At 53.1% G+C, this 81003-nt stretch carries 67 protein-coding genes, 1 tRNA gene, 1 pseudogene and 2 riboswitches; of the genes and pseudogenes, 25 read left to right on the top strand and 44 right to left on the bottom strand.

Annotation, left to right across the window (positions count from 1 at the left end; translation table 11 throughout):
- Positions 1 to 484: 484 nt before the first annotated feature.
- From A3842_RS13670 to A3842_RS13640, 7 genes are all read right to left on the bottom strand, one after another.
- Entirely contained in the window at positions 485 to 907 is a 423-nt protein-coding gene (locus A3842_RS13670) for an ASCH domain-containing protein (RefSeq protein ID WP_074101782.1), read from the bottom strand.
- A 184-nt stretch (positions 908 to 1091) separates the two neighbouring features.
- The gene (locus tag A3842_RS13665) at positions 1092 to 1370 is read right to left on the bottom strand and encodes a hypothetical protein (RefSeq protein WP_143186276.1); all 279 of its coding nucleotides are present in this window, start codon (positions 1368 to 1370) and stop codon (positions 1092 to 1094) included.
- Positions 1371 to 1413: 43 nt separating this feature from the next.
- Positions 1414 to 2484 (bottom strand): hypothetical protein, encoded by a 1071-nt coding sequence (locus tag A3842_RS13660; protein WP_074101780.1) that lies wholly within the window; start codon positions 2482 to 2484, stop codon positions 1414 to 1416.
- A gap of 150 nt (positions 2485 to 2634) precedes the next feature.
- Entirely contained in the window at positions 2635 to 2835 is a 201-nt protein-coding gene (locus tag A3842_RS31520; protein ID WP_083609583.1) for an antitoxin YezG family protein, read from the bottom strand.
- A gap of 184 nt (positions 2836 to 3019) precedes the next feature.
- Positions 3020 to 3091, bottom strand: a tRNA-Thr gene (locus tag A3842_RS13650).
- A gap of 131 nt (positions 3092 to 3222) precedes the next feature.
- Positions 3223 to 3999 (bottom strand): sugar phosphate isomerase/epimerase family protein, encoded by a 777-nt coding sequence (locus A3842_RS13645; protein WP_074101779.1) that lies wholly within the window; start codon positions 3997 to 3999, stop codon positions 3223 to 3225.
- 37 nt (positions 4000 to 4036) lie between these two features.
- On the bottom strand, positions 4037 to 4345 hold the full coding sequence (locus A3842_RS13640; RefSeq protein ID WP_074086723.1) for an MTH1187 family thiamine-binding protein: 309 nt from the start codon (positions 4343 to 4345) through the stop codon (positions 4037 to 4039).
- 306 nt (positions 4346 to 4651) lie between these two features.
- Positions 4652 to 4883: riboswitch (cobalamin riboswitch) on the top strand.
- 310 nt (positions 4884 to 5193) lie between these two features.
- Between A3842_RS13640 and A3842_RS13630 the strand changes: the two genes are divergently transcribed.
- From A3842_RS13630 to A3842_RS13615, 4 genes are all read left to right on the top strand, one after another.
- Complete coding sequence (locus tag A3842_RS13630; RefSeq protein WP_074101778.1) at positions 5194 to 7179, top strand: anaerobic ribonucleoside triphosphate reductase; 1986 nt, start codon at positions 5194 to 5196, stop codon at positions 7177 to 7179.
- On the top strand, positions 7176 to 7691 hold the full coding sequence (gene nrdG, locus A3842_RS13625) for an anaerobic ribonucleoside-triphosphate reductase activating protein (RefSeq protein ID WP_074101777.1): 516 nt from the start codon (positions 7176 to 7178) through the stop codon (positions 7689 to 7691). Before A3842_RS13630 ends, nrdG begins: the two co-directional genes overlap by 4 nt.
- A gap of 116 nt (positions 7692 to 7807) precedes the next feature.
- Positions 7808 to 10141: a ribonucleoside-diphosphate reductase subunit alpha gene (locus tag A3842_RS13620; protein ID WP_074101776.1), complete on the top strand. Its 2334-nt coding sequence runs from the start codon at positions 7808 to 7810 to the stop codon at positions 10139 to 10141.
- 226 nt (positions 10142 to 10367) lie between these two features.
- Entirely contained in the window at positions 10368 to 11399 is a 1032-nt protein-coding gene (locus tag A3842_RS13615) for a ribonucleotide-diphosphate reductase subunit beta (RefSeq protein ID WP_074086718.1), read from the top strand.
- A gap of 259 nt (positions 11400 to 11658) precedes the next feature.
- Here A3842_RS13615 and ssuE read toward each other — a convergent pair whose 3' ends face one another.
- Positions 11659 to 12213: an NADPH-dependent FMN reductase gene (gene ssuE / locus A3842_RS13610; RefSeq protein WP_074086717.1), complete on the bottom strand. Its 555-nt coding sequence runs from the start codon at positions 12211 to 12213 to the stop codon at positions 11659 to 11661.
- A gap of 400 nt (positions 12214 to 12613) precedes the next feature.
- Between ssuE and serS the strand changes: the two genes are divergently transcribed.
- The 4 genes from serS (at position 12614) to A3842_RS13590 (ending at position 22357) form a co-directional block, all read left to right on the top strand.
- Entirely contained in the window at positions 12614 to 13891 is a 1278-nt protein-coding gene (gene serS, locus A3842_RS13605) for a serine--tRNA ligase (protein WP_074101775.1), read from the top strand.
- A gap of 256 nt (positions 13892 to 14147) precedes the next feature.
- Complete coding sequence (locus tag A3842_RS13600) at positions 14148 to 19691, top strand: S-layer homology domain-containing protein (RefSeq protein WP_074101774.1); 5544 nt, start codon at positions 14148 to 14150, stop codon at positions 19689 to 19691.
- A 424-nt stretch (positions 19692 to 20115) separates the two neighbouring features.
- Complete coding sequence (locus A3842_RS13595) at positions 20116 to 21018, top strand: ArsR/SmtB family transcription factor (protein ID WP_074101773.1); 903 nt, start codon at positions 20116 to 20118, stop codon at positions 21016 to 21018.
- Between the two features lie 34 nt (positions 21019 to 21052).
- On the top strand, positions 21053 to 22357 hold the full coding sequence (locus A3842_RS13590; RefSeq protein WP_074101772.1) for an MFS transporter: 1305 nt from the start codon (positions 21053 to 21055) through the stop codon (positions 22355 to 22357).
- Between the two features lie 40 nt (positions 22358 to 22397).
- On the opposite strand, the gene A3842_RS13585 is transcribed toward A3842_RS13590, so the two are convergent.
- The 10 genes from A3842_RS13585 to A3842_RS13540 form a co-directional block, all read right to left on the bottom strand.
- Positions 22398 to 23039 (bottom strand): histidine phosphatase family protein, encoded by a 642-nt coding sequence (locus A3842_RS13585; protein ID WP_074101771.1) that lies wholly within the window; start codon positions 23037 to 23039, stop codon positions 22398 to 22400.
- A 39-nt stretch (positions 23040 to 23078) separates the two neighbouring features.
- A complete protein-coding gene (locus A3842_RS13580; protein WP_074086710.1) occupies positions 23079 to 23882 on the bottom strand; it encodes an AAC(3) family N-acetyltransferase in 804 nt (267 codons plus the stop codon).
- A gap of 397 nt (positions 23883 to 24279) precedes the next feature.
- Complete coding sequence (locus A3842_RS13575; protein ID WP_074101770.1) at positions 24280 to 25869, bottom strand: response regulator; 1590 nt, start codon at positions 25867 to 25869, stop codon at positions 24280 to 24282.
- A complete protein-coding gene (locus A3842_RS13570; protein WP_074101769.1) occupies positions 25866 to 27761 on the bottom strand; it encodes a sensor histidine kinase in 1896 nt (631 codons plus the stop codon). Before A3842_RS13570 ends, A3842_RS13575 begins: the two co-directional genes overlap by 4 nt.
- 101 nt (positions 27762 to 27862) lie before the next feature.
- Positions 27863 to 29560 (bottom strand): type 2 periplasmic-binding domain-containing protein, encoded by a 1698-nt coding sequence (locus A3842_RS13565; RefSeq protein ID WP_074086707.1) that lies wholly within the window; start codon positions 29558 to 29560, stop codon positions 27863 to 27865.
- 129 nt (positions 29561 to 29689) lie between these two features.
- Positions 29690 to 30580 (bottom strand): carbohydrate ABC transporter permease, encoded by an 891-nt coding sequence (locus A3842_RS13560; RefSeq protein WP_074101768.1) that lies wholly within the window; start codon positions 30578 to 30580, stop codon positions 29690 to 29692.
- Positions 30581 to 30598: 18 nt separating this feature from the next.
- Positions 30599 to 31552, bottom strand: coding sequence for an ABC transporter permease (locus A3842_RS13555; RefSeq protein ID WP_074086884.1), 954 nt, complete (start codon positions 31550 to 31552; stop codon positions 30599 to 30601).
- 1208 nt (positions 31553 to 32760) lie between these two features.
- Positions 32761 to 36000 (bottom strand): cellobiose phosphorylase, encoded by a 3240-nt coding sequence (locus A3842_RS13550; RefSeq protein WP_074101767.1) that lies wholly within the window; start codon positions 35998 to 36000, stop codon positions 32761 to 32763.
- 40 nt (positions 36001 to 36040) lie between these two features.
- Positions 36041 to 37381: a glycoside hydrolase family 30 protein gene (locus tag A3842_RS13545; RefSeq protein ID WP_074101766.1), complete on the bottom strand. Its 1341-nt coding sequence runs from the start codon at positions 37379 to 37381 to the stop codon at positions 36041 to 36043.
- Between the two features lie 87 nt (positions 37382 to 37468).
- On the bottom strand, positions 37469 to 38485 hold the full coding sequence (locus A3842_RS13540; protein ID WP_074086703.1) for a LacI family DNA-binding transcriptional regulator: 1017 nt from the start codon (positions 38483 to 38485) through the stop codon (positions 37469 to 37471).
- 208 nt (positions 38486 to 38693) lie between these two features.
- Between A3842_RS13540 and A3842_RS13535 the strand changes: the two genes are divergently transcribed.
- Positions 38694 to 39506, top strand: a complete 813-nt coding sequence (locus A3842_RS13535; protein ID WP_074101765.1) for an HNH endonuclease — start codon at positions 38694 to 38696, stop codon at positions 39504 to 39506.
- A 72-nt stretch (positions 39507 to 39578) separates the two neighbouring features.
- Here A3842_RS13535 and A3842_RS13530 read toward each other — a convergent pair whose 3' ends face one another.
- Positions 39579 to 39770: a YwbE family protein gene (locus A3842_RS13530; RefSeq protein WP_020426781.1), complete on the bottom strand. Its 192-nt coding sequence runs from the start codon at positions 39768 to 39770 to the stop codon at positions 39579 to 39581.
- A 70-nt stretch (positions 39771 to 39840) separates the two neighbouring features.
- On the opposite strand from A3842_RS13530, the gene A3842_RS13525 reads away from it, so the two are divergent.
- On the top strand, positions 39841 to 40143 hold the full coding sequence (locus A3842_RS13525) for a hypothetical protein (RefSeq protein ID WP_074086701.1): 303 nt from the start codon (positions 39841 to 39843) through the stop codon (positions 40141 to 40143).
- A gap of 48 nt (positions 40144 to 40191) precedes the next feature.
- Here A3842_RS13525 and sdaAA read toward each other — a convergent pair whose 3' ends face one another.
- The 4 genes from sdaAA to A3842_RS13505 form a co-directional block, all read right to left on the bottom strand.
- Complete coding sequence (gene sdaAA / locus A3842_RS13520; protein ID WP_074086700.1) at positions 40192 to 41070, bottom strand: L-serine ammonia-lyase, iron-sulfur-dependent, subunit alpha; 879 nt, start codon at positions 41068 to 41070, stop codon at positions 40192 to 40194.
- Entirely contained in the window at positions 41067 to 41777 is a 711-nt protein-coding gene (gene sdaAB / locus A3842_RS13515) for an L-serine ammonia-lyase, iron-sulfur-dependent subunit beta (RefSeq protein WP_074101764.1), read from the bottom strand. Before sdaAB ends, sdaAA begins: the two co-directional genes overlap by 4 nt.
- Positions 41778 to 41848: 71 nt before the next feature.
- Positions 41849 to 42292 (bottom strand): GNAT family N-acetyltransferase, encoded by a 444-nt coding sequence (locus A3842_RS13510; RefSeq protein ID WP_074101763.1) that lies wholly within the window; start codon positions 42290 to 42292, stop codon positions 41849 to 41851.
- The gene (locus tag A3842_RS13505) at positions 42289 to 42903 is read right to left on the bottom strand and encodes a DUF4269 domain-containing protein (protein ID WP_074101762.1); all 615 of its coding nucleotides are present in this window, start codon (positions 42901 to 42903) and stop codon (positions 42289 to 42291) included. The genes A3842_RS13510 and A3842_RS13505 overlap by 4 nt, the downstream gene beginning before the upstream one ends.
- Positions 42904 to 43085: 182 nt before the next feature.
- On the opposite strand from A3842_RS13505, the gene A3842_RS13500 reads away from it, so the two are divergent.
- Positions 43086 to 43985 carry an SDR family oxidoreductase gene (locus tag A3842_RS13500; protein WP_074101761.1) on the top strand — a complete coding sequence of 300 codons (900 nt, stop codon included), beginning with the start codon at positions 43086 to 43088 and terminating at the stop codon, positions 43983 to 43985.
- Between the two features lie 64 nt (positions 43986 to 44049).
- The gene (locus A3842_RS13495) at positions 44050 to 44505 is read left to right on the top strand and encodes a hypothetical protein (protein ID WP_074101760.1); all 456 of its coding nucleotides are present in this window, start codon (positions 44050 to 44052) and stop codon (positions 44503 to 44505) included.
- Positions 44506 to 44643: 138 nt separating this feature from the next.
- On the opposite strand, the gene A3842_RS13490 is transcribed toward A3842_RS13495, so the two are convergent.
- Positions 44644 to 46401, bottom strand: coding sequence for a bifunctional ADP-dependent NAD(P)H-hydrate dehydratase/NAD(P)H-hydrate epimerase (locus tag A3842_RS13490; RefSeq protein WP_074101759.1), 1758 nt, complete (start codon positions 46399 to 46401; stop codon positions 44644 to 44646).
- A gap of 130 nt (positions 46402 to 46531) precedes the next feature.
- A complete protein-coding gene (locus A3842_RS13485) occupies positions 46532 to 47164 on the bottom strand; it encodes an NAD(P)-dependent oxidoreductase (RefSeq protein ID WP_074101758.1) in 633 nt (210 codons plus the stop codon).
- 276 nt (positions 47165 to 47440) lie between these two features.
- Here A3842_RS13485 and A3842_RS13480 point away from each other — a divergent pair, with 276 nt between their 5' ends.
- Both A3842_RS13480 and A3842_RS13475 read left to right on the top strand, forming a co-directional pair.
- Complete coding sequence (locus tag A3842_RS13480) at positions 47441 to 47749, top strand: hypothetical protein (RefSeq protein ID WP_074101757.1); 309 nt, start codon at positions 47441 to 47443, stop codon at positions 47747 to 47749.
- Between the two features lie 339 nt (positions 47750 to 48088).
- Positions 48089 to 48709: a sensor domain-containing protein gene (locus A3842_RS13475; protein ID WP_074101756.1), complete on the top strand. Its 621-nt coding sequence runs from the start codon at positions 48089 to 48091 to the stop codon at positions 48707 to 48709.
- A 261-nt stretch (positions 48710 to 48970) separates the two neighbouring features.
- Here A3842_RS13475 and A3842_RS13470 read toward each other — a convergent pair.
- The 6 genes and pseudogenes from A3842_RS13470 to A3842_RS13445 all read right to left on the bottom strand — a co-directional run.
- Positions 48971 to 49210: pseudogene (locus tag A3842_RS13470) on the bottom strand (sulfate ABC transporter permease subunit CysT); the annotation flags it as partial.
- Positions 49149 to 50084 carry a GNAT family N-acetyltransferase gene (locus A3842_RS13465; protein ID WP_074101755.1) on the bottom strand — a complete coding sequence of 312 codons (936 nt, stop codon included), beginning with the start codon at positions 50082 to 50084 and terminating at the stop codon, positions 49149 to 49151. The pseudogene A3842_RS13470 and the gene A3842_RS13465, both read right to left, overlap by 62 nt.
- Positions 50085 to 50233: 149 nt before the next feature.
- Positions 50234 to 50455: a YezD family protein gene (locus A3842_RS13460; protein WP_074086690.1), complete on the bottom strand. Its 222-nt coding sequence runs from the start codon at positions 50453 to 50455 to the stop codon at positions 50234 to 50236.
- 99 nt (positions 50456 to 50554) lie between these two features.
- The gene (gene cysW, locus A3842_RS13455) at positions 50555 to 51418 is read right to left on the bottom strand and encodes a sulfate ABC transporter permease subunit CysW (protein ID WP_074101754.1); all 864 of its coding nucleotides are present in this window, start codon (positions 51416 to 51418) and stop codon (positions 50555 to 50557) included.
- A gap of 76 nt (positions 51419 to 51494) precedes the next feature.
- Positions 51495 to 52334, bottom strand: coding sequence for a sulfate ABC transporter permease subunit CysT (gene cysT / locus A3842_RS13450; RefSeq protein ID WP_074086689.1), 840 nt, complete (start codon positions 52332 to 52334; stop codon positions 51495 to 51497).
- A 108-nt stretch (positions 52335 to 52442) separates the two neighbouring features.
- Positions 52443 to 53555, bottom strand: coding sequence for a sulfate ABC transporter substrate-binding protein (locus A3842_RS13445; protein ID WP_074101787.1), 1113 nt, complete (start codon positions 53553 to 53555; stop codon positions 52443 to 52445).
- Between the two features lie 550 nt (positions 53556 to 54105).
- On the opposite strand from A3842_RS13445, the gene A3842_RS13440 reads away from it, so the two are divergent.
- The gene (locus tag A3842_RS13440; protein WP_083609581.1) at positions 54106 to 56427 is read left to right on the top strand and encodes an alpha/beta hydrolase family protein; all 2322 of its coding nucleotides are present in this window, start codon (positions 54106 to 54108) and stop codon (positions 56425 to 56427) included.
- A 97-nt stretch (positions 56428 to 56524) separates the two neighbouring features.
- On the opposite strand, the gene A3842_RS13435 is transcribed toward A3842_RS13440, so the two are convergent.
- A complete protein-coding gene (locus tag A3842_RS13435; protein ID WP_074101753.1) occupies positions 56525 to 57574 on the bottom strand; it encodes a lactonase family protein in 1050 nt (349 codons plus the stop codon).
- Positions 57575 to 57859: 285 nt separating this feature from the next.
- Between A3842_RS13435 and A3842_RS13430 the strand changes: the two genes are divergently transcribed.
- From A3842_RS13430 to A3842_RS13420, 3 genes are all read left to right on the top strand, one after another.
- Positions 57860 to 58120 carry a GlsB/YeaQ/YmgE family stress response membrane protein gene (locus tag A3842_RS13430; RefSeq protein ID WP_074086687.1) on the top strand — a complete coding sequence of 87 codons (261 nt, stop codon included), beginning with the start codon at positions 57860 to 57862 and terminating at the stop codon, positions 58118 to 58120.
- 228 nt (positions 58121 to 58348) lie between these two features.
- Positions 58349 to 58855 (top strand): CcdC family protein, encoded by a 507-nt coding sequence (locus tag A3842_RS13425; RefSeq protein ID WP_074101752.1) that lies wholly within the window; start codon positions 58349 to 58351, stop codon positions 58853 to 58855.
- 273 nt (positions 58856 to 59128) lie between these two features.
- Positions 59129 to 60091 (top strand): L-lactate dehydrogenase, encoded by a 963-nt coding sequence (locus A3842_RS13420; protein WP_074086685.1) that lies wholly within the window; start codon positions 59129 to 59131, stop codon positions 60089 to 60091.
- 209 nt (positions 60092 to 60300) lie between these two features.
- On the opposite strand, the gene A3842_RS13415 is transcribed toward A3842_RS13420, so the two are convergent.
- A complete protein-coding gene (locus tag A3842_RS13415; protein ID WP_083609580.1) occupies positions 60301 to 62328 on the bottom strand; it encodes a methyl-accepting chemotaxis protein in 2028 nt (675 codons plus the stop codon).
- Positions 62329 to 62513: 185 nt separating this feature from the next.
- Positions 62514 to 64889, bottom strand: coding sequence for a heavy metal translocating P-type ATPase (locus tag A3842_RS13410; protein ID WP_074101751.1), 2376 nt, complete (start codon positions 64887 to 64889; stop codon positions 62514 to 62516).
- Between the two features lie 259 nt (positions 64890 to 65148).
- On the opposite strand from A3842_RS13410, the gene A3842_RS13405 reads away from it, so the two are divergent.
- On the top strand, positions 65149 to 66135 hold the full coding sequence (locus A3842_RS13405) for a cation diffusion facilitator family transporter (protein ID WP_074101750.1): 987 nt from the start codon (positions 65149 to 65151) through the stop codon (positions 66133 to 66135).
- A 113-nt stretch (positions 66136 to 66248) separates the two neighbouring features.
- On the opposite strand, the gene A3842_RS13400 is transcribed toward A3842_RS13405, so the two are convergent.
- The 8 genes from A3842_RS13400 to A3842_RS13365 form a co-directional block, all read right to left on the bottom strand.
- Positions 66249 to 66614, bottom strand: a complete 366-nt coding sequence (locus A3842_RS13400) for an ArsR/SmtB family transcription factor (protein WP_025705626.1) — start codon at positions 66612 to 66614, stop codon at positions 66249 to 66251.
- A 142-nt stretch (positions 66615 to 66756) separates the two neighbouring features.
- Positions 66757 to 67497 (bottom strand): ABC transporter permease, encoded by a 741-nt coding sequence (locus tag A3842_RS13395; protein ID WP_074101749.1) that lies wholly within the window; start codon positions 67495 to 67497, stop codon positions 66757 to 66759.
- A gap of 1 nt (position 67498) precedes the next feature.
- Positions 67499 to 68215 (bottom strand): ABC transporter permease, encoded by a 717-nt coding sequence (locus A3842_RS13390; protein ID WP_074101748.1) that lies wholly within the window; start codon positions 68213 to 68215, stop codon positions 67499 to 67501.
- Entirely contained in the window at positions 68212 to 69126 is a 915-nt protein-coding gene (locus A3842_RS13385; protein ID WP_074086680.1) for an ABC transporter ATP-binding protein, read from the bottom strand. Before A3842_RS13385 ends, A3842_RS13390 begins: the two co-directional genes overlap by 4 nt.
- 59 nt (positions 69127 to 69185) lie before the next feature.
- A complete protein-coding gene (locus A3842_RS13380) occupies positions 69186 to 70622 on the bottom strand; it encodes a sensor histidine kinase (RefSeq protein ID WP_074101747.1) in 1437 nt (478 codons plus the stop codon).
- The gene (locus A3842_RS13375; protein ID WP_074101784.1) at positions 70619 to 71293 is read right to left on the bottom strand and encodes a response regulator transcription factor; all 675 of its coding nucleotides are present in this window, start codon (positions 71291 to 71293) and stop codon (positions 70619 to 70621) included. Before A3842_RS13375 ends, A3842_RS13380 begins: the two co-directional genes overlap by 4 nt.
- A gap of 195 nt (positions 71294 to 71488) precedes the next feature.
- Positions 71489 to 72526, bottom strand: coding sequence for an EAL domain-containing protein (locus A3842_RS13370; protein ID WP_074101746.1), 1038 nt, complete (start codon positions 72524 to 72526; stop codon positions 71489 to 71491).
- A gap of 525 nt (positions 72527 to 73051) precedes the next feature.
- Positions 73052 to 73492 (bottom strand): pyridoxamine 5'-phosphate oxidase family protein, encoded by a 441-nt coding sequence (locus A3842_RS13365; RefSeq protein ID WP_074101745.1) that lies wholly within the window; start codon positions 73490 to 73492, stop codon positions 73052 to 73054.
- 159 nt (positions 73493 to 73651) lie between these two features.
- Between A3842_RS13365 and A3842_RS13360 the strand changes: the two genes are divergently transcribed.
- Positions 73652 to 74824, top strand: coding sequence for an MFS transporter (locus A3842_RS13360; protein ID WP_074101744.1), 1173 nt, complete (start codon positions 73652 to 73654; stop codon positions 74822 to 74824).
- A gap of 44 nt (positions 74825 to 74868) precedes the next feature.
- Positions 74869 to 76338 (top strand): hypothetical protein, encoded by a 1470-nt coding sequence (locus A3842_RS13355; RefSeq protein WP_074101743.1) that lies wholly within the window; start codon positions 74869 to 74871, stop codon positions 76336 to 76338.
- Between the two features lie 29 nt (positions 76339 to 76367).
- On the opposite strand, the gene A3842_RS13350 is transcribed toward A3842_RS13355, so the two are convergent.
- Positions 76368 to 76667 carry a hypothetical protein gene (locus A3842_RS13350; protein WP_074101742.1) on the bottom strand — a complete coding sequence of 100 codons (300 nt, stop codon included), beginning with the start codon at positions 76665 to 76667 and terminating at the stop codon, positions 76368 to 76370.
- Positions 76668 to 76847: 180 nt separating this feature from the next.
- Positions 76848 to 76959, top strand: a riboswitch (TPP riboswitch).
- 123 nt (positions 76960 to 77082) lie between these two features.
- Between A3842_RS13350 and A3842_RS13345 the strand changes: the two genes are divergently transcribed.
- The 4 genes from A3842_RS13345 to A3842_RS13330 all read left to right on the top strand — a co-directional run bounded on the left by A3842_RS13345 (position 77083) and on the right by A3842_RS13330 (position 80137).
- A complete protein-coding gene (locus A3842_RS13345; protein ID WP_074101741.1) occupies positions 77083 to 78153 on the top strand; it encodes an ABC transporter substrate-binding protein in 1071 nt (356 codons plus the stop codon).
- Positions 78154 to 78202: 49 nt separating this feature from the next.
- Positions 78203 to 78496 carry a thiamine-binding protein gene (locus A3842_RS13340; protein ID WP_074101740.1) on the top strand — a complete coding sequence of 98 codons (294 nt, stop codon included), beginning with the start codon at positions 78203 to 78205 and terminating at the stop codon, positions 78494 to 78496.
- The gene (locus tag A3842_RS13335; RefSeq protein ID WP_074086671.1) at positions 78493 to 79254 is read left to right on the top strand and encodes an ABC transporter permease; all 762 of its coding nucleotides are present in this window, start codon (positions 78493 to 78495) and stop codon (positions 79252 to 79254) included. Before A3842_RS13340 ends, A3842_RS13335 begins: the two co-directional genes overlap by 4 nt.
- An 88-nt stretch (positions 79255 to 79342) precedes the next feature.
- On the top strand, positions 79343 to 80137 hold the full coding sequence (locus A3842_RS13330; protein WP_074101783.1) for an ABC transporter ATP-binding protein: 795 nt from the start codon (positions 79343 to 79345) through the stop codon (positions 80135 to 80137).
- Positions 80138 to 80744: 607 nt separating this feature from the next.
- Here A3842_RS13330 and A3842_RS13325 read toward each other — a convergent pair.
- Positions 80745 to 81003: IS3 family transposase (locus A3842_RS13325; RefSeq protein WP_143186273.1), on the bottom strand; the 259-nt coding region annotated here is incomplete at its 5' end.

Genomic DNA, 81003 nt, shown 5'->3' with positions numbered 1-81003 from the left:
CATTTATTCCTCTTGTATAAAAATACTTAGGGTCATCCAAACAAAATAAAAAAACGGGCCTCGCCATGGGAGTTGGCAGGACCCTGTAAGCTATCTATAAACACTGGGGAGTGTCTGGTACATTCAATATATATCCTTAACCTGAAAACAAGCTTATAATTACATAAAGATTACATTAAAAGCTTCCAATAGCCCAGGGTGCCGAAAAAAACGACCAGTGCCACAGGAAAGATAATTTTCCGGCTCGCCTTATCCTCGAACGAAAAATACAAACACAGCATACAAAGCCACGCAATAAGGAGACTTCCCATTTCCTATGCATACGCCCTTTCTTATCATCCTGATGATCACGCGGGGTTCACTTGGCAGCACCAGCGGCCTTATAAGAAGATTACCCGCGAGTCAGCCGGTTCATACCCAATAATGGCTTGGGCTGCTAAATAAATTTTTCGATTATGCCAAAAGGTTGTACAGCCCCAGCGGGTCACTGCTCTCCCTCCAGCACAGGGTGTTCCCAGAAGCTCAGCCTGCCTTTTGCGGGAATCGGATGGGCAAGCGCCGTTACCTCTTCCAGCTTCCAGGCATAGCGCCCTTGTGAATAATCGCCAAAAGCAAATTCATTGCCGCCCGGCCAGCCCGCTCCGGCATCCTCATCCGTCACCTGGTAGCAGTCGGCCAGACGGCTTGTAGCGATAATGGCTCCGAGAGGAAGGTTGTCCGCACTGTATCCATGCCGTGCCAAAGCCGACTGGATCAGCTCCTGCCTGCAGGCGGATTTGTCGATCCCCATCCCGGCATGAATAGCCAGTTCACCACGGTATGCCGTTTTCCAGGAACGGGTCTCGAACTGCTTTTCCTTAAGAGCAATTAAGGTCGCCCAAGGCTGCCGGACCGTGAGACATTTCATCTTGTGCCTATTCCCCTCTCCAGAAGAGCAAAAAACGCAGCCTCCCGAACATCCGGAAAGCCGCGCCGCCTATTGTTTATCGGGATGCCAGCGAAGGAGTATGAAGCCCCTGCCTGCGCATTGTGTGTGCTTTCTACTACTGTATTGTATGACTCTATGGGGTTCTATGCAACTTTTACTGTCTTTATTGGTAAAACAAATAATGGATGAACCCCGGAGCCACCCACGCATATGGATTAATAATCACCCTGAATATGGAAAGGACGAGTGAAAGAGGATCACTTATACCTATATCCGCTCCGCCCCAGCCGGGTTGAGAAGAGGGTTTGGAATCATCAAGTCCATACTTTTCTATCAGCTTTTCTTGGATGCCGCTGTCTGCAGTTATCGTTCCACTATCCGCCGCATGGGCAGCTCCAGGCTGTAGAAGCATTACGAAGACCACAAGCAGACTTGTAACCATTAGTATGTATTTACGCCACATATACCGTTTCCCCGTTTCCGTTCTATTTTTTCGAAGGCTTCTCCATTATTGAAATCTCACCTGATGAATAATCCAGAAAATATGCTGTTTGTGATTTTAAGTTGTAGTACAAAAATTTCGTGGCACCATTTTTAGGCCAATCCTGTTTATTTAAAAGTATAGCTCCTTCTTGAGAAAACAAGGACCATGTGTGTTCCAGTAAATCCCCTACAAATACTTGACCGTTAATTAATTCTGTTTTCCACCCGGAAATGTCACCATCTTGTTTAAAAACTTCTTTTATAGAAGCAGTTTCCTTTGTAGTGGATTTATTGATTAAACGAAATACCTTTTGAGAGTCATTGGCTGAGGGACGGATTACATTTCCCGGTATTGCCTGATAGGTATAAGAGGATAATGCTGCAAGGTAATTACCGCTAGTTTTAATTAAAAAATCAGAATTAAAGTCCTTGAGTGAAGTTTCATTCTTTGAATAAAGATTGACCATTTTAACGAAATAATCATCCCTCATTATACCTTGCGCATGGTACTTAATGGCCAAATTAGGATACCCCTCAAATTCCCAATCCATTACTGATACACTTTCATATCCCATATCAACGATCTTTGCATTGTAGCTCACACTTGGTTTAGTCCACGGGTATTGATACAGGCTAAAGGAATTATTAGATTGAACCATTATTCGTTCGTTTGTTGTGCCTGTAGGAGCTACCCATCTGATTTTATCTCCCGCATTTTCAAGAGCGATCTCAGTCTTGCTAATAAGATTTCCGTTAAAAGAGAATACTGTTTTTGAAATTTTATTTCCGTTCCCCTTTTGAAGCAGCACTATTTTTTGAGGATTTTTTATAACCTTTACATCTAGGATCGTATTTGAACCATCCGAAATATTTGTGGTTATCTTTGTCTGTAAATCAACTATATCTGCTTTATTATTAATATAGTCAACCAGTGTTACTACATTTTCGCTAACATAGACCACATCCGTACGGTCGTTACTTGGCGGTAACTCAGTGGGACGGGCATAGGACTGATCAGCAGATACCATTAATCCTATAGTCATAGCGAAAATAACAAAAATTCTCTTTACCACAGAGAAATCCTCCTATTTACACAATTTAACATCCTCTTACATGACGCTAAAATAAAGAAAAAGTTGCAGAAAAGTAAATTTTTTCTGCAACACAATTATAAATATAGAAGCTCCCCTAAGTGAGTACTACCGTTATGGCTCTCTGGGAGATTAATCGGCCTTTTGTTCTAAATACTCATCTAGATACCTTTGGTGAAAACGATCTGTAGGATGTAAACCTAGAATTTCATATTTCCAGATTGTACGCTGTTGTAGAATACTATGGCTATATATCAACTCATTTTTGGTAGTGGATGTAAAGTAGAAATAAACTATTCTTGAACCAGGTAATATCTCAGCATAGAGATGAATTTCGTCCCAGCATCAGGGATAATCCCTGCAAGTTTATTACCTATAAGTTGATATTAATCTTCACTTTTCACAGATGTATTAACCTCCAACTTGATTATATATAGTTATAGTAGTGGGTTTACCATAAAAAAAACGCAGCCCCCCGAAATCCCGGAAAACCGCGTCATGATTGAGTTATTAAGGATGCTGGTGAAGGGAATTGAACCCCCGGCCTACGCATTACGAGTGCGTTGCTCTACCCCTGAGCTACACCAGCTTAAAGCTTTTTTTCTGTCAAACAAAATACATTATACCCCGTCTGGGGAAAAACGCAACCCATTCTTTCACAGTGCGGCGCCCGTGATTTCTACAGGACCCGCGCTGCGGAGGGGAATCGAGTCCTCAAAGTTATCCCAGCATTCCTCGTCTGCGGAAGTAATCCAGCGCCAGCCTTGCACTCTCCAGAGAGGACGAAGCAAAGACCTCCTGCTCCACAATATAATGCCGAATACCGGCGTCATCCGCAGCCTTGAAGACACTCTCGAAGTCCACCTGGCCCTTTCCAAGATCGGTTTCTTCATGGCCCGCGCCAAAATCCTTGATGTGGACCAGCGGAACGCGCCCGGCGTAACGGGATACATATTCTGCCGGTACGGCACCGCCTACATGCACCCACCCCAAATCAAACTCAGCCACCATATCTCCAGCCGGAATCCGCTCCAGCCAGATGTCGATCACAGCCTGCCCGTTGACCTGCTTGAACTCAAAGTCATGGTTATGATAGCCGTACTTCAGACCCGCCGCCCGCACAAGTTCAGAGGCCTTTTCAAAGAAAGGCACCAGTGCAAGCACATCGTCCAGTGCCGGATGCTGCGGAAGCGGTGCCGAAGGCGTGATGATATACTCCAGCCCCACCTCCCGGGCATATTCAATCTCTCTGGATAACGCCGATTGCATCTTCTCCAGGCTGCTGAAATCCAGTCCGACATGTGCCGAAGGAGCCGCCAGCCCCAGCTCATCCAGCGTTCTGCGCAGTTCGGCAGCCGATACGCCGAAATAACCGGCAAATTCCACCGACTTGTATCCGATCTCCGCCACATTGCGCAGTGTGCCCAGAAAATCCTTTTCGGCCATATCCCGTAGTGTATACATCTGTATCCCGACCTGCTGATTCATTGCCGCCATAGAGGACACGCTCCTTGTATGCTGTAATTATTCAGAACTATTCCGCCTGCAGCTTGCGCTCCACCGATTCCAGCTTGCTGCGGCTTGTGGAGGGCTTGTCGCGCCGGTCATCAATCTTGAGTGAGGTGGACACCCTTTGCGCTCCGGCAGTAAAAGGGGACTCGTGCAATGCTTCGACGGCCGCCAGAATCCGCGCCAGCGGTCCCTCGATAATTGTGCCCATGGATGTCAGCTCGTAAGTTATACCTTCCACTGTCTCCAGCACGCGCTGCATATCCGCAACATAGCTGCTGAGGCTGGTGCTGCCTGTTCCGATCGGAATTACGGTTACTTCGCCAATAGCCATTCGAAACCCCTCCTACTATAAAATATAAAAAAATCCGGTATATAAGTCTTCAGTCCCCTTTATTGTAGCAACTCCCGCCTCCCCCCACAAATCCCCCCTAATATGGGGACAATTTATGAACTAGAATCGGAAAAATTTACACACAAGTTGTGGATTACCTGTGGACGAACTGTGGACGAATGCCGGGATATCTGTGGATGGGCTGTGGATCATCTGTGAGTAAATCGGCTGAATCCGCCCCCAGCGCGGGCTCGCAAAAAAATGTTTACAAACACAAGATATTGGGTTATTTTTATCTAGCGACAACAAAATATAGTGGAAACAGGTGCTTTGCTCTCTCAAGAGAGTTGAAGCTTAATAGGGAAGCGCGGTGCAAATCCGCTGTGGTCCCGCCACTGTAACCGGATGTTCCGCAGGCTTCCACAAGCCCCTGCGGAACAGTATCTGGAGGCTCACGCCACTGAGGGTATTCCCCCTTGGGAAGGTGCCTCCAAGATTCACCGGAAGCCAGGAGACCTGCCTGTTTCCGGGCACCATCATTTACGCCTGCGAGGAACAGGAGAGGTGTCCGCATGCGGCCTGCACAAGCAGATTTAGCCTTCCCCCAGGATGGGAAGCAAAGGCTGCCGATACCTGAATGCGATAAGCCTTATCGCGCTCAGGTATCGGCTTCTGCGGGAAAGCTTCTTTCCATGGAGACCATCCGTAAATATCCAGTTTCGGTTATTTGCGTTACGCATCCGGGCATTTTCCGCCGTCCTCGGCGGAAGATGCTCTTTTTACTGAGTTAAGGGGTGTCTTATTACAATTAGAACGTTTTTTATATACCGAGAGGAGAGGGCTATACAATGACGCTGCTGGAGAAACGGTACAACGGTGGACAAGCTGCACAGGAGGATCTATTAGAGGAAGTCATCCATTTGGGGCGCGATATTATCGACAGCCGGGATTTGGATCTGCTGCGCGAGAATGCCAATTTGAACGGAGAGAGCTTCTCCGGCAAAATGAGCAAGTTCGGCAGTGAGTATTCCAAGTGGTATGCCCGCAACTTCACAATGCCGCCGCAACTGGTACAGGCTACCCTTGATAACGTAGTGTATGTCCATGATCTGGACCAATACGCGATCGGAACCACCAACTGCATCTTCATCCCGTTTGAACGGCTTCTCCGCGAAGGCTTCAACACCGGCAACGGCAGCGTGCGTCCTCCCAACTCGATCATGACTGCAATGTCGCTCGTAGCGATTATTTTCCAGTCTCAGCAAAATGCCCAATACGGCGGCGTATCCGCCAACAAGCTGGATTATGACCTGGCCCCTTATGTGACCAAGTCCTTTGCCAAGCTGTTCCGCAAGGGACTCGAATATTTCGAAGAAGGACAAGCCGGTGAGCATCTTGGCGAAGTCACTATGAGCCGCAGCGATCTGGCAGAGCTGTATCCGCGGGCCTTCCGCTTTGCATTAAAAGAAACAGAGAGCGAAACGCTGCAGGCAGCAGAGAGCATGATACATAACCTGAATACGATGTCCAGCCGCTCGGGCGGCCAGATTCCTTTTACCAGCATCAACTACGGTACGTGCACCTCTCCCGAAGGCCAGCTCGTGATCAGCTCGCTGCTGACCGCAACGATGAACGGACTCGGCAGCGGCGAAACGCCGGTATTTCCGATCCAGATCTTCAAATGCAAGCAGGGCGTGAACCAGCAACAGGGCGATCCGAACTATCACTTGTTCCTCAAAGCTGCCGAATGCTCTGCCCGCAGACTGTACCCGAACTTCGCCAATCTGGATGCGCCGCTCAACATGCAATATTATGATCCGGCCGACCCGGATACTGAATTTGCAACCATGGGCTGCCGCACTCGGGTGCTGGGCGACCGCTTCGGACGCAACCACTGCTCCGGCAAAGGCAACCTGTCCTTCAATACGCTCAATCTCGTGCGGTTGGGACTGGCTTACGGAACTGCCACAGGACGCCGGCTTGCCGCCGACGAGAAAGGCTTCTATGACGATCTGAACCATTACATGGACATCGCTCTGGATGGGCTGCTCCACCGCTTCCGCATCCAGGCTTCCCAGAAGGCTAAAGCCTCTGATTTCATGATGCGCGAAGGCGTCTGGGAAGGCGGCCAGGACCTGGCTCCCGAGGATTCGGTTGGCGAACTGCTGAAGCACGGCAGTCTGTCGATTGGCTTCATCGGCATGGCCGAGTGCATGAAGGCCATGTACGGTAAGCATCACGGCGAGGACATGGAGACCCATGCCAAGGCGCTCGCTATTGTCCGCCACATGCGGGAATACTGCGACCGTAAGAGCGAGGAACTGAACCTCAACATCACCCTGTTCGCCACACCTGCTGAAGGGCTGTCCGGCAAGTTCACCAAGGTGGACCGTAAAGTACTGGGCTCCATTCCGGGCATCACCGACCGCGAATACTATACGAACTCTTTCCACATCCCGGTCTACCATGAGCTGAGCGCTGCGCAGAAAATCAGCCTGGAAGCACCGTTCCATGAATACTGCAATGCGGGTGCAATCTCTTATGTGGAGCTGAATGGTAATGCTCGCAGCAACCCGGCAGCTTTTGTCAAGATTATCCGTTACGCGCTGGAACAGCAAGTTAGCTATTTCAGCATCAACCATCCGGTGGACCGCTGCTCGAACTGCGGCTACGAAGGCGTGATTGGCACCAATTGCCCTTCCTGCGACGCGCATGAGAACGATGTGCATATCCGCCGTCTGCGCCGGGTAACCGGCTACCTGACCGGCGACTATCAGACCCGCTTCAATGCCGCCAAGCAAGCCGAAGTAAGGGACCGCGTTAAGCACCTATGAACATATGTGGCTACTACCCGGAATCGATCAATGAAGGAGAAGGCATGCGGGCCGTCCTTTTCCTCAGCGGCTGCCGTCACCGCTGCCCGGGCTGCTTCAATCCCAAGACCTGGAACTTCAATTTTGGCGAGCCGTTCACACGGGAGCGCCAACGGGAGATCATTGCCGAAATAGCCGCGAATCCGCTGCTGGACGGACTGACACTGGCAGGCGGCGACCCTTTATTCTCGGCAGAGGAGGCTGCGGGCTTCATTCTGGAGCTGCGCAGCGTGCTGCCGGAGTATCCCGTCTGGATTTACACCGGCTATACCTATGAAGAGCTTACAGCGACACCCGGCTCACCCGAATGGAACCTGCTGGCCCTGTGCCAGGTCGTGATCGACGGACGTTTTGTGGAAGAGCTCAAAGACACTACCCTTCCCTACCGGGGAAGCAGCAACCAGCGCATTATTGATATTCAGGCCAGTCTCGCCGGTACGGAAATCGTACATTGGGAGCCGGCTGCCTTATAAATTCAGTTAACTTTCAAAGAGCAGGCCAAGCCTCGGGGCGGGCCGCTCTCTGCGCTTATATACTTCAATTTGTGATATTGAAAATTAAACCCAAAAATGAAAGGATGGTTAAACTTATGCCACAGCTCGTAGTGAAACCCGATAACCGCCAACTGGCTTTTGATGAAATCCGCATTTCCGTGTACGCCGACCGTATCCTGAACGGCCTGGATCAATTAAGCAAGGAAACTCTGATCCGCGGAGTGCAGTCCAAGCTGCGCCGTGATGAGGTCAGCGGAGAAGAGATCAGCAATGCTTTTACGATGAGTGCCCTTGAACTCGTTACCAAAGAGGAGCCGGACTGGAAGTTCGCTGCTGCGCGTTCACTGCTAACCTCCCTGTACAAAAAAGCTGCCGTCAACCGCCGCTACAAAGCATACCCGGAAGAGCCTTACGGCGAGCTGTACCCGCTGATTACCGATCTCGTGAAGAAGGGCATCTACCGTGAAGAACTACTGTCCCACTACACCAAGGAGCAGATTGAGGAACTGGGCAGCTGCATCGATTACACGCGCGACCTGCTGTTCGATTACATCGGCCTGCTGACCCTGTCGGACCGTTATCTGGCGCATGACTTTGACGGCCGCGTAATGGAGCTTCCACAGGAGCGTTATATGATTATCGCAATGTTCCTCATGCACACAGAGCCGGTAGAGAAACGGCTGGATCTGGTCAAAGAAGCCTACTGGGCCATGAGCAACATTTACATGACCGCTGCCACACCTACCATGTCCAATGCGGGTAAAAAAGTCGCCGGACAGCTCTCCAGCTGCTTCATCGACACCGTGGACGACTCGCTCGAAGGCATTTTCGACTCCAATACCGATGTGGCCCGCCTAAGCAAAATGGGCGGAGGCATCGGCGTCTACCTCGGCAAGGTGCGGGCCCGCGGGTCCGATATCCGCGGCCACAAGAACACCAGCTCCGGTGTCATTCCGTGGATTCGCCAGCTGAACAATACCGCAGTCAGCGTAGACCAGCTCGGCACACGCAAAGGTGCTGTCGCCGTCTACCTCGATGTTTTCCATAAAGATATTCTTGCCTTCCTCGACCTGAAGCTGAACAACGGCGACGAGAGAATGCGCGCGCATGACGTGTTCCACGGTGTCTGCCTGCCTGACCTGTTCATGGAGGCTGTGGAAGCACGCGGCCACTGGAACCTCTTCTGCCCGCATGAAGTGAAGAAGGTGATGGGCTGGAAGGATGACCGCGGTCGCGCGCTGGGCCTCGAGGATTTCTATGACGAGAAGCTTGGACAAGGTGCTTTCCGTGAAAAGTATGCCGAAGCCACTGCCAATCTGGAGCTGTCCCGCATCACGGTTCCGGCCATCGACATCATGAAGCGGATTATGAAATCGCAGCTGGAAACCGGCACCCCGTATATGTTCTACCGCGATACGGTGAACCGCTCCAATCCCAACCGGCACCAGGGGATGGTCTTCTCCTCCAACCTGTGCACGGAAATCATGCAGAATCAATCGGCAACCGTTATCGAGAGTGAAGAACTGGTTACCAAGGACGGCCAGACCCGGATCGTTATCTCGAAGGTTCCCGGAGACTTCGTAGTCTGCAACCTGAACTCCATCCACCTGGCCCGCGCAATTCCGGCCGGTGTGCTGGAGCGGCTGATACCGATTCAGGTTCGTATGCTCGACAATGTCATCGACATCAACAATATTGAAGTGCTGCAGGCACAGTACACGAACAGCCAATACCGCGCGGTGGGCCTCGGCACCTTCGGCCTGCATCACCTGCTGGCGCTGAAGGGCATCCGCTGGGAATCCGACGAAGCCGTGGAATATAACAATCATCTATATGAACACATTAACTATCTGCTCGTGCGCTCCAGCATGGAGCTGGCCCGCGAGAAGGGCCGTTATCCGAAGTTTGCCGGTTCTGACTGGGAAACTGGTGCTTACTTCACCTCGCGCGGCTATACCAGCGGCGAGCAGGAAGGCAAATACGTGACAACAGAGCAGTGGCGCGAGCTACAGCAGGAAGTGGCTGCCGACGGCGTGCGCAATGCCTGGATGTTCGCGATAGCCCCGAACGGCTCGACCTCGATCATTGCCGGGTCCACCGCCAGCATCGATCCGCTGTACGAGCTGCTCTCCTATGAGGAGAAAACCACCTACAAGATCGCCAACCCGGCACCGGATCTGTCCGAGAAGACGATCTGGTATTACAAAACGGCATTCCTGATCGACCAGAACTGGTCGATCCGCATGGCCTCTGCCCGTCAGCGCCATGTCGATCAGGGCCAAAGCTTCAACTTGTATGTGACCCCTGACATCAAGGCCACCGATTTCCTGAACCTGCATCTGAACGCCTGGAAGGGCGGATTGAAATCGACTTATTATGTGCGGAGCCGTGCCCTGACCATAGAAGAGTGCGAGTCTTGCGCGAGTTAAAGACTAACTTTAATAGGGGGCACTTGGAGTCACGGAGAGGAAGTTTGGAACTGTAGGAGCGTTAGCGTTCGCCTTTGTCTGCGGATTTCCACCGCGAACAGCGGTTTAAATCAAGAAATCTGCAGACAACAGCGACCGGAAGTCCAAACATTCCTCGTAGTGGCGAATAAAGTGCCGGCTTTTAAAGTGACCAGATTAGCCCCGCAAAATACAGGAGGGAAACAACATGCAACTACAAAAGATTTTTAATACCGAAGCCCCGAACCAGTCTACACGGATCATCGACGGGGAATGTTCAGGGATACTGAACTGGAACGATATCCGCATGCCGCACATGTACAAGCTGTACAAGGTGCTGCTGCTGAACCACTGGATCGCCGATGAGATCCCGATGTCGAAGGATGCGCAGCAGTTCCCGCAGCTGGAGGCGGAAGAGCAGCGTGTGTTCAAGATTAACATCGCCCTGCTGGCGGTGCTGGATTCGATGCAAACGATGTTCGTTGGTGATGTAAAACGTTATTTTACCGACTCTTCACTGGAAGCTATTTCGGCGATCATCGGACAGCAGGAGGTTGTGCACAACCAGTCCTACTCTTACGTCCTCTCTTCGATTGTCTCAGACAGCGAGCAGAAGGAGATTTTTGAATACTGGAAACATGATCCGGTGCTGCTGGAACGCAACCAGTTCATCTCCGACATCTATCAGGAGTTCCGGGATGCGCCATCCAAGGAGACTTTTTTCCGGGCGATGGTGGCCGATCTGATTCTGGAGGGGATTTTCTTCTATAGTACCTTTGCCTTCTTCTACAACCTGGCCCGTGACCAGAAAATGATGGCGACCAGCCAGATGATCTCTTACATTCAGCGTGATGAGAATCAGCACTGTTACTTCTTCGCCGAAGTATTCAAGCAGCTGCTGGTGGATTTCCCTGAGCTGAACACCAAAGAAAATATGGATTACGTCTACCGTACCATCGACCGCGCTGTAGAGCTGGAGACCAATTGGGGCCACTACACGCTGACCAACGTGCGCGGCATTGATATGAACGAGCTGAGCGACTACATCAAATACACCGCCAACAAGCGCCTGACGCTGATGGGTCTGGACAAAGCCTACACAGGCGTAGACGTCAACTGCATGCCATGGATCAAGCCATTCTCCGACGAAGCGCTGAACGCGACCAAAACCGACTTCTTCGAAGCCAAGTCCCGCAACTACGGCAAGGTTGGCGACGATAACGGGTTCGACGATTTGTAATAGCAGTCCGGTTTCGGGATAAAAAGCGTTCCCGCCACATTCTGCTGCACAGAATACAATAGAATGGCCCAAAGCTGGTTCCAATCCGTTGCGATCCTGAGTGGCGAAAAAGCCCCTTACCGCCGAAATTTCGGCAGTAAGGGGCTTTCGCTATTCATCGTACGGCATTGCTGCGCAGGAATGGGAGACACTCGGCTCACATTAAAATGCGCCTACCTGATACGCCGGGCACATCTGGGCTCTGCCTTTTAAAATCCAGCTACTCTGCGGACTTACGCCCCGCCTTATGCGACGTCTCTTCCGCCAGTTCCACAAGTACGCTGTCCAGACGCAGCTTAAGCTCGGCGGCCAGCTCGACGACACCCTGATCGTTACGCACCGCCTGGGAATCTACCGCATATACACCGCCAAGAATATGGCGTGCGCCCAGCACGGACAACACCGGCTTCAGCGCATAATCAATGGTAAGGAGATGTGCCAGACTGCCGCCCATAAAGAGCGGAAGCAGGATTTTGCCGGCCAGGCCTTTTTCTGGAATCAGATCCAGGAAGGTCTTCAGGACGCCCGTATAGGATGCCTTATATACCGGGCTGACGACAATAACTGCATCGGCCTCAGCTACTAGACCGTTGGCTTTGACGATGGCTTCACTCTCGAATTTCGTATGGATCAGATCCTCTGCTGGGAGCTCAGCCACATTGATGCGTTCGACTTCAAATCCCTGTCCCCGTAAATCCGCTTCCGCATATTCAATAACCGCGGTAATCCGCGAGACCAGGGATGGTGTTCCGTTGATGATAACTATTTTGGCCACGTTCCCACCTCTTCCGTTCGTTATCCGTTATACGTTTCTGCCGCTTGTTCCAGTAAAAAACCTTCAAATTAGTAATAATCCTAGCAGAGTACAGGGATTATTGTCAAACGTAAACAGCCTCTTGCACCCGGTAAAATCCTGAGCTATAATAAGCGGCAATACTACATCCCGATCAGGCCAGTGACCGGCATCCAACCGTGAGGCGTCTGCGACCGGAGCAATGTTCTTGCTTCCTAAGTTTACCGGGTTTCGCCCGTTACCGCGAAGACCAAAGAGGGCCTTATCCTGCTGTGATTTCAGAGGATTCGGTCAACCTGGGTGGCACCGCGAGCTAACGCTCCTCGTCCCATGGATGAGGGCGTTTTTTGTATTTTTATAAGACAAAAAGGAGCGAAACGGCATGCTGGACATGAACTGGATCAGGGAGAATGAGGAACTCGTAAGAAACACGGCAACATGGAAAAAGGTAGACTTCCCGCTAGATGATCTGCTGAAGTGGGATGATACGCGACGGGAGCTGCGGCGGGAAACCGAGCAGCAAAGAGCGGAACGCAATGCGCTGACCAAGGAGGTCGAGCGCCTGCTGCGCCAGGGAGATGCCGGAGCCGGAGAACATGCCAAGGCACAAGTGCGGGAGATTAACACCCGGCTCACGAAGCTTGAGGCGGATCTGGCAGAAGCAGAGCGGCGCTGGGGCGAATTGCTGCTGCTGGCACCAAATCCGGTATCGGAGGATACACCGGTCGGCGCGGATGACAGCCAGAACGTGGAGCTGCGGCGGACCGGCAGGCTGCCGGATTTCGGCTTCGCACCGCGCGATCATGTGGAGCTCGGCGAGCTCCATGACATCATCGATATCCCGCGAGGGGTCAAAGCCGGAGGAGCGCGCAGCTATGTGCTTAAGGGAGCGGGACTCTACCTCCACCTAGCCGTGCAGCGGCTGGCACTGGATGTACTGGCAGAGCGGGGCTTCACCGTGATGGACGTCCCGGTCATCGTCCGGCCGGAGGCGCTGGAGCGGACCGGGTTTTTCCCTGGAGGGATGGACCAGACCTACGAGCTGAACGGAGAAAAGCGCTGGCTGGCCGGAACCTCGGAAGTGTCGCTCGTGTCGCTCTACAGCGATGAGATCATCGAGGCCGATACGCCGCTGCGGCTGGCCGGAATGTCGGCCTGCTTCCGCCGGGAGGTCGGTTCGGCGGGGCGTGATGTGCGCGGCCTGTACCGGGTGCACCAGTTCTCGAAGATCGAACAGGTCGTAATCTGCCGCAATGATCCGGCAGAATCGGAGCAGATGCTGCAGGAGATTCTGGCGAATGCCGAGCACATTCTGCAGCTGCTGGAGCTGCCCTACCGCGTAGTGGCTGTCTGCAGCGGCGATATGTCGCTGAAGACGCACAAGCAGTACGACATCGAGACCTGGATGCCCAGCCGGAATGCCTATGGGGAGACCCATTCGGCATCCAACCTGCTGGATTTCCAGGCCCGCCGCTCGGGCATCCGCTTCCGTGACGAGAACGGACGCCTGCAGTACTGCCACACCCTGAACAATACCGCAGTCGCCACGCCGCGGATTCTGATCCCGCTGCTGGAGAACCACCAGCAGGAAGATGGTTCAATCTATATCCCGCAGGCGCTGCGCAAGTACATGAACGGGCAGGAAGTTCTTCACAGCTGACACAGAAATGACTTTCCATGTATTCTTGCAGGGAGCTAATAAAACTATGAATCCGCTAATTCAGCCGTTGCTTTAGGCTGAACAGGAGGATTTCATAGTTTTTTTGTGCATTATGACAAAATTCCTTGTAAATTGATGTTTTCCATCCATTGTTTACTATATATTTACGATAGACAATCTCTCATTTAACGTACAAATGATAGATTGGGAGAAGGCGAAAATAATATCGTATCTAGAGAGGAGAAGATTGTAACAAATGAATATTTCCTCAAGGCGAAAACAATGGTGGTCGGCAGCGCTCTCATTCGTGCTGATTACCGGTATGGCCCTGCCCGCAGCATCAACAGCTTCAGCGGCAACAGATAATAGTGCTCCTGTGATCTCCCAGGTGTATGGCGGCGGAGGGAACTCCGGAGCCAAGTACAAGAATGACTTCATTGAGTTGTATAATCCTACAGATGCAGATATTGACTTGACCGGCTGGAAGGTGCGGTATGCCTCTTCCTCTGGAAGTTTTAGTGAAGCTAAGCCCAATTTGTTCACCACACTTACCGGCAGCATCCCCGCAGGCGGATATTTCCTGATTCAGGAAGCGGCGGGCACCGGAGGCACGGACGATCTTCCGGCGCCAAACATCGTTACGGATAGCAACTCTGCTATAGCTATGGCCGGAGCAAATGGAAAGATTGAGCTGTTGAATGCATCCGGCACCCAGGTTGATATGGTTGGCTATGGCTCTGCTACTACCTTTGAAGGTACGGGGCCGACTCCAGCAATCTCCAACACCACCGCAGCCATCCGCTTGGAATCCACCCTGCTCCCTACCGGCAACCGCGGACTGGATACTAACCAGAATTCTGCAGACTTCACGGTTCAAGCACCGGATCCGCGCACCTCGGGTGTGGACAGCACCAAGGCTCCGGCCGTCACTGCTTCCCTCGCTTCCGGGCAGACGGTGCCCAAAGGCACCCAGCTCTCCCTTAGCACAAGCAGTGTAACCGCAAGCGTATACTACAGCGTCTATGCCAACGGCAGCACCAGTGCCCTGGCCGATTACGCTTTGTACAGCACTCCAATTCTTTTGCAGGACGACACCGTACTCATCAAAGCCTATTCTACAGAAGAAGGCAAAACCGACAGCGGCATCTCCCAATTCAGTTACACCACCAAAGAAGCGGTTAGCGGACTGACGATCCCCAAGATTCAGGGTACTGTCCAATCCTCCACTTATGCGGGGCAGCTGGTGAAAGGTGTACCGGGTATTGTTACTTACACCAGCGGCAGCACCTTCTACATTCAGACTGCAACACCGGACAGTGACCCCCGGACCTCCGAGGCGATCATGGTCTACCTCCCGGGAAACAAGGTAAAAGTAGCCGATTCTGTTCTCGTGGACGGATGGGTGAAGGAATATAAGGAAAGTGGCTATGCTGACGCTACGGACCTGCTGACTACCGAAATTGCGGCGACTCAGGCAACCGTGGTATCTGGAGCCAATCCTCTCCCTGCGGCTACGATTATCGGAACAGGCGGGCGGGCAATTCCCACTGCTATCATTTCTGTGGGATTGACTAAAGAGCTTGATCCTGCCAAATATGCCCTAGACTTCTACGAAAGTCTTGAAGGCATGCGGGTTCAGCTCAACACCCCGAAGATTATCGGGCCTTATGATTTTGAAATTCCGGTCACCGTGAACAACGGTACCAGCACTACAGAAGTCACTTCACCCTCAGGTGGTCTCGTTCTTACAGGGGCGGACTTCAATCCTCAACGTGTTCTGATCGCCGCCAAGCCGAGCCAGCCGGTTAGAACGGGACAGATCTTCAGCGGGAACATTACCGGTATTCTCGGTTATGACTATGGTAATTACAAAGTTCATCCGGATGCCCCGCTGCCGGCAGTAACTGCAGGCACTTCAGTTGAGCGGGAAACAACCTCATTCGAAGCCGGAGCCGATAAGCTGACGGTTGCCTCATTCAATGTGGAGAATTTCTCCAAATTGAGCGGTTCCGACAAAATCAACAATATTGCCAAAGACATCGTCACCAACCTGAACACGCCGGATATTGTCGGCCTTCTGGAGATTCAGGACAATGACGGCGCGGGCGACACTGGAACCGTGGATGCCACCGACAGCTATAAGGCGCTGATTGATGCTATCAAGGTAAAGGGCGGCCCAACTTATGCTTTTACTGATATTACCCCGGTTAACAATATGGACGGCGGTGCGCCGGGCGCGAACATCCGGGCCGGATTTATTTACAACACCGCACGCGTCCAGCTTGCTCCGGGCAACAAAGGTGACGCTACAACAGCGGTAGCCTACACCAAGGACGGCGGGCTCAGCCTGAATCCGGGCCGAATTGATCCGACCAACTCCGCATTCGACAATTCCCGTAAACCGCTTGCGGCGGAATTTATGTTCAATAACCAAAAAGTAATGGTCATTGCGAACCACTTCAACTCCAAGACGGGAGACTCCGCACTGTACGGCGGTATCCAGCCACCCGTCAAACCAAGTGAAGCCCAGCGGGCGAAAATTGCCACCGTTGTGAACGGCTTCGTATCTGATGTGCTGGCCAAGAACCCTGATGCGAATATCGTGGTGCTTGGCGATCTGAACGACTTCCAGTTCTCGAATACTTTGAAAATTCTGAAAGGCAGCGCATTAACCAACCTGATCGACACACTGCCGCTGGGAGAGCGTTATTCTTACGTATACCAGGGCAATGCCCAGACGCTGGACCATATGCTGGTCAACAACAAGCTGGCCACAAGATCCACACTGGACATTGTGCACATCAATGCCGACTTCCAGGAGGAAGACGGACGTGTGAGCGACCATGATCCGCTGCTGACGCAAATTGATTTCGGCACCGACCATTTCAACCTGCGGGTACTGCATACCAACGATACCCACGGTCACCTGGAAAATATCACAAGACGCACCTCGGCGATCAGCAGTGAGCGGACAGGCAATTCCGTACTGCTGGATGCAGGCGATGTTTTCTCAGGAACCTTGTATTTCACCCAGTTCAAAGGACAGGCAGACATCCAGTTCATGAACAACATCGGCTATGATGCCATGACGTTCGGCAATCACGAGTTCGATCTGAACAAGGATCAGCCGGAGGTGCTGAAAGATTTCGTCACCGCCGCCAAGTTCCCGTTCACCAGCGCGAATATTGACTTTACATCCAAAGGAAGTGAGCTGGCGGGGCTGTATCACAATGCCATCGGCACACTGGAAACGGACGAGACCAAGAGCACCGCAAAAGACGGCAACATTTATCCTTCTGTCATCAAGGACGTCTACGGTGAAAAGGTCGGCATCTTCGGCCTGACCACTGAGGATACCATTGGACTATCCTCGCCGGGAGATAAAATCAGCTTCAAGGATCACGTGGAAAGTGCCAAGAATACAGTAGCGATGCTGGAAGCAAAGGGCATTAACAAAATCATCGCCGTCACCCACCTGGGCTACACTGTAGATCAGGAATTGGCAAAAGCTGTTCCGGGCATTGACATCATTGTCGGCGGACACTCGCATACGAAGATCGATAATCCTCCTACGCCAATCGTCAATGTCGGCACCGGTAAAAATGTACTGATCGTACAGACCGGTGAATACAGCCAGTTCCTCGGTGAACTGAATGTGACGTTTGATAAAAACGGGGACATTCTGACTTACAACGGCAAGCTGCTCGATGTGAATCTGTTTGGCGAAGATGCCACAGCCAAAGCGATGCTTGCTCCATATGATGCCAAATTGACTGCTGTACGCAGCACAGTCGTCGGCAACTCTAGCGTTGATCTCTACACGAACCGCACCATCGACGGCAAATCCGTCCGTGTCGTGCGTCAGGAAGAAACTCCGATCGGTAATATGATTGCCGACAGTATCGCCGAAAAGGTCAGAGAGCTGATGCCAAGCTTCGTGTCGGCAAGCGACCTTGCTTCCATTAAGGGCGTTGTCGCTATTCAGAATGGGGGCGGAATCCGCGCAGCCATTGACAAAGGCGACGTTACGATGGGCGAGGTACTGACCACGCTGCCGTTCGGCAACAGTCTGGTCGCTCTCAAAGTGACGGGTGCTGAAATCATTTCATCTCTGGAAAACTCGGTCAGCGGGCTGAGCTCCGATCAGGGCCGCTTCGCCCAGGTTTCCGGAATGAAATACACTTATGATTCTACGAAGAAACCGGAAATTGTAGATCCTTTGACTAACCAGGTTACCCAGGCCGGAGAGCGCATTGTGTCTGTTGAAATCCGGCAGACGAACGGCTCTTATCTGCCGATTGACCCGAAAGCTTACTATCTGCTGTCCACGAACTCGTTCATGGCAGGCGGCGGTGACTTCTACCGCGCACTGGCCGGGGCCAAGGCCGACGGACGTTATTATGAACTCGGGCTTCCGGATTTCGAAGTTCTTTTATCCTATTTGAAAAATCATAACCCAGTCACCATCGGCACCGAGGGACGGATTACGGATCTGAAGGGTACGACACCTAGCGCTACTCCGACGCCTACGCCAACACCTGCGCCGACTCCGACCAATCCACCAGGAGGCGGCGGAACACCTGCTACACCAACACCTAGTGCTACCACGGCGCCGCTGGCTTCACCGCAGGTGACAACGATCACCGCAGCAGATCTGACCAGCAAGCTTACAGCCCTGCCTGCTGGAACCAGTGAGCTGGTTATCCCGCTCACCGCTTCCAGCGGCGGAGCGCAGGCTGTTCTTCCGGGCAGCGTACTTGTTCAGCAGGCAGCTTCGAATCCTGCTACCGTCCTTACGTTCACCATCCCTGGCGGAGCTTCCTACTCGCTTCCGCTCCGTGTACTGAACGGAACTGCACTGACAGCTGAGCTGGGCACCAGCGACTTCACAGTCACTGTATCCCTGCTGCAGGCAAGTGCTTCAACACTAAGCAGTCTTAACCTGGCCGTTACGGCGCAGGGCGGATCACTAAGTCTGGCTGCACCGGTCATCGAATTTACAGTTACAGCGCAGACTGGAAGCAAAAGCGTTCCGCTGAACAGCTTCGGCAGCACATATGTGAAACGGACGCTTACTGCACCTTCTGTGCTGAACTCCATGAATTCGACTGCAGTATCCTTTGATCCAGCCACCGGCAAGCTGACTTTTGTACCTTCCGTCTTTGCCGGTAAGCCTGACGGAACCACCGAGGTTACGATCAAACGCAACAGCAACAGCTTCTACACAGTTGTGAAATCGAGTAAAACGTTCGGAGATATTACCGGACACTGGGCCAAATCATCCATTGATCTGCTGGCCTCCAAGCTGATCATTACCGGCACGAGCGCTACCACATTCCAGCCTTCGCAGATGGTAAGCCGCGCAGAATTTGCGGCGCTGATTACCCGCTCCCTCGGCCTTGCCACCATGAGCAGCGGAGCCACCTTCAGTGATGTGGGAGCAAATACCTGGTATACGGATGCTGTTAAGACAGCCGCTGCCGCGGGGCTCATTACGGGCTATACCGACGGAAGCTTCAAGCCCAACAGCCCGATTACCCGCCAGGAGATGGCCACCATTCTGTCCAAAGCCATGAAATACACGGCCAAATCACTGAATGCCGATCCTGCAGCACTGGCTAAATTCAGCGATGCCTCCGGACTTCCGGCCTGGTCCCGGGCGGCCGTAGCCGAAATTGCCGCTGAAGGCATCATTCAGGGCAGACCGGACGGCTCGTTCGCACCGCAGGTGCTGGCTACCCGTGCAGAAGCCGCAACGATGCTGGAGAAGACCTTAAAGTCGCTTCAGTTCATCAACTAAATTTACAAGGAGCCAAGTCCCCGCAAGGAGGGCACTTGGCTCCTGTCAAAGTGAGAGAGACGGTCCCCCTTTAGCGCTGATGCGCTTCAAGGGGCCGTCTCTTTTTGGCATACAGGTTGTTGTCACACCCTCTATTTCAGCGGCACTGTAACCTTAGCTGTAATAGCAGTACAGATAGATGTGTCTTTGAAACTGCCGGATGATCTAAGTGTAAGCCTCTACATCCCCTGCCGCACCTGTTCTACAATCGCATGGAACCCCCCGGTGTTCGATTTTCTTGATTTAAAATGCAAGTTCGTTTATAATAAAACCAATAATAAGTTCTATATTTATAGAACTAATCTAAATCAAAACATGATCCACACAACTCAGCTGCAACTTAATCGTCTATACGGCGCAATTCACAAGGGAACGAGGCACACACATGGATTATACGGTAGAAGTCGATTTTGCCCCAATGTATGAATGCTTTACCAGTCTGACCGCTTTTCTCTACAAGCAGAACCATAACGCTCTGGAGTCCGGAAAGGTCTGGGTCAAGGAGGTTCAGAAGAGGTTCACCACCGCTCAGTTGCAGAACATGCAGGAATTCTCCAAAGAAAATGCAGATTTCACGCTCACTCCTTATATCTGGAGCTGTCCCGGAGACCGTTCGGTGGACGGCTTTCTGGATTGGTTCGATGGCCTGTCTCCGGGAGAACTGTTCGAGACCGCTGCACGCTTCGGATCCACGGTATCGTCCAATCTTGCCGGACTGCGCAGCCGCACCTCCGATATTCTGAGGGAATGGAATGAACGGTATTTTGGCGGAACCGATCCCGCTATTCTTGAAGGACTGAGCCGGGAGGCGGAATCCAGACGGGCCGAACTAAGCGGCGCCAATGCCATGGAGGTCTACGAACGGGCGACGCAGGGGATGCGGCTGTATCCCGAGGAGAGCCTGAAGCAGATTATTTTGATTCCGCACTACCACGCCCGTCCATTGGTCACTACTTCTTTATACGATGAATTTGTATTTACCAGCTATGCCTATGATGCGCTGCCTCCGGAGGAAGGACGGCCCGCTCCCGCACTGCTGCGGCTGACCCGGGCGCTGTCGGATGAGACCCGGCTCTTCATTCTCCGTCTGCTTGCGGGAAAGCAGCTCAGTTTCACGGAAATCGTCCGGCAGGTTGGCCTGTCCAAAAGCACGATTCACTATCATCTCATCACGCTGCGCTCGGCTGGACTGGTCATTGTCCATTCCACCGGCAAAAGTGCGTCCTACAGCCTGCGCCTGGATGCGCTGAATGATCTGCCCAAACGGATTGCCGATTATTTGGAGTAGTTGGCGGCTAACCAGAAAAAGGAGCGAATCCCCTATGCTGAAACGCAGCTACTATGGTCTGCTGTCTACGATTTCTTTGAGCGCCTTCGGCGATAGCTTTGGCCTGTTGGCGATGGAATGGCTGGTCTATGACCTGACCGGCTCCAAGCTGGCCATGGGCGCGCTGGCGCTAAGCTCCGGCATCCCGGAGCTGCTGCTGCGCCTCCTCGGCTCCCCGCTGGCCGACCGGCTGCACCGCGTGCGCTTCATGGCCTGCCTGGCCGCGATCCGGCTGCTGGCCATCGCCCTTCCGCTGGGCATGGGCCTCGCCGGCCAGCTCCAGCTCTGGCATTTATTCGCCGCAGCCGGACTTAGCGGCGCCTGCGCCGCGCTGTTCATGCCCACGGCGATGGCTGTGATTCCCGGCGTCGCGGACAGCCGGAAGCTCGTGCGCGCCTTCGCCGTCATCGACGGCTGCAAGGGAGCGGCAGCGCTGCTCGGGCCTGCGCTGGCTGGCGCGCTGACCGCTGCCAGCGGGGCACTCCCGGCACTGGGCATTAATATGCTCTGCTACATTGCCGCTATCGCCACTCTACTCTGCCTGCCGAAGCTGCCCAAGCCAGGCAAGCCGGATGCTGCTTCAGGGGGCTTCTCCCTTTCCTTATACCTGCGTGAAATGGCTGAAGGCTTCACCTTTTACAAGCAGTTCCCGGCAATGTTCACCATCATGCTTATGGCTTCGGTCAGCAATCTGAGCTCCATCGCGGTCTGGACGATGATGGTTCCGTATGTGCGCGAGGTGCTCCACCGCGATGCAGCAGCGATGGGCACACTTACCACAGCTTCCGCGCTTGGAATGCTGGTTGGCCTTGGTGTAATTTCCCTGCTGGGAGAGATTCAGAACAGACGCCTCGTGATGCTTGGCAGTCTCGGCATGATCGGAATCATTACATCCATATGGGGGCTGATTCCCAGCTTTCCGTTTGCGCTTGCAGCCGTATTTGTATCCGGCGCCCTTAGCCCCTTCTTCGGCTCCTTAAGCTCCTCCCTGCATGGACGCCTCGTTCCGGGCAATCTTCAGGGACGGGTGAATTCTATCCGCTTCCTGATCGGCGGCAGCCTACAGCCCTTTGGCGCTTTTGCCGGGGGGGCCATTGCTGAGGCCTATGGTGTGCCGGCCTTGTTCATCGCTGCCGGACTGCTGCCGGCGTTAAGTGCCGGAGCCGCCCTTCTGCTCCCCGGCCTGCGGATGCTCGACGGCGACCTGTCCGCGCTTGAAGCCAGACAACGGCAGGGCCGCAGAGGTGGCCCACACCAAACAGGCGATGTCCATAACACTGGAGCATCGCCTGCAGGCTGATTTTTTTCCCAACCAACATTCTATACAAGACTAATGAGGGCTAATCAAATAGTTCATCTTCTACGCTATTCATATAATGGCTTGTATCCCCGTGCAGCAGGATCTCCGCCTGTCCGTCCGTAAAATCGATCCGGCACAGACAGGTCGGATAAATATATGGCAGGTCCCACAGCTTCTCCATGGCTCTCTCTTCAAAATAAGCCATCAATACTTTAATCACTACGGTATGGGTAACAATCAGGATGCGCTGCCCGTCATGTGCCGTCACAATATCCTGCAGCTTCTCCAGCGCCCGCTTCTGTACCCCGGCAAAGGTCTCGCTGCCTTCCACACTGAATTTCTCCGGGTCCTTCCAAAAATGATGATGCTGCTCCGGGTCCCCGGCCTCAATCTCGGCGGAATCTCGTCCTTCCCATAACCCCATACCAATTTCTATGAATTCATCGCAAGCGATCAGCGGGATGCTCCGCTCCCCCCGGACGATCTCTGCTGTCCGCAGTGCCCTGGGGCTTGAACTGGAGTAAATCATATCTAGCGGTTCCTGCTGGAGCCCGCGGTTCAGCCACTCTGCCTGCTGTACGCCAAGCGGTGTAAGCGCCGAATCGCGATGCCCCTGCATCCGGTTCTGGACATTCCACTCCGTCTGCCCGTGCCGGGTTAAATATACGGTTGTTGTTTTCAAGAAGATCCTCCCCTTTATGTAAAATGAACTTGTTTTCGGCTATACCCGCTTGTGCTCCAGCCATTTCACCGCATAGTCTACGAGCTCGTGCTGCGGGATGAGCTGGGCTGCCGCTGCGGCAACCTTTCCATAAGTAATCTGTCCCGTCTCTTGTCCAAATTCCTCACCAATAGCGGCAAAATCCTCCGAATTCCAGTTATAATCCCTGTACTCCACCCATTGTCTGGCCCCGTTGACCAGCATGGGCGCTCCCGCAGTGACCTCCTGCTTCCCGGCATACTCAGCCCGGTATTCGGCCAGGTGCAGTGAAGTATTATTGTAGCTGTCCACGCCAAGCAGCAGTACGCTTCCCTTCAGATCATAGATCCGGGCCAGAGGCGATTGTTCACCAAAAGCAGCGTCCAGCGCATGCCCATCGAGAATCTCATCCCTGTGCCTGCCCCAGGCAGCAAAAGAATGGACCGGATGGCTGCTGCGCCGAACCCCCTTTTGCTTACGGAAGGTTTCGGGAATTACGCCCATTCCCCGCAGCAGTGTAAGATCCGGGTCATAGGCCGGCATTTGTTCCCGGATGCTCTGCCACCACGCCTCCGGCACCGGCGGATTGCTCCAGCCCGATGGATCGGTCAGATCGGAGGAGTGGGTCGGCATCACCAAAGTCCCCCCTTCTCCAAGCACCTGCTCCAGCGCCAAAATAACGGCAACCGGCCCGCCTGCCACCCACTGTCCCAGCGATTTAAAGGAGGAATGCAGCAGCAGCGTCATCCCTTCACGCACCCCAAGCTTCCGAAAGTCGGATGCCAGTGTCTCCACTGTAATGAGTTCCCCTCGTATTTCTTCCATTCGAACACTCCCCTACAACTCTCATTCGACGGATCCGGGCAGAACTGTGCCATTTTCAGCAGCCCGTATGCTTAGCACTGCCCCTCACGTATCCGAAGACAACTTACCTGGCTTCGAAGAAGCTTTCCTAATCATCTGCCCAACAACGCACTCGGTTCCATGATCATTTAGCTGGAATTCCTCCCACTAATTCTTCTCATAACAACCCCTATCCATGTTTAGTTGGAATTAGTGCACTTGAATTTTCCGTAATCGTTAGAATACACCCAAATTCGCCTATAGCTAAAATTCAAGTTCCCTTTTTCCACCTAAATCGAAAAAAGAGCACAAAACCACCTAAATTAGTTAAACAATTTCCAACTAACAAAAAGAGCAGCGCCCCTGCCTCTCCGCCTTCTTACGATTCCTTATCCCCCAGACGCCCGGAATACCGCTCCAGCAGAAGCTTGGCGCGGTATTCGCCTGGCGAGATGCCCTCCAGCTCCTTGAACACACGGGCGAACTGCTTGCTGTTCTCGAAGCCGACGGCTTCGGAGACACCGGCCAGCTTGATGCGGTTCTCAGAGAGCAGCGCCTTGGCATGGCGGATCCGGACTCTTTTGAGATACAGCACAAAGCTCTCTCCGGTATAGGCCTTGAAGGCCTCACTGAAATAAGAATAGTTAAGCGACACATGGTTGCTCACCATCGCCATATTCAGCGGGCGGGCATAATTCGCTTCAATATAGGCGAGTGCCTCCTCCATGTCGGCATGCTCCGTATGGGCAGACTTAATTCCTATGATATAATCGTTCACCGTAATGAGCAAATGTTCCAGTGTCCGGTAATAGTCGTGAAAATGGCGGAAATTATACAGATTGCCCACCGTACGGTACAGCTTTAGCACTTCAACGGAGGCCTCCCCGTGCAGCCGGAATACCTCATCAAGCACCCGTTCGTTCATACTGCGGCCCACCTGTTCCAGATACGCCAGATCCAGGTGCTGCAAATGATCCAGTTGAAAAATCGCCCCCAGCAGGCTTCTGATTTCCTTCTCACGGTCCGTGCCGAGCATGTTCAGCAGCTTGCGCAGCTCCTCCTCCGGCGATGGAAAACGCAGCCGTCCTTCGCGCAAATCTGCGTAATCTATGAAGCTGGCCTGCGGTGGCAGGAACGTATACTGCAGCGCGCGGCAAGCTTCTTTGTACGCGGTGCGGAAGTCTGCCGGATTCCGGGTTTCACCGCTCATACCGATGAGCAGACCCGTCAGTTCTCTTGCCTCTGCCTGCCGGGCCAGCTCCAGGAATGCCTCCTTGCCGGCTCCGATCAGGACCAGCTTCCCTTCCCAATCTGTCAGAATTTCAGCAAACGGCCCGGCCAGCGGTCCGCCCATCCGTTCAATCAGTCCCTGAACTTCGTCCGGTTTCATCCGGGCCCCGTCTTTGTAATAGAAATTCAGCACGCCCACTGTAAAAGGAACAGGCAGCTGTTCCAGCTCCTGCTGCTGCTCGGGTGATGGCTCCACAGGCTCCTGCATGAGCAGTCCGCGCAGGCGGGCAGTACGCAGCTCCTGGCGGTAGCCCTCCGTCTCCTGTGCAAGTCTGCGGGAATTGGACTCCTGCTCCAGCCACTCTCTGCTGATCTGCTCCAGAATCCCGAACAGCTCCTCGCGTCTTATCGGCTTCAGCAGGTAGTCCTTGACGCGGTAGCGGATCGCACTTTTGGCATATTCGAAATCATCGTAGCCACTCAGAATCACGACCGCAGGTCCTTCACGGCCAGGCTCCGCCTCAGCGGACAGCCGCTCCAGCAAAGTAATCCCATCCATCACCGGCATGCGGATATCGGTAATAATAATATCCCTACGCTCCTGCTGATACAGTGCCAGCGCTTCTGCACCGTTCCCCGCGAGCGCGATGCTGTAACAGGACGGGTATTCCCGCTCAATCATGGCCTGCAGACCCTGGCGGATCATCTTTTCATCATCTATAATCAGCAGCTTCTTCATATCTGTCTATCCCCCGTCAAAAGAACTTTAGGCAGCGTCATGAACACCGTCGTCCATTCCCCCGCTTGACTCTTCACTTCCAGCCCGTAGGCTTCCCCGTAGAACAGCTGCAGCCGCTGGTGCACATTCCGCAGTCCTATGCCGCCGCCTCTGTAACCGCCTGCTGCGGACCCGGAAGCATCCATACCCGGCTCCTCCTTGGCATAAATCGAGGTATGCAGCTCCGTCAACCGCTCCGGAGACAGCCCAAACCCGTTATCGCGGATCGCAATGAGGATTTCCCCGTCCGCCTCTGAAATCTGGATACGGATGGAACGGTCTTGAAGCTCCTCCGCTCCGGCTGACCAGGCATGCTTCACGCTGTTCTCCACGATCGGCTGCAGGGACATCTTCAGCACCTCCAGCTCCAGATAGGAGGGTGCAATCGAAAGCTCCAGCGTGATGGGATGCTCAAACCGGATATTCATCACTTCGATGTAATTCTCGATATGACGGATTTCATCCCGCAGCTTCACATATTCACCGGACCATTTGAAATTGTAGCGCATCATGCCGCCGAGCGAGGTCAGAGCATCGGAGATGCCCCGCTGATTCTCAATCTCTGCCAGCATTTTAATATTTTCCAGCGTATTGTAGAGAAAATGGGCATCGATCTGGTTATGCAGGGTCCGCAGCTCCGCTTCTTTGGAGAGCGCCTCCTTGTTCACGGCCTGGGCAACCAGTGTATTGATTGTATTCATCAGCTTGGAGAAATGATGCGCCAGTTCCCCGACCTCCCCGCCTCCACGGATGCTGATGCCCGTGTACGCCTCCCCTCTGCGCACCCGTTTCATCGTCTCCGTCAAGCGGCGCAGATTCTTCAGAATAAAGGCATTCAGCACGTAGGCAATAGCCGTAACCAGAACAATAAAACCAATATTGAGCCCGATAATCAGATTCCGGGTATGCGAAATATCCTTCATGACATTCTCCATCGACACTACATTCAGCAATGAAGCGCCAATCTGCGTAAGCGGGGTGTGAACCAGCAGAAAGGAGTTACCGTTCTCCTTGTAGTGGACATCCCACTCCCCGGTTTCCGCATACTGCCGCAAGCGTTCGGTAATCGCTATGTTCAGCTTTGGGTTATCCTCCTCAAAAGAGTTGTCCGCCCGCGTAAACAGCTGCAGCCCATCCCCCGTGATGAACATCTGCGACTGGTTGTCGCGCACATCGGTATAGGTTTTCGGCGTGAAGCGGCTGAGCAGCATATCCACCTGAATCATGCCGACATGATGGCCGGCCGGAATACTGATCTCCCTCAGCAAAGAAACCTTGGGCTGTCCCTCCGGTGCCTGGCCTGTATAGCGCTGCATGGGATCCGGATCATTCTTCTGAAAAGACCATAGCTCCTGCCCCTGCAGCTTCAATGCTTGCTGATACCATGGCTCCATGGACACCCGTTCCTCCCGAAAAATAATCGGCCAGATCTCGTGCACCTCCTTGCTCCGCGAATACAGCCGCAGATGCTCAATATTGGGATTATTGAATTGAATCCGGTTCAAATTCACAAAAGTGGTCGTATTGAAATCAATCAGTTCTCCGAGTGAAGGATCGCTCTCATTGAGCAGATAATTCCGGATCACCTTATCGGAATAAGCCATCTGTGCGGCCCGTTCCATGGCTTCGATCTGATTGAGGATATGCGTCTTTTCCATTTGTAGCAAATAGCTGTTTTTGTCCACAGCATCGCGGACATACGTATTATTGATTGCTCTATAGGAATAGAAGGACACCAGCAGGCAGGGACCCAGAATAATAAAAATATAGGCCGCCACCAGCCGGCTTTGCAGCGATCTTCGTCCCCACCAATAGCTGAAGGAGCTCCATAATGCCCCGGTTCGTTTGTGCATGTTCACCTGTATCCTGTACACCTCGCCTCTAAGGCCGCAGATTAGAAGAAAATAACCCAAAAGCCCGCAGTCAGCGGGCAATTGGGCAGTAGTATAGTGAGTTACATTCCAAGCTTTTTCTTATTTTCTTCGTATTTCGTCTGACGGTATGCGTCAAAGGTCGCCTGACCTTCTTTTTCCTTCTTCGCCAGATACTCACTCCAGAGCTTATCGAACTCCGCATCAGAGGAAGCCATCAACAACTTCGGCAGCGTTTTGCCACGAAGGTTTTTGAGCTTGGTGGCGATAATGCCTTCAGGCGAGTTGCCCGTAGGATCAATCTGCTGGAATTCGGAAGTGTTAACCGCTTTGCCGCGGGTCCAGTCTTCCAGCTGCTTGAACGGTTCAACGGATTTTGGAGCCCATTGGTCCGTAATATTTGTATTTTGCATCATCCAGAAGGTGAAAGAAGATCCGTACTTCTTATCGAAGGCCGCACGGTCCTTATTCATTAAGTCAAAGGCTTCCGGCAGAAATTGGTCTTTACCGTCAATGGTATCATAGCTGACCCCTTTTTCACCCAGGAAAAGATCCTTGTTGCCTTCTTCACTGTTCAGGTAGCTGAGGAATTTAATCGCCCGGGCTTTATCCTTCACATCCTTGGAGATCAGGGTTACTGTCCAGCCCGAGATCCCCGGCCCGTTCAGTGCCGGAGGGTCCATCTTGGTGTTCGCAGGTCCTTCTACAGCGATATAGGTTTGTTCCGGATTCTTCTGATAGATGGTACCGAGCTGAGGAGCAAAGTCGGTACGTTGATAGAGCATGGCGAAATAGCGGCCTTGCGCAATCTTTTCTTCCATTTGAGCGCGCTTGTCAATGAAAATGTCCTTGGACAAAAGTCCGTCCTGGTTGGCCTGGCGGAGCGTCTTCATCCAGCGTACATATTCAGGATCGGTTTCACGGTCATAGACCTTGCCGTCCTTTTCCCACGGGATGTTCAGGAAGTTCTGAATATAACCTTCCAGCGAGTCGTTGCCAGTCTCAGTGAACTCATGCAGACCGAGCGGAATAATCGGCTGGCCGTTAATCTCAGGGTATTTCTCCTTCGCCAGCTTCAGTGCATTCAGGAAGCCCTCCGGTGTGCGCATATCCGGGCTACCGATGGCTTCATAAATATCCTTGCGGACGACAAATGTCTGGTTGGAGACATAGTTTTTGCCGTATTTTTTATAGTCAGCAGGTGAAGAGGAGGAGTTAGGATAGCCGTATACATTGCCGTCCGGTTGTGTGTACCAGCCTAGCTTGTCGGCATCGGATACCTTGAAGAAGTACGGGTCATATTCTTCGGCCAGCTTGTTTAGCGGAAGCACCAGATTGCCCTCGATCATCGTCTTGACCGCATCTTCCCAGAAGCCCAGTGTAATGAAGTCAGGCAGCTTGCCGGAAGCAATCAGGGTGTTGAGCTTCTCATTCTCATTCCCTGCGGGAACAATGAAGTTGATATTTACACCCGTCTTTTTCGTTACATATTTGGAGGTAGGGTCTACGCCCCATTTATTCGGAAACCAGGCGAAATTCAGATACCAGTCGAACGTGATTGGTGAGGTGTCGCTTTTCCAGCCCGGCTCATCCGCCGAGACCGCTGACGCCGCCGGTTCTGCCGGTGCTTTGGTGGCCTCTGCCGCATTTGTAGCAGCCCCCGCGTTATCCTTGCCATTGTTTCCGGCATTATTGCCACTTGAACAGCCTGTTGCCGAGAATGCCAGCATCAGCCCCAAGAGCAGCAGCACCATTGCTTTCGGCTTGCGTTTCATGCCCATGCTTATTTACCCCTTTTCTGAAATTGTAGTAAATTATAAGCTCAACTCCATAACCCATCATGTGCCGGGTGCCGGAGGAGTTACCTTTGTGGCTTGATCGCTTGGGTTGGGTTGGCTTGAAGACAAGCCTTAGCCCTTGATCGAACCGATCATCATGCCCTTTACGAAGTAGCGCTGCAGGAACGGATAGACGAACACAATCGGCAGCGTGGTGACCACCATTGTGGCCAGCTTGATAGACTGGGAAGTCACGCTTTTGGTAACACTGCTGCCCTGCACGGCCACCATCATCTGGCTGGAGCTGGACTGCGCCACCACCCGGAACAGGTAAGTCTGGATCGGCTGCAGGTCCGGATTATTCACATAGATGATCCCGGCAAAATAATCATTCCACTGATACACGCCATGGAAGAGGGCAATCGTCGCGATGACCGGCATGGATACCGGAAGCACGACCCGCAGGAAAATGGACCAGTCGTTGGCACCGTCAATCCGCGCCGCTTCCTCAAGACCCTCGGGAATTTCCCGGAAGAAGGTCATGAAGATAATGAGATCGAAGAAGCTGAACATCACCGGAATGATGTAGACCATGAAGTTATCCAGCAGATGCAGGTCCCGGTTCAGCAGAAAGGTCGGGATGAGACCACCGTTGAAGAACAATGTAATCGTGCCCAGCAGGATATACAATTTGCCGCCAATCAGCCCTTTGCGGGATAACGCGTAGGCTACCATCGCCGTGAAGAACACATGCACCAGCACGCCGAGCACCGTTTTGGCAACCGTAATTCCCATGGCCTGCATAATGCCTGGACTCGCGAACACCGCGTCGAAATTCTTCAGGCTGAACATGCGCGGCCACCAGTAAATCCCGCCCAGCATCGCATCATTTCCATCATTGAAGGCATTGATCAGCACGTACCAGATCGGGTAGAGCGTCAGGAAGCATACACACAGCATAATCAGATTGTTGGCGATATCGAATAGGGCTTCGCCCTTCGTCTTGCGTTTGAGAGCAAACATTGGTTAAGTCCTCCTTGTCTAGAACAGCGACGTATCGTTGATTTTTTTGGATACCTGATTGGCAATTAGCAGTAGAATCAGTGCAATGACCGCCTTGATCAGGGTGACCGCCGCAGAGTAGGAGAAGCGGTTGGAGACTATACCTGTATAGTAGATGTAATAGTCGATTACGTTGCTGGCGCTGTCATTGAGCGAATTGCGCAACACCAGAATCTGGTCAAAGTTGGAGTTCAGCACACCGCTGACTGCCAGGATGAAAAGAATGCTGATTGTCGATTTAATCGCCGGCAGCGTGACAAACCACATTTTCTGGAATCGTCCGGCTCCGTCAATCGTCGCTGCTTCATACATTTCCGGAGAGACCCCGGAGATGGCTGCCAGGTAGATGATTGCGGACCAGCCAAGCTCCTTCCAGATGTCGGAGGAAATGATAATCGTCCAGAAATAGCTGGGCTCGGCGAGATAGGTAATCGGCTGATCAATCAGATGCAGCGACAGTAGAATGTTGTTCACAATTCCCACATCCGCAAGCCATGTTGCCAGAATGCCGCCCAGTACCACCCAGGAGAGAAAATGCGGCAGATACGAAATGGTCTGAATCGTTTTTTTGTACCTTAAGGAACGGACCTCGTTCAGAAACAGAGCGAAAATAATCGGAAGCGGGAAACCGATCAGCAGCTTGATCAAACTGATGCCCAGTGTATTCTTGATGACATTGACCAGATCCTCGTCATCCATGAACTCCCGGAAATGCGTCAACCCCACCCAGGGGGCTTCAGCTATGGATTTCACAATGTTGTAATCCTTGAAGGAAATAATCAGCCCGTACATTGGAATGTAATTGAAAATAATCATCCAGACCACGCCGAGCAGGGCCATTGTCTGTAAATGGCGCTGGACCAGCAATCTCCTCCAAAGCGAGCTTTTTCGACCTGAACCGGTTTCGATTTTTGGCGAAAGAAGCGGCTGCATCGCCTGATTTACTTGGGTGCTTCTTTTGTTATCCATCCTATGGCCTCCAAAATCTATCTGTCTGTATTTATATGAAGCGCTTACAGTTCCATGTGTTTATTGTATCGATTTTCGGATGGGGCTGTAAGGGTCCAGATTTCGTATTTGGGGGCTGATTTTTCGGCTATATGATTTGAAGTAAAGTACGGCTGGTTCGGTGAAAACCGTGACTGCGGGGAATGTTTGGACTTCCGGTCGCTGTTGTATCCAGATTTCTTGATTCATACCGCTTCTAGCGGATGAAATCCGGATACAAAGGCGAACGCTGCCGCTCCTCCAGTTCCAAACTTCCCCTCCGCCACTCCCACCTCCTCAAGCTGGACTTTAAGTTCAAATGATATAGAAAATCAGGCGGAGTGAGGGGCAAGGAGAGGCCTGTTCAGCCTCTCTTTGCCTTCACTGTCCACCCTGAGCCTTGGCCACCTCGCCGTTCTAGGATTCAGTGGTGGCTGGTGGCTTAGGCTGCTTCAGTTACTATGATGGCCTCTTACTTACCAGCCTGCTTAATTGGAAAAAGTAACACTAACCTGAGTGATACCACTATCAGATCATCGTATGTTGGAGAAAGGATACTTAATCCGGACAGTTTGAGCGAAAACAGCTGATGCTGCCCGGATTAGGTGGAGGAAATCCAACTAAACGTTGCTGTGCGGCTGATTTGGACTAATTAGTTGTAGAAATTCCACCTAGAATCCGTCCATTGAACAAGGAGCCTTTCTCCTGATGGAGCACTGGCGTCAGTGGTTCCTTATGGTTACTTAGGTTACTTGCGATTCCTGCCGGTTCCTTGTACTAACCATTATTGCTAGCCAGTTACTGAAACTATATAGATTAAACTTAAGAGCCTAACTTGCTGTAATGGCGAAACCCTTGGTCTACAAGGAATCTCACCATTCAGCATGCAATCATTCTTAAACTCAGCTTATATAGTTACTGCTCATACTACTGTATTTCTACCATTTATTACTTCTACTCACTACTTCTACTCATTGCTTCTACTCACTACTTCTACTCACTACTTCTACTCACTACTTCTACTCACTACTTCTACTTATTGCTTCTACTCATTACTTCTACTCACTACTTCTACTCATTGCTTCTGCTCATTGCTTCTGCTCAATGCAGTTTAACTAAGTTTACAGCCCGTTTTTCAAGCCTGGGTGGGTCCGTTACTCCAGCACCGCCCGGATTTCGATGATATCGCCCCGGCGCAGCGCCTCGGCCTCCGTACCGCGCAGCAGCGAACCGGAGATCCGGCTCACGGTGCCGTCACGGTAGGTCAACGCCAGGCTCCGGATGGAAGCCCCTCCCTCACCGAAGGTGTTCAGATGGCGCGGATTGTGATAGGTCACCCGCGTCTTTCCCAGGAAAGTGAAGGATACTTCCGCCTGCTCATCAAACAGCCAGCCCGGAAGCGCCGGGGCAAAAGACAAGGCCAGTTCCCCGTCTACCACCGAGAACATGCGGCTTCCGGCCATCATCGTCCGCCACATGCTCAGGAACTCTGCGGTGGAACCGCTAAGTCTGGCAACGAAGCCCCTTCCATGCGTACCCGGATCGGGATTGCCGCCCGTGGCAATGAAGGAGGAGTTCTCCAGGGTACTCCGTCCATATACTGCAGGGTCGAGGAAAGGGATGAGCGAGGTTCTCAATTCCCCGTAGAATTCCTCATAGAGCCCCGCCTTCAGCAGCTCCAGCAAATATTTGTAGGACATGTGCAGGAAGTTGGACTCCCGCTCCAGCCAGCCCGGAGTGAACGCCCGCATCCGTCCGATTTCATTGGACTCCTTATCCAAAGAGACCGATGTGCGGTACATCGACGTAACCGGATCATACAGCTCCGTTTGCTTGATCCGGTTATAAATATCCCGGGCCTCGCCCTCATTGTCCAGCGTCTTCAGCCAGCGGGCCGGCCCCTCCAGAAAGTACGGCAGCGGGAAGGCTTCGAACGCTTCCACCACCGCCTTGGGCAGACCATAACCGCTGATTACCGGCTGGCCGGCCTCGTCGGTCACCGCCTGAAACCGCGTAGCCTCAAAGCGGAAATAGGTCGGGGTCAGACCGCCGCCCAGTTCGACTGCAAGATTAATCCCGATATCGATCTTGCGCAAGAATTTGCCCAGCGCCTCAAGAATCACTGCAAGGGGTACCTGCCGCTCTTCCCCGGTGATACCAAAGCGGATACGCTCCCGATAGGACTCACGTGCGGACGATACGGTATTCCAGTAATCAAACTGCGCAAGCTCTCCTGCCAGAACAGCGGTTGTCGCACTGTGTACCTGCTCCAGCAACAGGGACATTTCCGCAGGAAGCTTGGCGGCTAATCCCGAAGTACCAGTCCCCTGCACATTGCTCTCCAGAACCTCCAGCAAAAAGACGATCATCCGCTTCAGCTCAAACGTCTCGCTCATTCCTGAACCGAATAACCCCGGCAGTCCGTTCATAGCGTCATTCCAGCCCGGCTTGTTGCCCTCCATCTCCACGCCCATGCCATAAGGGTCCAATGTGGCAAATTTGTTCAAGGCCAGCGACAGCATCTTCACGAACAGGCTGGTACGGTAGATGTCTCCATGTCCGCCTTGGGTACGGAGCCAGTGCGTCTCCGAAGCCTTTCGCTTCAGCAGATGCAGCTTCTCCTCATCCTCCAGAAGAGCACCATATTGACGTACTCTGCCATCACTCAGCACATATTTCTCGCTGCGCGGCAGTACATAGGCCGGGCTGTCATAAAACGCATAACTCTCATCTCCGAAGAGCAGCTCCTGTCTGCATTCCGGAAAAATATCCAGATAGCCCTCCACCAGATCGAGGTTGTAGGTCCAGTGATCCGACCAGAATCCTTCTCCGAAGGCGGCCTCAATGTTCTGCTGCGATAAGGCCAGTACCCCGCTCAGAAAATCCTGCTCACTCGCCTTTAATGTAACATCATGGTCGGCAATATAATTGATCAGGCGTCCGGGAGTGAAACGGCCCGCGCAGAGCTTCATCAGCTCCTCCTGATGATCGGCAGCCGACCCGCGAATCCACTCCGCAAGCTGCGGCGACTTGCCCGGCAGAATTTCAAAGGTGGTCCCCTGTACACTCAGCGGATTGTAGCCATCCGCCTGAATCAGGCTGTAAAACATTTTGATGTTGAAGCTGCCGACCCGGGGATTGAAGAAGACATCATTGCGCCGGTTCTGGTTCATATCGCGGAAATTCCCGTTGCCCTGCGAGTAATACTCCGGTGCCAGCGAGAAAAAGTTGTAGTCACGCTCCATGTCGCCGTGCTTGCGCGAGAACAGGTGCACGACAAAGCCTTCTCCTCCATTGTCGAAAATAAACGGATAGCCGCCGCGCAGGAAATTATCCAGATAGGACTGCCGGCAGTACGCATCAAATATTGGCGAAGCGGTGCGGGTAGCAATATCCGCCGTCAGCTCGTCGGTCAGGCTGGCCGCTTCCCGGGCTTTGGACGTAATGTATTCATCGCGGCAGAGGGCTGCCGCTTTTCGGTTGATTTTATCGATGTCGTTCACATGCCCAATGATGGTATTCAATGTCAGCCTGCTGCCCGGAGTGAGCGTCCGCGCCGTGCCGCTGAAGCCGCAGGGAACCTTGTTGACGGGATACTGGGGCTGTGCCAGCAGTTCTGCAAGCTGCAGACCAGCAAAACGCTCCGGAAAACCTAGGGAAGTATTGCCCCCAAACACCGTCTCGAAGTCCACAACCGGTGCCAGCCGCTCTCCTTCTGCTGTGAAGGACAGATAGAAATGCCCGCTTCGGATTTCGCTGACCTGCGCATCATCATTGGTGCTGGAGCGCAGCTTGTAGAACGGAATACCGTTGTCCAGATTATATACTTCCATCCAGCTGCGCAGCAGGTTGCCGATCTCCTTGTACCCGCTGTTTTCTACACCGTACGGCAAAATCTCCGGCAGACCGTCCAGAAGCTCCAGTTCAAGCTCGCCGCCGCTAATATTTTCGATTTCTACGCGCCGGACCAACGCCGCATAGTCGTCATTCGGCAGATTGAAATAGTGGACGGTTGTTTTTAATCCGTAGCCCGCATGGGATTCCTCAATCCTCAGCCCGTTTGGAAGAATCGTCATCTTGCGTTTCGCATCGGAATCAGGCCGTGCCGACTGGAACGGCTCATATATTTCCGGAGTACCCTTTATCTTGATGAATGTACGGAAGCCGGACGAAGCTACGTTCTTGTAAGAAATATTTGCCGGTGAAAACTCCATAATCGGTGAGTTTTTGTCGCGTATCCCAAAGCTGGAAATCCCCTGGCCCCGGTTCACATAAAAGGTCCACATCGGAATGCCCTTCAGTCCGGCCAGCCCGGGCAGAAAGCTCGCAAACGGCTTGCCCTCATGAAACTGCTCAATCACAAAGTTGCCGGAATCAAAATAATATTGGCTCATACATTTGCCTCCTTCAAATTAAACTGCAGCGATGAACGCATTATGAAAAAATGAGATGTGTTGCAATGGAGTGCGGCAGTAGCTCGCATGCGGCCAGCTCATCGCCAAGCCCCAGAGTCACGCTGCGCAGCTCTTCCCCCTCGTTCATGAGGACAACGGCGATGCTGCCGTCCGGATTACGGAATGCAGTAGCCAGAACGCCTTTGGCGGCTGAATCCAGGCCAATGCGCACAGCGCCGGGAACAATGAATTTGCTGAAATGCCCGATGTAATAATACGAGCTGTTGTAATGCACCTCATCGGAAGTGGTATCGGCAATCACCGGAGCATCGCAGAGATTGCCCACATGATTGGGCCCTCCGGTCTCGTCGAGCACCAGATTCCAGTCCAGGTAACCTTCGGTCCAGGCATTCAGGTCACCAATCATATTCCGTCCATAGCGTTCACCCGTGAACCATTCGCCCAGACGCACACCACCCTCCTGGCAGCCTTCTGTGAACAGCAGATGCTTATCCGGGAAAAGCTCATGCACTTTGGCCACCTTATCGAATTCCTCGCCGCCGTACCAGTGAATGCCTGTACCCCATACATACCGGGCAGCTTCCGGGTCGGACAACACGGTAGAGGCGCGTTCGACCATGATATCGCGGTTGTGGTCCCAGATAACGATGTTCACATCTGCCAATCCCGCCTCATGCATCACAGGGCCCAGATGGTTCTTGACAAAATCCCGTTCCTCTTCCGCACTGTATATACAGGAATCCCAGGTCTGTACGGCTGCCGGCTCATTCTGCACGGAGACAGCCCAGACCGGAATGCCTTCCTTGCGGTAGGCCTCAATGAATTTGGTATAATACCGCGCCCAGACTGCTGCGTACTCCGGCTTCAGCGAACCGCCGTTGTTCATCTCCCCATTGGTCTTCATCCAGGCCGGGGGGCTCCAGGGGGAAGCCAGCATCGTGAAGGGGCCGCCTCGCACCTCCATCGCATCTTTGATCAGCGGAAGCACCCACTTGTGGTCATGGGAAATATCAAAAGTCGCAAGCTCCGTATCTCCCTCCTGCACATAGGTATAATTTCCGAGCGCAAAATCGCAGCTGTGGATATGCACACGCCCCATGCTGTAGTTCAATCCTTCTTCAGGATGAAAATACTTCCGGATGACCTCCGCCCGCTTCCCGGGGCTCATCCGGGACAAGGTATAGGCCGCCGCCTCCGTGAAAGCGCCCCCAAAACCAAGCATTTGCTGAAACTCCTGCTCCGGCTGCAATTGCACATCTGCGTGCTCTTTGGTTGTGCGGGCTCTGAATACGATCGCCTCTCTAGGGCTTAAGCGCTCTCCCGTATCCCTGGCAGTTACCACTGTGCGTGCCTTTGTCATTTCATCCAGCTCCTTTTTTATGCTTATATGATAATCGAAACCGGTTTCGATTATTTCGAAAAAAAATGCGCACCCGGCGGAACCTCTTTATTCCCCGCCCGGCGGCGCGCAGGAGTCCCGCACCACTACCTCTACAGGAAGCATCAGTGCTTCCTTCTCTTGTCCTTTACCGTCGATGGAAGCGAGCAGAATCTCCGCCGCCCGGGTCCCGAGCTTTTCCGTATCCTGCCGGATGGTCGTCAGTGCAGGCGATACATAGGCAGCAAGCTCGATATCATCATACCCGATGACTGAAATATCTGAGGGTACAGAGAAGCCCTTATCTTTGGCTGCCATCACCGCGCCCAGTGCCAGCAGGTCACCTGAAGCAAACACAGCTGTCGGCCGCTCCACTAGCTCAAGCAGCTTCAGCATTGCAGCATAACCGCTTTCCCTTGAAAAAAAAGCTCCCTCAGCGATGTAGCCGTCCCGCACCTCAAGCCCTTGCAGTTCCATGGCCGCTATGTATCCCAACTCGCGCTGGCTTCCCGGAAAAGAGTTCCCGCCTCCGGAAATATGAGCAATCCGCCGGTGACCCAAAGACGCCAGGTAATTCACTGCGAGCTGCGCTCCTGCCATATTATCCGAGCACACCGTATGCGACTGCGCCGTATCATAGTCCAGAATAACCGTAGGAATATCACTTTCGAGCAGTTCCAGAAAATAAGGGTCGTCATAGTCGGATAGGAAGACCACGACTCCATCCACCCCACGAATCCGGCAATTCTCCAGATATCCGCTTTGCTTGCCGCCAACATCCTTGGAAATAAACATCAGCGCATAGCCTTTGGCTACCGCAACCTGCTTGAAACTCTCAATGACCGCACTGAAAAATGGATGGCGGATCCCCGCACCGGTCTCCTCCACAAACAGCACACCGATAGTCCATGACTTCTTGGTGGTCAAGGTTCGGGCATGCGAGTTGGGCAAATACCCCATTTCCTGAGCCGCCCGCAGAATGTCCTGGCGGGTCTTCTCCCGCACATCGGAATAATTATTGAACGCCTTGGACACTGTGGTTGGCGAGTAGCCGGTTTTTTTGGCAATATCATAAATCGTTGTCAATCCGGTTCACTCCCGCCGGCCCCAAATGAAAGCCCTTTTATATTCACTGCCATTCTAACGCCTTTGGGCGCCGCCGTCCAGCAGAAATTAGGAGATCTGCACCTTACCCTGCCTGCTGTGTGATTCACCGCACTTTGCGCTATACTAAAGCTACCATAAAAAAGAAGGGGAATGGACAGGCAGTTATGACGGCCTTCCACACATACCTATGACCGATACCCAGCAGCCATTAACCAAACAATGCGCCTACTGTCAGCAGTATAAACCTCTAACTGAATTCCGCAGGCGCACAGGCAAGCGCTCCAAGGGCCAGTCCCGCCGCGGTGCCTGCCGGGAGTGCCGCAAGGAGCTTCTGGCGCATAAACCCAAGCCCGCTATACGGGGAAAAGTAGCCGCAGTGACTGCAGCTACCGTGATCTCCGATTCCGGATTGACCGATACGCTCGTGCTTACACGTTATCCGCTCCCCCCAGCGCCGGCTGGCACAGCTTCCAAGTCTGCTGTGCCTGGAGCCCATAAGGCTTCCTCGCCGGAGCGCTCCAAGGAAGGCCATGCAGCCCCTCCGGCACATGGGATCAAGGGCAAAGCGCGGCCGCGCGGGGCCGATCCCCGCCGTAAGGCGCCACAGATTAGAGGACCAAAGCCAGATCCTCAGGATGCATCTGCACTCATTCCGTCGTCCAAAGGCATGATTCTCATGCGGGGCCACAGCGACAAGGGACGGCGCTGGCATCAGGAAATCGACCTGGAGCTTGCCGTAACGCTCGTCAGAGAGCATGCCGCTGTAGTGGTAAACCGCCGCACGATCCGCAGAATATACAGTAATAAGGATTTCCGCGCCTTTATTCTGACCAGGGACAAGTATACCTGCCATTTCTGCGGCTTGTACGGAGATACCATTGATCATTTGCTGCCGCGCGCCAAAGGAGGCCACACTACGCCGGATAACTGCGTCTGCGCCTGCAACCTCTGCAACCAGACCAAAGCTGACCAGTATGTGGAGGAATTTATGGGGCGGTAAAAAAAGCGCTCCCGGCTCGGGAATATGCTGTTCATGAGAACGGCAGCCAAGGGCCGGGAGCGCTACTGTAGTTTACGTAATATGTTTGACCCGTCCGACTTGACCGTCAGCCAGCCGTACCTTGATACCGTGCGGATGGCGGGGCGAGTTGGTTAATATATCTTTGACTACGCCATGCGTAAGTTTGCCGGTAGCCTGATCCTGCTTCAGCACAATATCCACCTCAAGCCCGGCACGGATATCCGCTCTAACTTGTCCGTTCATGATGCACTCCCCTTTCTTAAGTTATAATGGAGTTACTATATTTCAGATTAAGGATAAGGATGAGACAACAATGGCCTTCGGTATTAATAGAGCAGAATTGACCCGCTGGAAACAGGCGGTCTCCGCAGGAGAGATCGCCTTCCTGACCCATTATTGGCTGGACCCGCGATTTCCGGGGATGACCACAGTAACCAAAGTCGGCTGCAGCAATCTGGACCGCCTGCACAGCTGGTGCGAGCAGCATGGGCTGCCGTCCCGGTACATTCATAACCGCAAACCTTTCCCGCATTTCGATCTTATGGGACCGAAGCAGCCGGAAATTCTCCGGCAGGAGGGGCAATGGGAGCAGCTCGAAAGGTTCCATATGCTCTGATCCACAGATGAGCACATATGCTTCTATGTCTATAATACAAGCTGCGGATTATTTCTTATTCTTCAGATCCTTCATAATCTTCCGCCCGGTTGGGGTCTGGGCCAGTCCGCCCCCAGCCGTCTCCCGGTGCTTCTCCGGCATGGCCGAGCCAACCTCAAGCATGACCTTGATGACCTCGTCGGATGGAATCACGCTGCGCACCCCGGCCAATGCCATATCGGCGGCGGCCAGCGCCGTAACGGCTCCGAAGCCGTTGCGCACGATGCAGGGAATCTCCACAAGTCCGCCAACAGGGTCACAGATCAGCCCCAGTGTATTTTTGAGCGCGAGGCCAACGGCATGCACCGCTTGCGCCGGGGTTCCTCCGCGCAGTTCAGTGAGTGCTCCCGCTGCCATTCCGATAGCCGAGCCAACCTCGGCCTGGCAACCGCCCTCCGCACCGGAGACAAACGAATTATTGGCAATCACATACCCTATGGCTCCGGCGGCGAACAGACCGGATACCATATAGTCATCATCCCAGCCGAAACGCTCCTGGCAGCTCAGAAAGACGCCGGGAATAATTCCGCAGGAGCCGGCTGTCGGTGTGGCGATAATGCGTCCCATGGACGCATTGACCTCCGATACTGCCAGCGCATAGGCCATAGCCTGACCGGCAGGTCCGCCGAGACAAGGCTCATCCGCTGCGTTGTAGGCGGCGACCCGCTGGGCGTCCAGACCGGTCAGCCCGCTGCGCGAGGTGGTATCCTCGGTCATGCCGCGGTGGACGGCTTCTTTCATCACGCCATAATACTGGCTCATGGTAGCAAATTCCTGTTCCCTGGACCGTCCGGATTCTTCGCTCTGCTCCTCCAGCATCAAGGCGCCGATACCCATTCCCCGTTCTTCGCATAATACAGCCAGCTGGCTTAAGGTTTGAAAATTCATCGTGTGTTGTCCTTCCCTTTCTGTTCTTGCAGAGTTTCATTCAGATCCACCACTTTGACGGATTGGACGGCAGGCAGAGCACTCAGCTCATGCAGCAGCTCCGGCGTCGCAGCTTCATCCAGCTCCAGCACCGTCAGAGCCGCACCGCTGCGGTTTTTCCGGTCCAGCGACATATGCCCGATATTGAACTGGCCCCTGCGCATGACATCCGTAACACTGGCGAGCACCCCCAGGTAATCCATATGATGAATCAGCACCGTGGGATACATTCCTGTAAGCTTCACTCCGAATCCGTCAATATCAACAATTTCGATATTTCCGCCGCCGATGGATATTCCGGTCAGCGCTAATTCCGTACCCGTCTGAGCACCCGTCAAACGCAGCCGTACTGTATTGGGATGAGGGAACAGCCCCGTTCCCTGACCGAAGGAAATAGCCATCCCGGCCTCTTCTGCGAGCTCGATAGAATCGGGCAGACGGGAGTCGTCCGTAGCAAAATCCAGCAGCCCCCCGGCAATCGCCCGGTCTGTCCCATGCCCTTGATACGTCGCAGCAAAAGAGCCGAAGAAAGTCACCTCAGCCTCAGAAGCCGGCTCACCCAGCACCTGCCGGGCAGCCCTGCCGATCCTCGCCGCGCCTGCTGTATGCGAACTGGAAGGCCCGACCATGGCCGGACCGATAATTGAGAATACATCTTTGAACCGCATTGTTCAGATCTCCACCTATCAAAATTCGACAATATACTTCACTTCTATATTATACTGCAGCCGCGTAAAAGCTACACCATGACATTATCTGTTACGTGAAGAGTATTCCGGGAGAACAGGAGAATACCCTCCCGTTCCTGCCACCCGATCCCAGCCCAGAAGCTGCGGCCGGGGCTGTTACCCTCAATCACCATCAGATGACATTTGTCGACACCCTCCTGCAGCAGTTTGTCCAGACAACGCGAAACCATTCCACGGCCGATTCCCCTGCCGCGGCTGTCTCCGCTGACCGCGACATGATACATATATCCCCTGCGTCCGTCATGTCCGCACAACGCCGTACCCGCAAGCGTGCCGTCTTCGTACTCGCAGACCTGGCTCATTCCGGGGTTACGCTCCAGATAGCGGAGAATTTCTTCCCGGGAATCCGCAGCGCTTAGGTTCATTCCCGGCGTATTCTCCCATAACTGATATGCGGCTTCATAATCATCGGCAATCATGGGTCTGTAGTTCATTCTCTCTCCCCATCTCCATTTGGATTTAGTATGTATGGATAAGCACGTTGGCATATTACGGCGAGCTCTTCCAGAGTCAGTCTGCCAAGAGACAGCATAGCCTCGTAGGGATCGCCTTCCAGCCTTAGCAGCTTGGCAAAAGCGGGCTCTGTCTTCATGCCTCCGGACTTCAGAGAGAGCACACTTTCTCGAAAGCCGTTCCCCAACAGGCTCAGTATCCGTCCTTCCACCTGCATATGCAGCCAGGCATTCTGCTTCTCCGTGGCCAAGGGCTGGCCAAACAGCTCGACCGGCCACCCGCCTGCCCGGAAATTAATCTTAGTGCGGATGATCCCCTCTACCGTACGGGTGACCGCACAGAACTCCTCCAACTGACCGAAATGACTTCGGGCCTCAGCGATAAAACGCCGGGAATCATGCACCTCACAAATGATATCCAGATCACTGCCCTCCACCTGAATGCCCAAGGGGACCGTTCCCGCCAGTAGCGGATGATATTCCGCCAGCAGCTCCATGATGCGCAGCTCACGCAATAAACGCCGGACCTCTCTCAGCACTTCGTTGCCCTGCTGCTCCTCAGCTCGGCCAGAACCGCCGTTATTCTCCAGCATCGCTTCACCTCCTGTTGTACCCGCTGATCCTATTAATCTATCATCCCAATTCCCCAGGTGCAGCAACTTTGATAATCGGTTTCTTATCTTCTGTGAACCAGTGGACAGCAGAGTCGCACGCTTTTCTGGGCGGATGCATAAAAATATACAGGAAACCAGAACGCACCTGAGGAGTGTCGCTAATGAATCCTGTTTACCCCTATTACGGGGAACGTACGGTCTGCCGTGTGCAGCCTATAAGCTTTCCCCCGCAGCACCAGGACCGCCAGCCGGGCCTGGAGAGTCTGATGCAGCCCCGGCCCATCAGCGAGAACCCGGAGAGCCGCGGCAGCGGAAAGCTGAGCGGCAAAGTGGCACTCATCACAGGCGGAGACAGCGGGATCGGTAAAGCCGCTGCGATCGCTTTTGCCAAAGAAGGGGCCGACGTCGCCATTGCCTACTTATACGAAGCTTCGGATGCGGAAGCCACACAGCGGCGTATTGAAGAGCTGGGGCAACGTTGCCTGAGGATTCAGACGGATTTACGGTATAAAGCAAACTGTACTCAGGCGGTGGAGCATACCGTGCAGACCTTCGGCAAAATGGACATCCTGGTCAACAATCATGGTGTGCAGTATCCGCAGCAGAGCCTGCTGGATATCTCGGAAGCACAGCTCTACGAGACGTACCGCACGAATATTTTTCCGTTCTTTTTCCTGACACAGGCTGCACTTCCGCATATGGAACGCGGGGCAACGATCATCAATACAGCTTCTATTACGGCTTATCAGGGAAAAAAAGACCTTATCGATTATTCATCTACCAAAGGCGCGATTGTCTCGTTCACCCGCTCGCTCGCCCTGTCGCTGGCCGATCAGGGGATCCGTGTAAACAGCGTGGCTCCCGGACCCGTATGGACCCCGTTGATTCCTTCCAGCTTTTCCGCTGAAGAGACCAGCGTTTTTGGTAGCGACACCCCATTCAAGCGGGCTGCCCAGCCCTATGAGCTGGCTGGAGCCTATGTCTATTTAGCGGGTCCCGATTCTTCTTATGTCACCGGAACCTGTATTCATGTTAATGGAGGGGACATGGTTACAAGCTAACAGCCGCCGGAGGGATGGATGATCCCGGCAGCCGTGTTCACTTCCCTGAAAGGATGTTAAATAAATGAACAAGATAAAGGATTACAATCTTCCGTCCGTCCGTCTAAGCGCAGGGATGTACGCATTAACTAAACTGTCTGCCGCCGGTTTGACATTTATGCTGGTCTCCCTCGTGATGCTGGGATTCCCGCATACCGATGGCATCCCGGAAGGCTGGCCAACCTCAGTGCCTTACGCCATCTATGCCTACGGACTGCCGGCTGCGCTGGTCGCGGATGCGTTGCTGCGCGTGTTCCGCTCCACTTCGCTCGTCCCGGCCCTCCTCCTGTACGCGGCGGCCGGCTATGGCGCAGGCCTGTGGATCGCCTCGGAACAGGGAGGGGATGCAGTAACCTGCGGCATCGCCGGAATTTTTGCTCTGCTGCTGTTCCGGCTTGCACAGCTGGCCGGAGAGCGTCAGCCGCTCCTGCTTCCGGTATTTGCCCTGTTTGTCCCGCTGCTCTGCCTGGTGCTGTTCTAAGCTGTGCTTAGGGGGTATGTCCCCTTCGCTTGGCTGCATTTGCGCATCCGCGAACACACGGTGAGTTGAGATGTGTTGTGAATACCCCAGCACCGTTAGAGCCTTGCAAACGTATAACACCGCCCTGCCCTCCAGAACTCAGAGCGCCTCGATGATATCCCCGGCGGTCAGCGCCGCCGGATCATGGCGCAGGCGGACCGCTCTCTCACCCGCCAGCCCGTGCAGATAGACCCCAAAGGCCGCTGCCTGCACGGCATTCAGCCCCTGTGCGAGCAATCCGGCAATGATGCCGGTCAGCACATCGCCCGCACCGCCGGTTCCCATACCCGGATGGCCCGTGATATTCACATAAGCCTCACCTTCAGGTGTTGCGATGACTGTATGGGCTCCTTTGAGCACGAGGGTAACCCCGTGCTCCCGGGCATAAGTAAGCGCCAGACCGATCCGGTCCCGCTGCACCTCAGCCGTGGATAGCCGGGCCAGCCGGGCCATTTCCCCCGGATGAGGTGTCAGGATCACCGGATGGCAGCGGCTTGCCCAGGAGCCGTACTCACTGTCCGCCAGAATGTTCAGCGCATCGGCATCGATGACGAGAGGGGCTTCGATGCCTTCCCACAGTGCACGCAGCCATTCCCCGTCGCCTTCAAACCGGCCAAGCCCCGGTCCTACGGCAGTGACATCTCTTCCGCTGCTGAGCCGCAGCACTTCGGCGGCAGTCCCGGCGCTCCAGGCTCCGTTCTCCCCCCCGGCCGCTGCCAGCATCAGCTCCGGGGCCGCTCCGATGACATAGGGAAGCAGCATCGTAGGCAGCGCCCAAGTCACCAGGCCGCAGCCGGCGCGCAGCGCAGCGCGGGAAGCGAGCAGGCCAGCGCCGCTCATGCTTAAGGTTCCTGCCGCCACCAGGACATGCCCGTAGGTGCCCTTGTGGCCCTCCGGCGAACGGCGGCGCGACACGTCGACCTGCAGACGTGTCCTTAGCACCTCCGGCGTCAGCAGGCTGGCCGGGACGCCGCTCTCCCGGGCCAAGGCAGCCGGGATGCCGATGGAGCGGACCACCACCTGCCCGGCGCACGCTGCACCGGGATACTGCAGCAGCCCGCGCTTCAGGAACGCGAGGCAGACCGTCACTACCGCATGAATGCAAGGCTCATGCGCCCGGCCTGTGTCCGCATCCAGCCCGCTCGGGATGTCTGCGGACACAATCGGTTTGCCGCTGCCGTTCGCGGCGGCAATCAGCTCCGCATAGGCACCGCGCGGGGCTCCCGCGCTGCCGGTGCCGAGCAGCGCATCCAGGATGCCGCTGCATGCGACAAAGTCCACCCGGTCCCGGCCGTAGACTGCGGCGGGCAGGCCCAAGGCTGCAGCAGCATTCTGCTGCAGCGCGGCTTCGCCGGCCAGCGACTCCGGCGCGGCCGCATACACCAGCGTGACGGCGATACCCGCCTCACGCAGATGCCTGGCGGCGGCGAGGCCGTCGCCGCCGTTATTGCCTTTGCCGACGAGGACGAGCCAATGTTCGTCGCCGGCATGCTCCAGGGTCAGCGCGGCATCGCCGCTGACCGAGAACCCCGGCGGCTGGACCCCCGGGCCGCCGCTTCCCAGTGCCCCGGCGTCACCCCGTCCGCCTGGACCATATGCTCCGCCGTTCCGGCTCCTGCCCGCAGCGCCGGCATCTCCCCGCTCCAGCTCGCGCGTACCCGCAGCTTCGCTTGCTCCGCCTGCCTGATTCCAAGCAGCAGGGGTACCGCCTCCGCCGGCTTGGTACCGGCAGAACCGGATGATCTCCTCCGCAATGGCCCTGCCGGCATTTTCCATCAGCGCGATTGCAGGAATACCCAGCCGCTCAATGGTCTGCCGGTCCAGCTCCCGCATTTCCTCTGCAGTTACCACATACATAGCCCAGCCCCCTTTTTAATTGCTTTGTTTACAACATAAAATTCTTATCTTTCAAAAAAAGCCCTCCGGTCACGGAAGGCCACCTATTCATATGGTGCAGCGGGTTCTGCACGGTTAGCCTGTACCCGGCTCAATACCCAACCGTAAACCGGTTGCGGCTGAAATTCCCCTCTTCCAGTTCGTCAACAACAGCTACGGCAAAATCCTCCACGCTGATACTGCTGTCCCCGTTCTCATCCACCACCAGCCGGTCCAGGCCGATACGGAACTGTCCCGTCCGGCGGCCCGGGCGGATCGTGGCCGGCGGGCTGATGTACGTATAGTCGAGCGCAGAGCCGCTATAGATTTCATAGGCATGTCCATGCGCTTCCGCAAGCGGACGGAACTTCTCCGGGAATCCCGGCGAATCCATGAGCCATTCACCCGACTCCGTCTTCAGACTTCCAGCTCCGCCAACCACAAGCAGCCGCTGAAGACCGGCAGCCTGCAGACCCTCCAGCAGACTCTCAGCCGCACGCACCAGGTCATTCTCCCGCCCGGCAGCGGGGCCAAAGGCGCTGATCACCTCTTCATGTCCGCGCACTGCCTCCGCTACCGTCGCCGGGTCCAGAATATCGGCGGTGGCCACATGCAGACGCTCATGCTCCAGCTCTAAAGAGGCCGGATTCCAGACTACGGCGGTGACCTCATGTTTTCTTTTTAACGCTTCTTGCACAATAGCTCTGCCAATCGTTCCTGTTGCCCCAAAAACTACAACATCCATATCCTGAATGCCTCCCTTTCTCCTGCTGTATCTCCAAACGGTTACCCTATATTAGCGCCGCAGGAACATTCCCTGCGAATCAGGCATGATGAACAGTACCTGCAAATCCTGGCTGCTATTCTGTTACCAATATATATGACCTCACCACTGCCAAGCAAGAACGCCCATCCCATGCACAAGGAGTTGAAACATTATCCGTGGTGCGACGTACAATGACTCAGAGAACCTGTTCTTATAAGATCATATTATGATGTGGAAAGGTTTGGTGAAGTAATCATGACTCCAATAGGAAAACTGTTCAAGTGGGGCACCTTTGCTTATGAGGCTTTTCTGGCACTGCCGTTGATCGGGGGCGCTTTTGTTGTCGCTAATGCCTGGGTGCCGCTGGGTGTTGCCTTTTTGCTGCATGTCGTAGCCGTAGTCCTGCTGTTGAAAGAGCGTGGCCCTTTTATCGGGAACGTGATCGGGGTGATCACCTCGGTTGTCGGCTTAATCCCTTTGGTCGGATGGATTATGCACATTATTACTGCAATCATTCTGCTTATTGAGGGTATCTTCGCGCCACGGCGCACCCCACGCTACTAAGGGCGGAGGCATAGAAATCACAGAAGAAGGAGTACAACCTACCTCCATTGATAAAAGGTCTATACTAGGCATATTGCAGTCCAGGTCACTTATGAGGATCTGGATTCTTTTGCCTGGCTTGAATGTATTCCTATTCCGGCGGTTCCTCTCAGGAGCAGAGGCTGAGTAGAAATGTTTCTCCTCCCCACCTTCAAGCGAGCTATAGGCTTTCCGTTTTTTTATGCGCAGCATCAAAAGACTGGACCAAAGTCGGGCGGATTTTCAGACTTGGGGTTAGTGCTCATACAAGAATATCCAGTTATACTGAAAAAAGATCGGTAAAGGGGAGAGAATAATACAATGAAAAAACAAAGCTTTATGAAATCCTGGAGTCTGCTTATGAAGTCTCTTCCAAAAGGAATCCTAGCATTTGTAATTGCAGTTACGGGAATATGCGTAAGTTTGCCTCTGATCATATTATGGATTGGGTTACCCTTGCTGGCAGCAACACTTGCTGCGTGCCGCAGAATGATGGTACAAGAAGAACTAGTGGTGGATCACTGGATTCGCGGAGATCATCAACAGCCTGAACATACAGGCGATCCAGCACCTCTGCGCACGGATGGCCCAAGGTCGTTATTCACACTTCTTAGTCAAGGAAAAACATACCGGGGACTTATCTACAGCGTAGCACAGCTTCCCATAGGGATTCTCGGTTTTACATTGGCTATCGTCCTGCCGGCTACAGCCTTTGGGATTTTACTGTCTCCATTAGCCTATCTGGTGAGTGACAGACTGTTCTCCTTTGATCTTTTCGCATCCGATTCCACTCCGCTTCTCTTTCTGTACGACTTGTCATCGTTCGAGCGCTCCTGGATAGCCGCTGGCATTGGATTAGTGTTAACCTTATTACTGCCGTTGATCTTTCGGAAACTTGGGCAGTTATACGCGGCATGGGTGCACACGGTATCCAGCACATAATACGTCTCCCTTTTTCAGAGAGAGCAAAGAGGTGGACAGCAAGAAAAAACGAAGATCTTTCTGAAAAAATCAGAATGGACCTTCGCTTTTTATTGATAGGTGCCTCTTGCGTTTATTATGACAAGCCTTGCTTCTATCCTCGCCCCGCAGAACGGGAATCAGCCCGACGGCTTCCGGCCTCTCCACTATAACGTGCATTTGCAGTACTGTAGCATAAGCTTCTTTGAATCAGCTTCGACAAAACTGGCTTCGGAAGCCTCTTCACCGCGAAGTCTTGCGGGCCCAGCGCTGCAGTGTGTTGATTACGAGCAGCATCAGAAAAGAGATCAGTAGAAGCAGCAGTGCTACTGCTGTTGCCCCCGCATAATCGAATTTCTCCAGCTTGGACATGATGAGCAGCGGCGCAATCTCCGTGCGCATCGGCATATTTCTTCCACTTCTAATTCTCAGGAATACGCATATTCTGTATCTCTTGTACACCAGGCATAAACCCAAGGTTAAAATACACAGATTCCGCATCATTACCTTCCATAACATACAATCTCAGCAGAGGATATTTATCTTTCAGAATCGTTAAGGCCCTTTGTAACATGCGGGTAGCCAGACCTTTTCCTCTATGGGCAGGTGTAACCCCAATACTATATACCGCCGCTACGTTATCCTGCAGGCATAGGCGGCAATTTGCAATAAGCTGACCTGAATTCTTATCAAATACCAGGGTGGAGGCCTGAACTAATATTTCATTAGCATAATTAGGATCTTCATGGGGGATAAAATCCTCTAAAGAGGACTTTTTCCGCCTGACCGCTTCAAAACCTCCCCGAAAGCTATCAAAATCACAACGGGCAATCTCATTTTCGAGAATGAACCTCTTAGTCCCTTGACCATTTTCCAGAATTTCCGGACTCTCAATTCTTAAATCGTCATCCCAAACCACTTCAAAATGATCAGTAGGACGCTGCATCCACCGGCATCTGAACTCATCCGGCCAAAAGCCTGACCTCGCAAATAACTGAACCTGATCCGGAAGAACCTCATATGTCCTGATAGGCTCAGTCCGATCTGACCAATGTGTCAACAGTTCCTTGAGTTGCTTCAATACCTCAAAGGAGTCGTTAAACGGAGGGATAAAAAATAAATGGTAAATCACGTTCGGTGACATTCTGACTCCGCCTATTTTGGTTTCCCCTTTATAAATCCAAAATGCATTTTTGCGCGAACCGGCAAAGCCCTCTTCTCTAAAAAATCCGGTGTACTGCATATTATAATAGACAGAGCAAAATACTCCCCATTCTTCCGGCTCCGCCTTTCGGATCAAATATCCACCCGATAAATCATACATAATTGTATCAACAGACCAATCGCTTAATCGCATAATACCATCCCCCTTGTTCATGCAACAAATAGTACCAATGAGATTAACCGTTTACAATATATAAAATGATTATAGAAAAATTCCCACCATCCTGGAGCAACAAAAAAGACCCCCACTCGAATTTCGAATGAAGGTCTTGCATTATGCTTCTATCCTCGCCCCGCAGAACGGGAATCGGTCCGCCGGCTTCCGGCCTCTCCACTATAACGTGCATTTGCAGTACTGTTCTCAAAACGCTTGCGTTCTGTCCGCTCCATCTGTACAATTTGTCCTTCGTGTACCACAATATGCAGGGACCCGAATTCCATATCATCCAAAAGCTCCGCAATCCGCGTAAGCCATACCTCATCCACTTTCAGCGGCTTAGCCATTCTCCAGCCTCCCTTTCCCCGGACAGGGGATTCTCCACCAATCCCGTCATAACCAACCTGTATACTATGTTTTAACTTAGCATGGAATCAAAAGGGCTGTCAATGTGCATTTTTGCGTGTAAGCCAGCTTTTTACGATCATCGTTACCAGAGCCAGCAACAGCAGCAGGGAGGCCACGGCGAAGGAAGCCGAAAACTGATACTCGTTATACAAAATTTCGACATGCAGCGGCAGCGTGTTCGTCTCCCCCCGAATGTGCCCGGAGACAACGGATACCGCACCGAACTCCCCCATCGCCCGCGCGTTGCAGAGGATAATCCCATACAGCAGTCCCCATTTAATATTCGGCAGGGTCACCCGCCAGAAAATCTGCCAGCCATGCGCCCCCAGTGTAATAGCCGCTTCTTCTTCCTGCGTGCCCTGGTCCTCCATTAGCGGAATCAGCTCGCGGGCCACAAATGGAAAGGTCACAAACAGTGTGGCCAGCACAATGCCGGGGAGGGCGAATACAATCTTAATGTCATGGGCGCTGAGCCAGGAACCGAACCAGCCATTCGAGCCGAATACAAGCACAAAGATAAGTCCGCCAATGACTGGCGATACGGCAAAAGGCAGATCAATCAGCGTAATCAGAAACCCTTTGCCGCGAAAACGGAACTTGGTCACCGCCCAAGCCGCCATCACCCCGAACAGTGTATTCAGCGGTACGGTAATCACAGCAACCAGCAGCGTCAGCCGGAGAGCGGAAGCGGCATCAGGATCAGTCAGCGCTGCCAGAAATACATCCCAGCCCCGCTTCAGCGCTTCTGTCAGCACCACAATCAGCGGCAGGGCAATCAGCCAGAACAGCACAAGTGCGGCCGCAGCGACCAGCACCCATTTCACGGCAGAGGACTCCGTCGTTGCGGGGGAGGCTGCGTTCCGGTGCGTCCTGAGAGCAGCCATAGGGACAGTACCAGCCATGATTTCACCTCCTGAAAGTTTTGTAAGCATACACTTCTTTGAATCAGCTTCGATAAAACTGGCTTCGGAAGCCTCTTCACCGAGAAGTCTTGCGGGCCCAGCGCTGCAGTGTGTTGATTACGAGCAGCATCAGAAAAGAGATCAGCAGAAGCAGTAGAGCTACTGCGGTTGCCCCCGCATAATCGAATTGCTCCAGCTTGGACATGATGAGCAGGGGCGCAATCTCCGTGCGCATCGGCATGTTGCCGGAGATGAACACCACGGAGCCATATTCCCCGATCCCGCGGGCAAACGCCAGCGCAAAGCCGGTTAGCAGCGGCGGGAACAGTTCCGGGAGCACGATGCTGCGGAAGGTCCGCCAGCGTCCCGCTCCCAGTGTTGCCGAAGCTTCCTCCATATCCCGGTCGAGGTCCTCCAGCACCGGTTGTACGGTGCGGACCACAAAGGGAATGCCGATGAACATCAGTGCGAGTGTGATCCCGAGCGGGGTAAATGCGATCCTTAGCCCCAGCGGTTCCAACAGGGAGCCGATCCAGCCATTCTGTGAATACAGCGCCGTCAGGGAGACACCCGCTACAGCTGTCGGCAGTGCAAACGGCAGATCGATCAGGGCGTCAAAGATCCGTTTGCCCGGAAACTCATAGCGCACCAGCACCCATGCCAGCAGCAGCCCCAGAAAAGCATCGGCTAAGGCTGCCGCTGCCGCAGTGCTCAGGCTGACCCTGTACGAAGCCAGAACACGCGGGTCCGTAGCGATATCCCAGAATTTTGCCCAGCTGAGTCCTGTCGAATTGAACAGCAGTGCCGATAGCGGCAGCAGTACGACGAGACTCAGATAGAGTACGCTGTAGCCCATCGTTAGTCCGAAGCCCGGCAGCACCTTGCGCCGTACCGCAGCCGTAGTGGTGACATTCATGACCTATTCATCCCTTTCCGCCTTCGGCATGTAAGCCGATCAGCTTCCCTGCACAAGCCTGCTTGCCATAACTCTTACCATTTCTTCTGTATTTCGCCCATCCCGCGCTTATTTGGCTCCAGGCACATAGATCTTGTCAAAGATTCCGCCGTCATTGAAATGCTTTTCCTGCGTTTCTTTCCACGTTCCGAATTTATCCGCCAGCGTGAACAGCTTAATCTCAGGGAATTTATCCTTGTATTCCTCTTTTACACTCTCAAGGGTCGGACGGTAGTAGTTCTCCGCAGCGATTTTTTGCCCCTCTTCGGTATACAGATATTTCAGGTAGGCTTCTGCGACCTCACGGGTACCTCTTTTATCTACAACCTTGTCAACGACGGCAACCGGTGGTTCAGCCAGAATACTCTCGGACGGGTTAACAATTTCGAATTTGTCCGGGCCCAGCTCTTTAATCGACAGGTAGGCTTCATTCTCCCAGGCAATCAGCACATCACCGATTCCACGTTCTACAAAGGTCGTTGTTGCCCCGCGCGCCCCGGTATCCAGCACAGGCACATGCTTGAACAGCTCCTGGACAAACTCCTGCGCCTTAGCTTCATCATTATTGTTGTGATCAAGCGCATAACCCCAGGCAGCAAGGTAGTTCCAGCGGGCGCCGCCGGATGTTTTCGGGTTCGGGGTAATGACCTCTACACCTTCTTTTAACAAATCCGGCCAGTCCTTAATGCCTTTGGGATTGCCTTTGCGTACAAGAAACACAATGGTCGAGGTGTATGGGGAGCTGTTATGTTCGAATTTGCTTTCCCAGCCGTCATTGATCAGCCCTTTATTCTTCAGTGCGTCAATGTCATAGCCCAGGGCCAGGGTAACGACATCCGCTTCCAGGCCCTCCTGGACCGCCCGGCTCTGTGCGCCGGAGCCGCCATGCGATTGTTTAACCGTAACCTTCTGGCCGGTCTCCTTCTCCCAATAGGCAGAGAACGCCTTGTTATAATTCTCGTACAACTCGCGTGTAGGGTCATAAGATACATTCAGCAGCTCTACCGGATCTTTCGCCGGTGCCTTGGTAGCTTCAGCCGCTCCTGCCGCATTGCTTGCTGCCGGCGCATCTGTCTGGGCGGCCGCCCCATTATTCGAATTATTGTTGCCGCAAGCGGCAAGACCTGCCGTCAATAGTAATGTGAAACCAGTGATAAGTCCCTTCTTGATCCCTTTCTTCATCACAGCTTTCTTCATCACAAGCCACTCCCCTGTCCTTTTCTCTTGGCCGTTCTATTTGTGACACCCCATGAAGTTCCGATAAGCCTGCTTGCCCCTTGCATTTCAGCAAAAATAGACGGAGGAAGGCCCGCGTATGGCAGGTCAAACCGGTCCTGTGGACACGTGTCTGCGAGCTACTGGCGGGCGTTCCTCCGTCTGTACGGTAAGAACTTTATTCTATTATCCCTACCCATTTAGTGGGTTATGAAAATATAATACTGAAACCTCATCAGACTGTCAAACCTTTTTTTCAAAATAGCGGAAAGTCGGTTTGAGGCGGTTCTGACGACAGCAAGTGGCGGCGGTTCCTGCAAGATCCACTTGTTATTGAAGCAGTAAATGTAATATTATTGCTACATCTTATTGGTCAAAGGGGAACGGCTTTACCATCCTTTTAAGAGACGGAATCCGTTCTCAGTGAGAAATAGAAGGATGATTTATAGCGTGAACCATATAAGTCCTTATCTTTCAAAAAAAGCCGAAAGTACCGCAATAACCGGGGGAGACAAACATGGGAATGAATCTGGAGTATGTACCCGTGCCCGTACCTGTACCCGCACCCTCGCCGCAACGGCCACGTCTGCACAGGCGAATTCTGGGAGGGACGGCAAGGCGCATCCTGGACACGTACCGTTATGACACACAGTTATGGAGGACGGCGCTGGCCGGTCCTTGGGTCATATGCTTTTTGATGTTTACAGCAGCTGTCCTGGGCATTCCTACCGGACTCGGAAGTGCTGCCGATATTATGCTTGCAACTACCGCCGCGACCCTCATTCTAGGGTTTGCAGGAAATATTCTTGCTGTATTGCTGGCCCTGACAGGACTGCGCATCCCGCGCCTCTACGCGGGCTCTTTATTGAGCACTTTGGGGATAGTCCTACTAATCTTCTACGATGCGGATTTGGAGCTTGAAGCTGCAGCTGCCGTAGCTATAGTCGCCACTGTTCTCGGAGGGCTGGGCGGCGTGGCTCTGGGACTCCTGCGCACCCGGCGGTTCACTCTGGGGCTGGTGCTGGCTGCCCTCTTGCTGGCATCTCCGCTCGCCCTCCTGATTGGTGGCTCTGATGATGATGTGCCAGAGGTGACTGCTGCTGCCGGAAACCCCGCGCCCATCCCTGCCGAAGATCCGGGAGAGCCGGGGAACTATACCTACCGCAGCTTCACCTACGCCAGCGGCCAGGATCTGCATCGGACCGAATATGGCGATGAAACAGAGCTTATAACGTCCAATGTGGATGCCTCTGCTTACATTAAAAGCTGGCCCAAGCTCCGCACCTTATTCTGGGGCTTCGACTACAGTGCGCTTCCTGTAAATGCCCGCGTCTGGATGCCGGATGGAGATGGACCCTATCCGCTTGTGCTCATGGTGCACGGCAATCACATGATGGAGGATTACTCAGAGGGAGGCTACGCCTACTTGGGCGAGCAGCTCGCCAGCCGCGGGTTCATCGCGGTTTCACTGGATGAGAACTTTCTGAACTATTCCGCCTGGTCAGGCATTCCGGACAATGACTTCAAGGTGCGCACCTGGATGATTCTGAAACACCTGCAGCAGATTGGCAATTTCACGGAGCAGTCCGGCAACCCTTTCTATCACAAGGTGGACTACACCCGAACCGCGCTGCTCGGACACAGCCGCGGCGGGCAAGCCGTTGCCATGGCCGCTGATGCCGGACGGTGGTTCAAGAACGACCCGGCTTATGCCGCCGCCCGCCAGTTCCACATTGCATCTGTCATTGCGCTCGCGCCTACCGACAAGACGATTGATGATCAGCAGGCCCGCCTAGTGGATGTCAACTATTTGACCCTGCAAGGCGCACGCGACGGGGATGTACATGATTTCTACGGAGACCGGCAGTATATCCGTTCTTCCTTTACCGGGGCTGCCTCCTCGTTCAAAAGTTCACTGTATATCGCCGATGCTAATCACAGCCAGTTCAATACCAGCTGGGGACTGTATGACCAGTCGCTTCCGGCAGGACTGCTCCTGGACCGTACAGAGATAATGAATGGTGAGGCCCAGCGGCAGATTGCCAAGGTGTACGTTAGCGCCTTTCTGGAGACTACCCTGTATGGAGAGGAAGTCTACCAGAACCTGTTCCGCGATTACCGCAGCGGATTGCAGTGGCTTCCGGATACTGTATACTACAGCCGTTTCCAGAGCGGGGATTATATTCCCGTAGCCACTTTTGATGAAGACCGCAAAAAAGACACCGTCACCGGCGGAACCGCTGAAGCAGCGGGACTCATCTGGAACGAAGAGGTCGCCAAGGACCGGGAGTCCAATAGTAAAACCACCTATGGGCTTCTGCTGGAACATAAGGCAAAGGACAGCGCGGTGGCCTCTTACAGCATCAAGCTGAAGGACAGCGTGGCTGGCAGACTTGCCGAATCTGGGGCGTTGGGGCTGACGTTCTCCATGGCTAACCGCAATGCCGATACTGGAGATGCTGAGGATAGGCCGGAAACGGCGGTCTCCCCCCATGTGGAAGTCGAGTTGACGGACAGTAATGGTGTATCCGCCCGCCTTCCGGTGAATGAGTTCATGGATATTCTGCCTTTGCCCCGGACCCGGTTCACAATCCTTCCCTGGCTTGAGGAGCGGATGAGCGACGGCAAATACGGTGATCTCTCGGAAGCGGTGTTTCAGACCTATGAGCTGCCTTTTGCACGCTTTCTCGAAGAAGATCCTCGGTTTGAACCGGATAAACTGAGCGAAATCACCTTTTATCTGCAAAAGGGCGGTGACAGAATTATGCTGGATGATATCGGATTCTATGATAAAGGAAATGCAATGGAAGGGTCCAAGCAAACCGCAATTATACAATAAGCAAAAAGTTGTCATACAAGTGGACCCGCTACATTTATATCTAATAAAAAGTGCCTCCTATCTGCCGGCAGCAAGCCGCATAGGAGGCACTTCTAGGTTACAGCTGCTTCAGGCAGACCGGTGACGGAATTTCCAGCTCATTGCCAGTAGGAATCAGTCTTCCGGTATCCCTGTCAATTCTAAACGAAACGATATTATCGCTGTTCTGATTCGCCGAGAGCAGCATGCCGCCAATAATGGCGAAATTGCGTGGTGTCCGGCCCCCGGAAGTCACCCAATCCTGCGGCTCCAGTAAGCCCGTGGCTGCGTCGATATAGAACACAGCAATGCTATCATGCCCGCGGTTGGAAGCGTACAGGAAACGGCCGCACGGGGATACATGGATATCAGCAGCTGTGTCGTCGCTGCCGGCTGCATAATGCTCCGGCAAAGAGCTTACGTTCTGCAGAATCTTCAGATTAGCAGACGTTTCATCGTTAGCAAATACAGTAATTGTGCTGTTCAGCTCATTAATCAGGTATAACCATTGTCCCGAAGGATGTCCGGCCAGATGACGGGGACCCGAGCCTGGCGGGAGTGGAACTTCTCTGTGAGTGACCAGCTTGCCGTCCTCCAAGCGGTAGAACACAATCTGATCCAGCCCCAGATCACAGACCAGCACATGGCTTCCGGTCCGGTCAGGAATAACCGAATGGGGATGTGGCGCTTCCTGCCGGTCTTCCCTTATACCCGAACCCTCATGCTTCACTTGGGCGGACATCTCCAGGAGCGAACCATCCGCATTCACCGGAAAGACGTTGACGTTGCCTCCCGAATAGTTGGAGACAAATATGTAATCCTCTTGCGGGGAGATCGACACATAGCAAGGAGCGCCTCCATCTGTTGGCCTGCTTCCCAGCAGGCGCAGTGCTCTGCTTCCGGGCTCAATCGCAAAAGCATAGACCTCGCCCTCATCCTTCTCACTTACAGCATATAGTACCGTTCCTGAACGGTTCACTGCCAGATATGAGGGATTCTCAATGCCCTTGGTGTTGTTCAGCACCCTCATTTCTCCGGTATCCTTGTTCAGAGCCCCCAGTATAATTGCTTCATGATCTGCGCTGTTATAGGTTCCTGCATAGAATAGAACTTCATTAGGCTGTTGCATGTCTGCGTCTCCTTTTATTGTATAGAGGTACGTAGTTCCATTTACTTCTTATATACCCTTTTCCTAATACTCTTTACCCGGGGAACCCACCCGCGGTTCCCGGTCTTTTTTCACTATAACATGATTATGTACCCAATACCTCACCCGGTTTAAACAGCCTATTTCAGGACATAATGAAGTACTAGTTATTAGGATGCCTACAATATTTGACAATGGTTTAAACGCCCGGCTTGAGGTTAATAGTAACCATCGAAGATAACAAAAACCCAAAGGAGCTGAAGCATAATGAGTTTATTATGGATGTTGATTGTTGGTGGCGTAATTGGTTGGTTGGCTGGTCTGATTATGGGCAGAGATATTCCAGGTGGTGTGATCGGTAACATTATCGCCGGTATTCTCGGTTCATGGCTTGGCGGAATGCTGCTGGGAAGCTGGGGACCTAAGATCAGTGATTTCTACGTCTTCCCTTCGCTAATCGGTGCAATCGTCCTAATCTTTATCGTCAGCCTGATTCTCCGTTCGGTCGGTGGACGCAGCCGTTCTTAAGGCTTAGCAGGAGTGCAAGTAGAAACGGATGTGCTGTCCTCTAAGGGATGTACCCGTTTCAGTTAGAAACCCGCCAAGGTCCCTCTTGGCGGGTTTCTTGCGGCTTAATCCGTTGTCCGGCAGGCAGGAATTACTGGATTACCGCCAAGAAGCGTTCGATGTTTTGCCTTCTTTTTTCTGCTATAATGGAAAAATAAGTGACACATATCACAGAGAGGAAAGTGAATCATGGGCAATATCAACCCTTCACTTCTGCATGTCGGCTCCACTGTGGGGGCTCTATTCATGGCGCTGATGGTTATTTTCATCCGCCTGAAGGCTAGCTCGCGTCCCGTGACGATCCGCAAAATATGGATTCCGCCGCTCGGCATGTCCACAGGCTTTGCCATGTTTGTTGTACCTGAAGTCAGATTCCCCTTGTGGTGGGCGGCGGCGGCTTTTCTGATTGGCTGGTTTATATTTGCCTATCCGCTGATTCGCAGCACTAAGTTTGAAGAACGGGAAGGCCAGATCTTTGCCCGGCGTTCCAAAAGCTTCGCCTTCATTCTGCTCGGATTGCTGCTGATCCGCACCCTGCTGCATGAATTCATCAATCAATATGTATCCATTCCGCAGTCAGGCGGACTCTTCTTCATTCTGGCCTTCGGCATGATCCTCCACTGGAGATTCTTCATGTATAAGCGGTACAACCAGATGGCTCCACCGGAATCCCGCATCCCGCAGCCCCGGGGTTGATACTTATTCATAGAGCGAAAATAAGGAGCATTCGGAGCTTGGCGGGCTCAGGAATGCTTCTTTATATTTTTCCGCTTGTCAACTTACATTCCCCCTCCCCACTAGTTTGCATATAATATCAGTAGACCGCCCAGGCTTTTCTAACTCCCCGTGTCATTTGTGACAGAATATGAACAGATCGGCAACCCTTTTTTGTTCCTGATGTCAGGTAACTTACGATGAGATCAGTTAGAATATAAGCAGATATCCTTTTAGAGAGTGGGGACATGGCAATTGAAAAGTAAATCAAGAAAAGTGGCGATCGTCGGCTCGGGAATGGTCGGCTCCAGCTGTGCCTATTCCATGGTCAATCAGGCAATATGCGATGAGATCATGATGATTGACCGCACGTATGACCGCGCGATGGCACAAGCACTTGATCTCTCGCACTGCATGGATTTCACCGGAACCCGTACCAAGGTATATGCCGGCACTTCCAGCGATTGCGCCGGAATGGACGTTGTCATTCTGACAGCAGGTGCCAATCCCATGCCGGGACAGAGCAGACTGGATGTTCTTGATGCTGCTGCAGTGATTACGAAGGAAATTATTACGGAAATTATGGCTGGCGGCTTCGATGGTATCTTCGTGGTTGCTGCTAATCCTGTTGATATTGTCACCTATATGGTATGGAAAATATCCGGACTGCCGCGCCACAGAATTATTGGCACCGGAACCTCTATCGACTCTTCGCGCCTGAAGACGCTTCTGTCAGAGGTATTCACCATCGATCCCCGCAGTGTCAACGGTTACGCGCTGGGCGAACATGGTGAATCCCAATTCGTGGCCTGGTCCCACGTAACGATCGGCGGCAAACCGATTCTCCAGATCATGGCGCAGCACCGCGAGCGGTTCAGCACCCTCGATCTGGAAGACATCGCCCGCAAGACTAAGGATGCCGGCTGGGAGATTTTCACGCGCAAGGGCTCGACACATTTTGGCATCGGCAGTGCGCTGGCCTATATCACCCGCTCTATCCTGAATGATGAGCATAAAATCATTGCCGTCTCCGCCATATTGGACGGAGAATACGGGCAAACCGGTGTATGCGCCGGAGCACCGGCGATTATCGGCAGCGGCGGGATACAGGAACTGCTCGAGCTGAACCTGAGCCCGGAGGAATCCACGAAGCTTGAGGCTTCCTGCCATATTATCCGGCGTGGCATAGAGAGTCTGCACCTGGAAGAAAAGGTGTAATTACTCCCTGCAAGTTGAAACGGCTATGCCATACTTCATAGAAAGGTATCCGTTTCAGCGAGAACGATAAGAATCATTTATTGCGCGAAGCCTATAAATTCTTATCTTTTAAAGTAAACACCCCTCGACTTCACACGGCAGTGTGTAGAATCGGGGGGTGTTTTCATCTGGTTTCATCTGTTTTTAAGCGCTTGGATATAACCTTAACCTTAACGGAATTTCTCAATCTCGCCTTTTAGCTCGGACATCATCTCATTCAGGGATTGCGCTGAGCTTACGACCTTTTTCATAAGTTGCATCTGGTCTTCAGAAGCATGGGAGACTGCATGGGCATTCTCCGCTGAATCCTTGGCAATGGTCAGCATATCGGAGACCGAAGCCGTAATCTCCTCCGTCCCGGCAGACATTTGCTCATTAATGGCGGAAACGTCCTGGATCTGTGTAGAAACCTCCCGTATGGAGGAACGGATGTGTTCGAAGGATGTACCCACATTTTTCATTTTGCCCATACCATCGCCAATTTCAGCGATGCTCTTGTCCATAGACAATGCAGCATCGGTGGTAGAGGTTTGAATCTGCTTGATCAGCTCCACGATATTTATAATGGAGGTGTTGGTCCGCTCAGACAGCTTCTTGACTTCATTCGCCACGACACCGAAGCCACGTCCATGCTCGCCTGCACGGGCAGCTTCAATTGAAGCGTTGAGCGACAGGAGTCCGGTCTGATTCGCGATTTCAGAGATGACATCGACAATTTGTCCGATCTGCTCAGATTGCTGTGTCAGCGCTTGGATGAGCTCAGAGGTTTGACCGGCTGTTGTGGTAATGACCGTCATTTGCGCCAGCGTAGATTGAATCTCCAGATAACCGTTTTCGACCTCTGCACTCACGGTTTCTGCCTGATCGGACACACTTACGGAGGATTCCGCGATTCTCTGCAGGCCGACAGCCATTTCTTCGGTAGCGCGCGCTGATTGCTCCGACCCTTTGAACTGCTCCTTCATGCCATGTGCAACCTCTTGGATTACAGTAGCAATTTCAGCCGAGGTATTGGAGGATTGGTTGGCGTATTCCAGCAGTCCTTCGGCAGCGGCAGCTACCTGCAGCACTGTGGAATCAATGGTTCCGACAATCCCTGACAGTGAAGTAACCGTATCATTGATACTCTCGCTCATTTGCCCGATCTCATCCCCCGAACGGACAGCAACCCTTTCACTCAGATGGCCGCCAGCCACTCTTTTCATTACGCCGGAGATCGCTACCAGCGGCTTAACCGCCATGCGCGTAAGATATAAAGAAATCACACTCACAATCAGAATGATGCCAATGATTAATATCGTGGCTAAGCGCTGAGCAGAATTCACCTGGGCAAAAATCTCGCTTTTCGGCACATTGATCATCAGCTTCCAATCCGTACCGGGAATGGTCTTGAAATATGTAATGACCGTCTTACCGTCTTCACCTGTATAGGTTTCCGAGCCGCTCTCGCGGCTGAGAATAGCGGCGACAGCCTTCTTCATCTCCGGCTCCTTGGCATAATCGGCGATGTTTTTGCCAATCCGGCTCATATCCGAATACGCATAATAGTCTCCCTTGCCGGAAACTACATAGCCGTAGCCGCTCTCAGCCACATGGATGCTTTTGCTCATCTCCTTCAGGATATCGGGTGTAACCGAAAACGCAATCCCTCCGGTAAATTGCTTCTGCTTATCCACTACAGGTACGACGAGCGGGATGATGTACTTTTTGAGCGGCTCCAGGTACGACATATCACCTACTGCCGGTGTAAGAGACTCCTTGGACTTTATGAAATAGGCTGATTTCGCCATATCGGCCGTCAAGTTCATCGTATTGGTCAGCAGGCCCTCTTTGTTAATGACACTGTACCCCTCGGACTGGGTGTCACTCTCCTCAAGCACCTTCACTACCGGAAAAATGCTCTCCGGCTTCGCTGTGTCAAACTCCGGATGCTGCGCGATGAGCTCCTGTACAGCCGAGGTCCGGCCTTTCAGCCATTCATCGATCCGGGAAGTGTTCATCTCCAGGATTTTGGTAGCCAGTTCCTCGCTGTCCGACCGGGTCACACCACCGAAATACTGTATCAAAAAGATGGTTGTCCCCAGCAAGGGCACGATGGAAATGGCAAGAATCACAAGCGACCATTTGGTTTGCACGGATGTTGATTTTCTTCCTTTTGCTTTCATTTTCATTTTTTCCGGTACATCTGTCTTATCCACCTTAGTTTCCCCCCAGCAAAACTGATAATGATCTTCCATATGCTGTAAATCTATAGTGTTATATCGGCAATAACAGACAAAAAACATTAGTTTCCACATAAAAAATAAGCCTCGGGACCCACAATTTGGGATATCGATGCTTATTTTTTTCATACTATTTATTTGCTGGTGCAAAGGAGAATGGTTTACACCGCTTTGGGAGCCTGCAGGGCCCGTACACTGTTCAGAACCGCAAGCACGGTCACCCCCACATCCGAGAAGACGGCTTCCCACATCGTGGCGATTCCGAATGCGCCAAGCAGCAGAAATATAGCCTTCACTGCAAGGGCAAAAATAATATTCTGCCAGACAATAGTCCGCGTACGCTTGGCAATACTGATCGCTGTAGCAATCTTTGAAGGCTCGTCAGTCATAATTACGATATCTGCCGCTTCAATCGCTGCATCCGACCCCAGGCCGCCCATGGCGATGCCGACATCTGCTCTGGCCAGTACCGGTGTATCATTAATCCCATCGCCCACAAATATTATTTTTTCCCGTTGTGACTTTTCCCGCTCCAGCTTCTCAATGGCCTCCACCTTATGCTGGGGCAGCAGCTCAGCGTGGATCTCCCCTATGCCCAGCTGCTGTCCAACCGCTTCCGCCACGGCCAAGGCATCTCCTGTCAGCATCACGGTTCTGTGAATTCCGAGCCGTCCCAGGGCCTGAACCGCCTGAAGCGAATCCTCTTTCACTTCATCGGCAATCACCAGATAACCCGCATACTGCTTATCTACGGCGATATGGACCACAGTTCCGTGCGCTTCCGGCGTCCGGCTGGCAATGCCTTCACGCTCCATCAGCCGTGCATTCCCCGCCAGTACCGCCCTTCCCTCTACCGTAACCGCGATACCATGACCCGATATTTCGTTGTAGTCCGCTATGGCCTCACCAGGAATCTCTTCACCGTAAGCTGCACGGATAGATTCCGCAATCGGATGGCTGGAGTGGCTCTCGGCATAGGCAGCGGTCCGCAGCAGATCATTCTCCTCAAATCCCTCGGTAGGGTAAATCCCCGCCACCTTGAACTCACCTTTGGTGAGCGTTCCCGTCTTATCAAAGACAACAACCTTAACATCGTTCAAGGCCTCCAGGAAATTGCTGCCCTTGACGAGAATGCCACTTTTGGAAGCTGCGCCAATACCGCCGAAGAAGCCGAGCGGTATCGAGACGACCAGCGCGCAAGGGCAGGAGATGACGAGAAACACGAGTGCCCGGTAGATCCAATCCGAGAAGGTGGCCCCGCTCAGTACGAGCGGAGGGATGACAGCCAGCAGCAGCGCCGTAATAACCACTACAGGAGTATAGCCTCTGGCAAACTTGGTGATAAAATTCTCGGTTTTCGCCTTATTGTTGGAGGCATTCTGCACCAGCTCCAGAATCTTGGAGACGGCAGATTCCCCAAAATTCTTCGTGACCTCAATCGTAACTACGCCATTGCGGTTAATGAAACCGCTCAGGACCTTGCTGCCCGGTTCAGCAGCGCGCGGCACCGATTCCCCGGTCAGCGCTGAGGTATCCATCATGGCGCTGCCCTCAAGGATAGTTCCATCGAGCGGAACCTTCTCGCCCGGTTTGACCACAATATGGTCGCCGATATTCACTTCTTCCGGTGCAACACGTCTTAGACTGCCGCCTTCCTTCAGATATGCGAATTCTGGACGGATATCCATCAGTGCCGAAATCGAGCGGCGGGAACGGTTGACAGCTAGGCCCTGAAAGAGCTCGCCCACCTGATAGAACAGCATAACGGCAACGCCTTCCGGGTATTCTCCAATCGCGAATGCCCCTATCGTCGCCAGCGCCATCAGGAAGTTCTCGTCGAAGACCTGACCCCGGATGATGTTCCGGGCAGCAGACCAGACCACTTCGCCTCCAACCATCAAATAAGCAGCCAGAAAAATCAGCAGCTCCGCCATTCCGCTGACCGGCAGGAACATTCCGGCAGCCGCAAGAACAGCTCCGGCTCCCAACCGAAGCAGGATACGCCGGGTGTCGCCTTCGCCATGCTCATGGCTATGTCCATGGGCATCGCCGTGCTCATGGCTATGTCCATGGGCATCGCCGTGCTCATGGGCTTCATGGCTATGGTCGTGAGTACCGCTGTGGCTGTGGGCAGCCACATGATCATCGGCACTATGATTGAGGCTCTGCACATCAGCTTGGCTGTGGGCTTCATGGCTGTGTCCATGAGCAGCTGCAGATTGATGAGTGTGCTCGGGGCTAATTCCCTGCTCCGGACCGCTGCCCGCCTGCGGCTGTCTGCGAACCCCTGCTGCCTTCAATTCCTTAATCTTCACGTGGGGCTCAAGTGTGTTTACCGTCCGCCGGGCTTCGGCAGATATGGCTTCAGCATCAGCTGCTGCGGTTTCCAGCGTCATCAGCTTCATGGTAAAATTCACTGAGCAAAATGCGACTCCCTCAATTTTTTTGACCTTATTTTCAATTTTCATGGCGCAATTGGCACAATCCAGCCCTTCCAGCATCCACTGTTTTCTTACATTTCCTTGGACCGCATTCAAATGACTCATCTCCTTGGTAAAACCTATATATGAGTATCTGTTCATATGTTTACTTACACACATTATATGCCCCTCAATCTTGGAGTGTCAATGCAAAGTGCATAGTTTCTCCTTTTGGGTACAAGAATAGCCCTGGCAGAAAAAAATAAGCAGATGATGGCTACGAAGTCTGATGATTATCTCTTGTAATCTGCTTTCATCCGGGATAATATTAATATATGAGCAATCATTCATATGTTTTACAGAAAGGGGTCATTTTATGAATAACCACAATCATCCGGGTCATTCCCATGAACATCAACCGCATCACCAACAGCATGGGCATGTACATAATGAAGGGCATGGGCACAGCCATTCCGGCCACTCCCACTCCCATGCGCCAGATAACAAGAAGGGCCTATTGATCGCTCTGATCATTACCGGAGGTATTATGTTCCTCGAGTTTTTCGGAGGACTGGTCACAGGCAGTCTTGCTCTGCTCTCCGACTCCGGGCATATGTTGAGTGACACCGCCTCTCTGGCCTTAAGCCTGGTGGCGATGATTGTCGCCGTCAGACCGCCCTCATTGAAGAATTCCTACGGCTTCTACCGATTTGAAATTATGGCCGCCTTGTTCAACGGAGTTACACTGTTTGTCATTGCCGGATTTATTATATGGGAGGCTTGGCAGCGGTTTTTTGCACCGCCGGCGGTAGCAAGCGGCACTATGATGATTATTGCGGCTGTAGGGCTCCTGGCCAATCTGATCAGTGCCTGGTCCCTTATGCGCAAGAGCGACACCAAAGAGAACATCAATATCCGCAGCGCCTATCTGCATATTATGGGCGATGCCCTTGGCTCTGTGGGCGCACTGCTTGCCGGATTAATTATGAATCTGTTCTCGTGGTACATCGCCGACCCCATCATCAGCGTACTGGTGGCCCTGCTTATCCTTAGAGGAGCCTGGGGTGTTCTGAAGCAGGCCTTTCATATCTTAATGGAGGGGACACCTGCTGCCATTAATACAGAGGAGATCAAAGAGGCTTTGCTCCGCATCGACGGCGTCATCGGCGTCCATGACCTGCATGTCTGGACCATCACTTCCGGGCTTGATGCGCTCAGCGGGCATCTGCTGATCAGGGATACCGCCGACCCTCATAGCATTCTTCAGCAGGCCGTCGATCTTGTGGAGGACCAATTCGCAATTCAACACGCCACGCTGCAGATCGAGAATTCCTCCCTGAAACACAGGGAGCTTAAAGTGTAACTAAGAAGAAACGGCTTCTATCAAGCGGAAACGGCTTCGCCGTCTATAAATTCTTATATTTTTAGAAAAAAAGGGTGCTCCGCAGCCATTTGGCTTGCAGAGCACCCTATCATCTATTCATGCCGGATATGCTCATGGGTCTGCAGAAAAATCTGCTCCACATGCGCGTCATTCAGCGAATAATATACGGTTTTGCCTTCCTTGCGGCGTTTGACAATCCGCAGATTACGCAGATAGCGAAGTTGGTGGGATACCGCCGACTGTCCCATATCCAGTATGGATGACAAATCATGCACACACAGTTCCCTTTGCGACAGGGCATAAATCATCCGTACTCTTGTAGGGTCGCCCAGTGCCTTGAACATCTCCGCCATTTTATCCGTTGTCCCGCGGTCAGGCAGGATTAACGCCATAGATTCCGGTTCCAGCTCCGAACCGTTGCATGTATTGTCGCATTCTTCGAGTGCCGCTGGCTCCATGCTCTCGCCCTCCTCCATCTATTTCATCCGGCCATACCGATAGTTAATCGAAGCTTCTACGATTAATTATAGCAAAACTTTATCTGATGTCCATGGAGAAGGCCGGTATGGGAAGACTTGCAATTAGCATGAAGCACCGTGTTTAGACGGCTTTGCGCCAGAAGGAGAATAGACCTGCCGCCATAAAGATAATCAGACTGCCGAATACTACAAGCATCAGACTTTCCATTGGCAAATTAAAGGCCCCGAATTTTTCCTTTCCAAAAGGCGACATCGCCAGCAGCGGTTGAACCCAAGGGTAATACGGCCCGTAAGTGGATGAATTGGCGATTAGCATATTAGGGATGGTTAAGCTCACATTCAGCGCCAGAGGTGCGCCAAAGCTGCTCCAGTTCAGGGATACCGCCATTTGCAGCGCGGCCAGCGGTAAGCAGGCGAACCAGCCGCCAAAAACACTGGACACAAAAAGCATCCAAGGTACAGGCCCATCCACCCCGCGCACCACACCCACACCCATCAGCGCCACAAAAAACAGCAACTGTACAGCAGCCAGCAGGCCCATAACCATAGTATATTTTGCAAAATATACAGAAGAACGCGTCACGGGCAGCGAGAGCAGCATTTTCCAGCCGCCGTCAACATGCTCGGTTCGGCAGATTAATGCCGCGAAAATACCCGTGAGTATCGGAAGAAATAACAAAGCATGAGCCATTGACATGACACCAAGCAGTACCTGCCAGGTGATAGGCCTACCCTCCTCCTCCATATTGGCGAGTGCTCCAATGAATACGGCGATCACCGGACTGCCTATAACCAGCAGCCAAATGAAGGATTTGGATATCTTCAGTCTTTCTGCGGACAGAACTCTCCAGAAGATTGCCATATCAATTCACATCCTTTCGCGCGAAATGCAGGGCTCCCGGCAGCAGTAGCAGCAGTCCCAGCATCAGCCCAGCCCCGCTAAACAACCAGGGCCGGGGAGCGCTCCAGGCCATAATAGGCCAGGATAACGGAAACCATTCGGACAGAGACGCCGAGAAAAGGCTCCCCAGCGATAGGGTAATGCCGCACGAAACGGGCAGGGTCTGGTTGCGGCTGGACAGGGAGAGCCATAGCTGCAAGGAGATCACAGGCAACGCCGCAGCATAGGAGGCGAACCCGATTTGCATCACCTTCGCATAGGGAACCGGCTGATCGCCGAAACCGAGCAGATATCCTAAACCTACCGTCCCCACGGACAGCAGGAGGCAGGAGACGGCCACAAGCAGCAGACACAGCAGCAGCTTGGACATAAATACGGCGGTCCGGGAGATAGGCAGCGCCAGCAGTTGCTTCCATGAGCTCGTCTGATGCTCTACATTCGCCATGAGCGAGCAGATCAGCGTGCCACCCAAGTAGAGTGCTACCGGTACGAAATTAGCCACATTATCCAGCAATCCCCCCCATAGATCAGAGTGGTACTGCTTCGTCAGATAATCATAACGGATTCCGAAGTTCAACCCCTGCATGGCAAGGAGCCCAATCGGGCCAAGGAAGACCAGGAACCACAAGCCTTTACCCCGGATTTTTAGCCAATCCGCCGAGAACGAACGCCACATCATAAGGACTGGCCTCCTTCGACTACCTGAAGGAAGAATTCTTCCAGCGATTGTCTGTGCTCCTCGATCCGGTAGATCGCATGGCCGTTCTCGACCAGTTCCTTGATCAGCAGCGCCACCCGGGCATCGCTCATCCGGGGCAGGGTGATACGTCCTTCCTGGAGCGTGCCTGAGCAGCCGCGCCGCCCGGCGAGAATCAGCGCTTCTTCCGGCTCGGATACGGCGATACGGAGGTCACCTGCCGCCTGCTGCTGCAGGTGGGCAATCGTATCCTGGTAGACCATCTGTCCGGAACGGATGATTCCTACGGTTCCAGCCATCTGTTCAATCTCGCTGAGCAGGTGGCTCGACACCAGGACCGTGATCCCCTCTTCTACGGGCAGACGCTTGATCAGCGAGCGAATCTCCTGTATACCTGACGGATCGAGACCATTGGTGGGCTCATCCAGAATCAGCAGTTCCGGGCTTCCCAGCAGCGCAGCGGCAATACCAAGCCGCTGCTTCATGCCGAGCGAGAAGCCCTTCACAGGCCGCTTTTCTTCCCCTGTTAGAGAAACGATGTCCAGCACTTCAGCTATACGCGACTTCGGTACGTCAAGAATGCGGCGGATGGCTTCCAGATTGTCCAGAGCGCTCAAATGGCCGTAATAAGACGGCGATTCCACCAATGACCCCACCTTGCGCAGAATTTGCAGCTTATTCCGCCGAAGCCCCTGCCCAAAAATTTCAATGCTTCCCGAAGTTGGCTTAATCAGGCCCAGCAGCATGCGGATTGTCGTAGTTTTGCCTGCACCATTTGGACCGAGGAAGCCATAGATCTCCCCTTTGCCTATATTCAGGTTCAAATGCTCCACCGCAGCCCGGCCGCGGTATTCCTTTACTAAGTCCCTTGTTTCAATCACTGTTTCCTTCATTCTCTTCACCTCGGTAATTAGCATAACGTCCCAAGGTTAAAAGCATGGCGGCAGCAAGTTTAAGTTTCGTTTAAAATTCCATCCGAAGGGCTTAGTATTACAATACTTGTGCCTTGTCTTGTACTGTCAACCTTCCATTCCAGCTTCATCCGCTTAATCAGCAGATCGACGATGGACAAGCCCAGGCCTGCACCTTTGGACTCGGAGCCGCTGCCCAGGCCGCGGCCGTGGTCGCTGATCACGATCAGGCGCTGATCGTCTATAACCTCCAGCTTTACGCTTACATAGAGGCCGCTCCGTGCATGGCGTACAATGTTTTGAAACAGATTATCTAGAATGCGGCGGAACCAGCTCTCATCAACAGTCCAATACAGCGGTTCAGCTTCCAGGTCCATTTCAATCTGGAATCCTTCCTTCTCCCACAGCGGATACCATGCCGCAGCACACTCCCGCAGCAGTCTCAGTACATCCTTGCGCTCCAGGTTCAGCGTCATCCGCCCGCTGCTTAGCAGATTATAGGACAGCAGATTGTCGATCAGCCCGCTAAGACTGTCGATCCGTTCATCCATCAGCTTCAGCGATTCCTGGCCCCGGGGCGTCAGAGCTTCCTTACCCAGAACATGAAGATGGCTGCGGATGACGGTAAGGGGAGTGCGCAGATCATGCGACAAGTCCGCAACGAGACGCTTGCGCAGGCCTTCCTCTTCCGCCTCTCTCCCCCGGCTGGCGGCAAGCTCGGTTACCATGGTATTAAAGGCTGTCTCCAGACGGCCGATTTCATCAGACTTCCCCGGAACAATCGATCGGGGTAAGCCAGCTTCTCCTGTGAAGACCATGGCCGTCTCGAGACGCAGCAGCCTTTTGCGGATTTGGATAAAGAACAGCAAAGATACTATAATGAACCCTGTAAATAATACAAGCATGACTATCGTGAACCATGAACTGAAGCCATCAACAGAAGTCTGATCCTTAACGGCGGCAGGAATTTGCATGACCATGAAGCCTTCTCCTGCTTCCGCCTGATCCCCCACGAAAGCTACAATAGAGAGCGGCTCCAGGTTATTACTCTTTTTCATGAAGGAAATCGCTTCTGCAGCGGTCCACTGTGAGGGGACGGAGTACCGTTCATTCTGTTGCCATAGCTTTGGATCGACAGATTCCAGCAACAGTCTGGTTTGCCCCTCTCCATCTACCCAGAACATCACAGCCAGGCTGTAGGTGGAGCTTAACGCCCGTAGCCGCTCATTGATGAACTCAGGTGGTTTGCCAAGAAGCTCCTTTGCTTCCTTATGCCAGGTGTTCTCTAGTGCATTAATATTGTCATACTGTTCATATTTCTCCGGTGGCTGTTCCCGGGTCATTCCATTGAAAAGGCTATACATTCCTATGGTTAACGGAACAACAACGGGAATTAACAGCAGTGCGGCTATAATAATCAGCAAGTAACGGGAGAGGAGCGAGCTGTGCAGGTTACGGAAACGGCTTTTTATCCTCATGCTCTTACCCGGTAGCCGATCCCCCGGACCGTCTCAATAATCTCCGGCGCGGCAGGATCAAGCTCCAGCTTCTCGCGCAGGTAGCGGATATGCACCATGAGTGTCTTGTCACCCTCCATATAGCTCTCTCCCCAGACCGCCTCATAGATCTGTTCCTTCGTCAGGATCTGGCCGAGATGGCGCAGCAAATACGAGAAAATCTGAAACTGCTTGCCGGTTAGCAGAATTTCCTTCCCGCTGTCTGCCTCTATAATCCGGTTGTCTCCTTCGTATACCATCAGATGCTTCAGCGTCAGCGGTATGGACATGGCTGCTCCCGTCCGTCTTAATAACACCTCAATCCGCGCGGCCAGCTCATCGGGGTGAAAAGGCTTGGTTAAATAATCATCGGCGAACTCCAGGCCCTGAAGCTTATCATCAATGGACGTGCGGGCAGAGAGCATCAGGATGGGCAGATTCGGAAAAGCCCGCTTCAGCCGCTGCCCGACGGTGAAGCCATCCAGACCCGGCAGCATGACATCGAGAATCGCCAGTTGGCAGCCTGCGGCTGCCTCTGCTGCACCCTCCCCGTTCTCCAGCCAGCGGACAGCATACCCCCGGTCCCTCAGATCCGCGGAAACTGCGATTCCGATGTCCCTGTCATCTTCAACATACAGCAGCGTAACACTCATTAGCTTCAAATCCTTTCTCCTTCATTCGGCAAAACAAGTAGAAACGGCTTCGCCGTCCTTTTAAGGGACGGTATCCGTTTCAGCGAGAAATAGAAGGATGATTTATAGCGTAAAACATATAAATCCTTATATTCAAGAAATCCCCGGGGCAGCACAGAGAAACATCTGCGCACCCGAGGATGAATAAACTACCTATTATGCAATGTGTCCAAAACGGGCCGGCGGCTTGTCTGACGGTTTGCCCAGCAGATATCCCTGTCCAAGGTCCATGCCGATATCCCGGCAGAACAGAAACTCTTCCCGCCGCTCAATACCTTCAGCCAGCACCTTGGCTCCACAATCCCATGCCCGGTTCATGATATCCCGGATGATCCGCTGTTTCGCGTCATCCTGGTCACAGAAGCTGATTAGCCCGCGGTCAATTTTGACATAATCCGGCCTCAGGCTCGTCATAACCTCTACCGTGGAATGGCCGGCACCGACATCGTCCAGTGCAACCAGCAGGCCCTGTTTGCGATATTCGCTAAAAATATCCTGCAGATGAGGGATATTTGCAATCTTTTCCGTCTCCACGACCTCAAACACAAAGTCCCCCGGGATCTGGCCCAGACGTCTGATGGCTTCAAAGGTGTGAGTCAGACAATACTTAGGATTGTAGATGGAGGAGGGCAAAAAATTAACAAACCGCTTGATCCCCTTTGGCAGCAGCCTTGAGCTGGTCTCAATGGCCGATATGCGCGCAGCCCGGTCAAGAAAAGAATGAAATCCGGTCTGCCTGGCAATCTCAAACAGCTCGTAGGGTTTAAAAGATGCGCTCCCCGGAAGCGGCCGCAGCAAGAGCTCAAAGCCCACAATCACCTCATTGAAATCCACAATAGGCTGCATATGGCTGCAGAAATTGTGATTGGCAATGATGGCAATCAGATTCTCACTGGTAAATCTGACCTTCAGCTGCTCCAGCGTAAGCCACCGCTCCACCAACATCCGGGCAGTCCGGCCGTTAAGGCTTACCGACAATTCTAGACCCAACTCCTGCTGAAGCTGGTCCAGCCGTTCCAGAAGCCGCAAGAGTTCCTCACGGGATCCATATGTAATCTTACCTGCGTCTTGTACGCCTTCAACCGCGTAACCCTCAGCCTTTACAGCGGTAACGAGGGGAAGTGTGCATGGCCTGAATTTCAAATCCCCTTCGTCTTCCACCGGTTCAATTGGAGAACAGTCGATGCAGCTCATGGAATCCCCTCCACCCCTCATGATGTCGATACTGCTTATAAGGCAAAGTATAACATGATTTCCCATAGGCCAGCCATGGCTCCTGAGACAAAATCCCCCTCAGTTTTTCGAGTAAGATATACGTGGACGCATACCTTGGACGACCCGCGAACAGAACTCTGTTCGGGTTGCTGTTGAACTGGAGGCAGGAGCTTTGAGGCTTGAGGCTTGAGGCTTGAACAATGTCAGTTTGTACACCTAATTCAAGCATAATCCTCCCATACGGCCGTTTTCAGTAGAATTAGTTTTACTTTTTCCCACATAGGGTACTCTATATGCCGAATGAGTCGGATTAGTGAGCTTTTTTCCACTAAAAATGATAGTCCCCTCATCAGGTGTTTCCAATTTCAAACTATATAGTGGAGAGATCTTGAATGGGGCTTACAAGTTCTACAACCCACCTGAAAACGCAAAGCAGCGATTCCCCAATAACGGCAGAATCGCTGGTTTACGTTCTTCTTTTTCAAGTATCAACAAATAACTTTCCTACTTGCCGGAGACCGCCACCGAGCCTTCCCAGACACCATGTTGCTGGTCCTTGCCCATATACTCTATCCGTGTCGGCTTCAGCTCCAGGATCACATAGTCGGGGTCATCCGGACCCTTGAACCATTTCTCCAGCTCTTTGTTCCATACTTTGGACCGCAGGCCCTCATCCTTGGTGACGGCAACGGTGGCTTCAATTTCAAGCACATCTTTGCCGCCGCCCTGTTCATATCCAAGCAGCAGAAAAGCATTCGGATTATCCTCAAGCTCCTCTACCTTATGCGTTTGGCGGTTGGTAGCCAAATAAATGTGAAGCCCGTCATGAAATACCGCCATATAACGCACCTTAGGCTTGTTGCCGGCTTCTATCGTACCGAAGGATCCGAACTTGTTGTCATCCAGCACCTTGATGATCGTCTGCTCCAGCTCTCTGTTATCCATTGACGAAACAGCTCCTTTCTATTCATGTGAATATAAGTTTATATATCCACGTCCGCAGTTTGGATTTATGATAAAACCGTTGCTTATAGTAGTGTACCCGTTCAGAGGGTATTGAATCCCGCGTCCAGCCATAAACTCATTACAGAAGGAGCTTCCTACTTGAAAAAATTGATCTGGATCGGCTGCCTCTCCTACTTTGTCATTGGACTGGCCCACGTGGTTATGGGCTCGATTCTTCCCGTTCTGCTGCAGCATTATGACCGCAATTACAGCGCTGGCGGCGAGCTGATCTTCAGTCAATTCGCCGGATTCCTGGCCGGCGTGCTAATCTCGCCGCTGCTGAACCGCCGCTTCGGCAAACGGGGTGGTCTGCTGATCGCCACCGGTCTGCTGGTATGTGCGGAAACCGCCTATGCTTTTCTCCCGCCATGGGGCTGGATGTATGTCATCGCCGTGGCCGCAGGCTTTGGCTTCGGCATGATTGAAGCCGTCATCGGCACCATCATTATAGCAGCTGTCACGGAGGGAACTGCAGTGGCCATGAGCCGGCTGGAGGTGCTGTTCGGCGTAGGCGCGCTCGTGATGCCGCTGGCTGCAAGCCCGCTCATTGCAGCCGGCTCCTGGAGGCTGGCCTTCCTGATCGTCGCGGCCTCTGCACTGATCTCTCTGCTGTTCTGGGCCAAGGGCGGATTCGGCCGCCTCCAGAGCGTACTCGACGAACGCCCCCCTCGCAGAGAACGGGGCGCTAAGCGCCTGCGTTCAAGAAAGCTTCCCTATAAAGACAGGCAGTGGATACTGCTCAGCCTGTTCATAGTTTTCTTCTTTCTCTACGTCGGTACGGAGATGAGCCTCGTCAACTTCATGCCGGCGATCTTCATAACCAAACTCGGCATGAGTGACGCTTCGGCGGCCCTAACGGTCACCTTCTTCTGGCTGGCGATGTCTGCGGGACGGCTGTACGCCGGGGTTCTGGCTGAGCGGATCTCCTATCGGAGATATGTGCTGGCCAGTTGCTTCGCCACTGTACTGCTGCTGGCGATCTTCCCGTTCGCCTCGCAGCGCGTTGCCGCTTTTGCTGTACTGGCGCTGCTCGGTCTATGCATGTCAGGCATCTTCTCCATAGCGCTCGTCTTCTCCAGCAAGCTGCTGCCAGGAGCCGAGGAATCCACTCCCAGCATTATGATCGCTTCCGGCGGGATCGGCGGCGCGGTGCTGCCGCTTGCCACCGGCTGGTCCATGGATCATCTGCAGATCGCCCAGACCTCTGGACTGCTGGCCGCTTGTGCCGCTGTGCTGTTCCTGCTTAGCGTGGCAGCCTGGAAAATAGGGTAATATAATTCGTGTAATTATCCTTCGTGCAAGGGTGGGACCTATTCATGCCTGAACTTATCCCTATTGCTTCTGAACCAACACTTCATACCGCCCTGCTGCAGTTCATCTTCCCCTTCTCTATCAAGGACGGTGAAGATATGAAGCTGATCGAACATCTGACACAAGAAGGATTCACCCGGTTTTTTCTTGACAACAAAGAACTGGAGGACGCTTATTACGGCGAAGGCTACTCTGTTTCCCATGAAAAGATGGAGCGGAGCTACCTCCCGTTTGCCGCCCATGTGCTATTCCCCCGCGAGAAGGACAAGGATTCCTTCCGCCGCTTTTCCCGGGCCAATCATTTGCCCTGCAGGATGGATATGCCCGGACAGTCGGTTTATTTTCAAGTGCTCTCGACGGATGTATTCGTCTGCCCTTTTGAACTCGGTTTCCTGACGATCAGAGTCAGCATCGGGGAGAAGCATCTCCCCTTCAGCACCGTCCTTGAGTTCGCCGACCGTTTCCGGACACTGGAGGATGTATCTTTTCGGGACAAACTAACCTCCATCCACTGTCATGACCGTTCCTTTGATCAGGTGGAGGATTTTGTGTTCAGGAATGTAGTGGGCGGACTGGAGCCTTTTCTCGACCCTTCGGAAATCAATGGCGCCTATTTTGAAACTTTGCCGTTCTTTGTGGATGAGAGAATGCTGGTTCAGGCTTTTTACGGCTTTGACCGGCAGGAGGACAAGGAAAATGAGATTAGCATGGAATTGCTGTACCGAGCTTCCCAGCTGGATGGTATGACCCTGGGAGGCAAGCCATACATCAGTGCCAGCGATCCTGGGTATATTCGGGACTATTGCGGGGAGCACTGTTATAGCCGCTGGGGGCCGGACACCTATTACATGACGAATGAGCAGACGTTCTGCTGCCTGAGCCTGGCTGAATCCGGGGTAGCCACCCAGCTCATTAATCAGATGTATGGAGAATATTATTACGGGCTGCTGCTGAGCATATTTCATAAAATCGTTCTGCTGAAGCTGGCCAACATCCACTCCCGGCTGCGCATTAACCATGATGTGGATGAAATTGAGAACCTGATCTTTATGATCAACAAGTTCTCGGCCAAATTTTATTTTCTGGAGCTCATTTCGCAGTCCCAGGGCCGGGAGATTTTTTTCCAGCTGCGCAAGGTCTACGGGAATGATGCCCTGTTCGATGAGGTCAAAATGACCTTGAATGACCTGTTTCAATACCAGGAGAAATTCCAGGCCAAACGGCGGGACACGCTGCTGATGATCCTGACGGTGTTCACAGTGGTGAGCGGTATTTATGGCATGAATCAGGTGATCGAGGACCTTAAAGGTAAGATTGACTGGAGCAAGATGCTGGAGTATTCCCCATTTGAATATCTGGCGCTGTTCGTTGCATTTACGGGGATCGCTGTCAGTATCGGCCTGAGCCTGAAGCAGCTGTGGAACGGAATCCGCAGCCGCCGCAGAAAAAGAAAAAGAGTTCAGGGATATGACTGACAAACCTATAAAAAAGAGAACCCGCTGATCTACAGCAGGTTCTCGAGTTCCCGGCAGGCTTCCGCATACGCAGAGACAAGCTTAGGCACCAGCAGCGCCTTCAGCCAGACAATATAATTAATAAATAGAAGCGGGCTGTCCAGCGCCACACTTTGCGCCAGATACCGTAAATGATATAGTGAATCCTGCATGGTTCTTGCCATTCCGGAAGGGCCGAATCTTTGCCGCAACTCGGGCTGGCGTTCATACTGACGCAAAGTGACTTCTTCAGCCAACTGTTCCGCTAGCACCTTCAGCCGTTCTCCGGCATTTTGCTGATCAGTGAGCATAGGGTCACTCCTTTTTCGAAACATAATTGTAAAGTATTAATCTTATTATATAACATATGGTAAGTCTACCCAGCGTGCCTGGCAGTGCCTGAGCGGATTGCTGGAATCCGGGGCCACTACTGGACAACCCCGAAGGGGACCGCTATAATACAGCGTAAGAACACAGCAACACCCATAACTTCATAGTACCAGGGGGGCTGGAATTGGCCGGCTGAGAGTGTATCCCACACAGATACTGACCCTTATACCTGATCTGGATAATGCCAGCGTAGGAATCACCACCCGCATTCAGTCATTTTGGCTAAGCGGCCACCTAACGCAATTGCTGGCGTCCCGATCTTCGGGGCGCTTTTTTTGGTATGGACATCATCAGAGTTCGGAAGACTGGGTTAGCTGGAAGGAGAGAAGAATAGAAATGGGAGTCAAAAAAGCACTAATGCTCTGCATCAGCTGCATGCTGGTCATCGTCATGGCCGGGTGCGGCAGTAATACTGCGAATTCCGGCGGGAATAGCGCCGCTCCAGCCGGGGACAGCACCGCCGCGCCGGAAGCAACCGCAGCAGGAACGGACGCGCCTAAGGAACTGACTAAGATCAAGGTCGCGCTGGACTGGACGCCGAATACGAACCATACCGGCCTCTATGCAGCCAAAGAGCTGGGATATTACAAGGAGGAAGGCCTGGATGTAGAAATTGTACAGCCGGGTGCGGCGGGAGCCGACACGATGGTCACCTCAGGCGAAGCCGCTTTTGGCATCAGTGCCCAGGAGGCGCTCACTCTGGCCCGTCTGCAGGATGTGCCGCTCGTCTCCATCGCCGCCATCATCCAGCATAATACCTCAGGGTTTGCCGCCCCGAAGGACCGCAATATCAAGACACCAAAGGATTTCGAAGGCAAAACCTACGGCGGCTGGGGTTCCCCGGCTGAAGAAGCTGCCATGAAGGCGATCATGGACCCTGAAGGCGGCGATGTTAAAAAGGTGAAGCTGGTCAATATCGGCGAAGCTGATTTCTTCACCGCCGTGAAACGTGACATCGATTTTGCCTGGATATTCTACGCCTGGACCGGTATTGAAGCCGAGCTGCGCGGTGAACCGCTGGACATGCTGTATTTGAAGGATTACGCGCCTCAACTGGATTACTACACCCCGGTGCTGACCACGAGCGAGAAGGAAATCGCTGAGCATCCAGAGCTGGTGAAGGCGTTCCTTGCAGCTACCTCCAAAGGTTATCAATATGCGATCGACAAGCCGGAAGAAGCTGCCGCCATCCTCTCGAAGGCTGTGCCGGATCTGGACCCCAAGCTCGTCCTGGCCAGCCAGAAATGGCTCAGCCCGAAATATAAGGACGATGCCTCCAGATGGGGAGAGCAGAAAGCCGAGGTCTGGAAGAATTACGCCGACTGGATGTACGGTCTGAAGCTGCTGGACAAACCACTGGATACCGCTTCAGCGTTCACGAATGAATATCTGCCGGAGAGCAAGTAATCTTACACTGCAAGTTTTACAATACCCAACCTGAAAGGATCTGATTGATATGGCAAACACCCTGCTCAGCGTTCAAGTCATTCCTAAAACTCCGAATAACGAGGATTCTATTCCTTATGTAGATAAGGCCATTGAGGTCATTCAGCAATCCGGCGTGAAGCACCAGGTGAATCCGCTCGAAACCACGATGGAGGGCGAACTCAGCGATTTGCTTGAGGTGGTACGCCAAATGCATGAAGCGCTGATCGCAGCGGGTAGCCCCAGCGTCATCTCACAAATCAAGATCGCCCATAACCCCAGCGGAATCAGCATGGATAAACTGACGGAAAAATACCGGCCGTGAGATCGTACTGGAACCAAATCTGGCCGCCCCTTGTGGCGGTCATCTTTTTTCTGGGCGTATGGCAATTGGCGGTTTCCGTACTTCATGTCCCTTCCTGGATGCTGCCAAGCCCCGGCGATATCGCCCGCGAATCCCGGGGTAATGCTTCCGGCATTTGGGCACATACGGCTGCTACGCTGCGGCTGACCCTAATCGGCTTCCCGATTGGTACAGGTGTGGGCCTGATTGTAGCTCTATTGCTGCATTTGGTGCCTTGGCTGAAAAGAGCGCTGTATCCGCTGCTGATTCTCAGCCAGAATGTACCCTCCATCGCCCTCGGGCCGCTGCTGATTATCTGGTTCGGGTTCGGACTGCTGCCCAAAATCGTACTCATCACACTCGTCTGCTTCTTCCCGGTTGCCGTTGCCGCCATGGGCGGGCTGGCCCAAAGCGACCGGATCATGATGAACTATATGAAAATGGCTGGGGCCAGCAAGTGGCAGATCTTCTCAAAGCTAGAGCTGCCCGGTTCTCTGCCAGCCCTGTTCTCCGGCCTTAAGATCTCCGCAACCTATGCAGTAATGGGCGCTGTGGTTGCCGAGTGGATCGGCGCAGACAAGGGCATTGGCTATTACATGCTGCTGCAGAAGGCCTCCTACCGCACAGACCGGATGTTCGTTGCCATCGTAATTATTGTTCTTCTTAGTCTGGTGCTGTTTGCCCTGATCGCACTTCTGGAGAAGTGGCTGGTTCGCTGGAAGCCGCGCAAGACCTCTTGATACTTAAGCTTTCTGGAAAGGAGGATGAATCATTTTGTTAGCAGGCCATCCTAACTTGAACACCTTGGAACAGGCTTCCTCCGCGTACATGCCGGGAGCTAAAGGCGCGCATCACGCCCTGAATGTAGACGGCGTATCCAAAGCTTTCTTCCACCGCCGCCGTGAGACCCGCGTGCTCGACAATGTATCACTAACGGTTGAGCCCCAGGAATTCGTCTCCATTGTCGGCCCGTCCGGGTGTGGTAAAAGCACCTTGTTCCACATCATCGGCGGCCTGGAGCTGCCCGATACCGGAACGGTAAGCATGGGCGGCAAGAACGTCACCGGGCAGCGCGGAGAGATCAGCTATATGCCTCAGCAGCCTGCACTGTTCCCGTGGCGGACCATCGAGGACAACGTTCTGCTTGCCGGTGAGCTGAAAGGCGAACCGAAGGCCGAAGCACGGGCATCCGCCCGCCACTGGCTGGACAAGGTCGGCTTGGGCGGGTTCGAACGCGCCTATCCGCATATGCTGTCGGGCGGTATGCAGCAGCGGGCAGCCTTCCTTCGGGCGCTGCTCGCGCCGCAGGAGTTAATGCTGCTGGACGAGCCGTTCAGCGCGCTGGATGCGCTGACCCGTGAGCAGATGCAGCGCTGGCTGCTGGAGCTGTGGGAAGAAAACCGCCGTTCTGTACTATTCATTACCCATAATATCGAGGAAGCACTCCTTCTCTCCAGCCGTATTTATGTTTTCTCGGGGCGGCCCGGCTCCGTCCTGCATATCGTTGATGTTCCCTTCCCGCGTCCGCGGCGCGGGGAATTAACCGATTCTCTGGAATTTCTACAGCTCAGACGCGAGCTGTCGGAATGGATGCGCGAGGAGCAGGCGAGGACTACCCGGTAAACGAAGCGTTACAGGCTGCGTCCACGCAACATGCCAGGCCGCATCCACGTAGCATGCCGGGCCGCGTCCACGTAGCATGCCGGGCCGCGTCCACGTAGCATGCCGGGCCGCATCTACGCAGCATGCCGGGTCGCATCCATTCGCAGCTTGCCGGCCGCATTTCATTCGCAGCATGCCGGGCCACGTTCCATCGCAGCATGCCGGGTCGCATCCATTCGCAGCTTGCCGGCCGCATCCATTCGCGCTTGCCGGGCCGCGTTTCATTCGCAGCACGCGGGCCAACTTGCGTTTCACCCGTTTGAAATGCATTGGCTGTCTTTTCTCAACTACAACAAATAAGCCCGGCCCCCTATGATGAGGGGCCGGGCCTATTGAATATGTCCCGTTGAAAATTAGTGGGAAATTGTACACTTATTTCTGCGCATAACAAGCATAGAGTGCGCTTATTTGGAAAAAGTATACCTATTTCAGCGTTCAAGCCCAGTCTAGGACCCCGTGGCCAGAATTAAGTGTACAAAATCCCACTAAACCCTGAAAACGCTGAAATCCCGCCAGATTAAGGGTATAAATGGACTTCCGTCAAGAAAGTGGACATAAAAAAATAGATTTATGCGGTCTTTTTCTTTTTGAACTTCGCTGCAAATTGGACAGGGGAAAGATAACCCAGTGCACTGTGGATTCGCTTGCGGTTATAAAAAAACTCAATATACTGGAACATCTCATCCTGCGCTTGCTGTTTTGTTTTGAATTTGGTGCAATAGACAAACTCTTTCTTTAGGATGCTATGAAAGGATTCGATACAGGCATTGTCATAGCAATTCCCCTTGCGGCTCATGCTCGCCTTCATACGGTATTTGTTCAGGCGT

The sequence above is a fragment of the Paenibacillus sp. P3E genome, from assembly GCF_001909045.1.
GTDB lineage: Bacteria > Bacillota > Bacilli > Paenibacillales > Paenibacillaceae > Paenibacillus_AQ > Paenibacillus_AQ helianthi.
The sequence above is the reverse complement of the archived record's forward strand: the minus strand, read 5'-3'. Positions and strand labels throughout refer to the sequence as shown.

What these genes read in the sequence shown, in the direction of transcription:
- A3842_RS13670 (WP_074101782.1), bottom strand. Translation starts at nt 907, where the DNA reads ATGAAATGTCTCACGGTCCGGCAGCCTTGGGCGACCTTAATTGCTCTT.
- A3842_RS13665 (WP_143186276.1), bottom strand. Translation starts at nt 1,370, where the DNA reads ATGGTTACAAGTCTGCTTGTGGTCTTCGTAATGCTTCTACAGCCTGGA.
- A3842_RS13645 (WP_074101779.1), bottom strand. Translation starts at nt 3,999, where the DNA reads ATGGCGGCAATGAATCAGCAGGTCGGGATACAGATGTATACACTACGG.
- A3842_RS13640 (WP_074086723.1), bottom strand. Translation starts at nt 4,345, where the DNA reads ATGGCTATTGGCGAAGTAACCGTAATTCCGATCGGAACAGGCAGCACC.
- A3842_RS13630 (WP_074101778.1), top strand. Translation starts at nt 5,194, where the DNA reads ATGACGCTGCTGGAGAAACGGTACAACGGTGGACAAGCTGCACAGGAG.
- nrdG (WP_074101777.1), top strand. Translation starts at nt 7,176, where the DNA reads ATGAACATATGTGGCTACTACCCGGAATCGATCAATGAAGGAGAAGGC.
- A3842_RS13620 (WP_074101776.1), top strand. Translation starts at nt 7,808, where the DNA reads ATGCCACAGCTCGTAGTGAAACCCGATAACCGCCAACTGGCTTTTGAT.
- A3842_RS13615 (WP_074086718.1), top strand. Translation starts at nt 10,368, where the DNA reads ATGCAACTACAAAAGATTTTTAATACCGAAGCCCCGAACCAGTCTACA.
- serS (WP_074101775.1), top strand. Translation starts at nt 12,614, where the DNA reads ATGCTGGACATGAACTGGATCAGGGAGAATGAGGAACTCGTAAGAAAC.
- A3842_RS13600 (WP_074101774.1), top strand. Translation starts at nt 14,148, where the DNA reads ATGAATATTTCCTCAAGGCGAAAACAATGGTGGTCGGCAGCGCTCTCA.
- A3842_RS13595 (WP_074101773.1), top strand. Translation starts at nt 20,116, where the DNA reads ATGGATTATACGGTAGAAGTCGATTTTGCCCCAATGTATGAATGCTTT.
- A3842_RS13590 (WP_074101772.1), top strand. Translation starts at nt 21,053, where the DNA reads ATGCTGAAACGCAGCTACTATGGTCTGCTGTCTACGATTTCTTTGAGC.
- A3842_RS13580 (WP_074086710.1), bottom strand. Translation starts at nt 23,882, where the DNA reads ATGGAAGAAATACGAGGGGAACTCATTACAGTGGAGACACTGGCATCC.
- A3842_RS13575 (WP_074101770.1), bottom strand. Translation starts at nt 25,869, where the DNA reads ATGAAGAAGCTGCTGATTATAGATGATGAAAAGATGATCCGCCAGGGT.
- A3842_RS13570 (WP_074101769.1), bottom strand. Translation starts at nt 27,761, where the DNA reads ATGCACAAACGAACCGGGGCATTATGGAGCTCCTTCAGCTATTGGTGG.
- A3842_RS13565 (WP_074086707.1), bottom strand. Translation starts at nt 29,560, where the DNA reads ATGGGCATGAAACGCAAGCCGAAAGCAATGGTGCTGCTGCTCTTGGGG.
- A3842_RS13560 (WP_074101768.1), bottom strand. Translation starts at nt 30,580, where the DNA reads ATGTTTGCTCTCAAACGCAAGACGAAGGGCGAAGCCCTATTCGATATC.
- A3842_RS13555 (WP_074086884.1), bottom strand. Translation starts at nt 31,552, where the DNA reads ATGCAGCCGCTTCTTTCGCCAAAAATCGAAACCGGTTCAGGTCGAAAA.
- A3842_RS13550 (WP_074101767.1), bottom strand. Translation starts at nt 36,000, where the DNA reads ATGAGCCAATATTATTTTGATTCCGGCAACTTTGTGATTGAGCAGTTT.
- A3842_RS13545 (WP_074101766.1), bottom strand. Translation starts at nt 37,381, where the DNA reads ATGACAAAGGCACGCACAGTGGTAACTGCCAGGGATACGGGAGAGCGC.
- A3842_RS13535 (WP_074101765.1), top strand. Translation starts at nt 38,694, where the DNA reads ATGACCGATACCCAGCAGCCATTAACCAAACAATGCGCCTACTGTCAG.
- A3842_RS13530 (WP_020426781.1), bottom strand. Translation starts at nt 39,770, where the DNA reads ATGAACGGACAAGTTAGAGCGGATATCCGTGCCGGGCTTGAGGTGGAT.
- A3842_RS13525 (WP_074086701.1), top strand. Translation starts at nt 39,841, where the DNA reads ATGGCCTTCGGTATTAATAGAGCAGAATTGACCCGCTGGAAACAGGCG.
- sdaAA (WP_074086700.1), bottom strand. Translation starts at nt 41,070, where the DNA reads ATGAATTTTCAAACCTTAAGCCAGCTGGCTGTATTATGCGAAGAACGG.
- sdaAB (WP_074101764.1), bottom strand. Translation starts at nt 41,777, where the DNA reads ATGCGGTTCAAAGATGTATTCTCAATTATCGGTCCGGCCATGGTCGGG.
- A3842_RS13510 (WP_074101763.1), bottom strand. Translation starts at nt 42,292, where the DNA reads ATGAACTACAGACCCATGATTGCCGATGATTATGAAGCCGCATATCAG.
- A3842_RS13505 (WP_074101762.1), bottom strand. Translation starts at nt 42,903, where the DNA reads ATGCTGGAGAATAACGGCGGTTCTGGCCGAGCTGAGGAGCAGCAGGGC.
- A3842_RS13500 (WP_074101761.1), top strand. Translation starts at nt 43,086, where the DNA reads ATGAATCCTGTTTACCCCTATTACGGGGAACGTACGGTCTGCCGTGTG.
- A3842_RS13495 (WP_074101760.1), top strand. Translation starts at nt 44,050, where the DNA reads ATGAACAAGATAAAGGATTACAATCTTCCGTCCGTCCGTCTAAGCGCA.
- A3842_RS13490 (WP_074101759.1), bottom strand. Translation starts at nt 46,401, where the DNA reads ATGTATGTGGTAACTGCAGAGGAAATGCGGGAGCTGGACCGGCAGACC.
- A3842_RS13485 (WP_074101758.1), bottom strand. Translation starts at nt 47,164, where the DNA reads ATGGATGTTGTAGTTTTTGGGGCAACAGGAACGATTGGCAGAGCTATT.
- A3842_RS13480 (WP_074101757.1), top strand. Translation starts at nt 47,441, where the DNA reads ATGACTCCAATAGGAAAACTGTTCAAGTGGGGCACCTTTGCTTATGAG.
- A3842_RS13475 (WP_074101756.1), top strand. Translation starts at nt 48,089, where the DNA reads ATGAAAAAACAAAGCTTTATGAAATCCTGGAGTCTGCTTATGAAGTCT.
- A3842_RS13465 (WP_074101755.1), bottom strand. Translation starts at nt 50,084, where the DNA reads ATGCGATTAAGCGATTGGTCTGTTGATACAATTATGTATGATTTATCG.
- A3842_RS13460 (WP_074086690.1), bottom strand. Translation starts at nt 50,455, where the DNA reads ATGGCTAAGCCGCTGAAAGTGGATGAGGTATGGCTTACGCGGATTGCG.
- cysW (WP_074101754.1), bottom strand. Translation starts at nt 51,418, where the DNA reads ATGGCTGGTACTGTCCCTATGGCTGCTCTCAGGACGCACCGGAACGCA.
- cysT (WP_074086689.1), bottom strand. Translation starts at nt 52,334, where the DNA reads ATGAATGTCACCACTACGGCTGCGGTACGGCGCAAGGTGCTGCCGGGC.
- A3842_RS13445 (WP_074101787.1), bottom strand. Translation starts at nt 53,555, where the DNA reads ATGAAGAAAGGGATCAAGAAGGGACTTATCACTGGTTTCACATTACTA.
- A3842_RS13440 (WP_083609581.1), top strand. Translation starts at nt 54,106, where the DNA reads ATGGGAATGAATCTGGAGTATGTACCCGTGCCCGTACCTGTACCCGCA.
- A3842_RS13435 (WP_074101753.1), bottom strand. Translation starts at nt 57,574, where the DNA reads ATGCAACAGCCTAATGAAGTTCTATTCTATGCAGGAACCTATAACAGC.
- A3842_RS13430 (WP_074086687.1), top strand. Translation starts at nt 57,860, where the DNA reads ATGAGTTTATTATGGATGTTGATTGTTGGTGGCGTAATTGGTTGGTTG.
- A3842_RS13425 (WP_074101752.1), top strand. Translation starts at nt 58,349, where the DNA reads ATGGGCAATATCAACCCTTCACTTCTGCATGTCGGCTCCACTGTGGGG.
- A3842_RS13405 (WP_074101750.1), top strand. Translation starts at nt 65,149, where the DNA reads ATGAATAACCACAATCATCCGGGTCATTCCCATGAACATCAACCGCAT.
- A3842_RS13400 (WP_025705626.1), bottom strand. Translation starts at nt 66,614, where the DNA reads ATGGAGCCAGCGGCACTCGAAGAATGCGACAATACATGCAACGGTTCG.
- A3842_RS13395 (WP_074101749.1), bottom strand. Translation starts at nt 67,497, where the DNA reads ATGGCAATCTTCTGGAGAGTTCTGTCCGCAGAAAGACTGAAGATATCC.
- A3842_RS13390 (WP_074101748.1), bottom strand. Translation starts at nt 68,215, where the DNA reads ATGATGTGGCGTTCGTTCTCGGCGGATTGGCTAAAAATCCGGGGTAAA.
- A3842_RS13385 (WP_074086680.1), bottom strand. Translation starts at nt 69,126, where the DNA reads ATGAAGGAAACAGTGATTGAAACAAGGGACTTAGTAAAGGAATACCGC.
- A3842_RS13380 (WP_074101747.1), bottom strand. Translation starts at nt 70,622, where the DNA reads ATGAGGATAAAAAGCCGTTTCCGTAACCTGCACAGCTCGCTCCTCTCC.
- A3842_RS13375 (WP_074101784.1), bottom strand. Translation starts at nt 71,293, where the DNA reads ATGAGTGTTACGCTGCTGTATGTTGAAGATGACAGGGACATCGGAATC.
- A3842_RS13370 (WP_074101746.1), bottom strand. Translation starts at nt 72,526, where the DNA reads ATGAGCTGCATCGACTGTTCTCCAATTGAACCGGTGGAAGACGAAGGG.
- A3842_RS13365 (WP_074101745.1), bottom strand. Translation starts at nt 73,492, where the DNA reads ATGGATAACAGAGAGCTGGAGCAGACGATCATCAAGGTGCTGGATGAC.
- A3842_RS13355 (WP_074101743.1), top strand. Translation starts at nt 74,869, where the DNA reads ATGCCTGAACTTATCCCTATTGCTTCTGAACCAACACTTCATACCGCC.
- A3842_RS13350 (WP_074101742.1), bottom strand. Translation starts at nt 76,667, where the DNA reads ATGCTCACTGATCAGCAAAATGCCGGAGAACGGCTGAAGGTGCTAGCG.
- A3842_RS13345 (WP_074101741.1), top strand. Translation starts at nt 77,083, where the DNA reads ATGGGAGTCAAAAAAGCACTAATGCTCTGCATCAGCTGCATGCTGGTC.
- A3842_RS13340 (WP_074101740.1), top strand. Translation starts at nt 78,203, where the DNA reads ATGGCAAACACCCTGCTCAGCGTTCAAGTCATTCCTAAAACTCCGAAT.
- A3842_RS13330 (WP_074101783.1), top strand. Translation starts at nt 79,343, where the DNA reads ATGCCGGGAGCTAAAGGCGCGCATCACGCCCTGAATGTAGACGGCGTA.